This is a genomic window from Fibrella aquatilis (assembly GCF_017353255.1).
Taxonomy (GTDB): domain Bacteria; phylum Bacteroidota; class Bacteroidia; order Cytophagales; family Spirosomataceae; genus Fibrella; species Fibrella aquatilis.
The window spans coordinates 1-86,282 of record NZ_JAFMYU010000028.1; the positions used below are offsets into that span (position 1 = coordinate 1).

59 protein-coding genes are annotated in these 86,282 nt (G+C 55.9%); 26 read left to right on the forward strand and 33 right to left on the reverse strand.

Going from position 1 to position 86,282, the window contains the following annotated elements:
* Positions 1-75: 75 nt before the first annotated feature.
* Positions 76-2,280 carry a S9 family peptidase gene (locus J2I48_RS24465; protein WP_207338149.1) on the reverse strand — a complete coding sequence of 735 codons (2,205 nt, stop codon included), beginning with the start codon at positions 2,278-2,280 and terminating at the stop codon, positions 76-78.
* 66 nt (positions 2,281-2,346) lie between these two features.
* Here J2I48_RS24465 and J2I48_RS24470 point away from each other — a divergent pair, with 66 nt between their 5' ends.
* Positions 2,347-2,952, forward strand: a complete 606-nt coding sequence (locus J2I48_RS24470) for a Uma2 family endonuclease (protein WP_207338150.1) — start codon at positions 2,347-2,349, stop codon at positions 2,950-2,952.
* A gap of 32 nt (positions 2,953-2,984) precedes the next feature.
* On the opposite strand, the gene J2I48_RS24475 is transcribed toward J2I48_RS24470, so the two are convergent.
* The gene (locus tag J2I48_RS24475; RefSeq protein WP_207338151.1) at positions 2,985-4,115 is read right to left on the reverse strand and encodes a type I restriction endonuclease; all 1,131 of its coding nucleotides are present in this window, start codon (positions 4,113-4,115) and stop codon (positions 2,985-2,987) included.
* A 128-nt stretch (positions 4,116-4,243) separates the two neighbouring features.
* Between J2I48_RS24475 and J2I48_RS24480 the strand changes: the two genes are divergently transcribed.
* Positions 4,244-5,755 (forward strand): acetyl-CoA carboxylase biotin carboxylase subunit, encoded by a 1,512-nt coding sequence (locus J2I48_RS24480; RefSeq protein WP_207338152.1) that lies wholly within the window; start codon positions 4,244-4,246, stop codon positions 5,753-5,755.
* Positions 5,756-5,790: 35 nt separating this feature from the next.
* Here the strand turns inward: J2I48_RS24480 and J2I48_RS24485 are convergent, their stop codons facing one another.
* From J2I48_RS24485 to J2I48_RS24495, 3 genes are all read right to left on the reverse strand, one after another.
* The gene (locus J2I48_RS24485; RefSeq protein WP_207338153.1) at positions 5,791-7,227 is read right to left on the reverse strand and encodes an AAA family ATPase; all 1,437 of its coding nucleotides are present in this window, start codon (positions 7,225-7,227) and stop codon (positions 5,791-5,793) included.
* Between the two features lie 141 nt (positions 7,228-7,368).
* Positions 7,369-7,659, reverse strand: a complete 291-nt coding sequence (locus J2I48_RS24490; RefSeq protein ID WP_207338154.1) for a chaperone modulator CbpM — start codon at positions 7,657-7,659, stop codon at positions 7,369-7,371.
* A gap of 12 nt (positions 7,660-7,671) precedes the next feature.
* The gene (locus tag J2I48_RS24495) at positions 7,672-8,598 is read right to left on the reverse strand and encodes a DnaJ C-terminal domain-containing protein (protein WP_207338155.1); all 927 of its coding nucleotides are present in this window, start codon (positions 8,596-8,598) and stop codon (positions 7,672-7,674) included.
* Between the two features lie 109 nt (positions 8,599-8,707).
* On the opposite strand from J2I48_RS24495, the gene J2I48_RS24500 reads away from it, so the two are divergent.
* A complete protein-coding gene (locus J2I48_RS24500; RefSeq protein ID WP_207338156.1) occupies positions 8,708-9,193 on the forward strand; it encodes a VOC family protein in 486 nt (161 codons plus the stop codon).
* A gap of 129 nt (positions 9,194-9,322) precedes the next feature.
* Here J2I48_RS24500 and J2I48_RS24505 read toward each other — a convergent pair whose 3' ends face one another.
* From J2I48_RS24505 to J2I48_RS24530, 6 genes are all read right to left on the reverse strand, one after another.
* Positions 9,323-10,348 carry a phytanoyl-CoA dioxygenase family protein gene (locus J2I48_RS24505; RefSeq protein WP_207338157.1) on the reverse strand — a complete coding sequence of 342 codons (1,026 nt, stop codon included), beginning with the start codon at positions 10,346-10,348 and terminating at the stop codon, positions 9,323-9,325.
* A gap of 92 nt (positions 10,349-10,440) precedes the next feature.
* Positions 10,441-11,319, reverse strand: coding sequence for an SDR family oxidoreductase (locus J2I48_RS24510; RefSeq protein WP_207338158.1), 879 nt, complete (start codon positions 11,317-11,319; stop codon positions 10,441-10,443).
* Between the two features lie 157 nt (positions 11,320-11,476).
* Complete coding sequence (locus tag J2I48_RS24515) at positions 11,477-12,115, reverse strand: DsbA family protein (protein ID WP_207338159.1); 639 nt, start codon at positions 12,113-12,115, stop codon at positions 11,477-11,479.
* A gap of 52 nt (positions 12,116-12,167) precedes the next feature.
* Complete coding sequence (locus J2I48_RS24520) at positions 12,168-12,575, reverse strand: hypothetical protein (RefSeq protein WP_207338160.1); 408 nt, start codon at positions 12,573-12,575, stop codon at positions 12,168-12,170.
* 4 nt (positions 12,576-12,579) lie between these two features.
* Positions 12,580-12,990, reverse strand: a complete 411-nt coding sequence (locus tag J2I48_RS24525; protein ID WP_207338161.1) for a hypothetical protein — start codon at positions 12,988-12,990, stop codon at positions 12,580-12,582.
* 284 nt (positions 12,991-13,274) lie between these two features.
* Positions 13,275-14,510 (reverse strand): spore maturation protein, encoded by a 1,236-nt coding sequence (locus tag J2I48_RS24530; protein ID WP_207338162.1) that lies wholly within the window; start codon positions 14,508-14,510, stop codon positions 13,275-13,277.
* Positions 14,511-14,601: 91 nt separating this feature from the next.
* Between J2I48_RS24530 and J2I48_RS24535 the strand changes: the two genes are divergently transcribed.
* Positions 14,602-15,252: a M15 family metallopeptidase gene (locus tag J2I48_RS24535; protein WP_207338163.1), complete on the forward strand. Its 651-nt coding sequence runs from the start codon at positions 14,602-14,604 to the stop codon at positions 15,250-15,252.
* Here J2I48_RS24535 and J2I48_RS24540 read toward each other — a convergent pair.
* The 5 genes from J2I48_RS24540 to J2I48_RS24560 all read right to left on the reverse strand — a co-directional run bounded on the left by J2I48_RS24540 (position 15,227) and on the right by J2I48_RS24560 (position 21,889).
* Positions 15,227-16,537 (reverse strand): hypothetical protein, encoded by a 1,311-nt coding sequence (locus J2I48_RS24540; protein WP_207338164.1) that lies wholly within the window; start codon positions 16,535-16,537, stop codon positions 15,227-15,229. The two genes, J2I48_RS24535 and J2I48_RS24540, sit on opposite strands and share 26 nt — an antisense overlap.
* Before the next feature lie 9 nt (positions 16,538-16,546).
* Positions 16,547-17,761: an acyltransferase family protein gene (locus J2I48_RS24545; RefSeq protein WP_207338165.1), complete on the reverse strand. Its 1,215-nt coding sequence runs from the start codon at positions 17,759-17,761 to the stop codon at positions 16,547-16,549.
* Between the two features lie 249 nt (positions 17,762-18,010).
* Complete coding sequence (locus J2I48_RS24550) at positions 18,011-19,165, reverse strand: serine hydrolase domain-containing protein (RefSeq protein ID WP_207338166.1); 1,155 nt, start codon at positions 19,163-19,165, stop codon at positions 18,011-18,013.
* Positions 19,166-19,266: 101 nt separating this feature from the next.
* Entirely contained in the window at positions 19,267-21,396 is a 2,130-nt protein-coding gene (locus tag J2I48_RS24555; protein WP_207338167.1) for an outer membrane protein assembly factor BamB family protein, read from the reverse strand.
* Positions 21,397-21,484: 88 nt separating this feature from the next.
* Positions 21,485-21,889: a hypothetical protein gene (locus tag J2I48_RS24560; protein ID WP_207338168.1), complete on the reverse strand. Its 405-nt coding sequence runs from the start codon at positions 21,887-21,889 to the stop codon at positions 21,485-21,487.
* A 220-nt stretch (positions 21,890-22,109) separates the two neighbouring features.
* Here J2I48_RS24560 and J2I48_RS24565 point away from each other — a divergent pair, with 220 nt between their 5' ends.
* From J2I48_RS24565 to J2I48_RS24585, 5 genes are all read left to right on the forward strand, one after another.
* A complete protein-coding gene (locus tag J2I48_RS24565) occupies positions 22,110-22,511 on the forward strand; it encodes a hypothetical protein (protein ID WP_207338169.1) in 402 nt (133 codons plus the stop codon).
* On the forward strand, positions 22,508-23,278 hold the full coding sequence (locus J2I48_RS24570) for an SDR family oxidoreductase (RefSeq protein WP_207338170.1): 771 nt from the start codon (positions 22,508-22,510) through the stop codon (positions 23,276-23,278). The genes J2I48_RS24565 and J2I48_RS24570 overlap by 4 nt, the downstream gene beginning before the upstream one ends.
* Before the next feature lie 558 nt (positions 23,279-23,836).
* A complete protein-coding gene (locus J2I48_RS24575) occupies positions 23,837-27,682 on the forward strand; it encodes an SdrD B-like domain-containing protein (RefSeq protein ID WP_207338171.1) in 3,846 nt (1,281 codons plus the stop codon).
* A gap of 133 nt (positions 27,683-27,815) precedes the next feature.
* Complete coding sequence (locus tag J2I48_RS24580; RefSeq protein WP_207338172.1) at positions 27,816-34,766, forward strand: SdrD B-like domain-containing protein; 6,951 nt, start codon at positions 27,816-27,818, stop codon at positions 34,764-34,766.
* A gap of 93 nt (positions 34,767-34,859) precedes the next feature.
* Positions 34,860-35,258: a hypothetical protein gene (locus J2I48_RS24585; RefSeq protein WP_229376768.1), complete on the forward strand. Its 399-nt coding sequence runs from the start codon at positions 34,860-34,862 to the stop codon at positions 35,256-35,258.
* Positions 35,259-35,290: 32 nt separating this feature from the next.
* Here the strand turns inward: J2I48_RS24585 and J2I48_RS24590 are convergent, their stop codons facing one another.
* The gene (locus J2I48_RS24590; RefSeq protein ID WP_207338173.1) at positions 35,291-35,767 is read right to left on the reverse strand and encodes a DUF2306 domain-containing protein; all 477 of its coding nucleotides are present in this window, start codon (positions 35,765-35,767) and stop codon (positions 35,291-35,293) included.
* A 103-nt stretch (positions 35,768-35,870) separates the two neighbouring features.
* Between J2I48_RS24590 and J2I48_RS24595 the strand changes: the two genes are divergently transcribed.
* The 3 genes from J2I48_RS24595 (at position 35,871) to J2I48_RS24605 (ending at position 38,664) form a co-directional block, all read left to right on the forward strand.
* Positions 35,871-36,482, forward strand: a complete 612-nt coding sequence (locus J2I48_RS24595) for a HupE/UreJ family protein (protein WP_207338174.1) — start codon at positions 35,871-35,873, stop codon at positions 36,480-36,482.
* 112 nt (positions 36,483-36,594) lie between these two features.
* Positions 36,595-37,965, forward strand: a complete 1,371-nt coding sequence (locus J2I48_RS24600) for a M20/M25/M40 family metallo-hydrolase (RefSeq protein WP_207338175.1) — start codon at positions 36,595-36,597, stop codon at positions 37,963-37,965.
* 102 nt (positions 37,966-38,067) lie between these two features.
* Positions 38,068-38,664, forward strand: a complete 597-nt coding sequence (locus J2I48_RS24605; RefSeq protein WP_207338176.1) for a DUF4136 domain-containing protein — start codon at positions 38,068-38,070, stop codon at positions 38,662-38,664.
* Between the two features lie 9 nt (positions 38,665-38,673).
* Here J2I48_RS24605 and J2I48_RS24610 read toward each other — a convergent pair whose 3' ends face one another.
* The gene (locus J2I48_RS24610) at positions 38,674-40,194 is read right to left on the reverse strand and encodes an FG-GAP repeat domain-containing protein (protein WP_229376770.1); all 1,521 of its coding nucleotides are present in this window, start codon (positions 40,192-40,194) and stop codon (positions 38,674-38,676) included.
* 193 nt (positions 40,195-40,387) lie between these two features.
* On the opposite strand from J2I48_RS24610, the gene J2I48_RS24615 reads away from it, so the two are divergent.
* From J2I48_RS24615 to J2I48_RS24625, 3 genes are all read left to right on the forward strand, one after another.
* Positions 40,388-41,578, forward strand: a complete 1,191-nt coding sequence (locus J2I48_RS24615) for a pyridoxal phosphate-dependent aminotransferase (protein WP_207338178.1) — start codon at positions 40,388-40,390, stop codon at positions 41,576-41,578.
* Between the two features lie 143 nt (positions 41,579-41,721).
* A complete protein-coding gene (locus tag J2I48_RS24620; protein WP_207338179.1) occupies positions 41,722-43,326 on the forward strand; it encodes a flavin monoamine oxidase family protein in 1,605 nt (534 codons plus the stop codon).
* A 19-nt stretch (positions 43,327-43,345) separates the two neighbouring features.
* Positions 43,346-44,332 carry a Hint domain-containing protein gene (locus tag J2I48_RS24625; protein ID WP_207338180.1) on the forward strand — a complete coding sequence of 329 codons (987 nt, stop codon included), beginning with the start codon at positions 43,346-43,348 and terminating at the stop codon, positions 44,330-44,332.
* 10 nt (positions 44,333-44,342) lie between these two features.
* Here J2I48_RS24625 and J2I48_RS24630 read toward each other — a convergent pair whose 3' ends face one another.
* Complete coding sequence (locus tag J2I48_RS24630; RefSeq protein ID WP_207338181.1) at positions 44,343-45,824, reverse strand: amidase; 1,482 nt, start codon at positions 45,822-45,824, stop codon at positions 44,343-44,345.
* 1 nt (position 45,825) lies between these two features.
* Entirely contained in the window at positions 45,826-49,101 is a 3,276-nt protein-coding gene (gene lacZ, locus J2I48_RS24635) for a beta-galactosidase, LacZ type (RefSeq protein ID WP_207338182.1), read from the reverse strand.
* A gap of 166 nt (positions 49,102-49,267) precedes the next feature.
* Here lacZ and J2I48_RS24640 point away from each other — a divergent pair, with 166 nt between their 5' ends.
* The 6 genes from J2I48_RS24640 to J2I48_RS24665 all read left to right on the forward strand — a co-directional run bounded on the left by J2I48_RS24640 (position 49,268) and on the right by J2I48_RS24665 (position 59,633).
* On the forward strand, positions 49,268-50,131 hold the full coding sequence (locus tag J2I48_RS24640; protein ID WP_207338183.1) for a TspO-related membrane protein: 864 nt from the start codon (positions 49,268-49,270) through the stop codon (positions 50,129-50,131).
* Positions 50,132-50,272: 141 nt separating this feature from the next.
* Complete coding sequence (locus tag J2I48_RS24645; RefSeq protein WP_207338184.1) at positions 50,273-51,715, forward strand: M61 family metallopeptidase; 1,443 nt, start codon at positions 50,273-50,275, stop codon at positions 51,713-51,715.
* A 172-nt stretch (positions 51,716-51,887) separates the two neighbouring features.
* The gene (locus J2I48_RS24650) at positions 51,888-55,187 is read left to right on the forward strand and encodes a glycosyl hydrolase (protein ID WP_207338185.1); all 3,300 of its coding nucleotides are present in this window, start codon (positions 51,888-51,890) and stop codon (positions 55,185-55,187) included.
* Between the two features lie 223 nt (positions 55,188-55,410).
* Complete coding sequence (locus J2I48_RS24655) at positions 55,411-55,941, forward strand: hypothetical protein (protein WP_207338186.1); 531 nt, start codon at positions 55,411-55,413, stop codon at positions 55,939-55,941.
* Positions 55,942-56,160: 219 nt separating this feature from the next.
* The gene (locus tag J2I48_RS24660; RefSeq protein ID WP_207338187.1) at positions 56,161-57,048 is read left to right on the forward strand and encodes an Rpn family recombination-promoting nuclease/putative transposase; all 888 of its coding nucleotides are present in this window, start codon (positions 56,161-56,163) and stop codon (positions 57,046-57,048) included.
* Between the two features lie 227 nt (positions 57,049-57,275).
* A complete protein-coding gene (locus J2I48_RS24665; protein ID WP_207338188.1) occupies positions 57,276-59,633 on the forward strand; it encodes an ABC transporter permease in 2,358 nt (785 codons plus the stop codon).
* Between the two features lie 74 nt (positions 59,634-59,707).
* Here J2I48_RS24665 and J2I48_RS24670 read toward each other — a convergent pair whose 3' ends face one another.
* From J2I48_RS24670 to J2I48_RS24680, 3 genes are all read right to left on the reverse strand, one after another.
* Entirely contained in the window at positions 59,708-60,301 is a 594-nt protein-coding gene (locus J2I48_RS24670) for a TetR/AcrR family transcriptional regulator (RefSeq protein WP_207338189.1), read from the reverse strand.
* 165 nt (positions 60,302-60,466) lie between these two features.
* Positions 60,467-61,237 carry a class I SAM-dependent methyltransferase gene (locus J2I48_RS24675; protein ID WP_207338190.1) on the reverse strand — a complete coding sequence of 257 codons (771 nt, stop codon included), beginning with the start codon at positions 61,235-61,237 and terminating at the stop codon, positions 60,467-60,469.
* A gap of 104 nt (positions 61,238-61,341) precedes the next feature.
* Entirely contained in the window at positions 61,342-61,812 is a 471-nt protein-coding gene (locus tag J2I48_RS24680; RefSeq protein ID WP_207338191.1) for a redoxin domain-containing protein, read from the reverse strand.
* 103 nt (positions 61,813-61,915) lie between these two features.
* Between J2I48_RS24680 and J2I48_RS24685 the strand changes: the two genes are divergently transcribed.
* A complete protein-coding gene (locus tag J2I48_RS24685) occupies positions 61,916-62,836 on the forward strand; it encodes an ROK family protein (protein ID WP_207338192.1) in 921 nt (306 codons plus the stop codon).
* A 94-nt stretch (positions 62,837-62,930) separates the two neighbouring features.
* Here J2I48_RS24685 and J2I48_RS24690 read toward each other — a convergent pair whose 3' ends face one another.
* From J2I48_RS24690 to J2I48_RS24730, 9 genes are all read right to left on the reverse strand, one after another.
* Entirely contained in the window at positions 62,931-64,304 is a 1,374-nt protein-coding gene (locus J2I48_RS24690) for a hypothetical protein (RefSeq protein WP_207338193.1), read from the reverse strand.
* A 156-nt stretch (positions 64,305-64,460) separates the two neighbouring features.
* Entirely contained in the window at positions 64,461-66,482 is a 2,022-nt protein-coding gene (gene uvrB / locus J2I48_RS24695; RefSeq protein ID WP_207338194.1) for an excinuclease ABC subunit UvrB, read from the reverse strand.
* Positions 66,483-66,751: 269 nt separating this feature from the next.
* The gene (locus J2I48_RS24700; RefSeq protein WP_207338195.1) at positions 66,752-68,494 is read right to left on the reverse strand and encodes a RagB/SusD family nutrient uptake outer membrane protein; all 1,743 of its coding nucleotides are present in this window, start codon (positions 68,492-68,494) and stop codon (positions 66,752-66,754) included.
* A gap of 16 nt (positions 68,495-68,510) precedes the next feature.
* Positions 68,511-71,828: a SusC/RagA family TonB-linked outer membrane protein gene (locus J2I48_RS24705; RefSeq protein ID WP_374758174.1), complete on the reverse strand. Its 3,318-nt coding sequence runs from the start codon at positions 71,826-71,828 to the stop codon at positions 68,511-68,513.
* Between the two features lie 346 nt (positions 71,829-72,174).
* Positions 72,175-73,065, reverse strand: a complete 891-nt coding sequence (locus J2I48_RS24710) for a hydroxypyruvate isomerase family protein (RefSeq protein ID WP_207338197.1) — start codon at positions 73,063-73,065, stop codon at positions 72,175-72,177.
* A 41-nt stretch (positions 73,066-73,106) separates the two neighbouring features.
* Positions 73,107-73,817, reverse strand: coding sequence for a 3-keto-disaccharide hydrolase (locus J2I48_RS24715; protein ID WP_207338198.1), 711 nt, complete (start codon positions 73,815-73,817; stop codon positions 73,107-73,109).
* Between the two features lie 138 nt (positions 73,818-73,955).
* Positions 73,956-74,432, reverse strand: a complete 477-nt coding sequence (locus J2I48_RS24720) for a hypothetical protein (RefSeq protein ID WP_207338199.1) — start codon at positions 74,430-74,432, stop codon at positions 73,956-73,958.
* Between the two features lie 135 nt (positions 74,433-74,567).
* Entirely contained in the window at positions 74,568-76,355 is a 1,788-nt protein-coding gene (locus J2I48_RS24725; RefSeq protein ID WP_207338200.1) for a RagB/SusD family nutrient uptake outer membrane protein, read from the reverse strand.
* Positions 76,356-76,375: 20 nt separating this feature from the next.
* Positions 76,376-79,582 (reverse strand): SusC/RagA family TonB-linked outer membrane protein, encoded by a 3,207-nt coding sequence (locus J2I48_RS24730; protein ID WP_207338201.1) that lies wholly within the window; start codon positions 79,580-79,582, stop codon positions 76,376-76,378.
* A gap of 586 nt (positions 79,583-80,168) precedes the next feature.
* On the opposite strand from J2I48_RS24730, the gene J2I48_RS24735 reads away from it, so the two are divergent.
* The 3 genes from J2I48_RS24735 (at position 80,169) to J2I48_RS24745 (ending at position 82,216) form a co-directional block, all read left to right on the forward strand.
* A complete protein-coding gene (locus J2I48_RS24735) occupies positions 80,169-80,816 on the forward strand; it encodes a hypothetical protein (protein WP_207338202.1) in 648 nt (215 codons plus the stop codon).
* A 166-nt stretch (positions 80,817-80,982) separates the two neighbouring features.
* Complete coding sequence (locus J2I48_RS24740) at positions 80,983-81,780, forward strand: PD-(D/E)XK nuclease-like domain-containing protein (protein ID WP_207338206.1); 798 nt, start codon at positions 80,983-80,985, stop codon at positions 81,778-81,780.
* Between the two features lie 52 nt (positions 81,781-81,832).
* Positions 81,833-82,216 carry a hypothetical protein gene (locus J2I48_RS24745; RefSeq protein WP_207338203.1) on the forward strand — a complete coding sequence of 128 codons (384 nt, stop codon included), beginning with the start codon at positions 81,833-81,835 and terminating at the stop codon, positions 82,214-82,216.
* Here the strand turns inward: J2I48_RS24745 and J2I48_RS24750 are convergent, their stop codons facing one another.
* Positions 82,217-85,936, reverse strand: a complete 3,720-nt coding sequence (locus J2I48_RS24750; RefSeq protein WP_207338204.1) for a CRTAC1 family protein — start codon at positions 85,934-85,936, stop codon at positions 82,217-82,219. It abuts the gene before it with no gap.
* Positions 85,937-86,098: 162 nt separating this feature from the next.
* Here J2I48_RS24750 and J2I48_RS24755 point away from each other — a divergent pair.
* Positions 86,099-86,282, forward strand: a 184-nt coding sequence (locus J2I48_RS24755; protein ID WP_310587307.1) for a type II toxin-antitoxin system HigB family toxin, incomplete at its 3' end; no start/stop codon positions are given.

The window sequence follows — 86,282 nt, forward strand, 5'->3', positions numbered from 1 at the left end:
ATGGCTTCGCAAGCAGATTGGCTAAACGCGAAGCCATTGTACATTATTCATTGTGCATTGTACATTCTAAATCCTCTACAAATTTTTCTTCAAATAATCAACATACTGCTGATAGAGAAGCAGATACGTGGTTTGATTGTAGGCTACGCCGTGGGCGCCGGGGGGGTAGATGCGGAGGTCGGCATCTTTGCCGGCATCCTCCAGGGCGTTCATTAGCTGGAAAGTGTTGCGCACGTGTACGTTCTCGTCCATAGTCGAGTGGGCGATGAACATTTTGCCGGCCAGATTTTTGGCGTAGGTAGTCACGGCGCTTTTGGCGTAGGCGGCATCGTTCTCAGGCACTAAACCCATGTAGCGCTCGGTGTAGATGCTGTCGTACAACCGCCAGTCGGTGACGGGTGCGCCCACGAGCGAAACCTTGAACACGCCGGGGTGGGTAAGCATGGTGTAGCTGCTCATGTAGCCGCCGTAGCTGTGCCCACGAATGGCCATCCGCGTGCCATCGACCCAGGCCAGCGAGGCCATGTACCTGGCCGTTTCGGCGAAATCGAGGCTTTCAAACTGCCCCAGCTTCTCGTAAACCTGCTTTTCAAACGTTTGGCCGTAGCCGCCGCTACCCCGGTTGTTTACGCCCACCACCACATAGCCCTGCTGCACCAAATACTGCTGCCAAGGTTGCGTGTGCCACTCGTTATACACCGATTGCGCCCCCGGACCGCCGTAAATGTCCAGCACGACGGGGTATTTATTGGCGATGTTAAAGTCGGCCGGTTTTAGAATCGAAATCTCGACCCGCTGCCCGTCGGAGGTGGTGAACGAACTGAGTTCCTTTGGCGAATAAGTGTTGGCGGCGGTGTATTCACGCACGCGGGCGTTGTCTTCCAGGGTCTTCAACAACTGCCCCGACACCGTCCGTAATTCCACCTGCGTAGGCGTGGTTATGTTGGAATACCGGTCGATGAACGTCTGCCCGTCGGGCGAGAAATTGATGGCGTGCCGACCGGCCGGGGTGGTCAGTCGGCGTTTGTTTTTTCCGTCGGCGTCCACCACATAGAGTTGCCGTTCCAGTGGTGAGGCCTCCGTCGAGGTGAAGTACACCTTCTTTGCTTTGGCGTCGATGTGCTGAATGGTTGAGACTTCAAAATTGCCCCTGGTGACCTGATTGAGCAGTTTTCCAGTGTAATCGTATCGGTACAGGTGCGCCCAGCCGTCGCGGTCCGACACCCAGTAGTACTCGTTGACGCCTTCGGGGAAGTAAAACAGATGGTCCACGCCCGCGAAGAAGTCGAAGATATCGACCCACGTTTTCGACGTCTCGGTCATCACCGATTTGGCCGCGCCGGTGCGGGCGTCGGTCATGTAGAGGGTAAGTTCGTTTTGCTTCCGGTTCAGGTGTACCAGGGCCAGTTTGCCTTCCTGCGCGGTCCAGTAAATGCGGGGAATGTAGCCGCCTATGCCTTCCACCTGCATAAAGTTGGTTTTGCCGTTAGCTACCTCGATGGCCCCAATCCGCACGCCGGGGTTGCGGTCGCCCACGCGGGGGTAGGGGAGCGAGTCATACGTTTCGCGGAAGCCCTTGTAGTTGGTGAGGCGGTAAATCGGCACGGCCCGCTCGTCGGTTTGCCAGAAGGCAATAAACTTGCTATCTGGCGACCACACCCAGGCTTGCGCCAGGCCAAACTCTTCTTCATACGCCCACCCAAACCGACCGTTGTAAAAAGCGGCTCTGGCATCGGAAGTTAACTGTTTTTCGCCCCCCGACCCGGCCACGTCGAAGACGAACAGGTTGCCGCCGCGTTCATAGCCTACCTGCTTACCATCGGGCGAGAGTTCGGCGGTTTGGGCATCTTTGGCAATGAGCTTCAACTGCTTGTCGGCCACCGAATACAGGTAATAATCGGCCACGCCCGACCGGCGGTACACGGGCCGGAAGTTAGTTTTGAAAACCAGGTTCTTCGCATCTTTCGACCACTGAAACGACTCATAATCAAAGGCTTTGGTGGTACCGGGGAAAGTCAGGCCCGCACCGTCGAAGGCCACGGTTTCCTGCTGCGTGGTGGGCGTTACGGTCTTGATAACGCCTCCTTTGTCGAGGTACGAAAAGCGTTTACCACCGTCGATCCAGTTGACCGAGCGCGGCCCTGCCGAACCAGCGAGTTGCCCGCCCGACCGCAGGGCTTGGCCCAGATCGGCGTAGCGTGGTTTGGTGGCGGGCGTTTGCGCTACCGCCGAAGTAGCAAGGGCGAAATAGAGCCAGAGAATGGGTTTGTTGACGTTCATGGGCTAAAAATAACGAGGTAAAAACTTACATTTGCTTACAGGCCAATTCCGTTTCACGGTATCGTTATGACGCTCAGCATTGCCAACATCCCGGAAGAACAGCGCACAACCGTTGAGTTTGCGAACTATCAGATGGACGACAGGGCGTTCTACGACTTTTGCCGCCAGAATGAGCACCTGAAGTTTGAACGAAATGCCGACGGAACCATCGTAGCTATGCCCAATACCGGGGGAAAAACAGGAAATCGCAATACTAAAATTACGTCCCGCCTCGACATATGGTCGGAAACTTACGGCGGGTTGGTTTTTGACTCATCGACGGCGTTCAAACTACCCACCGGCGCTACCCGTTCGCCCGATGCCGCCTGGATCAGCGATGCGCGCTGGAGTCAGCTCACCCCCGATGAACAGGATCGTTTTCCGCCCATTGCCCCCGATTTTGTGGTGGAGCTAATGAGCAACACCGATTCCCTGACCGACGCCAAAGCCAAAATGGCCGAGTACATCAACGCAGGTGTTCGGCTGGGTTGGCTGATTGACATGAAACGGCAGGAAGTAATGATTTATCAGGCCGACGGTAGCATTCAAACCCACACGCAGTTCAGCCAACCGTTATCAGGCGGAGACGCACTACCGGGTTTTCTTTTTGATTTACGGTTGCTGCTTCGGTGAAAATGGCTTGAAAATATTCCTTTATAATTCAGTTATATATCGTGGTTCGTCTTAATTGATACAGCATTTACTGGGTATCCCATTTTGCTTAGGATTTGCCCAATAAACTGTTTGATTGATGCCGCACTATAATGCGTTTCGAAGTATAAATTCGTGTTAGTGATATGACCGGGCTTACGTAGCAAAGTACTATTGGTAGTGAAATACGGTCTCTTTTTGCCCACTAATGTAGTTAGCTTATTTAATTCTTCTTGAGTGTGATTTTGAGCTAATATGTTAACGAATAATTTAAGCAAATTTACCCAATTAGTTGCCTCGTATGTGTTATTAATAAACGACAATGATATTGGTTTATATAACGAGGTGTCTAACTTAGAATCACTCGATTTTTGACTACCATTCGTTTGTCCTTCAGAAATTTCCGTTTTCTGTGACTTTTGTATGCTTGCTTTGTTAAGTAACGGCAGCGAAGTTTCTCCGGATACTTCTTTCAGAAACTGAATAACGGCCTTGTTATCAGGCTTGTATCCACATATCTTTTCAACGCTCTCCGCAATCACTTCGCTTAAGAAATCATCCTCTTCAGATAGAAGCTTACGCCACGCCTTCGGAAACGTATCTTTGATAATTTTGCCTTTTTGCCTGCTGTTATAAATGTTTTCTGCATTGGTAATCGCCTGACCACTGACTACGTCCTGTTTAGATATAAAAGCAAAAAACTTATCTGTAATATCTGATGGTGACTGACTTAACAGGTCAACTGTATAAAAACGGCGTTGTTCCCAAGTCCCCTCCTGTAATGGCAAATAGAACCACCATATTATACCGTTCGTCAAAATCGCTAGCTTTACGCCATGATCGAAAGCATACCTAAGCAACTGTCCTTGATGTTTATCTAAGTCTTCTCCTACCTTTTTTACTTCAACAAATACCTTATTGTATCCGTTTATACGAAGGGCGTAATCAACACGACCACTTTGAACGTTATACTCAGGAAATACTTCTTGTACGTCAAAAGGATTCCATCCCAACTGCTGTAGCATCGGTAGAATCAAACCTTGTTTCGTGGCTTCTTCACTTTGCTTACCAAGATTTCCCTCTTGTTTCTTATTTTGAATAAAACTATGTAGACTGCTTTGCATAGGATATTCTAAAATTTTCATGTTGACCGACAAATATAAATGAAACTATATCCTTTAAAACATCTTCAAGAGCATTCAAAGGCATAACTTAGTCCTGCATCAGCAAGATACCACACATTAATGCCACGTTCTGCTAATAAACGCCCTTCATGAAGATCAACAAACTGCTTGTGGCCAACCGGGGCGAAATTGCCCTGCGTGTGATGCGTACCGCCCGTGAGATGGGTATTAAAACGGTCGCTATTTTTTCCGAAGCCGACCGCAATGCCCTGCACGTGCGCTATGCCGACGAGGCGGTTTGCGTGGGTCCGGCCCCCTCGTCGGAGTCGTATCTGCGGGGTGACGTCATCATCGACGTGTGCCAGAAGCTGGGCGTCGATGCGATCCATCCGGGCTACGGGTTTTTGTCGGAAAACGCCAATTTCGCCAGGCAGGTACGCGAGGCGGGGCTGATCTTCATCGGTCCCTCGCCAGAGAGCATCGAGGTGATGGGCAGCAAGTTAGCCGCCAAAGCCGCCGTAGCCGACTACGATATTCCGATGGTGCCCGGCACACCCAGCGCCATCGACGGGTCCGCCTCAGGAAGGGCCGAGGCTAAAGTGATTTCGGCCAAAATCGGCTATCCGATCCTGATTAAGGCCTCGGCGGGCGGCGGCGGTAAAGGGATGCGCGTAGTAGAGCAAGAAGCCGATTTCGATGAGCAAATGGACCGCGCCGTGAGTGAGGCGATCTCGTCGTTTAGCGATGGGTCGGTGTTCATTGAAAAATACGTCACCTCGCCCCGGCACGTGGAAATTCAGGTGCTGGGCGATCAGCACGGCAACATCATTCACCTCTTCGAGCGGGAATGTTCGGTGCAGCGGCGGCACCAGAAAGTGGTGGAAGAAGCGCCGTCGGCCATTCTCACGCCGGAGATTCGGGAAGCGATGGGGCAGGCGGCGGTAGGTGTGGCGCGGGCCTGCAACTACTACGGCGCAGGCACAGTAGAGTTCATTGTCGATGCAAATCTGAACTTCTATTTCCTCGAAATGAACACCCGCTTGCAGGTGGAACACCCGGTAACCGAGTTGATTACGGGCGTGGACCTGGTCGAGCAGATGATCTACATTGCCGAAGGTAAAGCCTTGACCATCAGGCAGGAAGACTTGCAGATAAAGGGTCATGCCGTAGAAATCCGCGTGTATGCCGAAGACCCCGCCAACAATTTCCTGCCCGACGTGGGTACGCTGGAAACATACGTGCGTCCACAAGGCAACGGCGTACGAGTAGATGACGGCTTCGAGCAGGGCATGGCCATCCCGATCTATTACGACCCCATGATTGCCAAGCTCATCACCTACGGCGACGACCGGGCGGCGGCCATTCAGAAGATGATCCGGGCCATCGACGAGTACCAGATTTCGGGTGTGCAGACCACGCTTGGTTTCTGCCGATTCGTGATGAACCACCACGCCTTCCGCTCCGGCCAATTCGACACCGGTTTTGTAAGTCAATACTTCACGCCGGAGGTATTAGCTACCCAATCCAACGCCGAAGAGAATGAACTAGCCGCCGTTTTCGCAGCGTATCTGCTTAATAATCAGGCGGCGAAGCCAAGCCAAACCCAGGCAGTCGGCCCCGCCCGCTCCAAGAGCCAATGGCGCACCAAGCGGCTAGGATAAATTCATGCCAAAAAAACGCCTTTCGGCTATCGACATCACTTCACTGCAAACAACGCATCCATCGTTAACTGACTCTGAATGAGCGATGTGGCGTAGGGGTTGGGTTTCACGCCGAAGGTGGTGATGAGGGTTAAAAAGATGGTTTTGCGGGTATGTGTCTGCTGCTGAAACACCCTGCGTTTGCGTTCCAGGGTTTCGGCGTAAGCCTTGGTAATGACAAACTCATTCGTCGAAAACTTTAGCTCGCAGAGGTTGATAACGTGATCCTGCCGGTCGATGAGGAGATCGATTTGAACGCCGGTTTCACCCGCATTTTTTGGGGTGTAGCGCCAGGCCGAATGCTCAGTGTAGACGTTTGCAATACCCAGCGCCTGTTTAAGCTGTGGCATATGTTTCTGGCCAATCTGCTCAAACGCCAGCCCCGCCCAACTTGTCCATGACTGACCCATCGATTTGCTAAGCCACGTACCCGGCCCGTTGGCCCGGCTGTTGTCAATAAACTTTAGGTAAAAGAGGGAATATTCGTCGGTCAGCTTGTAGATGGCGTCTTTGCTGGTCTTGCCGAAGGGCAGATAGTGGGCGATAAACCCAGATTCGAACAACTCAGACAGCAGTTGGGTCACGGTGCCCCCCGACTGAAACGATCCACTGGCTATCAACTCATTACGGGTTAATCCCTGCGGTTTGTTGGCCAGCAGTTTGATTAGCGCCACGTGCCGGTCGGCCCGGTTGAACAGGGCGGCATACAGGTTTTTAAATTCGTCCTGCAACAGGCCATCTTTCGTAAAGCACAGTCGGTCAATGGTTTGTGTGGCGCTTTCGCCGGGGCGCACTTCTTTCAGGTAATGCGGGATGCCGCCCATGACCATATACAGTTGCAGCAGTTGGTAACGGTCCAGTAACACGCGCTGGCTTTTCAAGAAAGATTCTGTTTCAGCCAGAGTGAAAGGCAGCAGACGTATACGCCGGGTGATGCGGTTGTGCAACCCACCTTTGTTGTTGACCACATGCTGAATCATCCACGAGGCCGCCGACCCACAAATGACCACGATCAGGTTTGTTTGTCTGGATGCCCAACTGTTCCAAAACAGGTCAAATGCCCCCAAAAAGCCCGATTTAGGCGTGTCTAGCCACGGTAGTTCGTCTAAGAACAGCACCTGCTTTTCTTTTTTTGGATTGGCTTCGAGGTATTGAATCAGCAATTGAAACGCGGCTGTCCAGCTAGGTGGCCGGGGTAGAATGATGCCTTCGGCGAAAGATCTTGACAACCAAAAGGCGAAGTTATCGAGCTGCTGCGTCAGCGGAGCATCCTGAAGGCCGCTTAACTCGAAGACGAGTTGGTTGGCAAAAAATGACCGGATCAGGTAGGTTTTACCCACCCGCCGCCGCCCATATAAAGCCAGGAGTTCGGCATTGGGCGAAGCCAGCAGTTCCCGTAACTGTGCTCTTTCTATGTCACGTCCGATAAGCATAAACGTAGTTTTGGCCAACTATACATTTTATAACTGGCCAAAACTAGTGTTTTTATACCGGTTTTGGCCAGTTATAAAATGTATAACCAGCCAAAAATGCAATGAATACGTTAAATCAATCGCTATCCTAAAAGACCCCTCTTATTCGTAAAAACGGAGGCGGGTTTGGAGGTGGGTGAGCTGGCTTTGGAGGGATTCGATCTGGTCTAATAAGTTGGCCACTACGTCGAGGTCGTCGGGGGCGATGGCCAGGTCCTGATGCAGGCGCACGAAACGTTCGAGGCGGGTAAGCTGATCGGGCTGGAGGTAGGGCACCTGCTCGATCAGGATGAAATCAATCAGGCCGTGGCGTTCCAGAGCGTCGACAAACGTGACGTCGATGCGGTGATACACGCAGAAATCGCGGACCAGGATGGGCGAGTTGGTTAACATACGAATGAGCAATTAGGCCGAAGCGAGTTGTCGGAAGAGGTCTTTTTGGGCGTCGGTGAGGTTGGTGGGTAGCTTCACCTGCCATTGCACGTAGAGGTCGCCGAACTGACCATCCTTCCGGTAAAGGGGAAATCCTTTGCCCTTCAGCCGTACCGACGTGCCGGGCTGCGTTTCGGGTTTCACCGGCACTTTCACCGCTCCTGACAGCGTCTCGATCACCTTCTCGCCACCCAGCACCGCCGTATAGAGGTCAATTTCTTCGGTCACGTACAGATCATTGCCTTTTCGTTTGTAGCGCGGGTCGGGGTCGATAAGAAAGGTGATGTACAAATCGCCGTTGGGGCCACCATTTTGGCCCGGCCCGGACGCGGGACCGCCGCCATAGCCCGCGAGCTTGATTTTCTGGCCGTCTTCTACCCCCGCCTGTACCGTGATGCCGATGGTTTTGCCGTTGACGTTCAGCGACTGTTTGTGCGTGGCATAGGCCTCCCGAAGCCCCAGATGCAGTTCGGCCTGGTAATCGCTGCCCCGAAAAGCCGCCTGCCGACCACCACCCGCCCGGCTCCCCTGCCCGAACATGGAGGCGAAAAAATCGGAGAAATTGCTGCCGTCAAAGTCATCAGAGAAGTCGAAGTTACTCCCGTCGAAACTGCTGCTCCCACCCTGCTGGGCGTACGATTGCCGTTGCTGGCGTTGGGCCTCGAATTGATCGGCATGTTGCCAGTCTTTGCCATACTGATCGTACTTTTTGCGCTTGTCGGGATCGCTCAGAACTTCGTTGGCTTCGTTGAGCTGCTGGAATTTTTTGCTGGCTTCGGCATCATTCGGGTTCAGGTCAGGATGCAGCTTCCGGGCCAATTTCCGGTACGCCTTCTTAATGTCGTCGTCGGAAGCCGTTTTCGATACGCCGAGAATGTTGTAGTAATCGATGAAGTCCATGTCTTTGAAGCGAAGGGCAGAGAGCCAAGAGCGATGTTTGCTCTGCCCTCTACGCTCTCTGCCTTTCGCTCTAAAACGAAAATCGCCCGGCTAAGGTTACAGCCCTACTATGGAACCATACACCATTCCGGCCCAAACGCGCATTGGGCATGTACACCTGAAAGTGGCCAACCTGAAGCGGGCAATGGCCTTCTACTGCGATTTGCTGGGCTTTGAACTAGTTACCATGTACGGCGATCAGGCGGCGTTTGTGTCGGCGGGGGGCTACCATCATCACATTGGTTTAAACACCTGGTACAGCAAAGGCGCACCCCCAGCCCCGACGCGGGCGGCGGGTTTGTTTCACACTGCCATTGTCTACCCCACCCGCCGCGATTTGGCCGTAGCCCTGCAACGGTTGCTGGATGCCGACTACCCCATCACGGGGGCCTCAGACCACGGCGTGTCGGAGGCAATTTACCTGAACGACCCCGACCAGAACGGCGTCGAACTCTACTGGGACCGCCCCCGCGAGCAATGGCCTCGCCTGCACGACGGTAGCATCGAGATGTACACGCGGCAGTTGGATTTGGAGGGACTTTTGAGGGAAAAGTAATGATTTACGATGTACGATTTACGAATTACGATTTTTGCTGACGCATGGGTTTGCCGTAGAGCAAAGGAGTGCCGCCCCGGCGGACCGGTCAGCAAAAATCGTAATTCGTAAATCGTACATCGTAAATCATTACAACGCTTCCCCTGCCTTAAAAATGTCTTCTTCCTCCAGCAGCAGGGGGTTTTTGAAGACGTCGGCGTTGTTCATGGTTACGCGCATGGGTTCTTCGGTAGACCGGTAGCGGTGGTGGCGGTAAGCCTTTTCCGATGAGTAATGGCATACGAATGACTTGCGGGTCTGTTCGGGGTTGCCAATGGGTTCGCCGCCGTGAGCGAGGGCCGCGTGCCAGATCAGCAGGTCGCCTTTTTTGATGAGCAGCGTCTTGCGCTCCAAACCCAGTTGCTGACATACCCGGTCGAGGTAATTGGCAAAGTCGTCGGGGTTGTGCGTCGACTCACCGTTGAAGAAGATGCCGTTGCCAAAATCGAACTTCTGCACCTTGTGCGACCCCGGGTAGTACGACAGCGCGCCTGAATCGGGCATGACGTCTTCCATGGCAATCCAGGCAGCGGCGAGGTGGCTCGGAATTTCGGATACGACGTAGGCGAAATCCTGGTGAGTGGGCTGCTGACTGCCGTACTTGAACAGCAGGCTCTGCATAGCCACCACGCGGTCGTTGAAAACGGCCTCCAGGAAAGTGACGATGTTTTTGTGCAACATGATTTTCTTGCCCACCACCGAGGCGTTATGAAAATCCATGTACTTGATATATGGTCCGTCGAGCACTTTCTGCGGCACGTCTTTCACGGCCATAACCGGCGTCTTTTTGTACTCCGGCAGGTCAATGCGCACCTGAAGGTTGTAGTCTTCGTGGTGGTCGATCACCGTTTCCACTTCGCCCCAGAGCATGTCGATCCAGTCGGTCGGGATGGCTTTTTCGAGGATGACATAACCGTTTTTTTGCCAAAACTCAAGCTTTTCGGCCAGGTCATAGGGCAGGTTCTTAGCCGCCTCGAACTGCTGGCTGAACGCCTGTACGTTGGCATTGGGCTTGTCGATCCAGGGAAGAGTCTGGGTGTCGAATTCGGTAACGGGTTTTGGTTTAGGTTGCAGGGCCTGTTTTACGGTGCCTTTCAACCGGTCAATGATGCTCATGTCTATCAGAAGTTATTGTGTAGCAGGCTGCCCTGCGATGGTATCGTTACGCAAAAGTAGCCAATAGCCGCGACCCTCCGCAGCCCGCAGGCTCATTCGCGTTCCTCTTTAGCACTTGCGAAGGCTTCAATCGTCATTGTCGGTTTACCCAGGTCGGCCCAGGTGCGGGCGGCTTCGAAGCGTTCGGGGTAGCGGTTCAGGGCCTCGCCGATATGGTAGCCGTAGTCGGCCTGCTGCGAAAAGTGCCTTCCCAGGGCCAGAAAAGCCATTGGCATGGTTATAACCCGCCGTTTGGGGCCGGGCAAGCTGGTCACTAGCCGCCGCGCCGCCGACAACTGATCGACGGCTTCGGGACCCTGAATGACGTATTCCTGGGCTTCGCCGGGCTGGGCAATGTGCAGCGCCCGCGCTACCTGCCGCCCGTAGTCGTGCGCCGCCACAAACCACGGCCGCTCTGCCGATTGCCCCAACACCAACACCAGCGGCCCCATCGCCTGCGTGCCCAGCATGGTTTCCATAAAATTCGACGGATAAAAAATGCTGTAGTCCAGCCCCGACGTTTTAATTAGCTTCACAGCTTCGTGCTTGAGGCGAAATACCCACCAGTCGAAGCCGTTCATGCCCTGATAGCGCATCACGATAGACGCCAGGTAAGCCACCCGCGTGACACCAGCCATTTTTGCTGCCGCCAGCAGGTGCCGCAGGCCGTCGGTTTCGGTGTGGAAATCGCCTGGTTTTTCGGTCTGTTTGACGGACAAACTCAGGTACACCACCGCACAACCTGCCAGGGCGTTCGGCAATGATTCGGGCTTCTGTAGATCGCCAAAGGCCACGTCGGCATTCGGGAAAAGGCGTTTTGCGGCTACTACGTCGCGGGCAATGATTCGCACGGCAAATCCTGCACGGATTAACGCTTCCGCGACGGGTTTGCCAATAAGGCCGGTGGCACCGATGAAGGCTAGGGGAGTCATAGGTGAGGGGTGGGATTTGCTTTCGCGTATGGCCCCCCGCCCTAAAGGGTGCCCGCTGGCGCAAATATATTGCTTACGCGAAGCTGTTATTGCGCCAGCGGGCGCCCTTTAGAGCGGGGGGCCATACGCGAAAGCAAATCCCACCCCTCACTTATGACTAAATCACCCCCGTAGCCCGGCTGATATTAGCCACCAGGTCGTCGTAGGGGAGGTAGCCGCGGGCCACCAAAAACAGTTCATCGCCTTTTTCGACAATGACCGAAGGGAAACCGTTGATGCCCATTTTGGCTACCAGAGCAAACTCCTGTTTGGTTTGGTCAATGATGGCCGCGTCGTTGAGGTGGGCTATAAACTCGTCGGGGTCAACGTCGTAGGCTTCCACCAGTGGGCCGTAGTTGGCGTCTACGTTGAGGTCGATGCCGTCGCGGTAGAGGGCGTTTTGCAGCGTTCCGGCAAACTCAACGTCGCGGCTTGTTTGCAGCACCCGAAACAAGGTCATGGCCTGACCGGGCTTGTTCGAATCGGAAAGGTAGGTGCCGGGGTCGAGGATATTTTCGACGTAGGCCTGCCCGAACTGCACACCCGTGGCCTCTTCCACAATCAGCAGCGCCGACCGGATGTACCCCATCGACTCGGAGATGGGCTGGCTGCGGGGGCCGGTCATCATGCCGCCGCTCATCACGTCGAAGGTGAATTGGTGGTTGTAGGTATCGTGCAACCGGCGGATGACGGGGCTAAAGCCGTAGCACCAGCCGCAGAGGGCATCGTAAACGTAGATTATGCGGGGTTGAGCCATTAGGAGAGCATGCGTTTACACCCTAACTCCCCAGCCCGCCCGCCGGTTCTGGTTAGGGCGCAGCGACGTAGGTTTGACGGCCCCGATTTTCTGCGTCCAACACCAGATGATTAGGCGTTATGAAGATGATTTCCCAATCGGTATATTCTGGGGGTCTACAGCGAATATTGGCACATTCGGGCTTTTCTGTCTGTAATTGTACGGGCAATGATTTTGGTGCTATATCCTTAAAGATCAATTTGTTATCCTTACTTTGAAAGAAACGAGGTGATGAACAACAGCCATCTGCGGTACTGTCCTTGCCGTATAGCACAATGCCTTCGCGCAGAAAGGTGATGTATGCATCGGTGTTCACCGCCTTCCAGCGCTTGTATAAAGTAGTAGGGGCGGGTTCATCAGTTTTACCACAGCCAATAAGACAGCTGAGGACGATGAAAAGAAAAAAGTAGCTGGTTTTCATAGCGTTATGGAGCCGCAATGTAGGTTTGATCTGTTCCGTTGCCTCTATTCAACACAAGCCGATCAGTAGTTAACGAGATAATTTGCCAATCGGGAATTGTGCTGGGTTTGTAACAACTCACATTGGCACAAGCCACGGGTTTTAGGTTGCTGGGTAATGGCTTTGACGAAGCGCCCTCGAATACCAACCTATTACCAGCGACACGAAAAAAGCGCTCGTACAGGCAACAGAAATCATCTGTGCCATCGGCACCATACAAGACGATACCTTCTCGCTGGAATGTGATGTACGCATCGGCTTTTGCGTCTTTCCAGCGTTTGTATAACCCATCGGGGGCGGGTGCGACGGTGTCTGCCTTCCGGCAACCCACGAGGCAGCCAAAGGTAAAGAGGAGAAAGAAATATCCGTTTTTCATGCCACCATGACCCGGAAATAGGGGTTGGGGTTGGAAGAGAGTTTGTGGTTGGTAGTTGGTGGTTTTGCTGACGCGGGAGTAGCTGGCGCGTGGCCCCTCGACTGCGCTCGGGGTGACAACAAACTTGAATCAACTTAGGAGCTTGAATCAATTTCCCTGTCACCCCGAGCGCAGTCGAGGGGCCGCGCGTCAGCAAAACCACCAACCACCAACCACCAACCACCAACCACCAACCACCAACCACCAACCACCAACCACCAACCACTAACCACCCCCTCCCACTATTAATGAAAAAACAAATACCCCAGCGCGATGCCGGCCAGTACGCCGATGAGGTCGGCGATGAGGCCCGCTACGATGGCGTAGCGGGTTTTTTTGATGCCCACCGAGCCGAAATAAAGGGCCACGATGTAGAACGTGGTTTCGGCGGCACCCTGGAAAATGCAGCTCAGGCGACCCACAAACGAGTCGGGGCCGAACTGCTTCATGGCGTCGATCATGAGGGCGCGGGAAGCGCTACCGCTGAGGGGGCGCATGAGGGCTACGGGCAGGGCGTCGGTAAAGTCGGTGTTGACGCCCGTGAGGCCAATGACGTATTTCATGCCATCGACGACGTAGGTCATGGCCCCCGAATTGCGGAACGCGCCGATGGCCACCAGCATACCCACCAGGTACGGAATGATGCGCACCGAGGTCTCAAACCCGGCTTTGGCTCCTTCAATAAACGTACCAAACACGTCGATTTTTTGACGAATAGCGCCGATCAGAAACGTGACGACGATGCTCATCAATAGCACGTTACCAATTATTTTCGATACTACTTCAAGCTTTTCCTTGGGCAGCCCAGCCAGCGCCCACAAGGCTAGTCCCAGCACCGCACTCACGCCCACAATGCCGCCCAACACGGTGGTATTGAACAGGTTGAGCCGCTGCTTGATACCCACAATCAGGATACTGGCCACGGTGGCTACGTAGGTGCCAATGAGGCAGGGAATGAAAATATCCGACGGGTCGGCGGCACCCAAAATGGCCCGCTGCGCCATAATGCCGAGGGGAACGATGGTCAGGCCCGACGTGTGGAGCACCAGAAACATGATCTGGGCATTGGAGGCCGTTTCTTTGTCGGGGTTCAACTCCTGAAGACTCTGCATGGCCTTCAGCCCGAAAGGCGTGGCGGCGTTGTCGAGGCCAAGCATGTTGGCCGAGAAGTTCATAATCATCTGCCCGTTGGCGGGGTGATCTTTGGGTACTTCGGGGAAAAGCTTATTGAAAAACGGCCCGATCACCCGCGCAATGGCGTTGATGGCCCCAATCTTTTCGGCAATGTTGAGCAGGCCCAGAAAGAACGTCATCACCCCCGCCAGCGGCAGAGCAATGTCCATCACCGCCGATTTGCTGGAGTCGAACAGGCCTTCGACCAGCAGCTTGAAGATTTCGGTGTCGCCCAAAAAGATGAGCTTGGCCAGGGCCACTAGAAACGCAATGACGAAAAAACCTACCCAGATATAGTTGAGGGCCATGTTTTAAAGAGTGAAAGAGATAATGTGTGAAAGAGCGAAAGCCCTTGCTGTAAGTTTACGACACTGAACGCCTTCACGCAATTTATCTTCTATGACACGACTTGCCTTACTATCTTTCACTCTTTCGCTCTCTTACTCTTTCGCTCTTTCACAACTCGTTGACGTACAGAAAATTGACGCGTCTATTCTGGTGGAACTGAAGTATTCGACGACCGATAATTTTGTAAAGCAGGACGTGTATGGCGATCTGACAAAGGCGTACCTGCAACCCATGGCGGCCCGGAAACTGGCCGAGGCCAGCCGGTGGTTGCAGGCTCGAAAGCCCAACCTGCGGCTGCTGGTATACGACGCCGCCCGGCCCAGATCGGCGCAGGTGAAACTGTGGAATGCTCTGCCTCAATACACTGAACGTCAGCGTCGTACCTACGTGGCAGACCCCCGCGAAGGGTCTATCCACAGCTACGGTTGCGCCGTAGACCTCACCCTCGCCACAGCGGCTGGCAAGGCCCTCGACATGGGTACGCCCTACGATTTTTTCGGCCCCAAAGCCTACCCAAAAATGGAAACCCAGCTACTGAAAACGGGGCAGCTGACGGCGGCGCAGGTAGCCAACCGGCAACTACTGCGACAGGCTATGCAGGCGGGCGGGTTCATGCCCATCGCCTATGAATGGTGGCACTTCAACGCCCTCTCACGACGGGAAGCCAAGTGGCGATTTAAGGTAGTGGAGACATTGGAGTAGTTGCCACTGGCCCCTGCCGGACCTGCTTCATAGCGCGGTAGGCGATCCAGATAAAACCGGCCACTATGGCCCATTCAAGGGCATACTCGGCGAGGTAGGCGGGGTTTTTGAACGCCCTGAGGCTGTTGTAATAAGGCTGATGCATCCGCCACCAGATAGAGGGGTGGTTAGCTGCCAGGATGTTGAACACCAGCAACAGACCCAGCTGCGTACGGTTGCGGAAGTCGGTGAGGCAAAACAGGAGGGGCAGCATGAAGGCATAGGCGTAGACGCTGATGGCGCTCTGCTGCAGCACCGTCATGGCCGCAAAAATAGCCGTGTAGACCGCAGGCAGGTAGCCCATGAGCTTGTCGCGCTGCCGTACCCAGGCCGTCACCAACCCAATAACCGCTACCAGCAGGGCCAGCGTGGGCCATTTGCCTGCCTTGCCGTTTACGCCGAGGTATTCGTAGAAAAACGGGTTCAGCAACGACCGCCAGTTGGGGGCTTTCAGGTAGTCGCCTTCGTGTAGGGGCTGGTCGAGGAAGCGGGTGCCGGTAACGAGGTAGAGCCAGATAACCACCGGGATGCCAATAAGCGCCGCCCCGGCCACAAACGAGACTTTTCGGCGGGTGAGAAAGAAAATCGGAATCAGGAGCAGTACAAAAATGGCCTTGGTCAGCAGCAAGCCTGCGCCCATCAGCAGCCCCCCCACAAACGCGTTTTGGGTGCGTTGCCAAAGCCAGTAAGCCCCGATGACCGCCCCCCAGAGCAGCACATCCTCCTGCCCGCTGAAGATGGCAAAGACAAACGGCACCGGCAGCATGTAGTAGATCAGGCACCGAAACCAGCGTTCGCCCCGCGACAGATCGGCCCCGAAAAACCGTTGCGTGAGCCAGACGCAGCCCATTTCAAACCCCAGCAATGACAGCACAATGGTGCGGCTGTTATTGTAGATAGACACGGGCAGAGCCAGCATGTAGCCATAGAACGGGCTGTAGGGATTCAAGGCCCGCAAATAGGGTACCTCCAGCCGCATGGCCGACTTGATGATCTTGTAGAAATACTGCACGTCAGACTGTGGCTCGAAGCCCAGCACGAAGTAAGTAAGCAGAAATGGAGCCAGCCGTAGCAGTACGAAAAAGACGCCGTTCCAGGGCAGTCTCGCGCTGTCCAGATACCGTTCTACCTGCTTTTGCCGACTCAGCAGCAGCAGAATACCAACCGTCAGCACCAGAGATGAAACGGCTTTAACCAGAATAATAAGCATGTAGTGAATGCGGGCGGTGGTATAGCCCGGCGGCAAAGGTACAGATTACGACAGCGCCGATGCCTTGTCGGTCGGTTGGTCGGTGGGGCGACGGCTGGAGGCTACCACGGCAAATCGGTCTTTAAAGCGCAGGAACGGCTTTTCAAAATAGGTGTACGACAGCCAGGCAATGAGCGTGGTAGCCCCGAAACTAAGCACATAAAGCAGCCCCACAAAAGCCGGGTTAGCCACGCCGCCGGTTTGGGGCGCTAACGGCCAGAGACTAATCAGCAGGTTCATGACCAGGGCAATAGCCAGCGGGTGGTACATGTAGAGGCCGTACGAAATGTCGCCCATGAACCGGGTAACGGGGTTGTCGAGCTTCACCAGAGAGTCGGGATTGCCGGCCAGGTTGAGGAGCATGAAGCAGAAAAAGCAGGCGTAAAATTCGTAGTTGATGCCCGTGGGCCGGAAGCTGACCGCAATGCACAGCAGCAGCACGGCATAGACGCTCCACTGCACCGGGCGACGGTAAAGCAGGGGTACGATGGCGTTTTTCGAGAACAGCAGATACGCCCCCAGCCCGCCAATGGCCATGCATCCAATGCGAAACTGCGCCAGGAAAAAGGCGATGAACGAGAAAAACGGGCTTACCTGACTGCGGTCCAGATACACTGGTCGGGCAATGAAGCGCTCGTAGATGAACCAGCTGGCCAGCACGGCAATGATACTCAACGCAATGGTTAACAGGCGCTTTGGGTTGCGGTTCATCACCAGCCAGGGCCACATGAGGTAAAACTGTTCTTCTACGCCAATAGACCAAGTGTGCGACACCAGGGGCACGTTATCATACAGGGCCAGGGCCACGTTGGGCAGCACGAGACCATAGAATAGCAGCTTCCCGCCGAAATTGTCGTAGACATTGCCGAGTTCGGGGGGCGTGTGGAGGAAGGGCAGGTGCGGTAGCAACAGCAGGCCCGACCCCACCACCAAAAAATACAGCGGCCAGATGCGCAGGATACGCCGGACGTAGAATTTGCGGATAGCGATCTGGCCGGTCTTCTGTTTTTCGGCCAGTAGGAGGTACGTGATGAGGAACCCGCTGAGCACAAAAAACAGCGACACCCCCAGCCGCCCCAACTGGTAGGCAAAGGGTCGCGCCCAGAGGTCGTCGCGGTGGAAGAGGTAGATGGATTTGAACTCTTCGATATGGTGAACGATCACCGCCGACGCCGCAATGAACCGCACTCCGTTAAATCCTTTAAAGTAAATAGCAGCCATGGAGGAAGGGGAGGTGGGGGCAGGTTTAATGTCTAAGGTCTAAAGTCTAAAGTTGCTTCGCGCAGTGGCGTATTGCTGACGCCTGGCCCTTCGACAAGCTCAGGGTGACAACCACCTTGAAGCATCTCAAGAACCTGATATAGTGCCCTGTCACCCTGAGCGGAGTCGAAGGGCTATGCGACAGCCCACTACAGCGCGAAGCAACTTTAGACTTTAAACCTTAGACCTTGAACTAGATTTCCCCCAAAATTACTTCAGCAGGGCTAGCCCGGCGTCGATGAAGGCGAAGTTTTCGGGTTGATAATGATGCACCGGTTTCACCACCGTTGAATTACCCAGCCGGACAATGACGGCGTTCTTTTCGGGGATGATGTAGACGTACTGCCCAAACAAGCCGTTCATCTGCGGGACCTTCATGCCGTTGGGGTGGTTCACGATCCAGTACTGAAAGCCGTAGTAGTCAACGGGTTTGCCGCCGTCGGTAGGGTCGTGGAGGTAGCTGGCGGGGGTGATGGCCTGGTTGATATAGGCTTCTGATACCAGCCGTTGGCCGTTCCAGACACCCTTGTTGAGTACCAGTTGCCCAAACCGGCCATAATCGCGGGCGATGGCGTTGAAGCAGCAAAACGCCTTTTCGTGCTTACTCGCTCCATCCAATAGCCACAGCGCGTCCTGCTCGAAGTGCATAGGCCTGGCAAACCGTTCCGACACCAGTTCGGAGATGCTCTTGCCGAAGACCTTTTCTACCACCAGCCCCAGCACCTGCGTGTCGCCGGAACGGTACTCCCAGTTTTTGCCAGGGGCTTCTTTCACGGTCAGTTGATCCACCATATAGGCCTCGTCGTCACCGTAATAGCCCGCCGCGTTGAGGCTGAAATACCCTTTGTCCGACTCTTTCCAGCTCAGGCCGCTGCTCATGGTCAGCAGGTCGCGCAGACGCACTTTTTTGAGGTCGCCTTCTTTGAAATGATCCAGGAAATCGGCCACGGGCTGCTCCACGCTTTTGATCTTGCCCTCGTCGATGGCGGCCCCGACCAACAGCGAAATAATGCTTTTTGCCGCTGAAAAAGAGCCGCTTAGCGAATCTTTGCCGTGGTTCCAGTACCGTTCGTAACGCAGCTTGCCGTCCTGAAACACCAGAAACGCAATGGTCTTTTGCTTCTCGATACTGTCGAGCAAGGCCTTGGGCAGTTCCTGCTTGTTATAGCTCGAATCGAGCGGCCAGGGTTGGGGGGCATTGCCGTTTTCCACCACCCGCGTGGGGTGCGTACGGAAGTCATAAATCGTGTGCGGCCCCCAGCTCACAAAATTCCGCAAGTGCGAAAACCGGTTGGTATAGGTGGCGGCATAGCCTGTGAGGGCTAATACGGCAATGATTAAGAGGGTGTTACGGAGGAGTTTCATTATGAAGTCGATAGTCGTCAGTCAATAGTCGATAACGCAAAAGCAGCTTACGCACGAGCTATGCTTATGCAAAACTACTCATGCGCCAGCGACTATCGACTTCACAATGAAAATGCTACAAACTGATTGCCCTTTTTCGTGCCCAGCTTGCCACCACCGCAGGCGATGACTACATATTGCTTGCCGCCTGCTTCGTAGACACTCGGCGTGGCGTGGCCAGCGGCGGGGAGCGTAGTTTGCCAGAGCAGCTTGCCCGTTCTGGTGTCGAACACGCGGAACTGCTCGTCTTTGGTAGCAGCAATGAAGAGCAGACCTGATGCCGTAACGACGGGGCCGCCGTAGTTTTCGGTGCCAGTGGGCGTACCGCCGTTTTTGTCCGAAATGGCCTTCACGTCGCCCAGGGGCACTTGCCAGCGGTGTTGGCCGGTGTTGAGGTCAATGGCCGTGAGCGTTCCCCAGGGTGGTGCAATGGCGGGGAGGCCCTTGCTGTCGACAAAGCGATTGTAGCCCGACACCTTGTAGGGCTGGTACGGCTGGCGGGTGGCGGCTTTGGTGGGGGTGGCGCTTACTTCCCGTTTTTCGTCGCCGAAGAGGAAACTTAGCAAGGCCTGTTTGTCGTCGGCAGCAAGCTGGGTGAAGCCCGGCATCATGCCCTTGCCTCCGCTCACAATCTGCGATACGTAGGCCCGGTCGCGGCGTTGACCAATGTCGACCAATGAGGGGTAGCCGCTTTTGGGGTTGCCTTTGCGTTCGGGTCCGTGGCAGGTCTGGCAGTTGGTGCTGTAGACCCGTTCGCCGGGACTGAGGTGGGCCAGGACATCCTGTTTGGGTGTCTCTTTCAACTGAAAAATCCAGGCCATCTCGTTGGCATTTACGTACAATATGCCGTCGGGGTCGGCGGCGGAGCCACCCCACTCGGCCCCGCCGTCGCAGCCGGGGAAGAGCAATGTACCGGTGGTCTGGTTAATGGGCGCAAATGGCCGCTTATCAATCCGGTTGAAAATGGTTTTAAGTGAATCCAGATCCATCGAATTGGCATTCAAGTCGTTAATAGTCAGTGATTGCCGCGCAAAGGGGGCGGGTAGCGTGGGTACGGGCTGCGTAGGCCAGGCCTGTTCGCCGGGCATGGCCGAAGCGGGCACGGGCGTTTCGCGGATGGGAAAAATGGGCTTGCCGGTGCGACGGTCAAACACATAGACGTAGCCCGATTTAGTGGTCTGCGCCACCACGTCGACGGGCTTGCCGTTGCGCTGAATGGTGAGCAGGGTAGGGGGGGCGGGCAGGTCACGGTCCCAGATGTCGTGGTGGATGAACTGAAAGTGCCAGACCCGCTTGCCCGTGGCGGCGTCGAGCGCCAGCAGGCAGTTGGCGTAGAGGTTGGACCCCTTACGGTTGGCCCCGTAGAAATCGTACGTAGCCGAGCCGGTGGGCACAAACAACAGGCCCGTTTTGGGGTCTACAGCCATGCCCGCCCAGCAGTTGGCCCCGCCAATGTCGGGGTTTTTGTAGGCGTCTTTGGGCCAGGTGTCGTAGCCCGCCTCGCCGGGGTTTGGTATGGTGCGAAACGTCCAGACCAGCTTGCCCGTCTGCACATCAAACGCCCGCACGTGCCCCGGTGCTGCACCCGACTCTTCGGCCACCCGTACGGGCATGATAATCAGATTTTTATAGATCGTGCCGGGCGTGTTGGAGATAATAAATTTGTCGCGGTTGGCCTCACCCAGACCTGTGTGCAGGTCTATGCGGCCATTGTCGCCGAAGGTTGGAATAACCTTGCCCGTTTTGGCATCGAGACCGTAAAGGAAGCCGCCAATGGTGTAGAGAATACGCTGGTCGGTACCGGCGTCGTTTTGCCAGTAGGCCACGCCCCGGCTGGTGCTGTGCCAGGCTCGTAAGGGGTCGCCGAAGGTCCAAAGTTCTTTACCCGTGGCGGCATCTAGCGCGAAGGCCTGTACCGTGGCCGTGACCCCATAGAGCACGCCGTCGACGATGAGGGGATTGCACTGCATCTGCCCGGCGTCGGGAGCGGCGTAAGACCAGGCCACTTTCAGGTCGGTCACGTTCTGGGGCGTAATCTGCGTCAGCGGCGAGTAGTGCGCCCGGTCGGGGCCACCCAGGTAACTAGCCCAGTTGGCGCTGGCAGGGGCTTTTTTCCGGCCCGGCGGGGTGGGCAGAAACGTAAAAGCCAGGGCTGCAAAAAGGGCAATGGCGGTAACGAGTCGGGTGATCATAGCGCGTGGGGTTTGTTTCGGTAAAACACCATCACGCGAAGTTAATACCCGTTTAAGGCTGGTTCAGAACGGGGGTGTGAGCAGGATTTTATCTGGCGAAGGTTAGCTTTTTGCCACCGCCGTTCTGCACGTCCACTTTGGTGTCCGTTTTGGTTATGATCCGCCAGTCTTCGTTCAGGTCGCCCAAGTCTTCTTCAGGCAGTACATTAGCTATTTTGATCACGATGGTGGTGGTCCAATAGCTGGAGCCGGTGCTCCAGGTGCCTTTTTTAATTAGCGTGGCCCCCTGTTTCACTTGCAACTCGCCGCTGTCCATAAAATCGAACGTATACGTACTATAGCGGGCGGTGCGGTCGCGGCCGTTGTTGTCTATCAGCGAGGTAATCTTCCAGCTACCCGGCACCTTTGGATCAGGGTCGGCTGGTGGTACGTTGTTTTTGGTGCAGCCCAGCCCTACAATGGCCAGCAAGCAGAGTAACAGGATCGTTTTCATGGGAATTAGTTTTTGAGAGAAGTGAGAGAAAGGCATTGAACCATTACGCCTGCTAAACGAAGGCATGATATGTTTAGTCGGAACGGTTTAGGCAACGCACAGTCATTGGTCATTGGCTGACCGGTCCACCGATGCGGCGAGTGTACCAATGACCAATGACTATACGTAAAACTGAGGTCGCGGGTTGCTTTTATGGGCCATTGCGTGAAGCTTTGCAGCAATGAAAAATCCCTTCTTCTACGTGCTCTTGTTTGTGCTGGTTGTCCTCGACGGCTGGCTCATGTCACACCCCAACCTGATTGGTCGGGCGGGCGTTTTTTTCTACGAGTACAACTACCTCAAAACCTTCCCCCGTGCGCTTGGTACCGTGGCGGCGGTGGTGGGGCTGGCCGTCGTGCTGGCCTGGGCGGGTAGCCGGGCGGGTCGCACGGTGGGCACCTTACTGTTGACCATACTGCTGCTACTGGCTGGTTACTGGCTCGTAAGCAGTGTGTTACAGTTTAATTCGGGTATCTACAAGCTCACCGGCGCGGGTTTCCGGGCGGGGGCTATTCTACTGCCGGGCCTGGCCACGCTGGTGTTTGGTAAAGGTTTGTTCGAGGCATTCAACCAACGCAAATGACAACGACTCTTTTCACCCTTCAGGGGCAGCGCGCTCTTGTTACCGGTGCTACCAGGGGCATCGGCGAAGCCATCACGAAACAGTTTCTGCAACTAGGTGCGGCTGTTTTTCTGGTGGCGCGGGATAACGACCTTCTGCAACAGCAACTGACTGACTACCGGCAGCAGGGCCACGTGGTTGAAGGACTATCTATTGACCTTAGTCAGCCACAGGCGGCCCACACCCTGACCAATACCGTGCGCGAGGTCTGGGGAAGCGTTACGATTTTGGTCAACAACGTAGGCTCAAACATTCGCAAGCCCACCACCGACTACGCTCCCACCGATTATGATTACGTACTCAATACCAACCTGCGGTCGGCTTATGAACTAACGCAGGCGGTTTATCCCATGCTGAAGGCCACGGGTCAAAGCAGTATCGTGTTCGTATCATCGGTGTCGGGGCTGACGCATACCAGCAGCGGGTCGTTGTATGGCATGACTAAGGCGGCGCTAAATCAGCTCACGCGCAACCTTGCCGTAGAGTGGGCTACAGACGGAATCCGGGTCAACGCCGTAGCGCCTTGGTACATCCGTACGCCGCTGGCCGCGCCCGTGCTCGACAACCCCGCCAAGCTAGCTGGCATTGTGGGCCGCACGCCCATGGGCCGCGTGGGTGAGCCAGAAGAGGTGGCCTCGGCGGTGGCGTTTCTAAGCATGCCCGCCGCCAGCTACATCACCGGGCAGGTGTTATCTATTGATGGCGGCATGATGGCCTGGGGGTACTAAGTAACCAGCAACTTGCCCAGGCATTGACTAGCTGCTAGGTCAGTCAACTACTCAAAAACCTTGTTTATACCCGGTAAATGTTGCGTACCAGTTACGTGCTTGATCAGCAGACTAAGCATGGCGCATGCTCTAAGTAACCGTATAGACATACCCGTTAGTATAGCCTGGAACGAGGGGCCGGACACTGTTGCAAAAAGTGTGCAATTCCTTATTTTTCTTTTCATTAGTAAGTTGATGACGGTGACATAACTTTTTTGGAAGGCTAAATTTTCGCCCTTAACTGCGGGCTAAACCAGCGCATTCATCTATGGAAAATACTAATTGGTAGTGCTTACAGTGCTTTTCAACTAACTTTTCGCGTAAATAGTACAACGTTAATTAAAAGACGATCTACCTAATCATCTTACCTGCCTAATAGTAATAACGCTACACATAGCATACAGTGAGTAATTTAGTTTGAGTAATAAAAGTGTAAATGGCACATTTTTAGTGTAGACGATCGGTGTATGTTATCGCTGATAGTCTATGAACTACGTATCTCTACCTTACCATCTCACCTTGGTTCGTTTGCAAGTGTGCGCTGGTAACCACCTGTTTCGCTGGGTGTTGTTGCTATGCATGCTGTTGGGGAGCTTCGGCGTTTGGGCGCAGACCATCCAGATTACGGATGTAAAAGTGAGCGGTTGCTACCTGGATGCATCCGGCACTAATTCAAAAGGAACCGTTCGGTTTTTAGTCCGCTGGTCGGGTATCAACGGCGCCACGGCCAGCACCAACGCTAACCCGCGTAATATTCGTATCACGGCTACCGGCCTGGCCAACAAAGACATTGTGGCGGGCGTGGGCACCTACGGCATCTCATCGCTCACCATTGTGTCGCCCCAGGAATTTGCCCTTGAATTTCCCCTGACGGCGGCCCCCAGCAACGTAACGCTGACGGCTACGATGGGGTATTTGGCGGGTTTTCTTTCTACCTACACCGCCAGCACACTAGCTAATACCAAAGCAACATTTACGGCTACGTTGCCCGCCGCCTGCCCCAAAACACCTTGTAGCACCACAGCTATTGGCGGCATCGTCTTCAACGACTACAATGCCGACGGCGTACGCAGTGTTACGACCACTATTGTCAACACGATTTTCTTTGGCAGCACCACCGTCACGTCGGGTGAAACGCAGGGCGTCCCCGACGTACGTATAACCGCTACCGATAACGCTGGCAACAGCTTTACCACCTTAACCGACGACTACGGCTTTTACGCCTTCACACAGTCGATGAGCTATCCCGTTCGGGTGGAGTTTACAGAGATTCCGGCGGCCTACCTGGCTTCGGCTACGCCCAACGGCTCTGGCAGCCGAACCACCACGCAGTTTATTACGGGTGCGTCGTGTACAGTCAACCTAGGCGTAAATGCCAGCTCCGACTACTGTAATACCAGTCCTAAGATTTTCACCCCCTGCTACGTCAACGGCGATCCCACCAAGGGCGGCACGGCGGGCACGGGCGAGGCGCTGGTGTCGGTGCCGTTGAATGCGGCGGGCAACAACTTCACGACCGCTACCACGGGTGGGGCCAACGCCTACTGGGCACTGACCAACCAAACCGGCGCTACCTGGGGTCTTGCCTGGAGCAAACAGCAGAAAAAACTGTTTCAGTCGGCCATTCTGCGGCGGCACGTGGGTTTCGGCCCGCTGGGTATTGGCGGCATCTACGTTACCAGCGTGGCCTCCAACACTACGGCGGCCAACACGGCGCTGACCACGTCGTTTGTTGATCTCGACGCGGCCCCCTTCAACGTACCCCTGAGCGCCTCGTTTGTGGGTGGGGCTACGCCCAACGCCAACCGCGATCTGCCCGCTACAAAAGCCATTGTCATCAACGGGGCTGGTAATGCTACCAGCGGCCCCAGCCGCGACGCCATTGCCTTTTCAATGGTGGGTAAAGAAGGCCTGGGTGATCTGGAGATTGCTGACGATGGTAACACGCTTTATACCATTAACTTAAAAACCAAGGAGTTGCTGTCGCTCGACCTGACGAACTACAACGCCACGGGCACCATTCCCAACAGTGCTGCCCAACTCACCACCACCGCCATTCCTGACCCCGGCTGTGTGAGCGGGGTGTGGCGGCCCTGGGCTACCAAAGTCTATCAGGGCGACCTCTACATCGGCGGTGTTTGCGACGCCTCGCTCACGGCCGTTGGGGCTACAACGCCCAATCAGCGCAAGAGTAACCTGTGGGCCTATGTCTACAAATACGATGGCACCGCATTTACCACCGTTCTCGACTTTCCTTTAACGTACCCCAAAGGTTTTCCCTATAGCTCCATTCCTGACGCCACGGGCTGGTATCCCTGGACCGACAATTTCAGCGACCTGCTGAACACTGTGATTTCAACGGAGATTGTGTATCCCCAGCCCATACTGATGGATATCGAGTTTGATACTGACGGCTCCATGATTTTGGGCCTCGGTGACCGCACGGCCCACCAAACAGGCGTGAAAAATGTTAGCCCCGTTGGCCCTGGTTCGGGTGCGGTGGTGCCGATGACCATTCCGCAGAACTCTACGCTCTACACCAGCTACAATGGTGGCGACGTGTTGAAAGCCTACGCGAAAAATGGCATCTTCATCCTGGAAAATAACGGACAGGCTGGCCCCTTTGAAGGCTACGGCGCGGGCAACAACCAGGGACCAGGTTTTGGCGAATATTTTAACGACGACTGGTTTTTCAACGGGACTAAATACCACGCCGAAGCCATGCTGGGCGGTTTGGCCCTGCGCCCCGGTTCGGGTCAAACGTTGGCTGTATCCATTGATCCTCAAGACGGTACGGCCTGGGCGGGTGGCATTCGTCTGATGAACAACAACACTGGTCTGCGCGTGGCAGGCTACAGCATCTACAGCCAGGACGACGGCAGTGGATCGGCCAGCCCCACGCCGGGTACGCTGGGCAAAGCGGCGGGCTTGGGTGATCTGGAAATCAACTGCGACGAACCCAAATACCTCCAAATTGGTAACCGGGCCTGGTTTGATAAAGATGCCGACGGTGTGCAGGACCCCGGCGAACCCGTACTGGCAGGCCTATCGGTAAAACTGTATCTGGCGTCGGCAGGCTCACTGGCCTCACCCATCTCGACTACGACCACGGGTGCCAACGGCGAATACCTGTTTAGCAACCTCTTGCCCAACACGGCCTACGTCATTGTCTTCGGCGATGGGCAGCAGGTAAGTGGTATTCCGCAGCGGGTGGCCATTGGGGGGATCAATTATGAGCTGACCACCCCTAATGTGGGGCAGGGCGCTGCCGCCAACCTGGACCTGAACGACTCCGACGCCACGCTGCAAACGGCGGGTACGTTTGCCAACAAGATTGCCATTCCGGTCACCACAGGCCTATATACGCAGGACAACCACACGCTCGACATTGGGGTGACCTGCCTGCAACCCACCAGCATTAGCCTGGTGGCTACGCCTGCCACCTGCAACGGCACAACGCCCCAAAATAACGGCAGTGTGGTGCTCTCTACGTCGGTTACCAACGGCGACCGGTACGCCATTGTGTCGGGCACGGTTACCACGGGCTTTACCTACGCAACGGCCACCGCCATTGGCACCACGTTCCCCAAGAGCCTGACCACGGGTGTATCAAATGCAGGCGCGACGTATACAGTGCGTTTCTATAACGGCAGCAATGACTGCTACATCGACCAGGTGGTGGTGGTTGATCCCAAGAGTTGCGTATGTGTGCCACCGGTAGTGTTGATCACCTCAAGTGGAAGTCCCGTATGTACCACCGCCACGGCCACGTTGTCGGCAGCGGTTACGCCGGCTGGTTCATATACCTACGCTTGGGTAGCGTCGGCGGGGGTAACCTTGTCGGGCGCCAACACGGCCACGGCCACGGCATCGGGCTTCACCACGGGCTTGAAAACGTTTACGGTCACAGTCACTAGCGGACCGGGCTGTTTCACCACAGCTACGGTGTCGCTGTCGGCCATCAGCTGCGTGGGTTGTTCAATCAGCCTGAATCCCGCCGTGCCGGTGCAATCGGCCTGTAATGACAATGGTACGCCAACCGTCACTACCGACGATTACTTCACCGTAACAGTTAACGCCGCAGCCATCAGTGGTGGGGCGTCGAACAAATACGAACTGGTACTGGGGGCTAACCCCGACGGTACGGGCGGTACGGTGCTCAACGCGGGTGGCACTACCTACGGCACCGCCGCCACGGTGGGTACGGCCATTACGTTTATGGCCAACGGCAGCAGCACCTACCTGGTAACGGCGCGTGACCTCGACACGCCGACCTGCAAAACGACTTTTACGACGACTGCCGTGCAATCGTGCTCGAGCTGCCCCCCGCAGATTTGTATTCCTATGACGGGTCTGAAGCAGTAAACAGCTCACCAGCATGAACACGTCCCACGCAGCATCTGACAGGGTGGTATTTGGGCTACCCTGCCCCTCATCAACCGCTTTACCAACCGTTCGGCAACAGCCACTTCGGTCTCCGATATTATTTCTTAAGACTATGACACATAATTACGTAGCACCCTGTCGATTCAGTTCGCTTATTCGGACAGTGCTCAGCGGCCTGTTGGTTCTGTTGCTGGGGTCATGGCTGACCTCCGAGGCCCAGGCGCAGGTAAGCGGCAAAGTCTTCCGTGATTTTAACGCCAACGGCACCCAGGACACCCCCATTTCCTCAACAGCCACCGCTGCGGGCGAACCCGGTTTGCCCGGCATCACCATCACGGCTTACGCTGCCAGTGGAGCACCCGTCTCGGTTACTTCCGGGATAGATGGCTCCTACAGCTTCCCTAATTCAGGCATCACCGCTGCCGGGGCTAAGCTCCGCCTGGAGTTTACCGGTCTGCCCGTGGGTGCATTCAGCGGAGCCTATGGCCAGGGCGCTACGGGCGGGGCCAACACGTCGGTACAGTTTCTGACCGCGGGGGCCAGTACCACGGCGGCCAACTACGCCGTTGATTACCCCGCTGAGTTCTGCAACGCCTCACCCTTGCTAGCTACGCCTTGCTTTGTCAGCGGGCAAGCAAATGGTACTAACATTGCTAATGAACACGTGCTGGTGACCTTCCCCTATTCAGCCGCCAACACCGCGCCTGCCCCCACACCCATCGCTGATGCGGGCCAGGTGGGTAGTGTCTGGGGTATGGCCTACCAGCGCGAGACCGATAAACTCTTTACGGCCGCCTTCCTCAAACGCCACGTGGGCCTTGGCACTGGCGGGTTGGGGGGTGTCTACGTAACGAACAACGCTCAGGGCAGTACTACCAATGGCAGTCTGTACGTGGACCTCGAATCGGCCCCATTCAGTCTCACACTGGGGCAAACTGAATTAGGTACCCGCCCTACCATTCCCAATAACAAGACCAGTTCCAGCACCGACCCCACGGCTTTCACGCTGGTGGGTAAAGCGGGTTTAGGTAGCATGGCTATCTCCGACGATGGCCGCAAACTCTACATCGTAGATCTCTATAATCGCCAACTGCTGGTATTGATGATCGGCAACCCGGCCAAGACGAGCTTTACCGCCTCTGACCTAACCCAGATTGCCCTGCCCGCCACCAGTTGTACCAATGGGGTGGCCCGGCCCTTCGCCGTAAGCGTTTACCGGGGTAAGGTCTATGTGGGGGTGGTCTGTACTGCCGAAAACAGCGGAGGCGTGGCGGCCAACCTTAACGCGGCGGTCTACGAAATGGATGAAGCTACCCAGACCTTCACGGCGGGCCCCGTATTGAGTGTGCCGCTGACCTACGCCAAGGGACCTGTGCACGGCTCGTACGCCATTGGTACCAACTGGGAGCCGTGGACATCGAGCTTTAGTGCTTTGCACACGGCTCTTTTCTCTGGCGTGACCTACCGCACAGGTCGTCCCCAGCCGATCTTATCTGACATCGACTTTACCGACGCGGGCGACATGGTCCTCTCTCTTATGGACCGTACCGGCCACCAGCTGGGCTACGGCCAGGTAGCCACCACTAACGACGGCAACATCTACAACGGCTACATCGGAGGCGATATCCTGCGGGCGGGTAAACAAACCTCCGGAGGCTGGTTACTAGAAAGCAACGGCAAAGTGACTAACGTGGGTGGCACGCTGACGGGTAGCGGCAGCGGCAATGCCGACGGGCCAGGCGGCGGGGAGTTCTACGGGGCCGACAACTACCTGACTACGCACCTAGAAACCGACCAGGGCGGCTCAGTGATCATTCCAGGTACCAACCAGACGGTAAGTATTCATATGGACCCGCTCACCACCTGGTCGGGGGGTATAATCTGGCATAACAACACCACAGGCGTAGATGCCAAGCGATATCAACTGTACGAAACGACAACAGCCAACCTGGGCACCTACGGCAAGGCCAATGGCCTGGGCCTGCCCGTGGCCCTATGCGACCCGGCTCCTATCGAGATTGGCAACCGGGTATGGCTCGATAACAACCAAAACGGCATCCAGGACCCCGCCGAAACGCCAATTGCGAGCGTGACAGTAGGCCTCTACGAGAGTGGTACGCTGGTGGCTTCGGCAGTGACCAATGCCAAGGGGGAGTACTACTTCTCGTCGGCAACGGGCACCAACCCTGCCAACGGCAGTGCCAAACTAAACCTGGCACTGATCCGGGGTGGCGTGTACGAACTGCGCATCGCCACGGCACAACCAGCCCTGGCCAACTACGTAGCCTCGTCGCCCACCAACGTAGGTAATGACTTAACAGACAATGACTTTGCGGTGGTGGGTGCCAATATGGTCACCTCCCTCACGCTGGGTGCGTCGGGCGATAACGTCCATGCTTACGATGCGGCGGTGGTTTGTCAGTTGCCCCTTACCGGCAGCGTCACCACCACGCCTGCCACGTGTAACGGGACGGTAAACCAGAACAATGGTCTGGTAACGCTGCCCGCCAGCCTATCCAATGCCAACCGGTATTCGGTCGTTTCGGGTACGGTTACTACGGGTTTCGCTTACTCGACCGCTACCACCCTGCCCACCGCCTTTCCGGCTAACCTCATCACTAACGCCCCCAACGCGGGCGGTACGTATACGGTACGTTTCTACAATGGCAGCAACGATTGCTACATCGACGAGGTGGTGGTGGTTAGTCCGTTCTCATGCACACTCACACCCGGACCTATTGATCTGTCGGTGACCAAAGTGCGCACCAGCGCCCAGCAGAGTACGGTTGGCGGCGCGGTGACGTTTAAGGTGGTAGTGAAAAATAACGGCCTCACCCCGGCTACCAATGTGCTGGTGAATGATTTGCTGGCTCCGGCTGATTTCAGCGGCGTGAGCGGTGCCGGATCACAGGGAGCTTATACAGCCGGGACCGGTGCCTGGACCGTGGGTACGTTAACAGCCGGTGCCAGTGCTACCCTGACCGTGACCGCCACCGTAATTCGGGAAGGCATCAGCTACAACACGGCGTCGCTATCGAGTGTAACCGAAGGCGATATTAACCCTAACAACAACATTGACCGGGCCTGCGTAACGGTGCCTGTTGCCCTGACGGGTAGTCAAACGTATACGGCCACGGTGCCATCGGCGTATTCTGCGGTGGAATGGTTTAAAGATGGGGTGTCGGTAGCTACGGGCAACTCATTGGTAATCAATGTAAGTGGTGTTTACACGTTTACGGCCACCAATGGCGGTTGTGCGGCTGGTACGTGCTGCCCGCTGATTGTGCAGGCGTGCAGCCTCACGGCGACTGCGCTTGTCAACGGCGCACCAACCAACACGCAGTGCGCCAACCTACCCGCCACGCTTACGGCGCAGGTTAGCCCGGCGGGTAGCTATACCTACGCCTGGGTTGCTTCGGCAGGAGCCACTCTGACAGGAGCCAATACGGCCACTGCCACCACAGGAGCACTTGCCCCGGGTACGTATTCGTTTACAGTAACGGCAAGCAGCAGCCCCACTTGTTTTACCACGGCGGTGACCACGCTGACCGTAACGGCTCCGCCCAGCATTACGCTGGCGTCACTGACGGTTTGCGAAGGACAATCAACCACGCTGGCAGCCACGGTTAATCCCGCCAACGCCACAACCGCCTGGAAAACACCCGCCTGCGCCACGTTTTGTACCAGCGGTGGTCCGCTCGTTTTCAACCCGGTCACATCAGCCAACGCAGGTGCGTACCTCTATCAGGCAACCGATGCCAATGGCTGTTCAACCACCGCCACGGCCATGCTGACGGTGCTGCCACGCCCCATAGCAGCTATCACGAGCACCACAGTAGGCTGCTCGGGCGGGCAGTCGCTGATTACGGTGAGCACACAGGTCAGCAACGGTACGGCACCCTACAGCTACACCTGGACACGGGGCGGGCAGGGGGTTGTCTCCAACGCCGCAACGGGTTCCTTCACCGTCGCAGGTAGCTACACACTGGTTGTCTCGGATGCCAACGGTTGCGTTAGCGTACCGGTGTCGGTATCGCTGGCGGCACCTGACCCGCTGGCGGTTGGGTTGCAGAGCACCAATCCGGTCTGTTTATCGGCCCAGGGCAAGCTCTCGGTAACCGTTACCGGCGGCGCACCTGTCTATTCGATCAGCTATTACACCGGTGGCGTATTGGCCGTGACCAGTTCAAGCGTGGCCAGTGGTGTGGCCGATCAGGTGTTGGTTAGCGCTGGTACGTACCAGATTGTGGTGACCGATGCCAACGGTTGTTCACTCACGCAAACAGCTACCCTCACCCAGCCTACGCCGGTAACGGCTACCGTTACGGTTCAGCAGCCAACCTGCGGTGCCGACGGCAGCCTCATGGCGGCGGCATCGGGCGGTACAGCGCCGTATAGCTATACCTGGAGCCAGGGCGCTACGGTGCTGGCCACCACTGCGTCATTGATGAACCAGCCAGCCGGTACCTATACTCTGACGGTGCGCGATGCCAACGGCTGTCTGTTTACGCAGACCTACGTGCTTAACCCACCTGCCTCAGCACCCACCGTTACGCTGTTGGCACCAGCTGTTTGTGAGGGCAATGCACTCACCATTACGGCGCAGGTTAGCCCAACTGGCTCATATACTTACGCCTGGAGTGGTCCTTCCGGGGCCGTGTTCACGCCAACGTCATCGTCGGTGGCGGCGGTGTCGGGTCTGCTGAGTGGCACAAGCGTGATTACGGTCACCATCACCACCGCGGCGGGTTGCATTTCGACCAAAAGCCTGACGGTAACCGTCAACGCCACCCCAGACGCCGGGGCCGATCAGGAATTGACCTGTACAAACGGGGCCGTTCCTACCAGCGCTACTCTGTCGGCCACGGCTGTTGCGGGTGGTAGCTGGAGTCAGGCAGGCGCTTTGCCCGCTGCGGTCACATTCACGAACCCTACGAGCGCCTCAAGCACCGTAACGGGCCTCACCGCGCCGGGAGTGTATACATTAGTCTGGGCGGCCAACGGCTGTACGGATCAGGTGCTCATTACAGTTGGTACGTGCGCGCCCCTGGGCAGCCTTGGTGACTATGTCTGGAAGGACACCAACAATGACGGTGTGCAAAACGACGGTGCCACGGGCGTACCGGGCGTGGGCATGAAGCTGCTCGATAATGACAACCTCTACGTAGTGCAGGGTGTGCTGAACGGTGCGCAGCAGGTACCCGCCAACCCCACCAGCGGCTCTGGTTTAGTCTACACCACCTACGATACGGGTGCTAAACTGCTGGATATTCAGCTAGGATTCAACGGCTTGTCGGGCACGGTGACCATGGCACACATCCACACGGGTGTGGCCGGGGCCAATGGTCCGGTGATTGTAGATCTGGTGCCGCTGGGCTTCCCCACGGGCGTTCAGGCGGGTAATTTCGTTGGCAGCGTAACGCTGACGGCGGCGCAGGAAACACTGCTGCTGAGCAACAAGCTGTATGTCAACGTGCATACCACCACCAGCCCCGGCGGCGAGGTACGGGCGCAACTGGTGGCCTGCCAGTTTACCGATGCCAACGGCAAGTACGGGTTCGATAACCTGCCGGCGGGTACCTACACGGTGGCCGTCGATACCAAGACGTTCCCCACTACCTGCGTAGTGAGCAGCAACCAGAATAGCACCAGCGCCACCGACGGCACCGACAGCGATTTCAACCCGACCACATTCCTGAGCGACCCGGTTACCATTGACCCGTCGCAGCCAGTGAGTAGCACCGCCCGCGACAACCCTACGATTGACCTCGCCTTGGTGGCCGCGCCTACAGGTAGCATTGGTAATTATGTCTGGAAAGATCTGAATAACAACGGCTTACAGGATACGAATGAACAGGGCGTTGCCAACGTAACGGTCGAACTGTTTACGGTAGTGGGCAATGTGATAAGCATGACGCCGGTAGCTACCGTGGTTACCTCGGTTAGTGGCCTATACAGCTTCACGGGCCTGACGGCGGGCGACTACCAGCTTAAGTTTACGCTGCCTGCCAGCGAGACCACAGGTTGCGCCATCTCCGACAAACCCAACGCGGGCGACGACACCAAAGACTCAGACGTTAACCCGCTCACGGGCCTCTCGCCGGTGGTGAGCATCAACCCCAGCGGTACGGGCCTGTCTGCAAACAACCCCACTATCGATATGGGCGTACGGCGGAGAATCTACGACCCTACGGGCTACATCTACTGCTATGGCACCAACACGATCCTGACGGGGGGCACCATCAGCGTGAGCGGACCGGGCAGCGTGACCATTGGCCTCGATGGCTCAACGGGTGCCTACCAGTTCATGACCGACGGTACGCCGGGCAACTATACCCTGACTTACAGTAACCCCAATGGCTATAGTGTGGCTACCGTGCAGCGTCCTGTGGCGGGCACCGCCCTCAACCCGGCGGGGCAGGATGGGGGTGCGCTGGATAAAGACGGCGTGGTAAACGGCTGGTTAAGCCTGGGATCTAAACCCAACTCGACCACCACGGCCCTAATCGACGGTTCAGCAGCGGCTAACCCGTACTACCTGGTGTTCAACACAAAAGGTGGCGATCCGTACGTATCAGAAAACAACCTGCCTATCGACTGTGCTGAACCCAGGGGCAGCATTGGCGACCTGGTTTGGAAAGAGGTAGCGCAGGACGGTAAGTATGACCCGGGTACTGAACTGGGCGTACCCAATATCACGGTGAAGCTGCTGGCGGTAACCAGCCCAATAGGGTCATCAGTAGTGTCTACGTCGCTGGTCTCGACCACCCTCACCGACGGAGCAGGTAAGTACCTGTTCCCGAACCTGCCTGCGGGCCGGTATGTGGTTGAGTTTGTGAAAGCCTTGCTACCCGCCAATTGCGCCCTCTCGCCCGATTTCCAGGCGGCTGGTGTACCCGACGGGCTGAACAGTGATGCCGACCCCACCACGGGGCAGTCGCCGATTATCACGATTCTGCCAACAGACCCCACCAAGCGGGATATTCTCACCGTCGATGCTGCGCTGATTGTGCCGGGTTGTAAGTCAGTCTGCGTGCCGATTACGGTAACCAGAGTCCGATAGACAACCGCCTGCAGCCAGTTACTATGCTGTTTACCCATTAAAGCCGGGCCACCCTGAAGGTGGCCCGGCCTACTTAGCCAACTACAGAAACCTATGCTCGATTATCTACGAACCAACCTCCATTCATTTGTGAACCAATACCAGGCCGTGATGTGGCGACTGCGGGAATGTTCACTGAACGATGAACAACTGGCCGCTGCCATTGGCGTCAGCAGTGGCGTAATTCGAAACCGCCGCAACAAACCACAATCCTGGAAACAAGGCGACATCGACCGGCTGGCCAGCTATTTTTCGATGTCGACCACGGCCAGTCAGCAACTAACTACTACGCTGGGTGAGTTGAGCCAGCAGGTAGCCACGCTGCCCTCGGCTGAACGGCGCCGCATTGAGCGCGCCCTGCATATGAAGGCTACCCAGCTTAGCGAGTACAACCTCTCTGGCTGGACAATTCAGTATTTGTTGCGGATGCACCAAAGCCTGAGCCGTACCTGATGATTGCCTCTGCGAAGGAGCCGTTTGGTCAGTTAACGCATTGCCAGTAACCGTTTCTGATGCTTCCGTATGAAGTAACTGCCTATGATCATGGTAACGGTCGTAGCAGCAATAACTATCGGCCAAAACTGGCGAATAGGTAGGGTGCGCGTCAGTGTTTCGGCCCAGAAGGCGGCGTATAACCCCACCACCGACCAGTTCATAAACTGGTAGTGCATGATGAGCCAGCCGTCAGTTGGTTTTTTTAGGACAACGGGCGCCATTCCTGCCACAATAGACAGGCTACTGAAAAGAGCCAGGTAATGGAATGGGCCAAACTTGCCGAACAGGTGGTAGATCATAAAGGCCGTTCCGTTTAACACAACCATAGCCGCCACGTACCCATAGCCCACTTGCTTGTGCAGGCGCGTGGCTTTGGGCAGGGCAAACACCCCGGTGCCAAACAACAACGAGAGCAAAGCCGCGCCCAAATGCACGGCTCCGACGGTGGAGTGAATAAAATTGGTCATGGCTAATGGCGGAAAGCAGGAGGCTAAACCTACACATGCGCTGTTGAGCGGCACAGCGCATTCCGACGAATGCCGTAATTTGCGCGACTAATTATACGTGCGTATGGATGACTTTCTAATCTACCTCGGCCTGGGTTTCGACCACATAACCGACCCGGGCGGGTATGATCATGTACTGTTCATTGTGGCCCTGTGCGCCGTCTATATACTCCGGCAATGGCGGCAGGTGCTGGTACTGGTTACGGCCTTTACCCTGGGCCACTCGATCACCCTGGCCCTAGCCACGCTCCGCCTGGTTTCGTTCCGTAGTGATGTCATCGAGCTGCTCATTCCCATCACAATCCTGATTACGGCGGTGGTAAACCTGTTTTTCCGCGAAGATATTAGCCGTTTTGTCACCCGCCTGCCCCGCCGCCACCTGGGCCGCTATGTGTTGGCGGGTGGTTTTGGGCTTATCCACGGGCTGGGCTTTTCCAACTACCTCCGCAGCCTGCTGGGCCACGAAGCCGACATCTGGCAACCCCTGCTGGCATTCAACCTGGGTCTTGAACTAGGCCAACTGCTCATTGTCGCCTTCAGCCTAACGGTAGCCCAGCTAGCCCTTCAATTCCTCCACGTCCGCCGCCGCGACTGGGTGCTGATTGTGTCGGGCGTTGTGGCAGGCATGGCCCTCTCACTCATTATAAACAACCCATTGTTGAGTCGAAACGGGTAAAAAAGGGAGGTAGGGGGTTTGTGGTTTGTAGTTTGTGGTTGGCTTCGCGACAGCAACCTAGAGCGCGAAGCCAACCACAAACTACGAACCACAAACCCCTTACCCCCCAACTATGCATCACAAACAACTACTCACGCTTCTGTTGCTATTACCTGTGGCCGCTTCGGCGCAGACCACCGTTCAGCGCGACCCGTACATTGCCGACCTAGTAGCGCAGGTGTCGCCCGATAGCCTGCGGGCGCACGTAGAGGGGCTGGTTCGATTTGGCACGCGCCATACCCTCAGCACCACGTCTGACCCCAAAAAAGGCATTGGCGCGGCCCGGCAGTGGATTTTAGGCAAATTCCAACAGTACGCCCGGCAGTCGGGGGGCAGGCTTACGGCTACCCTCGACACCTGGACGCTTCCCGCCGACGGTAAGCGTATTGACAAGCCCGCCGACATGGGCAACGTGATGGCCACCCTGAAAGGGTCAGATCCCACCGACGACCGTATTTTTCTGGTGCAGGGCCACATGGACAGCCGCGTGACCAACGTGATGAACCGCGAGAGTGATGCCCCCGGTGCCAACGACGACGGTTCGGGTACGGCGGCGGTAATGGAGCTGTGCCGTGTGATGAGCAAAGCGTCGTTTCCAGCCACGGTGATTTTTGTGGCACTCACCGGCGAAGAGCAGGGCCTTTTGGGTGCCGACCACCTCAGCGAACGCGCCGTGCAGGAAAAATGGAACCTGGAGGCCGTCCTCAACAACGACATCATGGGCAGCAACAACAGCTCCGAAACCCGCATTATCGACAACACGCGCCTGCGGGTATTCAGCGAAGGACTGCCCCTGAACCAAACCACCGACCGCGCCGCGACCATCCGGCAGTTTGGCAGTGAAAACGACGGCAAAGCCCGCACCCTGGCCCGCTACTTTAAAGAAACCGGCGAACGCTACGTCGACAACCTGGAGATCGTGACTGTGTACCGCAACGACCGTTACCTGCGCGGCGGCGACCATACGCCCTATGTGCAGCGTGGATTTGCCGCCGTGCGCCTGACCGAGATGAACGAAAACTACGACCATCAGCACCAGGACCTCCGCACCGAAAACGCCGGTACGCCCCCCAAACCCACCGAATTTGGCGACCTGGTGAAGTTCATGGACTTCGACTATCTCCGCAAAAACACCGCCGCCAACCTGGCCACGCTGGCTAACCTGGCCAAAGCCCCCGCCACGCCGCAGCAAGTAACTATTGAGGTGCGCAACCTCACCAACGGCACCGCCCTCTACTGGCAGGCCCCTAAAACCGGCACCGTGAAAGGCTACTATGTGCTCATGCGCGAAACCCACATGCCCTACTGGCAGAAGAAATTCTTCACCAACAAACTGGGCATCACGCTGCCCTATTCCAAAGACAACTACTTCTTCGCCGTGCAAGCCGTCGGCCCCGACGGCAACGAAAGCCTCCCCATCCTCCCCGCGCCGAATTTGAGGTGATCACATTAGGGCCTGATTAGAAGTGAGTTCCAGGGCGAACAACGCCTGTTCGCAGACCGTTTGATCGATAGACTGCCTTTCACCGACAAACTGAACCCTGCCATGCGTCGCTACACACTCGGAACCCTTATCATTGGCTTACTTGTAGCCCTGTCGAGCTGCTCAACTTTTCGTAATACCGTCGAAACCAGCGGGTTGCCCTACGACAAACGGCAACGGTATGAGCGGTTTGCGTTCATACGGCAAACCGATAGCCTTCATAACGAAATCGACGTGCCGTTTCGACGGTCCGTTGAGCAGGTCGTGACCGCGCAGCTTGCCTATCGGGGCTACAAACACGACCCCAGCCATCCCGATTTTATGGTTGTCTTCCACCGGTTCGACAAAACCACCGACATAGACCTGGTGGACCTTGAGGCCACGTGGCGGCTCATCAACGCCGGCATGCAGGAGAACGAATTGACCGTGCGTAACGGGGTCATTCGCCCTCATCGGCTGGCCAAAGGCAGCGTATTGTTGCAGGTCTATGACGTGGAGCAGAACAAACTTATCTGGCAAGGCTACACCAACCGGTCTAAACGCGTGGCTCACGCTGTCGACGAACCAGATAAGCAGGCCCGCTACCTGGTGCAGATGGTGATCGACAATTTTCCTTTTCACGCCGTCCCGCCCACCCGAAACATGGCGCATGCCCGGTAGTATCACGCATCACTTCCTACTAGAAAACGTGTTTTCCAACACTAGCAGCCCGGCTTTAGTGGTTTGCCAGCGGGTGGTCCAGGCGGCAGGGGTAGGGGAGAGGGTGCGCACGTAGGCCCCCAGGGCAAGGTCATCGTCGCCATCGCCGTCGAGGTCACCGGCCTGCATCACCAGCCACCGGCCTGCGTCGGCACCGGCAAAAGAGCGCGGCGTGAAGGTGAGTTTACCCTTGTTTTCGAGGTAAACAAACACCTGCGGCTTGTTGTGGCTAAAATCGGGGAAGGCCGAGATCGCCGCTAGGTCCAGGTCACCGTCGTGGTCGAAGTCGCGGGCCAGCACCTGCCCTGCGCCCGGCATGGGGTAGAAACAGGCCTGTTTGAACCCAAAATGACCATCGTTCAGGTACACCCGGATGCCGTGGTAGGGCTTGATAATCTGCGAATAGTCGGCGTTGTCGCCGTTGGTGCAGATAAGGTCAGGGTGCCCGTCGCCGTTCATATCGGCCAGCTCGAGGTACGACGAGCCGTAGACGGGCGGGAAGCGCAGCAGAGTCTTTTTCTGGAACGTGCCGTCATGCTGGTTACTATAAAGAGCTACCTGCTCGTCGCCCTGCGCAAAGAGCACCAGCATATCGGCCCAACCGTCGGCGTTGACATCGCGGATGATGGCTTGCCGGGCACCGGGTATGGGGTCGGTAAAGGCTTTTTGGTAGGTGCCGCCCGTTTGGGTATACACACTCAGCTGCCCCACGTTATGGCCATATTCGCAGATTACCAGGTCAGGTTGCGCATCGTGGTTCAAATCGCCGGTGCTTAGCTGTACGGGCCGATGTAAACTGTCTATCAGCGGGTTAAGTGCCCCGGCCAGGCGTAGACTTCCTGCTTTTTGGTCGTTGGGCGTCATAATGCCCATGAGCAAATAAGCCAGTTTGTTTTGGCCGGGTAGCTGCCGCAGGTCCGACACGGCGCTGGTTAAATGCAGTGAATCGAGGCGGCGCAACCGGCTGTCGAGCGTGAACACATCGCCCCGGCTGGTACCCACCCGCAGCGTATGGGCGGCGGGATCTATCTGTAACAGGGTCGTCAGCGAAAGCAGCGAATCGGCCGGCGCGCGGGGACTAAACAGGGGGAGTTCAGCCACCGTTGGCGTTGGCGCATGAGGCAGGCTGTCGGGGGCGGTTGCGGCATAGAAGGCCACGATCTTTTTCCAGTCGGCAGCAGACAGCACGGGTGCGGCGGGCAGGTACCCCAGCTTCACGCCTTTTTCCTGCTCTTCCAGTTGGGCCTGGTGGCGCATCAGGTCGAGGGTGTCGGTGATGATACCCAGGCGTAGGGCCATGTGGGGTAGTACGCCCGTTTGCCAGGTTTTCTTGTCGAGCAGGGCCGGGTCGGCATATTGGTGGCAACTGGCGCAGTAGACCTTAGCCAGGGCTTCGCCCGTTTGGGGCGGCGCCGAACAACTCACCGACGTCACAATGAGCCACCCAATCAATAAGCTTGCTGAGCTTAGTACTGTCCCAACCTTTGGCATATGCATTCCATTAAAGTAGGGCATTTTTTTGGTAGAATTACTGGTCAGAAACAACATACTACAGTTGTATCATTCTGTCTAACTGCTGCTCATCAAATTATTATTTTGTTTACCTTTAAAAGACTTCTACAATACAGTGAGCTTTTGCCGTTATCGCAAAATATTGTATTGATATAGTTCTATTTCGCAACTCATGGCACACGTTTTCAATCGTCGAAACTGGTTGCAGTCAACCGGTTTAGTAACCGCTGGTCTGGCCACCGGTCTGGGTCGCTGGCAGGAAGCCAAGGCGGCATTTGTACCCGAATCTGTCGCCGCCGAGCAGCGGCTGTTTAACGAGTTTGTGGCGCTGACCAACACCCCGCCCGACACCATGCCCGTGCTAAAGGCGCGGCTGTTTGCCAACGAAAATCCCTACGGTATTGCGGGTAGTGCCAAAGAAGCCATCAACAAAGCCACGGCCCTGGGCAACCGCTACGCCTGGATGGAGTTTGCGCAGCTGAAAAAGCTAATCGCCGACGCCGAAGGGGTGTCGCCCAAAAACATTTTGATCACCCCCGGCTCATCAGACGTGCTGATGGCGGCGGCGGTCCGTTTCTCGCAAAAAGGCCCGATCCTGACCTGCCGCCCCACCTACGACGACCTGCTGGAACGGGCCACCAAACAAAACGGCCAAATCCTGACCGTTCCAGCCACCACCGGCCTGGGCTACGACCTGGCCGCGCTGAAAGCCAAAGCCCTCAGCACACCCGGCCTGAGCATGGTCTACATCGTGAACCCCAATAATCCCACGGGCACCATTGTCCCCCCCGCCGAACTGGCGCAGTTTTGCCGCGACGTGGCCCCGACAGTGCCCGTATTCATCGACGAGGCCTATATTGACTTCCTCGAACCCGCTGACCGGCCCATGCTGGGCAAGCTCATTGCCGAAGGTCTCGACGTGATGCTGGCGCGAACGTTCTCTAAGATTCACGGCTTTGCGGGCCTGCGGCTGGGTTACGTCATGGCCCAACCCAAGTCGATTGCGCAGATCAAGCCCTTCACCAATGGCGAATTTGCGGTAGGCATCACCACGCTCATGGGCGGCATTGCCTCCTACCAGGATCAGGCCTGGCAAACGTACTGCCGTACCGAAAACGCCAAAGCCCGCGACTACACTATGAAGGCGCTGAAGGACATTGGCTACGAACCCATTCCATCTTACGCTAACTTCATCCTGTTTCCGATTAAGATGAAGACGCAAACTTTTGAAGGTCAGATGTTCGGCCAGGGCGTGGGCATTCAAACCCGCGAAATAGACCGGCAGCCCTACTGCCGCGTCAGCATCGGCACCATGGACGAGATGAAAATATTCATGGACGCATTTAAGAAGGTAGTGGGATAAAGGAGGAAAGGGAGGAGGGAGGAAAGGAGCGGTCCGCCGGTGCGGAAGGGGATTGCTGACGCCCGACAAGTGGCCGTGAATGTGCCCCCTTCCGCACCGGCGGACCGCTCCTTTCCTCCCTTCTCCCTTTCCTCCCTCTTCATATGACTCGACGCGATTTTATCAACAAGACCTCAGCTGGTTATGCCGGTTTACAGGCCTGGGGGCTGCTGCCTGCGGCTCCGGCGGCGGCATTTAGTCTGCCTGCCAATGGCTTTGCGGGTGATGGAAAGGGTCGGCGGGTGGTGATCCTGGGGGCGGGTCTGGCGGGTCTGGCTACGGCCTACGAGCTGGACAAACTCGGCTACGACTGCACCATTCTCGAAGCCCGAAACCGTTCCGGGGGCCGCGTGTGGACCATCCGGGGCGGCACGTCAGAGACCGAGATCGGGGGGACGCCGCAGACCAGTCAATTCGATCCAGGCAACTACTTCAACGCCGGGGCAGCCCGCATTCCGCACCATCATCAGCTTACGTTGCAATACTGCCGTGAGCTGGGTATTCCACTGGAAATCTTCAACGGCAACAACGAGGCCGCTTACCTCTACAACCACCAGTCGGCTTCGGGCCTGACGGCATCGGCGGGCACGAGTGGGGGAGTGGCATCACCTTCGGCGGGGCCGCTGGCTAATCGGCGAATGCGGATCAGAGAGTACCACAACGACATGCGCGGCTATACCACCGAGCTACTTGCTAAAGCGCTGGATCAGGGGCAGTTAGATCAGGACCTGACGAAAGAAGACGTGGAGAAGCTGGTCGATTTTCTCAAAAACGAGGGTGACCTCAATACGGCCCACCTCTACAAAGGCACCAACCGGCGCGGCTACAAAACGCAGCCCGGCGCAGGTCCCACCCCCGGCGAAGCAGTTGACCCCTACGGCCTCACCGACCTGCTGCGGTCGGGGTTTATGCAGCCCGTTTTCTACAACGTGGGCGACTATATCTACGAACAGCAAACCACGCTGATGCAGCCTGTGGGCGGTATGGACGCCATTCCGAAGGCATTTGAAGCCCGGCTGCCGGGCAAAATCCAGTTTAATGCCCGCGTCACCGAACTGCGCAAAACTGAAAACGGCGTACGGATGGTGTATCAGAAAGGGGACAAACCCGCCGAAATTCAGGCCGAATTTTGCGTCTGTACGCTGCCCCTGCCGGTACTCAAAAACATTGAATCCGACATATCAGGCACGGTGAAACGGGCGGCTGATTTTGTGCCATACATCAAAACGGGCAAGATCGGGTTGCAGTTTAAGCGGCGGTTCTGGGAGGAAGACGATGGTATCTACGGTGGCATCTCGCGCACCAACATGGACATCAACCAGATCTGGTATCCTTCGTTTGGCTTCATGAAACCCAAGGGTGTGCTTATCGGCTATTACAACTTCTATGGCCGTGCCGAGGCCGTAGGGGCACTTCCCATAGCCGAACGGCAGCAATTAGCGCTTACTCAGGGTAAGCAGATTCACCCGCAATACGCTACTGAATTTGAGAACGCGTTTTCGCTGGCGTGGCACCGCATTCCCCATTCGGAAGGCGGCTGGGCTACGTACGACGACGCCACCCGCCGCAAATATTACCCCGCCCTGCTCGAACCCGACGGCCCCGTTTACTTCGCCGGCGAACATACCACGTACCTGACGGCCTGGATGGCCGGGGCACTCACCTCCGCCCGCCGCACCGTCGAAGCCATCCATAAACGGGTGGGATAAAAACAAAAAACTTCATTCCATGAAATCACTTTCGTACCTCTTCCTGCTGGGCGTGGCCCTATTTACCAATTTCTTTTCGCACCGAGCAATGGCGCAGGCCACGGCAGGTACGCTAACCGCCGAACAGGCCACGGCCGTGAAAGCCATCAAAATTGCCAACGCAGACAAAGACACCTACTTCAAATCTGGGGGGTATATTTTGGAGCGCTATGAAGACCGGCCTCCTTACGTATTCACCTACAGCGACGGTATCACGCGGAAGGTATATCTGTACAAAATCTACAGCGCCGCCGACACCAAAGAACTGGGTCTGCTGGCCCTGTACCAGAACGGCAAAACCGGCGAGTCGAAATCATTTGTCGTGCCCGGCGTGGGTGCCGACCGCAAAGCGTGGGACGCCTACCTCGACGACCTCAAATATGTGGGTGAAAAAGAGCCGGGCCTAATGTCTGCCATGACGTTTGCGCTCAGCCGCGAAATGGCCACGCTGCTGGGTGGTGGTAGCGCTAAAATTGACGAGGGCGGCAAGAAAAAAGAAGAATATAACTTCTGTTTCAGCGCCGAAGCCCCGGTACTTTTGGCCGACGGTAGTAGCAAGCCTATAGCACAAGTAGCTATTGGTGAGACTATTATGGCTTACGAATCAACTTCTCACGCGGTAGTGCCTGCCCAGGTAACGGGCGTTCAGCGGCACAAAGGGCAGTTTGGCCTGATAGGCATCTGGACCGTTCCGGAAGCCGAACTTAGCGCCAGCCGCACGGCTCAGCTCACCCCACCCAGCCTGCTCGAAGCTACCGATAATCACCCCGTGCTGACCGCCAGCGGCCGCAAAGCCCTCGGCGAGGTGGTCCTCGGCGAAACCGTCTACCGCTATGAAAATGGCCGACTGCAATCCCACCGCGTGATTAGTACGGGCACCACCGGCCGGTATACCACCACCGTCTATAGCCTCACTACGCAGCAGGGTAGCTACGTGGTCAATGGCATGCTGGTGCTGGAAAAGTAGTTTTTGGCGGTCATTGGTCACTGATAGCTGTAAAGCTTTCTTCCAACTGCGCGGCCACCCGAAACAACAGGTTCTCATTACCCAGTGCGGCGGTGAACATGGAGCCTACGGGCAGGCCGTTGGCAGAGACGTGGAGCGGCACCGACATAGACGGCTGGCCGGTCATGTTGGCAATGGGCGTGTAGGGAATGTAGCCAAATGACTTTTCGGCCAGCTGGTCAATCTGCTTGCTGCCTTTCAGAAAACGCAGGCCACCCAGCGCATCGACCATCTTCATGGTGCGGGTTTCGGCCGCCGAGTTTTGCAGTTCACCAATGCGGATGGGTGGGCGCGACATGGTGGGCGTAAGTAGCAAGTCGAAGCGTTCGTGGAGGTTGCCCATCTGCCTTGTAAGCGCGTTCCAGCGCCGTTTCTGGTACGAATTATCGACGGCGGTGTAGGCTTCTGAAATGCGCGACAAGGCCCAGGTGTTCAGTTCCATATCGTCGCGGCGGGCGGGGCGTTTCAGGTAGTCGCTTAGCTCGCGGATGGTCGCGCCTGTTTCGCTCAGCACCATGGTCAGGAACACCTCGCTCAGCGCCGTTTGGTCATAAGGCAGAGCAATTTCCTCAACGGTATGACCCAGGCTTTCGAGTAGTTTGGCCGTTTTCTGCACCGCCAGTACGCATTCGGCGTGGGTTTGCTGGCCCGGAAAGGGGTGCTGCGTGGTGAGGGCAATGCGCAGCTTGCCGGGGTCTTTGCCTACCTGACTCAAAAACGTGTCGGCAGTTGGACCCAGCGTGTAGGGGTCGCCGGGGGCCATGCCCGCCGAAACGTCGAGCAGGGCGGCACTATCGCGCACCGTGCGCGAGAGCACGTGGCTACGCACCGCGCCCTGCCACATTTCGCCAAAACCTGGCCCCAGCGAGGCACGCCCCCGCGAAGGCATCAGCCCAAACAGCCCGCAACACGAGGCCGGAATACGGATGCTGCCACCCCCGTCGGAACCCGACGCGGCCGGTACAATGCCCGCCGCCACGGCCACCGCCGCCCCTCCGCTGCTGCCCCCCGGCGAGTAGGCCGGGTTCCAGGGGTTGCGCGCCGGGCCGTACAACTCCGACTCGGTATAGGGCGTAAGGCCAAATTCGGGGGTGTTGGTTTTGCCGAAAAACACCAGCCCGGCCCCTTTGTAGCGCGCCACGGCATAGCTGTCAGTAGCTGAAATATGGCCCGCATAGCCCCGGTTGCCCGATTTCATGGGTGTACCGGCCCATTCAAGCTCCAGGTCTTTCAGCAAAAACGGCACCCCCCGAAACGGGGCGTCGGCGGGTAGTTGGTCCAGCATCCGGTGGCCCTGCTCGTAGAGGGGCGTCACGATGGCGTTCAGTTCGGGGTTGACGGCCTCGGCGCGGGCAATGGCCAGGTCGAGCAGTTCACCCGGCGTAGTATCGCCCTTGCGGACCAGCTCAGCCAGCCCCAGGGCATCGTGTTGGCGGTATTCGGAGAAGGTCATATCATCGTGGTAATACCAGGCTCACCACCTCTTTGCGGTCGGTGCGGGCGTCGGTGGGGCGGAGGCGGAAGGAATAGGTATAGGTGCGGGTAGCGGGGAGGAGGTATTCGGCGTGGGTGCGGGGTGTCCAGCTGTCGTCACCGCCAAGGCCCATTTGCCCGTAGTCGATGTTAAGCAGCGTGGTGTTGCCGTGCTCTACGGTTTGGGCATGGGGGTTTTTGGCGGCCATCAGCGCTGCGTCGGTGTAGTCGCGGGCGTTGATGTTCAGGAGCGCCGAGCCGCTAAAGGGTTCGGCCACCACCAGCAGGCCCGTGGTGTTGCCCGCCTCGGCCAGGTAGGCCCAGCGCACGTCGGTTTTGTTGCCGTTTTCCTGGGCCATGGTATACGGAAAATACTGGTCGGCCACCTTGCCGGTATACTGCCCCACAAAAGCGGCTTCTTTCCGGTCCTGGTAGCTCTCGAACGGTCCACGACCATACCAGGTAAGCAGGCTCATGCTGGCGGGCAGGGTTAGCTGGGTGCCCACGCGGGCCACGGGCGGCAACGTTGCGCTGGCGGGAGCGGTGCAGGTGGTCGACACGATCACGTCGCCGGTGCCATAGACCATGTATTCGGTTCGCTGACGAATGGTGCCGCCTTTCATGATGACGTCGTTGACGCAGGTAACCCGAACCCGCTGCGGACCCGCGGGCGAACCAGCTGGCATGAGCCGCTCGACCTGCATGTCTACCGGCGACACCATGGGGCGGTCCAGACCGGCTTTACGCCAGCGGGCGGCGTAGGCTTTGTCGCCACCGCCTTCGTCATTGTCGGTGGGTACGCGCCAGAAGCTGGGTTGCAGAATACCCCCGGCGGTTTGGCTGCTCATGAGGTTTTTCTCTTTGTAGAGCCACTGGCTGATGCCCCCCACGGCCTTGCTGAACACGATGCCGAAATCGGCTCCGCGCAGGGCTACGCCGTTGGGTGTGGGCACATACTTCAACTGCGGAATACGCCCCACACCCACCACCGGCGGCATGGGCGTGTCGGTCTGGATAGGAAACTGTTCGGCGGCTACTTCATGTCCGGCGAGTGCCCAGGGCGTATCCTGTTTCAGTTGCAGGCTGAGCACCAGGAAGTACTCGCTGCCCGCCTCCCGTGCAGCCGGAATAACATAGGGTACGGTCACCTGCACGCCCTGACCGGGTTTGGCCGCCAGCGTAGCCACTGTGCCGGTGCTCACGACCTCGCCGTTGCGCATTAGTTTACAAACCAGCTTCAGGTTATCAAGCCCTTGAAAATCATACGTATTACGAATGTTTACCTTCGTTTCGGTGGCCGACAGCGGTGCGGGTAGGGCAAACTTCACGTAACTGTAAGCCCGTTTCACTTCGTTAAGCTCCGGCTGAGGCGACCGGTCGGGGTTTACCAGGCCGTCGCAGGCGTTGGCCCCGTCGATGTAGTTGATATGGTCGGTGTAGAACTTGCCTTTTTTGTCGCGCAAAATCAATCCCTGATCTACCCAGTCCCAGATAAACCCACCCTGAAGGCGCGGGTATTTGTCAATGGCGTTCCAATAGTCTTTCAGGTTGCCTACGCTGTTGCCCATAGCGTGGGCATATTCGCAGAGGATCACCGGCCGGGTAGGGTCTTTTTCCATCAGCCTGACCATCTCTTCCGCAGACGGATACATGGTCGAAATGATGTCGAAGCTCGATAGGGTGCTCTGCGTGTAGGGCTTGCGGCCTTCGTAGTGAATGGGGCGGGTGGGGTCTACCTGCCGCATGATGCTGGCCATGTCGGTAAAGTTTTTGCCCATGCTGGTTTCGTTGCCCAACGACCATATAATGATAGACGGGTGGTTCTTGTCGCGCTCAACCATGGCCCGGCCTCGCGCCACAAAAGCGTCGCGCCATTCGGGCCGTTCGGCCAGGTCATAGCCTTTGTACCACAGTTCATGGCTTTCGATATTGGCCTCGTCGATCACGTAGAGGCCATATTCGTCGCAGAGGTCATACCAGTCCGTTACGTTGGGGTAGTGGCTGGTGCGCACAGCGTTAATGTTGTATTGCTTCATCAGCTTGATGTCTTTCACCATGCTTTCGCGGCTGATGACCCGACCCGTGTTAGGGTCGAACTCGTGGCGGTTCACGCCCTTGAACGTCACCGCCTGCCCATTGACCAGCAGTAGCCCGTTGCGCATTTCCATTTCCCGGAAGCCTACCCTCTGGCTCACGGCCTCCTGCACCACGCCGTCCATGCCCATCAGTTGCAGGGTCAGCGTGTACAGATTCGGGGTCTCCGCCGACCATAGCTGCACGTTGTTGAGGTACTGATTTACCCGAATCAGGCTCTCCTGGTCTGACCCCACGGCCGTGGCCGACGACAGGTTGGCGGTGTAGACCACTTTCTGCTGTGGGTCGTAGAGGGTGGCCTTCACGATGTAGGCGGGCATATTCGACCCCGTCAGGTTGCGCACGTAGGTGGTCAGTTTCAGCGTGGCATTGCGGTAGGTGGGGTCTTCCATATCGGTGGCCACCTGCATGTCGCGCAGGTGTACGCGTGGCTTGTTGAGCAGCGTGACGTCGCGGAAAATGCCCGAAATGCGCCAGAAATCCTGGTCTTCCAGATAACTCGCATCCGACCAGTTGATGACCTCTACGGCCAGCACGTTTTCGCCGGGGCGTAGGGCTTCCGTTAGCCGGAACTCGGCAGGGGTCATGCTGTCTTCGTGGTAACCGATGTACTTGCCATTGAGAAACACCCGGCAGGTAGATTGCACCCCCGCAAAGTGAATAAACGTCTCCCGGTCAGACCAGTTAGCCGGCACCGTGAACTTGGTTCGGTAGAGACCCACGGCGTTGGTGTCGGCCTGAATCAGGGGCGGGTTGGCCGGAAACGGGTGTTTGATGTTGGTGAAAATAGGCCGGTCGTAGGCGCGGCCTTCGCGGGCACCCACCACCTGCCAGTTCGATGGCACGGGCAAATTATCCCAGTCGGCGTCGTTCAGGGCGGGGTCTGAAAAGCTGGATTGCACCAGTTTCGGTGTCTTCAGCCACTTGAATTTCCAGGTGCCATTAAGCGACTTCATCATGGTCGACGCACTCCGGTCGGCGGCAATGGCCTGTTGTTCAGTGGTGTAGGGCCAGATAGTGGCGTGGGGTGGCTCGGTATGCTGGCTGCTGATTTTCGGGTTTTCCCAGAAGGCGGCGTTGTCGGATTGGGCCAGGGCCGGGGCGGCCATTGGGCCTAGCGCCAGCAAGAGAAAGGTACAGAGACGATGATACGGTGAAAGCATGAGCGGAGGGTAGACGATCGGTAACAAAGCCGGAAGATAAGGAGAAGGGAGGAAAGGAGGAAAGGGAGGGCGGAAGGAAGGGAATTGCTGATTCCCAACATTGCCAGCCTGAGGTGGGTTACGTTAGCGTACTGACGAACTCAACCTCCGCTTCGGCGGCTATGTCATGGAAAACGTAAAAATGAGCCGCATCGCCACGGCTGCCCTAGTGGTAAGTAGCATTGTGGGCACGTACTTCTTCGCTGGTCCCCGCAACCGTAAGAAACGCACCGATGTGGTGCCCGCCTTCAAAGGCGAACTCGACGCTAACCTGGCCACGCCCGCCAACGGTACCTTCGCCGCCGTCTGGCCGGTCATCTACACCGGCACCCTGGGCCTGGCGGTGCATCAGGCGCTGCCGTCGCAGGTAGATAATCCGCGCTACGAAAAAGCCGCCCCCTGGCTGGTGGTTAACTATTTGCTCAACGCCCTGTTTGGCGTGTTCTTCTCGCGGGGTGAAAAGTCGGCGCGGGTAGCGGCCAATGCCATCACGGTGGCGCAGTTGCCTACGGTGCTGGCCCTGCACCACGCCCTGGAAGTGGGCAAAACCGAAGTGGCCGAACCCGAACGCACCTTTCAGCGCACGGTGGGCATCTACGCGGGCTGGATCACCGTAGCCACGGGCGTGGCCACTACCAACCTGCTCATCGAGGCGGGCTACCGCGTCAGTCCCAAACGAGCCGAACCCTATGCCGTGGGGCTGCTGAGCATTCTGGGCGGTATTGGTCTGGCCGTGTCGAAAAAGCTAAACGACCCCTACTACCTGCTGCCATTTGTGGCGGGCTTCACGGGCGTGGCCGCCAAGCAATATGGCCGAAACAGCACTCTGGCGGGGGTTTCGGGTGCTCTGGCCCTAACGGTAGCGGGCGTTTTTGTACAGCGTATCCGCGAAGCCCAGGCCGACGTCACCGAGTTGGGCAATGACCAAATCGCCGCCGAAGCCGCCCGCGAAGAGATGGCCGAAGAACCGTATTATATTGACATGGACTGAAAAAGAGTTCAAGGTCTAACGTCCAAAGTTCAAGCGCCCCTGATTAAAGTTGCTTCGCGCTTCAGTGACATATGTGCGAAACAACTTTAATCAGGGGCGCTTGAACTTTAGACGTTAGACCTTGAACTTGCAACCTACCTCATGCACTACACCCTCACTGCCCTTGCCGACTCTTCCTTCGATGTTACCTGTCGGGTTGAGGACGTGGCGGGCGATACGCTCGATTTGCAGTTGCCTGCGTGGCGGCCGGGGCGGTATGAATTGCAGCATTTCGCCAAAAATATTCGGGCGTTTGGCGTGGTGGATCAGGAGGGTAAGCCGTTGCCCGTTCGGAAGGTGACCAAAGACCGGTGGCGGGTGCAGACGGCGGGAGCCACGGCTATCGAGGCACGTTACAATTACTTCGGCCTGTTGGCGGGCGACCATAAACTCGACGCGGGCAGCAGCTATGCCGACGAGCGGTTCTGGAGCGTGAACCCGGTGAACCTCTGCGTGTATGCCGAAGGCCGTTTGCACGAACCCTGCACCCTGGTGCTGACCATTCCTGACCGCTGGCAAGTTGCCTGCGGACTGCCGACAAATGGACACAATACGCTGACTGCCAGTGACTATTACGCGTTGGTCGATAGTCCGTTTATTGCGTCGGGGTCGGTGTGGGCGGTGCATTATGATGTGGCGGGGGTGCCCATGACCATCTGGATTCAGAACTGGCCCGGCGCGTTTAACGCCGCCCGCATGGCCCACGATTTTGCCCGGTTTACGGAAGCGCAGATCCGGCTTTTTGGCGAATTCCCACCCGCCGACTACCATTTTCTCACCGTCGTTTTGCCCGTGGCCTATTACCACGGCGTAGAACACCGCAACAGCACCCTCCTCATATTGGGGCCAGATACCGAAGGCGAAGGCCTGTATGTCGACCTGCTAGGCGTGGCTTCGCACGAACTGTTTCATACCTGGAACATCTGCCGCATCCGCCCCGCCGAGTTGCTGCCCTACGATTTCACCCGCGAAAACTACTTCACCACCTGCTTCGTGGCCGAGGGCATCACCACTTACTACGGCGACCTGATGCTGCGCCGCGCTGGAGTTTTCGACGATGAGGCGTACCTAAAAGAGCTGTTGGTGGTGCTGAAACGCCATTTTGAGCAGGCTAACCACGCCGCGCTGTCGCTCACCGAATCGTCGTACGATCTCTGGCTCGACGGCTACGTGAAGGGCGTACCTGACCGCAAAGTATCAGTTTACCACAAAGGCGCCATCGTGTCGCTCATTCTGGATCTGCACCTCCGCCGCCAAACGGCTCACGCCCGCTCCCTCGACGATGTAATGCGGCAGCTTTGGGTGCAATTTGGCAAACCGTTTATCGGCTATGCCTATGCCGACTACCGCGCCGTCGTGGCCGACGTAGCCGGTGATCCCCTCGACTGGTATTTCGACACCTGCATTACCGGCACCACCCCCCTCGACGACCTGCTCAACGACCACCTGGCCTTCGTTGGCCTGCGCATGACCTACGACGAAGCCGGGCTGGTGCTGCTGGAACGGGAAGAAAGCGCCGAGTGGGCGACATGGATGAGTGCGTAGCGATAATTGCCGGATTCTGCATAGTACTTGCCGGTTTGTTCCGCTTCCGCCAGCAGAAAATTGGGCAGATTTGTCTAGTATTTTCCGGTAAAAAGCCAAAATAGGTCGCGGGCTGCGTATCATTGAGGGATGCATATGATGACCCCCTATTCCCATAATCCCTTTCCTACTTATGAAGCAGTTATTCCTGCCCTTACTCCTGATACCGGCGCTGACCATAGCCCAGCCTACCGTCCTGCAACAGAATTTTCAGACCCCGCCCAACGCCGCTAAGCCCCGCGTGTGGTGGCACTGGATGAACGGCAACGTCACCAAAGACGGCATCCAGAAAGACCTGCAATGGATGAGTCGGGTGGGTATTGGCGGGTTTCAGAACTTCGACGCCAGCCTGTTTACCCCGCAGGTGGTGCCCAAAAAGCTGGTGTTCATGACCCCCGAATGGAAAGACGCCTTCCGCTTCACCACCGACCTGGCCCAGAAGCTACAACTCGAAATGGCCATTGCCGGGTCGCCGGGGTGGAGCGTGACGGGTGGGCCGTGGGTGCAGCCGCAGGACGCCATGAAGAAGTACGTCTGGACCGAAACGCGGGTAGCGGGCGGTCAACCGTTTGCCGGTAAACTACCTCAGCCACAGGCTACTACAGGCAAATTTCAGCAGGTGGGCCTGCCCAAAACAAGTATGCTCGGCGGTGATACGGGCGAACTGCCCACCTACTACCAGGATGCCCTGGTGGTGGCCTACCGCCTGCCCGCTACCGACCGGGTGCTCACCCAACTCGCGCCCAAAATCACGTCGAGCGGGGGGACGTTTAGCCTACAGGAACTGACCGACGGTGATCTGTCCAATGCCCGGTACCTGCCCCCCATGGAGGTAGGGCAGCCGATGTGGATTCAGTATGAATTTGATAGTCCGCTGACGGTGAGGGCCTTTTCGCTTGCCGGAGCCAGCCATAGTGCCCTGGAAGATTTCAACGGCGGACCCGCCAACCGTTCGTTTAGCGTGAGCGACGATGGCGTAACGTTCCGGCAGGTAGCCACCGTATCGGGCAGTATTGTGCCGCAGAATACCGTGCGTATTCCCGCCACTACGGCCCGGTTTTTTCGGATCAATTTCACTACGCTGGCCCCGGAGGTGAGCGTGTTTGCCATCATGGCCGGGGCTAAACCCGAAGCCGGTAAACCCGTGGGCGTGAACGTGGCCGAGTTGGTACTGCACACCGCCGACCGCGTGGATCAGTTTGAAGACAAAGCAGGCTTTACGCCCTGGAAAGAAGAAGCCCTGCCCAAAAGTGACGAACCCACCGACGCCATCGCCCCCGCCGACGTATTGGACCTGACCAGTCGCCTGAGCGCCGACGGCACCCTAACCTGGACCGCCCCGCCCGGCGAATGGATGGTGGTGCGGCTGGGCTACTCGCTCACGGGTCGGCAGAACCACCCTGCCTCGCCCGAAGCCACCGGCCTGGAGGTCGATAAGCTGGATAAAGTAGCCGTGAAGAAGTACATCGAGACGTACCTAGACATGTATAAAGACGCCACCGGAGGCCAGATGGGGGCAAAAGGGCTGCAATACATGATCCTCGACAGCTACGAGGCGGGCCATATGACCTGGACCAAAGCCATGCCCGACGAGTTTCTGAAACGGCGCGGCTACGACCTCAAACCCTGGATTCCGGTGCTCACGGGCCGGGTGGTGCAGAGCCTCGACGCCAGCGAAAAATTCCTCTGGGACTTCCGCAAAACCATTGGTGAACTGATTGCCGACAACCACTACGACGTCATCGGCGATGCCCTCCACGCGCGGGGCATGAAACGCTACACCGAGTCGCACGAGAACAGGCGCATCTACCTGGCCGACGGTATGGACGTGAAACGCCACGCCGATATTCCGATGTCGGCCATGTGGACGCCGGGGAGCCTGGGTGGTGGCAATGACGAAGAAGTACGCAGCCGCGCCGACATCCGCGAGTCGGCGTCGGTGGCGCATATCTACGGCCAAAACCTGGTGGCGGCGGAGTCGATGACGTCCATTGGCAACGCGTTTAGCTTCCACCCCGAAAAACTCAAGCGCACCGCCGACCTGGAAATGGCGTCGGGCCTGAACCGGTTTGTGGTGCACACGTCGGTGCATCAGCCCCTCGACGACAAGAAACCCGGCTTCTCGCTAGGGCCGTTCGGGCAGTATTTTGGGCGGCAGGAAACCTGGGCTGAGCAGGCCAAACCCTGGGTCGATTACCTGGGCCGGAGTTGCTATTTGCTGCAACAGGGCAAGGCCGTGGTAGACGTGCTGTATTACTACGGCGAAAACCAGAATATCACCTCGCTCTGCACCGAAAAACTGCCCGCCGTGCCCGCAGGCTACGAATATGACTTCGTTAACGCCACCACCCTGCGCGATGTAATCCAGGTTGACAACGGCAAGATCGTAGCCCCCAGCGGTCAGCGGTACAGCCTGCTGGTGATTGATCCCAACGTTCGTTACATGACCCTGCCCGTGCTGAAAAAGCTGCGCGACCTGGTGAAAGCGGGCATGAAACTCACCGGCACCCGCCCCCAGCAGTCGCCCAGCCTGGGTGATGACGCCGCCCAGTTCACTATCATCGCCGACGAAATCTGGAGCAGCCCGAACGTATCTGACAAACCCATCGACGCCTTACTGAGCGGCATGGGTATTGCCAAAGACGTGATCGTCTCGAAAAATCGCGCCGAGGTGCTCTACGTCCACCGCCAGACCACCGAGGGGGACATTTATTGGCTCAACAGCCGCAGCGACACCACCAACGCCGCCGAGGTGAGCTTCCGGGTGGCGGGGCGCGTACCGATGCTGTGGAACCCCCAAACGGGCAAGACCGAGCGGGTGTCGTACCAGATGAGCGGGGGCCGCACCATTATTCCGTTGCGGTTTGCCCCCTGGGATGCTTACTTCATTGTCTTCGGCGAAAAAACGACCGCGCTCACCTACGCTAAACCCGCCGTGACCGAATCGACGGTGACGCAGGTGGGTGGCAACTGGACCGTCACCTTCCAGCCGGGCCGGGGTGCGCCCGCCCAAACCGCCATGCCCGCGCTGACATCGCTAACCAACAGCCCCGACGCAGGGATCAAGTATTTCTCCGGCACCGCCACCTACGACAACACCTTTACGATGCCGTTTGTAGCCAAATTCAGCGCCTACGTGCTTGATTTGGGGTCGGTGAAGAATCTTGCCGAGGTGATCGTGAACGGACAGAGCCGGGGCATTGTCTGGAAAAAGCCGTTCCGCATCGACATCACCGGTGCGCTGAAACCCGGCAAAAACACGGTGCAGGTGCGGGTAACAAACCCCTGGGTTAACCGCCTCATCGGCGACGCCCAGCCAGACGTTACCAACAAGATCACCTTCACCACCATGCCGTTCTACCAGGCCACCTCCCCCCTCCTCCCCGCCGGCCTCCTGGGACCAGTACGGGTGATAGCCCAAAAGCCGCAGTAAATCGGCACACCGGAACATTGGCCGCGTAGCCGGATCGCCGGACCGGCTACGCGGCCGACATGTCTACCACTCAAAGAATCACCTTACTTTCAGCAAGCTGCTTGCAACAGTCTATATAGTTTCGTATACTTATGAAGTAAGCAGCCAACAACCCTACATTCGCGTTTGGCCAGACAACGACACTTAACTTGCGGCGATACCACGTACCTGAAGAAATTGACCAATGGGCCTTATTTTTCACTCATTCACGTTTGCTCAAGGCTTACCAACCTTTCTGAGCCTCAAACAACGGTTTGAGCAACAAACAGGACTACTTCTCGATTTGAAAGCGATTGTACATTTACCCGTTTTGTGTTCGTCAGAGGAAGTCAGCCTTGCCCTTGGTCAAGATGCCGACAAAGTTTATCAACTGAGCCAAGAACGAAAAACCTTTCTTCTACAGCACCCCAGCCACTACGAAGAGGCGGCTCTTCTCCGAGATCAGCAACTTCAACAGCTTCGTGGTTTGGCCCACGTCAAGGAGTTACAATTGGACATCATCAAATTCTATGCTGTGCCCATAGGCCTTCATGACAACACCTTGAGTTTTGAATCATCAACGGTTGATGGGTATGGCATTGAATCCCTGAGAAGAACTCTGTTCGAGTTGGGTGGGCGTGAGCAATCATCCAGTTCCACTGAAGGCCATAACCCTGCTTGGCGTAAGCTGAAGCGTTGGGAGGAGTATAAATGGTACAATCGGCCACGGAAATAAGTGGCTCCGCAATTTGGCGGATCCGGGCGACAGGAATCATTTGGAAACACCACCATCCTGCGCCAAACAAGGCTTGTATTCGCCAACTAACGCCCCACCACCACATACGAAAACAATAGCCCATATTGTGACTCTCTCTTTACCCCACTATGGTGGTTCTGCAAGGAGGAGATAGCCCTTATATCTTGGCGGTTTGGCTTCGTGGGATACCTTTACCGTATGAACTTGTACAACGACAGCGAACGATTTATTTCCATTCTTTCTGACTATGGTTTCAAGGTGACCTTTGGCAACGAGACCGATACACGGTTTCTACGCAGGGCGTTACAGGCTCTTATCCAGTCGCCGGTAGCGATTGCTAAAGTGGAGTTTATCGAAAGTGAGATTCCGGGTTTAACCAAAGACAGCCGTAGCGGCATCTACGACATCGCTTGTGTAGATGAGACGGGTAATCAGTTCATCGTCGAGATGCAGTTGAGTAAATACCCCGATTTCATTCAACGCATGAAGTTTTATTCATTTTACCGTCTTAACACGTTGATTCGCAAGGGCAGGTATAAGTTCGAAGGCTTGCCTAAAATTTACTGCATCGGTATTCTGGCGGCAAACATTTTTCCGCATATCACTGATTACCAAAATGTTGCGGTTCTTAGGAACGATAAAGGCGAACTGATAGACGAGCAGACCGTGTTTATTACAGTAGAGTTGGCTAAATTCAGAAAGCGATTAGCCAACGTGCATACAGACCTTGACAAGCTTATTTACACCATGAAGACGACCCACAGGACGACCAAGCCCAGACAGTTCCCACAGTTCTGGAACGAGGAGTGGTTAGAAGCGGCCATTAACGAGCTGGATACTCGGCAGATGACCCCCGAAAAGCGCATGGCTTACGAAATGACACTGGCAGCAAACGCCCTGGCTGTACAGAACGAGCAAAGGAAGATTGAGGAAGCTCGGCAAGAGGAAAATCTGGCAGTAAAGGCCCAAACCGTCTTGAGGGCATTAAAACTTGGCAAACTGACCATTGAAGAGATTGCAGAATATAGCGGCGTTAGTACCGACTACGTTTTGGAAATTCAGCGAAGCCCGAACAAAGCCGCATAAGCATAAATGGCAGGGTAGAGAGAATCATGGTTTCGAACAAGAAGCGGTAGCCTCTTTTCGTCTGAAAAGTAGTATTCTTCACTATCGCCTTCCCCCGTCCACATCCGAACGCGAAATGTCCGAAACTGGACAGACTTAGCTTCTTAGCAATCTAGTAATCAGCGACTTAAACGGGTGGCCTTGAATTTGTTCGGGGAATAGCATTGGTCCATAAACCTGGCTCTACTATGCTTCGCAACTACTTCCTTGTCTCGCTGCGTACCCTTTGGCGCAACCGTACGCAAAGTTTCATCAACGTGCTGGGGTTGGCGCTGGGTATGGCCTGTGCACTGCTGATGGGCCTGAACATCGCCGATGAGCTAAGCTTCGATCAGTTTCATGCCAAAGGACCACAGCTCTACAAAGCCTTCAACCGCAACACGTTCGAGGGTAATGTTCATTGCTGGCCAACCACGCCCAGTCCGCTGGCACCGGCGCTGAAAGCCGAGTTTCCCGAGATTGTTGAGTCCACGCGGGTGCTATGGGCGCAACCGCACCTGGCCAACTACGGCACTACCCGCATCAACCTGCAAGGCAGCTTTGTAGACCCCGGTTTTCTGACCATGTTCAGCTTTCCGCTGGTGCAGGGGAACGTGAAAACGGCCTTGGGCAGTCCTAACTCAATAGTCCTGACCCAAACCGCCGCCGCCAGCCTCTTCGGCACCGCCGACCCCATTGGCAAGGTGGTCCGGCTCGACAATAAAGACAGCTTCGTGGTGTCGGGCGTGTTGAAAGACCTGCCCAAAAACACCGAGTTCGACTTCGAACTGTTGCTGCCGTGGACCTACCTCACCAAAACTGGCGATGATGCGGCTTACTGGGGCAACAACTACGTGCGCACCTTTGTGGAACTCACGCCCACGGCCACGCTGGCGGCGGTCAACGCCAAAGTGCGCGACATCACCAAGCGTAATTCAAAAGGCACCGAAGACAACGAAGTCTTTCTCTACCCCGCCGAACGGTGGCACCTCTACGGGCGGTTCGAGAACGGTGCCGAGAGCGGCGGGGGCATTGTCTACGTGCGGCTGGCGGGCTATATCGCGGGCTTTATTTTGCTGCTGGCCTGCATCAATTTTATGAACCTGAGCACGGCCCGGTCCGAAAAACGGGGGCGCGAAGTGGGCATCCGCAAGGTGGTTGGCGCAGGGCGAGGTTCGTTGGTAGGTCAGTTTCTGGGCGAGTCGATGCTGCTGACGTTGCTCTCGTTTATGCTGGCCCTGCTGATTACCCAACTGGCCCTACCCGCCTTGAACACCCTCGCCGAAAAGCGCCTGTTTGTACCCTATGCCAGCGGCTTTTTCTGGCTGGCCTGTTTGGCACTGGTGCTGCTAACGGGCTTACTGGCAGGAAGTTACCCGGCCTTTTTCCTGTCGGCCATGCAGCCCCTGCGCGTGCTGAAGGGGCGACTGGCTACCGTGCGCGGCAAGCTGGCTCCCCGGCAGGCGCTGGTGGTCTTCCAGTTTCTGATCACGGTGGCGTTGCTGGTTTGTACGCTGGTGGTGAAACGGCAAATGGCCCACACGCAGGCCCGCGACATGGGCTACGACCGTAACCAGCTGGTGTTCAGCCGATTCACGGGCGACATCGAGAAAAATTACGCCGTCATCCGGGGCGAGTTGCTGGGGCAGGGCATAGCCACGGCCGTGTGCAAAACCAATAACCCCATCACCGAATCGTATAGCAACACCTGGGGGCTGGAGTGGACAGGCAAGCAGCCGGGGTCAAAAATCACGTTCGACCAGATGACCTGCGCGGGCGATTTCGTGAAAACCATGGGCGTCAAGCTTCTCTCAGGCCGCGACATGGATCAACTCAACTATCCCAACGATACCCTGGCCTGCCTGGTGAACGCTACGGCAGCTAAAGTCATGGGTTTCAAAGACCCGGTGGGTCAGATCATTAAAAACGAAGGAAAGGATTTCCGCATCGTGGGGGTGTTTTCTGACTTCATCTGGGGGTCGCCGTTCGACAAGGTGCCGCCCATGTTTGTGAAGGGCGAAAACTGGTTTGGTACCCTCAACTACCGCCTCAACCCCGCCCTGCCCACCGAGGTAGCCCTAAAAAAAGCAGGAAAAATTTTCGCGCAATACAACCCCGCGTTTCCGTTCGAGGTGAGCTTTGTAGACCAGGAATACAAGCGCAAATTCGACCAGATTCGGCCAATCAGCACGCTGGCGAGCGTTTTTGCCGGCTTGGCCGTGGTCATTGCCTGTCTGGGTTTGTTTGGCTTAGCTACCTACATGGCCGAGCAGCGTACCAAAGAAATTGGCGTACGTAAGGTGCTGGGGGCTAGCGTAGCGGGCGTTGTAGCCCTGCTAAGCAAAGATTTTCTGAAGCTGGTGGTGGTCGCCATTCTGCTGGCCATCCCGCTGTCGTGGTGGGGCATGAATCAGTGGCTGGATAACTACGAGTACCGCGCGCCCCTCAACTGGTGGATTTTTGCCGGGGCAGGCCTCCTGGCCGTTGCCGTGGCCCTGCTCACCGTCAGCTACCAAAGCCTCCGCGCCGCCCTCATCAATCCCGTAGAGGCGTTGAAGGGGGAATAGTAGTGAAAGAGTGAATGGCGAAAGAGTGAAAGAGTGTGGTCCGGCACTCTTTCACTCTTTCGCCATTCACTCTTTCACTTCAGCCCCCGCACGAAGCGGCGCATGGTTTCGCGGTAGATCTGCTCGGAGGCTTCCAGCGGCTGTTGGTGCCGCAGCAGGGCGCTGAGGCTGATGAGGCCGTGGGAGGTGGCCCACCACTCGAAATACAGCCGACGGATGCTCTCGGCCGACTTGGGGATGAATGTGAAGATGATCCGGCAAACGATCTCGTTTACCGACTTGATCTCCGCCGATTCTTCGATGGGGGCCAGGCAGTTGGCGCCGTTCTGGTTATACATCACCTGATACATTTCGGGCTGTTGCATAGCAAACTGCCACTGAATCAGCGAAATCTCGTACAACAGTTTTTCGGGGTCACGGTAGAGCCGTACCAGCCGTTCATACTCATCGCGCAGGTAACGGAATCCATCATTGCGGATTTCGTCGAGCAAGATGTCTTTGCTATCGAAGTAGTCATACACCACCGGGGCACTGTATTCGATGGCATCGGCGATCTTGCGGATCGATACGGATTGCCATCCTTCGCGGCGGGCAATGTCTTTGGCAGTCTGGAGAATCCCCGCGCGCGTTTGTTCGCGGGTGCGCTGCTTACGCTCGACTACTTCCATGATTCCTTAGGTCAATTTTTAGTTAACGGCGTTAATATGCCTGAAAGTTAATAGGTTATTGTCTATTTCATATATCGCTTTTTGCATTTTCATAAAAAATTATATCTGTTCGCAATTGATTAATAAAATAAAAAGTCAGGCTATACGTATCTGACAATTAACTAGTTATGATTCCTTCTGTGCAACAACCCAGATACCCTCATCGCCAACTTTATAATCGTCACCGTATACAGTACCATAACAAGCCAGGGGTTGTAGGCCAGCTATTCCCATCATACTCAACAGTTCGGCAATGGTGTAGATATAATAATGAGCCGTACGATGGGCGGTATCAACCCCTTTATCGGCGTGACGGTAGTAGGTCAGGCGCTGTTCCACCATCGAGTTCATGGGGTCGTACTGATGCTCGGCCAAGACGCGCAGGGTATCGCCCACGGGCAGCCAGGCAAACTCCTGGAAGTCGGGCAGAAAACTCTCAGCTACCATGTTTGAATGCACCAGCAGCCGACCACCCGGCTCTAGACAATCAGCTATGCGTTGCAGGAAGGCCTGCATCTGCGGGCGCGGGAAAAAGCAGAAGCTGTTACCCAGGCAATACGCCGCCCCGAAAATGCCCGGCTCACCCAGCGCAGTGACATCGAGCGTCATGAAATCGCCCGCTATCGTCGTTAGAGGCACTTTTTTACGCTTTGCTTCCTGCTGCAATTCGGCAATAGACTCTGCCGAAATGTCAACGCCGGTCACGTCGGCACCCATCCGGGCCAGGGGAATGGCGTGTCGACCATACCCGCAAAACACGTCGAGCACACGGTCGCCGGGGCCAAACTCCAGCGTTTCCACCAGCAGTTCCAACTCATGCTGCGTCTGTTCCGCCGACTGCGCCGCCCGCCACGCCTCCTGCGGCAAGCCATGAAAAAAGTCTGTATACCAGGGCATTGGGAAGAGTAATTAAGAATTAAGAATTAAGAATGTTGCTTACGCAGGAGCAGGATGTGAAGCCATTCTTAATTCTTAATTCTGCCGCATCGGCGGACCGATTCTTAATTCAATCCCTTCAAAGCCGCCTTAACCCCTTCAAAATCAGGCACGTTACCGGCGTTTTCGAGTACTTCAGCGTATTGGATTGTGCCGGTTTGGTCAATGACGAAGGCAGCGCGCTTGCTTACGCCTTTCATGTTCATGACGAAGTTTTCGTAGAGCGCGCCATAGGCTTCCGACACCTCTTTATTGAAGTCAGACAGCAGCGGGAAGGGCAGGTTTTGCTCTGCCTTAAACTTAGCCAGTGTAAACGGTGAATCGACCGAAATAGCCAGGATATCGGCGTTGAGGTCGGCGTAGGTGTGCAGGTTGTCGCGCATCTCGCAGAGTTCGGCGGTGCATACGCTAGTGAAGGCCATGGGGAAGAATAACAGCACTACGTTTTTCTGGGCGTAATCGCTCAGCGAGACAGGTTTGTTTTCCGATGAGAACAGGGTGAATGCAGGGGCTTGTTGTCCGATTTCCAGGGCCATATGCTTGCGTTGTTAGGCGATTTTAGTGGTTATGGCCGCAAAGGTAGGCGCAAAGAAGGCAAAGGCAGTAAGTTTGCTGTAGGCTATTAACCAACCATTTTTTATGCAAACGTACTGGGGTATTGATCTGGGCGGTACCAAAATTGAAGGCGTCATTCTCTCTTCACCATCACCCGATGCCGTCGTGATTCGGCAACGCATCGACACCGAAGCGCACCTGGGCTATGAGCACATTGTTGACCGGATTGTGCTGCTAATCGACCAGCTAAAAGCCGAAACCGGCTACACCCCCGATAAGATCGGTTTTGCCACGCCCGGTACGTTGGATCCCCGGTCGCAGACAATGAAAAACTGCAACACCACCTGCCTCAACGGACAGCCCCTGAAGCAGGCCCTGCTCGACCGGCTGGGTGTGGAGGTGAACCTGGCCAACGACGCCAACTGCTTTGCTCTGGCCGAGGCTACGCTGGGGGCCGTGCCCGCCGTAGCGCCCAATTTCCAGACCATGTTTGGCGTAATCATGGGCACGGGCGTAGGTGGCGGCGTGGTCTTCCGCGGGCAGGACGGGCAGGCAATGGTGGTCAACGGCAAGCAGGGCATTGGCGGCGAATGGGGCCATAACATCCTGGAAGAGAACGGCTACGACTGCTACTGTGGCAAAAAAGGCTGCAACGAGCAGGTCATTTCCGGCCCCGCGCTGCAACGCTTTTACCTGGAGCAAAGCGGCCAGAAACGCACTATGAAAGAGATTGTGGAACGCCATCGCGCAGGCACAGACCCCATTGCCACGCTCACGATGGAACGGTTGCTGCGCTACTTCGGTCGGGCCATTTCGGTTATCACCAACATCCTCGACCCTGACGTAATCGTCCTCGGCGGCGGCGTGGGCAACATCGATGAGCTATATACCGACGGTGTGGAGCAGCTCAAAAATTACATCTTCAACAACCGCGTGGTCGAAACGCCCATCATCCGCCCCAAACTCGGCGACAGCGCCGGGGTGTTCGGGGCCGCGATGTTGTAGGGTGAATTCAATGTTCGAGGTCTAACGGTCAACGTTGCTTCGCACTGGAAGAATTACACAAAAAGTAACGTTGACCGTTAGGCCTTGAAATGGATTATTTAATAATTATTTCCTGATCATAAGGCTCACTGTCAAGATAGGCTGTCTCGCTTGTGTATAGCCTGTAGGTAACAACATACTGTCCAGTTGGTACATTAGCGGGTAGGGTAAACGAGATAAACCCACCACCATCTGGTCCGGCCAAATAAAAGCTGCTTGGGATGTTTAGAGCTACATCAAACGAAGGTCCTCCCTGGGTAATTGATGTGAACACAAGCCGATCCTTTTTAGCTAGTGATATAGTATTTAAATCAACGCGGTAAACTGTTTCTCTTGTTAATGTACGTGTATTATCAGCTAGGTCAGCCGGGTACCCAACGGCAAATAAGATGGGCTGATTGGCGGTCCGCCTTATGTATGTGCTGATGGTGCTGGCGCTGCCTTTTGTTGCATATAATGTTGCTTTATAGGCTCCCGGCTTCACGTTTGTGGGTAATGTGATCCGCGCATTTCCGGTACGTTCATCAAAATCAGTGATGGGCATGCGCACAGAAAACCCTTTACGATTCGACAACACTACTTCTGGTTTAAACTCGTCGTACAAATTCAATCCCTGAACAACAAGCGACCTTTTTTCGTCGATATCCCAACTGATCGTCGCCAGGCGGGGCGTACCCCGTAGCATATTAATCAATCCTGGAATAGAGATGGTTCGCCCATCTTCTTTCGACACCGTAACGTCGTAAATACCCGGTAATGCCCCGCTGGTAGCTACATACGCCCGGTCGGCACGGGCATCTGTGCAGGGTTGATAATCACTTGGACAAAAGCTCAGGTAAGTTGCATACTCGTAACCTGTCTCTCTATTGATCAATGTCACTTGTGTCCGTTGTCCGTCCAAGAAATTGCGAACCTCGATACTAGGCCGAACGGAGTAATCACCCGTTTCGGCGGTGACCGCTACGGGCGGCGACACCACGCTAAACATACCTGTGTGTTGCAGTTCTATTTTGTACCAGGCCCACTGATTATCGAGCGGATTTACGACATACACATCACGGTATCGGCTTAACCCCGTATCCGTTAGCGAGAGCACCACATCCCGGCTGGGATTATTAAGTCCTATCGTGCATTGTGTACAGGAAAACGTGAGCGACAGGGCAGGTTTTACTACTGAATAGTTTTCGGGGAGTGTGACCGTTATTTTCCGGTTAACGGTATCAATCAGTATATTTTTAGTGGGCACGTCTGGTATAGTTGCCGTCAGCACCTTGGGTATAGGCCCTGGCACCACTGTTGACTGAACAGGCATTGGCGGAACAGGGGGCGCTGTAAATCGCCCCAGATCATCCTGCTTGCAGGTGGCCATGCCAAGAAAACTGAGCAGGCCTACCCAACCAGCCAGTTGGGAATAGAACCGTTTATTCATTGTTGAGATCAGTTTATTATGTCCATATACACAATATAGATATAATGAACTGACCTCGACAATATACTTATGTAACGAATTAGCAAGCCCAGCACGGAGATGCAAGACCCAAGTTTACGAGTCATCCTGCAAGGATAACAAGGCCACTAATGCCTCCTACACCATTTCCTTCTTCAACTTCTCGCGTAGCTGAAATAGCTCGTCGCGGAGGCGGGCGGCTTCCATGAAGTCGAGGTCTTTGGCGGCGCGTTCCATGCGGAGTTGGGTGTCTTTGGCCAGCTTTTCCAGGTCGGTTTTGCCCATGTACTGCACCACAGGGTCGGCGGCAATGCGGATCTCTTCGGGTTCGACATAGAACTGTTTCACCTTCGAGTCGGCCACTTTGGTCTGCCCCATAATCGATTCGCGCGACCGCAAAATCGTGGTGGGGGTGATGCCGTTAGCCTCATTGTATTCGATCTGAATGGCGCGGCGGCGGTTGGTTTCGTCAATGGCTTTGGCCATCGACCCCGTAATGCGGTCGGCATACATGAGCACCTTGCCGTTCGAGTTCCGGGCGGCGCGGCCGATGGTCTGAATCAGCGACCGGATGTCGCGCAGGAAGCCTTCCTTATCAGCGTCCATAATGGCCACCAGGCTCACTTCGGGCAAGTCGAGGCCTTCGCGGAGGAGGTTTACGCCCACTAGTACGTCGAAGTTGCCGAGGCGGAGGTCGCGGAGGATTTCTACGCGGTCCAGCGTTTTCACCTCCGAGTGGATATAACGCGTTTTGATGCCTACCCGCTCCAGGTATTTGCTCAGTTCTTCGGCCATGCGCTTGGTGAGGGTCGTCACCAGCACCCGCTCGTTGCGCTTCACCCGCGTGTCGATTTCTTCGAGCAGGTCGTCAATCTGGTTCAGGCTGGGGCGTACCGAAATTTCGGGGTCGAGCAGGCCCGTGGGACGGATAAGTTGCTCCACCACCACACCTTCGCTCTTGCGTAGTTCGTACTCCGATGGCGTGGCCGACACGTAGATGGTCTGCGGCGTGAGGTCTTCGTATTCCTGGAACGTAAGTGGACGGTTGTCCATGGCTGAGGGTAGCCGGAATCCATAGTCCACCAAGGCCACCTTGCGCGACCGGTCGCCGCCCCACATGGCCCGGATCTGCGGAATGGTCACGTGACTTTCGTCCACCACCATCAGAAAATCATCTGGGAAATAGTCGAGCAGACAGAACGGGCGTTGGCCGGGCTGGCGGCGGTCGAAGTAGCGTGAGTAGTTTTCGATGCCCGAACAGTAGCCCAGTTCGCGCATCATCTCCAGGTCGAACTCGGTGCGTTCCTTGATCCGTTCGGCCTCCTGTTCGCGGTATTCCTTCTCAAAAAAGGCCACCTGCGCTACCAGATCATCCTGAATTTCGTGGATGGCGTTGTTGAGCGTATCGCGGCCTGTGACAAAGAGGTTGGCCGGGAAAATGCTCACCAGCTTCTCGTCAGAGAGCTTTTTGCCCGTGTCGGGGTCGATGCGCTGGATGCTCTCGATCTCGTCGCCGAAGAAAATCACGCGGTAGGCAAAGTCGGCGTAGGCCAGAAACAGATCGACGGTATCGCCTTTGACGCGGAAATTACCCCGCGCAAATTCGCCTTCGGTGCGGCTGTAGAGAATGCTGACGAGCTTATGCAGGAAGGCGTTGCGCCCCATCCGTTCGCCCACGCCAATCCGGATCACGCTGGCCCGAAACTCGTCGGGGTTGCCCATGCCGTAGATGCACGAGACGGAGGCAATCACGATCACGTCGCGCCGTCCGGTCATCAGTTGCGAGGTAGCCGCCAGCCGCAGCTTTTCGATCTCAGCGTTGATGGCCAGGTCTTTCTCAATGTAGGTGTTGGTGGTGGCAATAAACGCCTCAGGCTGGTAGTAGTCGTAATAGGAGATGAAATATTCGACTGCGTTTTCGGGGAAAAACTGCCTGAATTCACCGTATAGCTGCGCTGCCAGGGTTTTGTTGTGGCTCAGAATCAGCGTTGGTCTATTTACTTGCTGGATTACGTTGGCGATAGAGAACGTTTTACCGCTCCCCGTGACCCCAAGCAAAACCTGAGCCGGTTCATTGTTTTTCAGGCCTTTCACCAACTCGGCAATGGCCTTGGGCTGGTCGCCGGTAGGTTGAAAATCTGACGTGAGTTTAAAGTCCATTCGTGTTGTTGTGAATCTACCAATTTACGACAAAACGAACAGATAGGCAAGACGGCTTTAGAAGGTATTCTACGCTACTTCTTCGGGGCTACTCATTGTCAGCGTCAGTTTGGCGTTGAGCAATCGTACTAGTTCGTTTCTAAGGCAACTGTAGCCCCGCGCTAGTTACCCTTCGGTCAGGCTGGGCCGCTTCCATACTTCATGTTTCCAACTAAAAAAAGGCCCCTCAGCAGACGCTGAGGGGCCTTTTTTTACTAAAGCGAAACCAATTAATACCCTGGGTTCTGTTTCAGCACAGACTTACCCTGGTAGTCGATCTGCGTTTGCGGAATCGGCATGTATTCGTCTTTGCCCGGCGTGAACTTGGCTCCGCCATAGCCTACCGACAGCTTGGGCGATTCGTAGGCCAGGAATGCATTTAGTACCGGACCAGCCACACCCCAGCGCACGAGGTCATAGAAGCGGTGGCCTTCGCCCGATAGCTCCAGCTTCCGTTCAAACTGCACCGCCGTACGGGCCGCCGCCTTATCGGCAAAGGGAGCCGTGTAGGGTTTGATCACGTAGTTAGCGGCGGGCTTACCGTCGGCACCCGTTACAAAGCCATCGGCGTTGGCAGCGCGGGCACGTACCTGATTGATGTACGTCTGCGCCGTAGCCAGGCTACCCACCTCAATTTCGGCTTCGGCGGCCATCAGCAGCAGGTCGGCAAAACGGATGATGTTGTAGTTGATGGCCGAATAACCGTCTGTCCATGAGCTACCGTCGGTGAGGGTTTTGTCCTGCGATTTGTAGAAGACGAACTTCTTGGGCGAATAGGGTCCGGCAAAGCCCTGGTCACGAATCCAGTCGAGGCCGGGGTGAACCTGCCAGTCGAGATAGGGAATACCCCGCCGACCAATTGACCAGTCGAGGCGCGGGTCGACCGGGTTGGCATCGGGTGTAAACGGATCTTTCGAGGCAATACCCTGGTCGGTTTTCAACTGGTTGGCCCCCACATTATACGACCCGTCGAGCAGGGGCAGGCCGTTGGCGTTGGTGCGGAACGAGTTGGCCAATTCGAAGCTGGGCGCAAAGAACCCGCAGCAACCGGCTGGGCCATTGGAGCCGGTGTTGTAAGGGAAGTTGAGCACCAAATCGGGGTTGGCGTTGTCTGAACTACCCGTGTTGGCGGCTGCCTGCATAGCAAAGATCGACTCGGTATTGTTATCACTGGCAGCGTTGAATACGTCGGCGTATTTAGCTACCAACGCGTACTTCTTGCCGCCTGATGTAACGCCGCTGGCAATGATCAGATCAAAAAGTGCTTTGGCAGGGGCGTATTTCTGCTGGTACATGTACGTCTTGGCCAGGTAAGAGGCCGCTGCCCACTTGTTGGCCCGACCCACTGCCCCCTGCGTGGCGGGCAGGTTATCATAAGCGGCTTTAAAATCGGCTTCGATGTTAGCCCAGATGTCCTTGTCGTTGGCTACCTTCTCAATCCCGCTGCCATAGTCCAGCGTCTCGTCAACGTAGGGGACCATATTAAACGACCGCTTCAGTTCGAAATAGTAGTGCCCCCGTAGGAAACGCGCTTCGGCCGTAATACGCGTTTTGTCGCCATCAGACACCTCTGCCGATGCTGTTTTCAACGCCCTCAATACGGCGTTGGCCCGGCTAATGCCCTCATACATAGCATTCCACTTGTCATTAACCTGACCGCTGCTGGGCAACAGTTCATAGCGCTGAAAAGGCGTCAGCGCGTTGAAGTCACCGGCGTTCGACCCCTTGTTGGCCTCACCGCCCGAAATACTACCCCGTGTCCAGTTGTTTGAACTGGCCGACTGCGTAAACCCGCGGGCATTTAGCTGCGAATAGCTGCTGATCAGCAACCCATCAAGACCGGCCAGCGTTGTAAGCTGGTTGCTGGCCAACTGCCCCGTTGCCGGGATATTAAGAAACTTGTCATTGCAGGCAAACGTAGTCAGCACCAGCAGTGCCGTAGCTACCATTCCCTTTCCGATGTATGTTTTCATGTGTAGTTGTCAGGTCTTAAAAACCGAAGCTGATTTGGAAGTTGTACCCCCGCGTAACCGGGTAATTGCCGATGTCGATACCGAAGTTGGAATCAGCTGCACCACCCACCGCCGGGTCCAGACCAGTGTATTTGGTCACGGTAAACAGGTTGGTAGCCGATACGCCCAGTCGCAACCGGCTCAAGCCCGTGGCACCCAGCATTCGTGATGGAAATGTATACCCTGCCGATAGGTATTGCATCCGCAAAAACGAGCCGTCTTCCACATAGTAAGAGTTCGACTGGGTGTTGGTGCTGAAGTTCGATGCGCTCTCGAAAATGGGAATGTTCGTATTGGTATTGGTTGGGAGCCACGAATCCTTCACCCGGGCGCTCACCGCCGCGCCAGAAAACGACGTGTAAAAATCGGTGAACCAGCGCGAGTTATTGAAGATCTTGTTACCTAGCGACGTATACAGGTACGTGTTTACGTCGAACCCGCCGTAGCGTAGCGTCAGCGTTACCCCACCCGTAAACTTCGGTACGGGGCTGCCCAGATAAGCGCGGTCGGCATCATCAATTTTGCCGTCGCCGTTGGTATCGGCATACCGGAAACGACCCGGACCCGCACCGCTCTGATACGTAGCACTGGTAACGCTGGCGGGATTTGTGGATGCCGCTTTGGCAGCGTCCAGGGCAATCTTGTCGGCCGCCGCCACCTCTTCCTTACTCTGCCATAGACCAACCACATTATAGCCGTAGAACGACGAAATAGACTGCCCTGGCTCGTTACGCACCACGTTGGTACTCAGGCGTGTACCACCCGAATAGAAGTAGGGAGTGCCGGGAGCCAGCGCCTGAATCTGGTTGCTCAGAAAGCTACCAACCGCCGTTACTTCATACCCCACCTTGGGTGTCAGGTTGCCCCGCGTAATGACCGTGATATCGATACCCTGGTTGCGCATCTGGGCAATGTTTACCGCCGGCGCATTGGCCCGCACACCCACTACACCCGGCAAACCCAATTGAAACAACAGGTCGCGGGTATCTTTCCGCCACACGTCGAGGATTACTTCCAGCTTGTTGTTGAAGAATGAACCGTCGAAACCAAGGTTTGACGTGATACTGGTTTCCCATTTGGCATCGGCGTTGCCGATTCGGCTGCGGTAGAAGCCCGACTGAACAGAGGTGTTTGCCCCGGTAATGTCGTAGCCATTACCCGCGTTTGAGGCAAACAGGTTATACTGGTTGTTGGGGTCTACGTTATTCGAGTTGCCCATTAGCCCGTAGCCACCCCGAATCTTGAGGTCCGACACCCAGGGCACGCTCTTCATGAACGGCTCGGCCGAAATGCGCCATGCCGCCGAAAACGCCGGAAATACGCCATACCGGTTGTTGGCACCAAACTGCGACGAGCCATCGCGACGTACCGTACCCGACACAATGTATTTGTCATTGAGGGCATAGCGCGCCTGTGCAAACGTTGAAAAGAAGTTAACGCCAAGGCCGTAGCCACTACCCACCTGCCGCGTAGCACCCGGCGTAGTTGAACTAATGGTGACGTAGTTAGGATCTACCGTAAACGGGTTTAAGCCTGAGCCGTCAACGTTACGGCCTGAACCTGTATTCAGCGCTTCGACACCCACCAGCGCGTTGATGCTGTGGATACCAAATTGCTGCTTGTATTGGGCCGTGTTGGTAAACGTCCAGGCCAGCCCGAAACCTGCTCCTTCGCCGTAGGTGAAGTTGGTGCCGTTTTCCGAGTTTTCGTACTGCGCCCGGCTGTAGTAGTTGTAGTAGTAGTTGCGGTATGAGCCGCCGAGGCTGCTGCGCAGGGTCAGGGCTGGAATGACGTCATACTCCAGGTAGGCGTTGCCATAACCCACCAGGTTGGCGTTCAGGTTATTCTGCTGCCCGTCGCGGTTGGCTACCGGGTTGCGAGGGTTATTGAAGCCAGGCGCTGCCGTACCCGCATAGCCGCCAAACGAGTTGTATACCGGAATGATTGGTGGCATACGGAACGCCTGCAATACATCATTTTCATCGGAAGCTACCCCCTGACCACCACTACCACCTTGCAAACCGCGGGTTGAGAGGTAGGTAAACTGGATGTTTTCGCCAAACCGCAGTTTCTTGGTAATGTCGAACTCGGTGTTGGCCCGTAGCGAATAGCGCGTGAAGTCGTTGAACTTTACAATGCCCGCCTGCTGCTGCATACCCAGGCTAATGTAGAACCGGCTGTAATCTGACCCACCCGAAAAGCCCAGCGTGTGGCGCATAAGCGGTGCCGTGCGCGTGATGGCCTTATACCAGTCGGTACCCTCTTTGTTGGCCGGGATGACCAGGTAGATAGCCCCGTTGGCCGGGTTCACGTTGTACTTCTTCTGTTCCGCAGCCAGGTCTACGCCACCCGTTACGCCAGACCGGTTACCCACCAGCAGGTATTCGGGCAACACCGGGGTTGGTCCTGAGCCATACTGACCACCCGCCAGGTTGGTGAAACTGTCGGGACCCAGTGGTACGCCTTCCTGATACTTGTCATTTTTGCGAGACTGCCACGTCCAGTCAGCCTGTTCCTGTGGGTTCAGAATGGGCTGGCCCTTGCCAGGGTCTGTGGCACCAAACAGGCCATCATACGACACGGTGAGTTTCTGCGCCCGACGCTGCCCTTTCTTGGTCGTGTAGACAATGACGCCGTTGGCGGCCCGCGCCCCATAGATAGAGGCCGAAGCCGCATCTTTCAGCACCGTCGTGGTCTCGATATCGTCGGGTACCAGAAAATCGACGGTTTGGGTAGGTACGCCATCTACCACATAGAGGGGCTGGTTACCCCCAAAAGCACCAAAGCCCCGCACCCGTATCTGACTGCTGGTGCCCGGCTGTCCGTTGGTAATCACCGTCAGGCCCGACACCCGGCCCTGCAATTGCTGCTCTACGTTACCTGACGGCACCGATTTGAGTTGCTGCGGCTGCACGGTAGACACTGCCCCGGACGTCTCGCGGCGGCTATCAGTCGAGTAACCTGTCACGACCACTTCGTTGAGCGAGGTGGCGTCTTCATCGAGTGCTACATTGATTGTGCTTTGGCTACCCACCGATCGCTCCTGTGATGTATACCCAATGAAAGAAAAAACCAGAATGGCGTTGTCGGGTACAGTGATGCTGAAATCGCCGGTGGCGTTGGTGACGACACCGCGAGAAGTGCCTTTTACGGTGACGTTAACACCGGGGATGCCTGCCTTGTCGGCGCTGCCCGTTACCCGGCCGGTTCGGGCGGTGCCTTGCGCCAGCGCCAGCCCACTATTGACTAGCAAACCCAGCAAAAGACAAAGGCCCAGTAGTCTGGATATACACATGTTTACCATAGCGTATGAGAATAGGTTATGACAGCCTGTGATGACTGCCTCCGTAAAACCGGCTTTGTGTATTGAGTCTACTATATCTATAATATTTATAGAAGAAATAATTATATTTATTCGCGTCAAATCATTCTTTTTTCGTTAAAAAATGCAAATTAATTTTCAGTATACTTATAAAATTGCGTAAGTATTTATAATATTAACTTAAAATTTAGATTAAAATAGAGTAAAAAATACTCATGCTCACATGTTTATTTTTTTGTCGTTGAGTATAATTACGAAAAAAGGGTCTCCAATGTGTGATGGAGACCCTTTTGAATTAACTAACCACCCCTTTTTCTACTTATACATCGCATAGCATGACGGCTTCGCGGAGGCTGGTGAGGGGGTCACGCTTGGGAATGAATTCCTGGGCTACGTATCCCTTGTAGCCTGTCGCTATAATAGCCTGCATCACGGCCGGGTAATAGATCTCCTGCGTCTGATCGATCTCGTTCCGACCGGGGTTACCGCCCGTATGGTAATGCCCGATGTACTGATGGTGTGCCCGGATCGTGCGGATGATGTCGCCTTCCATGATCTGCATATGGTAGATATCATAAAGTAGTTTGAACTTGTCTGAGCCTACTTTCTTGCATAGCTCAACGCCCCAGGCCGTATGGTCGCACATGTAGTCTTTGTGGTCTACCTTGCTGTTAAGGAGTTCCATAATCATGGTGATGCCATGCTTCTCGGCGCTGGGCATGAGGCGTTTCAGGCCCTTAGCGCAGTTTTCCAGCCCTTCGGCATCGCTCATGCCCTTCCGGTTACCCGAAAAGCAAATGACCGACGTCATGCCGGCGGCCTGTAGTTTCGGGAAAATGGCCTCGTAACTGGCTACGAGTTCATCGTGGAGCTTAGGGTCATTGAAACCATCCACGATACCTTTGCCAGCCCCCTGCGGCATGGCCGAGGTGAGACCATATTTCTTTAACGTCGGCCATTCGTCGGGGCCAGTCAGGTCTATCGACTTGATACCCATGGCTTTAGCCGCTTTGCAAAGATCGTCGAGCGGAATCTTTGAATAGCACCACCGGCAAACCGAGTGGTTAATATTACCCTTCATCGCCGTAGTAGCGGCAACGTAGGGCGTGGCAGGTTCAGACTCGTGCATGAGTTGGCTGGCGAGTGAAGGTACCGCCGACAGCGTCAGGGCAGTACCAGTCAAATTTCGGAGGGCGTTTCGGCGTTGCATAAGGGTAATTTGTCTGCGTAGAGACGCAAGATTTTGCGTCTCTACAGTTCACGTATACGAATATTGCGGAACCAGACGGGGTTGCTGTGGTCCTGAAGGGCAATTTTGCCCGTGGCGAATTTACCGAACCCTTCCCAGCCTTTGAACTTACTATTGGCTACCATGGCATCCCATTCGGGGCCGGAGGTGGGGTATTCGGCAATTTTCTTACCGTTCAGGTATTGTTCGGCTTTGCCTTTGTTGATTACCAGGCGAGCCTTATTCCACTCGCCGGCGGGTTTGGCGGCATTAGGCGTAATGGGCTTCTGCATGTCGTAAAGTGCCCCGGCGGTGCGGTTGCCATCGTGGCCCATTTTGGCATCGGGGTGACGCTCATTGTCGAGTACCTGCATTTCGGGACCAGTCTGGTAGGTGGCCTTGTACTTGGGGTCTTCGCTGACATGGTATATAATGCCGCTGTTGCCCCCTTCCGAAATCTTCCACTCTAGTTCCAGTTCAAAATTACCGTAGTCTTTATCGGTCACCAGGTCACCACCGCTCTTACTACCAGTCACGTAGTGAATGGCGCCGTCTTCAACCACCCATTTAGTGTCTGTGGGTATACCCGGTTTTTGAAAGATGTGCCAGCCAGCCAGCGTCTTACCGTCGAATAACGTCTGCCAGGGGCCTTTTTTAGGCATGGCGGCTTCAGAGAGAGTAGCGTTGAGCACCAGCGCCAGCAACACCAGCACGGGAAGTTTATACTGTTTCATAGAAAAACCCACAGCGATTTGCGTTGCGCGGTCGTAGCATAAAGCTAAAGGGTAGTCGGTTATAACGGTAGAGAATAAAAAAAGCGGGTTGCCCCTAATATGGAGCAACCCGCTTTTTTTAAGTAGTAAGTCAACTTCTTACGCCTTATCCACCTCTTTCCCCTCTTTATTGCTATACCCCTCATTATGCGGGTCGTACTGCGTGTTTGGGTCATCGCCCTGCTCCAAATAGGTAGCGTCGGCTCGGTGAAATAGAGCTTCATCAGACGGATTATCGGGCAACGATTCCAATTTCTTGGCCTCGGCGTCGGTCATGGGTCGGCTGGCTGATTGTGGGTTTAACTGGTTGGGGTCGATGTCCCACTCCTGATACGTACCCAGGCTTTCGCCACCGGGGGCGTCGGGGTTATTATCATCTTTGGTGGCGGCTTTGCTCAGCGTTGCCTCTACCTGATTTTGACCATCCATGTCAATTCCCGACGTACTGTCGTGGTACACATTGTTGCCTACCCCTTCCGACTCATGCCCGTAATCGGACGTGCCGTGTTGGTTGGGATCTTTTGAATAAAATTCAGCGTCGACTTTATCGGGGTCGAATGGTGATTGAGTTGCCATAGCGTTGCGTGGTTTACATGTGTAGCGTATAAACCCGGTCTCGCTTGTAGATGTTTTTGGGTAGTTTAAAGTATAGGGTCCAAGCGGTCCGCCGCTGCGGGGACCGCTTGGACCCTATACTTTAAACTTTAAACTTTACTTATACGCCGGGTTCTGCACCAGGGTGGGTGCGCCTGCTTTGTAGGCGTTGTCGATAGCCGTCTGGGGGATAGGGTAGTACTCGTTTTTCCCCTTCGTAAATGTTCCCACTTTCAGGTAGGTGCGCTTCAGGCTTTCTTTGGCCAGGTAGGCGTTCAGCGTTTCGGCGGCAATACCCCAACGCACGAGGTCGAAGAAGCGGTGGCCTTCCATACCAAACTCCAGGCGTGTCTCGTGCCGAACGGCTTTGCGGGCCGTGACTTTGTCGGCAAAGGTTGTGGCCGGGTAGGGCTTGATCACGTAGTTGGCAGCGGGGGCCTCCGTAACGGTGTAGTCGTCTCGGGTGGCACCCTGAGTAGCCTTTTTCACGAAATCGGCGGGGTTGGCAGCCCGTGCCCGAACCAGATTGGTCAGCTCACGCGCGCGGGCCAGCGTACCCACTTCCACCTCGGCTTCGGCCAGCCACAGCAGCACGTGGGCATAGCGAATGAGCCGGTAGTTATTGGCTGTCAGGTTCTGCCAGCCTGTTCCCAGCAGCGTATTTTTCTTCGAGGCAACGTGCTTCTTGGGCGAATAAGGACCGGCATAGCTCTGGTCGCGGATGAAATCGCTGTTGTGGATCTTGAAATCCTTGAACAGAATGCCCCGGCGGCCAACCGTCCAGTCCAGACGTGGATCGAGCGGACCATCATACGGCGTGTATGGGGCATCCAGAGCTACACCCTGATCGTTCTTCACGTCTACATCGTTGAACGTATCCAGCAGGGGTAACCCATTGGCATCGGTTTTATAGGCATTCACCAGGTTTTGCGACGGCTGGTAGAACCCACAGCAACCCCAGGGCGAGGCATAGGGGTGAGCCAGGCCCATACCCGCCGTGGCAGCACCATCATCGGCAGCCGACTTGGCATACTGCACCTCAAAAATAGACTCGCCATTGTTGCGCGTGTCAGAATCGAAGTTCTGCGAGAAGTTGCTTGCCAGGGTAAACTTGCCGCTGTTCACGATCTGGTCGAGCACGGTTTTCGCCTGCGTCAGTTTAGCTGCGTTAGGGGCACCGGTGGCAATGTCGAATCCTTGGAACATGTACGTCTTGCCGAGGTGCGCCAGGGCTGCCCACTTCGTGGGGCGACCAGGTTGCGCCTGCGCTTCGGGCAGCACGGCGGCAGCAGCCTGAAAATCGGCCTCAATGTTTGGCCAGATTTCCTTGTCATTGGGCACCTTCGTCGAGTTCGGGTCGCTGATATCGTAGACCTTCTCGTCGATGTAGGGGGCGTACCGGAAAATTTTGCGGGCCTCGAAATGGTAGTAGCCGCGCAGGAACCGGGCTTCAGCTTCGATCTGCTTACGGCGAGCGTCTGTGATGTCTTTCACATCGGCCAGTACGTCGAGCACGTTGTTGGTCCGGGCTACGCCTTCGTATAACCCCCGCCACTTGTTACGAATGTGTCCGTTGGTAGGCTGAAAATCATAGCGTTCGATAAACGACTGCTCCGGCTGATCGCCCGAATCGGTGCCTTTGTAGGCATCGTCAGAGGCAATGCCGCCAAATACCCAGTTCTGCACTTCATTATTCCAAGGGTCCTGCCCGTCGATACCCTGCCCATCGAGCATGCCGTAGGCACCGATCAGCAGCCCTTCGATACCCTGACTGTTGCTCAACGATGCCGGGCTGTATTGCCCTTGCGGCGGGCGGGTCAGGAAATCGGTGCTGCACGCGTCCAGCATTAACAATCCAGTGACTGTCAGGGCCGAGAGAGCGATTTTTTTATATGTTGCTTGCATTGGTTGCGAGTTGTTTAAGATTAGAATGACAGATTCAGACCGATCAGCAGGGTGCGCGACACGGGCAGGTAGCCCCCGTCGAAGCCGAGGTTCCGGTTTCTATCACTGTTGAAGTTATTCGAGATGCTGATTTCGGGGTTCAGGCCCGTGTACTTGGTGAACGTCAGCAGGTTTTGCCCCTGAATGTAGACCTGACAGCTACCCAGGCCCAGCGCCGACAGTACAGTCCTGGGCAGGGTGTAGCCAAGCTGCACGTTCTTCAGGCGGAAGTACGAACCGTCTTCGATGAAGTACGTCGATGGCAAACTGCTCACCTGATCGTTGGCATCGGGCGTGGGCACGGTGCCGCCCGTGTTGGTTGGCAACCAGGCATCGTACAGCGCACGGCGCGAGCGGTTGCCTTGGAACGTGTTGAAATCGGTGAAGTAGCGTGTGTAGTTAAAAATCTGGTTGCCCTGCGAACCACTGCCAAACAGCGTGAGGTCGAAGGCTTTGTAGCCCAGATTTACGTTCAGGCCGTAGGTAAAATCGGGGTGCGGGTTGCCAATAACCGTCCGGTCGGCATCCGTGATCTTATTGTCGCCATTTATGTCGGCAAACTTGAACTTACCCGGTTGGTTGTAGGTGGTTGTGCCGAATGGTGCCCATGCCTTAGCCTCGTCGGCAGTCTGGAAAATACCCAACACCTTGTAGCCAAAGAACGACGAGACGGGCAGACCGGCCTGCGTAACGGTTACGCCACCGCCCGGTACCCGCGAGTTATAGCCAAAGTACTGGGTATTGTCGCTGTCGTTGAGCCGAAGCACCTTGTTACGATACGTGGCCACGTTGCCTGTCACGTTGTAACGGAAAGCCCCCACCTGATTGCGGTAGCTGATAGCAAGGTCGATACCCCGGTTTTGCATACTACCTACGTTGTAGGCCGGAATATCGGCATCGCCCGCCGTGAAGGTAAAGGGCGTGGTGAAGAGCATGTCTGTGGTCTTCCGGCTCCAAACGTCGAAGTTGATTTCCAACTTGTTGTTCAGCATGGACAAGTCGAAGCCAAAGTTGGTCGAGGCTGTCGATTCCCATTTGGCGTTGGGGTTACCAAACCGTTGTGGGCTGAAACCAGCCGTCGGCGTGGTGGTACCACCGTCGATGGGGTAGCCATTGTGGTAGGTGTCGGAGCGGTAGGTCGTATAGGCGTTATAGTCACCAATAGCCTGGTTGCCGGTGATGCCGTAGCCGGCGCGGAGCTTCAGGTCATTGACAAACGTGACGCCGTTTTTGAAGAAGTTCTCTTCCGAAATCCGCCAGCCTGCGCTTACCGCCGGGAACAAGGCACTGTTTGAGGCCGACAGAAAACGTGACGATTTATCCTGCCGCAGAATGGCCTGGAACAAATACTTGTCGCCCAATGCGTAGTTCACCTTGCCGAATATCGAAAACAGCGAATAGTCCTGCTCAATCCGGCCTGAGTTGGCCGATGATGCCCGCGCGCCCAGATCGAGGTAGCTCTGAATAGACAGCTGATCGTTGAAGAAACCACTACGGAACGCATCGAAGTATTCCTGATACTGCCGGATGGCTTCGGTACCCACAAAGGCGTCGATCTTATGAACGCTGTTGAGGGTCTTGGTATAGCTCAGCGTGTTGGTCCAGACCCATTGGTAGTTGTAGCGGTTCTGATCGTTCAGTTCCAGGTTGAAGTTACCTTCGATGTATTCGGGGTTGGCCCGGCGGAGATACTTGGCGCGATCGCCATTGGCATCAATACCAATAGACGTGCGGGCCGTGAAACCAGCGGGCAGGTCCACTTCAGCGTAGGCATTGCCAAACACGCGCAGGCTGTTATAGCGGTTGTCACGCTGCCGGTAGAGCGTAGCTACCGGGTTTTCGTTATTACCCAGGTTCAGGCCCCGGCTACCAGCAAAGTTCCCGGCAATGTCGAAAACGGGCAGCAGTGGGTGGTGTTTATAGGCACCCGACACGGCGTTCTGCTCTTCGTTGTTGTTGAAACCACCTTTCCGGCTGCTGTAGGCCACCGTCAGGTTTTCACCCACGCGGATGCGTTTCTTTATATTAAACTCCGTGTTGGCCCGGATCGAGTAGCGGTCGTAGCCAATGTATTTGACCGTACCTTCCTGGTTGAAGTAGTTGACTGACAAGGCGTAGCGGCCGGTCTCTGACCCGCCCGTAGCGCCGAGCTGGTAGTTCTGGATAGGAGCTGTCTGCGATACTTCGTCGAACCAGTTGGTGTTGGCCGAGCGTGTAATGGGGTAAATGTTACTCGGCGTGAGCGAATACTTGGCCGGGTCAACGGCGGCGGTGCCTTCAGCTCCCTTGCTTGGGAACACGTAAGCCGGAATAGTCACCTGTCCGCTGGGGCCGTAGGTATACTGCCCGTGCGCTGGCGTTTTGCCCGCGCCGATGTCAGCCAGGTATAAGTAGCGGCCCAGTTCTTCGGAATTTAGCACTTCACCTTTTCTGGCCCACTGCTGCGAACCGTAGTAGGTGCTAAATGTAATCTGCGATACTCCGGCTTTGCCTTTCTTGGTGGTGATGATCACCACGCCATTAGCCGCCCGCGACCCGTAGATTGACGAAGCCGAGGCGTCTTTTAGCACCTGAAACGTTTCGATGTCGTTGGGGTTGATCGTACCCAAGTTCTGCGTGGGCACCCCGTCGATGATGTAGAGCGGGTCATTGTTACCAATAGTGCCAAAACCCCGGATCCTGACGGTGGCTCCACCACCCGGCGTGGCATCGTTGGTCACGGTTACGCCCGCAACCCGGCCCTGCAACTGCTGCGACACGTCGGTGGCAGGTACAGAGAGCAGATCTTTCGTATTGACGGTTGCCACCGCCCCCGTAATATCGCGCCGCGACTGGGCACTATAGCCCGTTACGACCACCTCATTCAGACTGGCTACGTCTTCTGCCAGCGTCACGTTAATTACCGATTTGCTCCCCACCGGTATTTCCTGCGATTTAAAACCGATGTAAGAAATGACCAGTACGGCATCATTGGGCGTTGTAATCTGAAAATTACCCCCCGCATCGCTTGTCACACCGCGTGTAGTTCCTTTGATGGTGATGTTTACCCCTGGAATGCCCGTGCCGTCGGCCTGTGCCGTAACGCGCCCTGTTCGGTTGGTACCTTGGCCAAATGCTGTTACGCTCACCAAAAGGAGACACAGCAGCAAGCCAAGATGCGCCCTGGTGACTGAGTAAAATTTTGACATACGTTTGAGATATATGTGATTTGGTTAATGAGAAATCAGTCCTGATTTCACCTTACCAAACTAGTCTACTGTGCGAGATACGGCAAACAAGTTTAAATCATCTCAGATATAGTTATATAAAAGGCAGATAATAGGCCTGTTTTTCATCAAAAAATACAATTATTTAAAATGTTAGTTTGAGTATTTAAGCTAAGTATAGCATCTTTTGTTTTTGAGTATTCAGGCGCGCTTTTTGAGTATTATCTATTTGTTATGCAGAGTATATATGTAATTTGACAAGGTCATTATGAATACGGTAAATAGGTTTTAGCTAAAACATATGAGCTGTTGACAGGAGGGGGTGAAAGTGATCTGTAAAGCCAGCCAACCTTATTCTCTTAAAATGCTACTAATGAACCAGTTACAGAGAGGACTCTTCGATGGTCTTTCGGGTTACGGGCCGCTGGGTAGGTGTATAAAAAATCGAACCTATATGTTTTTGTATTTGACTACAATAACGTATCTTTAACTCAGTAAACAACTCCCCTAAAAAGGCAAAAGGGGTCTCAACCGGACCCCCTGCTCGAACAGTAAACAACAAATACTAATGAACACGCAAAGCAAGAACACAATTGAGACAATTCAAAACGCGGAGGTCCTGAAACCCTACCAAAAGTTTCACGAGGGTACAGGCGAGGTGGTGAGTCGTTACAAATACCTGGAGGGGCACCCCCGCCAGTATCGGTTCGACGCTAAAGAAGGCGTGTTCAATATTAACGGCACCGAGAAAGTAGGTCGTACCCTTACCTTCCAGCCTATTGCCTGGCGCATTTTCACGGACAACATCCTGAATATGGGCACCAAGAACTGGGCCGAACTGTTTTTCATTGACGAAAAAAATTGCGTCTCGGCGGTGTTGTTCCACGGCTATTCCGTCGATAACATCTTCCGCCTCATTGAACCACTCTATTACGATGACCTTACCCTAGCCGACGTGGTGATTACGGCTGTGGCCGAGAAAAAAGAGAATAACAAGATCCAGCCCAAAGGCGTCTATTACATCGCCAACTTCAGCTACAAAATGGCCGACCCCACTGTGTCGGCCGAGTTAAAGCAGTACGCAAGCGACTATAAGGTGTTCCGCCAGGAAACCCTCACGGACATCGCTAACATCAAGACGGCGTTCAACTACTACAACCCCTTCGCCCACGCCATCGACGAACCCGCTCCGGCCTTGTTGACGGCGGGAGAATAAACTTGGTTTAACGTTCAAGGTCTAAGGTCTAACACGGTCCGCCGCTGCGGTTGCTTCGCGTGTGGTGTAGCAGAGCGCGAAGCAACCGCAGCGGCGGACCGTGTTAGACCTTAGACCTTGGACACGAAACTTACTTCACATGCTTTCTTCGCTATCATTCGACCAGATGCCGCAGGCGGCGCTGTCGCTTCGGCGTGCGTTGCCGGTAGATTACCGTTCGTTGCCCCGCGTCTCTAACTCCGACCTTACCCGGCTGAAAGAAGAGCAACTGGGCGCATTGCCTTCCGCCCGCTGGACTACCGAACGTACCCGCAGTTTTGGCAAGGCCTTTCACCAGCATCTGCTCGAGCCAGAGTCAGTGGCTACCGTGATGGAGCAACTCCTGCCCGACCTGGCCAATGAACGCCTCACGGCCACCGAACAGGTGAAACTGGAGGGGCTGATGAAAACCGTGCAGCGCGATTCGTTCTGCCGCCGCTACCTGCGCAACGCCGACCGGTGGGCCAGTCAGCAGGAACGGTTGTTTACGGGTCTCGACGATGCACAGTCGCTCACCGGGCAGAGTGAACGTGAGCGGGTGGTGCTCTTCACCGACCCCGCCACGCAGCAGCCCTGCAAAGCCCGCCTCGATCTGGTCTACACTAGCCCCAAACGCCAGAACGCGCTGATCATGGATTTCAAAACCACGTCGGCTCGCACACAGGCGCAGTTTCTGCAAAGCTGCTACGATTACGACTACGACCGGCAGGTGGCCTTTTACCTCGACAGCCTTCGCCATGCCGACAACAACGAGTGGGCCACCACTAAACGGTTCCGGTTTGTGCTTGTGGGTGTGATGAAACAGACCCCCCACCGGCTGTTTGCCGTCGATGCCACGTCTATTCCCGGCTTCGTGGAATATGGACAAAAAAAGTATCGTTTCTGGCTTAGAAAATGGCAGGAGTCGAGCGGGTTAATGGACTAATTAGCTCCTCTTTTTGTTCTACTAAGAGGGCCGTTTTCTGGTTCCGACGTCTATGAACACAAGCACGCAACTCACCGATACCGCCAGCCTCACCGCCGCCCTGATGTCGGTGCGGCCGTCGCGCATTCAGTTCGATTGGGGCACCGACAACTGGGTACTCTGGATCGAAGACCTGAGCATCACAGGCACCCTGCTCGACCAAATGGCTGAGGTGATTGACCGGGTAGGGTTCGCCGTTGAATTACAGACCGGCTGGGACCACCGCGAAGAAAACGACACCTTCCACCCGCTGTTTGGCTACCGGCTCCTCCTGCGCGACGCTACAGGCCTTTGGCACGGCATCCGGGTCGATGCCGCCGGGCGGTTCATTAGCACTACGCCCCTCCAGGAGCTTGACTACGAAATCGCCTACGATAAGGTGATGTGGATTGATTAGTCATTGGCTGCGCGTCTGCACGTGGCCTTTGACATCAATCACGTCGATTTGCTTTACCTGCGGACTAAGCCAGAGCGCACGGCTCGACTGCGACAGGAACGAATTACCCCAGGGTAGTTCGTTTTTTTGTTTGCGCCCATCGGCGAAGGTAAGCAGCACGGCCACGTCGGTCGGTTTTGGGCGAAAGAGCTTACCGGCTACTGACCCACGGAAGGCACAGAGCATACCCCGGTTCTGGCTGGCCACATACAGCGGATTCCCCCTGGTATCGGGCAGGGTGACAAAGCCTTTGGCATTGCCCGGCACGCAGAAGCCGGAGTGGGCCATGGGCTGCGGTACAAAACCACCCTTACCATCGCCGCGGAGGTACAGACCGTTCAGCGCATCGTAGCGGCCAATGAGCACTTCTCCGCTGAAGTCATTACCCACCGCCAGCAAGTCGAGGTTCCCGTCATGATCTACATCAGTAGCCAACATGCCAAAAAGCGGAGCCAGCTGCGCCTGCATGGGTAGCGGGCGCATGTCGAAGTTGCCGTTGCCTTTATTCTCAATATACATCGACCGCAACTCGTTGGCTTCCAATACGGTAGCCTGCTTTAACTCTTCGGGCTTGAGCAGTTTGTCGATGCTGGCCTGAGTGAAATCGCGGTACTGCTGAAAACGGCCCCGCATCATAATCATCTGCCTGATGAGGTCGTCACGGCCATGAAACGTGAACTCGCGGCGTTGACCGTTTTCGTCGGGAATAAACACTGTGGGGATGGCGTCGTAGAAACCGTTGTTGTCGAAATCACCGGCGTAGAGCCGTATGGGTTCTTTTTCGCTGGCCCGCATCCGGGCATTGAGGCCAAGGTTACCGGCTACATAATCAACATCACCGTCATTGTCGAAGTCGCCCGCCGTGAGGGAGTTCCACCAGCCTAACTTGCTGTTGAGAAGTTTGTCGGTTTGTTTGTTTAGCTGTTTTCCCTGCTGGTTTTCCAGAAGCGTTAGGGGCATCCATTCGCCGGCGAGGAGGAGGTCGGGGTCGCCGTCGTTGTCGGGGTCAGTCCAGAGGGCATCGCAAACGAGGCCGATGTCTTTCAGGGCGGGGGCAACCTGGGCCGTTACATCAGTGAAGTGGGGCTGACCTGTGGCAGACCGGTCATTGCGCAGCAACAGGCTCGACGTGGCTTTGGGGTACTGGTCGGGCACCACGCGGCCACCTACAAACAGATCCAGATCACCGTCGTGGTCGAAGTCGGCGGCTTTCACGCACGATTTACTAGTGGTGTTGGCAGGCAACGCACCCACGGCCAGCGTAAACTGTCCGGTGCCGTCGTTCATATACAGCCGGTCCTGATAGGCGGTGGGGTTGTTATTGCCCTCCACGCTGCCACTAGCGATGTACAAATCCAGATCACCGTCGGCGTCGGCATCGAAGAAGAGCGTGCCCATGTCTTCTTCCACTTTCTGTTCCGGCGTTTGGGCGGGCAGGCCCTTTTTTTCCACGAAAGCGCCCGATGCCGTTTGCAGCAATAATTGCCCCACGTGCTGCCGCGACCCGCCCACAAACACGTCGTCAAGCCCATCGCCGTTGACATCCCCCACCGACACTGCCGGGCCAAACTGCGAGAACTTGTGCGGCAACAGTTTCTGGTTGTTGAAATCGATGTATTCGGGTTCGACGTGGGTAATAGCAAGGCCCAGCGAATCGGTCACGTCATGCAGCAACGGCGGCACAGGACGGGTTTCGGTGGGTGTTTCGGTGGCGTCGGTCTGGCGCAGGGCCAATACCTGATTAGGCTTCACGTTGCGCAGGGTTTGCTGCCGGGCTGGCTTCCCATCGTGCGCGGGCCATACCACCCGTAGCTCATCGATATTCCTCACATCGCCCAGGCCGATATGCCCGATGGGTTCTACCGTCGAGAGGTAACCGCGGTAGGGGCTATGCTCATAAACCTGCTCCTGAGCCTTGCCAGCGCGGTTTTTATAATGCAACTCGACAAAAGCGCCCAGCCCCATTTTGTTGTGCTCCGGCCCGGTAAACGTCAGTCGCAAATACCCCGCCTTCGCCGAAATCTCAGCCCCGGCCTTGTCGATGAGATTATTGCGGTACACAAACGCCGAGTCGTTGATGTTGTTGACTACGTAGTCCAGGTCGCCGTCATTATCGAGGTCGCCGTAGGCCGCGCCGTTCGAGAAGCTCGGCGTTTTCATGCCCCAGGCTTCGGTCACGTCGTCGAAATTGGGAATGTTGCTGGCATCCGAAACGCCTTTGTTACGGAAAGCGTAGTTCGGAATTTTCACCACGGGAATCTGGTCGAGCAAGAACCGTTTCGTAGCCACCGACGAACTTTGCGCCCGGAACGACGTAAAATCGCGGTCGGTTACGTCTTTTGGGAACCCATTGGTAATCAGCAGGTCGCGGTAGCCGTCATTGTCGAAATCCACCAGCGAGGGCGCCCAGCTCCAGTCGGTTTCGGCCACATCGGTCAGCAAACTAATTTCGCTGAACAGGGGTGCCCCCGGCTCTATGCGCTGAATGGGTGCCTCGTGGCCGGGCATCATCAATGGCTGCCCGGTGGTGAGGCCCAGCGTACCTGGCCTGGGTCCCTGATTCAGTTGGAGGGTGTTGCGGACATACTGGTAGTTGAAGCCGTAGTGCTCATTGTTGAGGTAGGTCTGGTAGTTGTTTGGCCCCACCAGCATCTTCTTGCGGAAGTTGTCGCGGGGCAGCATGTCTACCGCCACCAGGTCCATCAACCCGTCATTGTTGATGTCGGCTACGTCGTTGCCCATCGCCGAACTGCTGGTGTGTTTGAAATACTGACCCGCCTCATCGCGAAAGCCAGTGTGCTGATTGCCAATATGTTGGTTAACCCAGAGAAGGTCATCAGAGAGGTAATCATTCGTCACGTAGACGTCGCGCCAGCCGTCGCGGTTCAGGTCGGTGATGTTGATCCCCAGGCCGAAGCCTTCCAGCTGAATACCCTCCTGCTTCGAGACATTGGTAAATACCGGGTGACCCAGCTTCGCGTCGAAATCGTTGCGGTACAGGCGGTCGGTGGTTTTAGACGACCCGTCGGCCAGTTTGTTATGGTACGAGTTAGGGCTGCCCTGTTCAATGGTGTTGGTGAGCACATACAGGTCCAGGTCGCCGTCGTTGTCGTAGTCGAAAAAGGCCGCGTTGGTGGTATGACCGTTGTCGGCAACGCCGTATTCGCGGGCCATTTCGCGGAAGACGGGCGTACCGTTTCGCACCCCCTGATTTACAAACAGCAGGTTCTCGCGCTTCACCGAATCTTTACTCACGGTAGCCCCCACGTAGAGGTCCATGCGCCCGTCGTTGTTGATGTCTACTGCTGCCACACCCGAACACCATTTGCCCCCGCCCCCCACACCCGACGCAGGTGTGATGTCACGAAACTTCAGGTCGTGGGTGCCGGGCTGGGTCTGATTCAGAAACAGCCGGTTGGGCACCTGGTTGCCGGTGAAAAACACGTCGGTACGGCCATCATTGTCGAAATCGGCCAGGGCCAGGCCGCCACCATTATAGATGTACTCGAAGTCGACAATGTTCATGCTGTCATTGTCGATAATCCGGTTGGCGAAGGTGATGCCGGTGTCTTCGGCGGGCAGGAGCGAAAAGAGCGGTTTTTGACCAAGCTGGCAGGCGTCGAGACCAATGAAAAGGCCCACTACGGCACACAGACTCAGAAAACGGGTATTCGTACGCATGAAAGCGGTGGGTTGCATTTTATGAAAATAACAGGCTACAATTTACACATTCTCTGGCCAATGATATAAGTGCAGGAGCAGTTATGACCTACCCAAACCGACAGACATGAGTGTGCATATTTCAGATTACGAAAAAAGAATCCATATTTGGAAATTCCTGCCGTGACTAACCTATTTTCTGAATGGTTATCATTACGAAAGGCGTTTAATACTGTTGACTACGTTGGCAATGAGCGGTACGTGTTCAACATAAAGGGGAATCAATACCGACTTGTGGCGATGATTTCCTTCGATAAACGAACCCTTTTCATTCGTTTTGTTGGCACACACAGTGAGTATGACGAAG

Bases quoted from the DNA above. Each gene is read 5' to 3' on its own strand.
- J2I48_RS24465 (WP_207338149.1), bottom strand. From the start codon at position 2,280: ATGAACGTCAACAAACCCATTCTCTGGCTCTATTTCGCCCTTGCTACT.
- J2I48_RS24470 (WP_207338150.1), top strand. From the start codon at position 2,347: ATGACGCTCAGCATTGCCAACATCCCGGAAGAACAGCGCACAACCGTT.
- J2I48_RS24475 (WP_207338151.1), bottom strand. From the start codon at position 4,115: ATGAAAATTTTAGAATATCCTATGCAAAGCAGTCTACATAGTTTTATT.
- J2I48_RS24480 (WP_207338152.1), top strand. From the start codon at position 4,244: ATGAAGATCAACAAACTGCTTGTGGCCAACCGGGGCGAAATTGCCCTG.
- J2I48_RS24485 (WP_207338153.1), bottom strand. From the start codon at position 7,227: ATGCTTATCGGACGTGACATAGAAAGAGCACAGTTACGGGAACTGCTG.
- J2I48_RS24490 (WP_207338154.1), bottom strand. From the start codon at position 7,659: ATGTTAACCAACTCGCCCATCCTGGTCCGCGATTTCTGCGTGTATCAC.
- J2I48_RS24495 (WP_207338155.1), bottom strand. From the start codon at position 8,598: ATGGACTTCATCGATTACTACAACATTCTCGGCGTATCGAAAACGGCT.
- J2I48_RS24500 (WP_207338156.1), top strand. From the start codon at position 8,708: ATGGAACCATACACCATTCCGGCCCAAACGCGCATTGGGCATGTACAC.
- J2I48_RS24505 (WP_207338157.1), bottom strand. From the start codon at position 10,348: ATGAGCATCATTGACCGGTTGAAAGGCACCGTAAAACAGGCCCTGCAA.
- J2I48_RS24510 (WP_207338158.1), bottom strand. From the start codon at position 11,319: ATGACTCCCCTAGCCTTCATCGGTGCCACCGGCCTTATTGGCAAACCC.
- J2I48_RS24515 (WP_207338159.1), bottom strand. From the start codon at position 12,115: ATGGCTCAACCCCGCATAATCTACGTTTACGATGCCCTCTGCGGCTGG.
- J2I48_RS24520 (WP_207338160.1), bottom strand. From the start codon at position 12,575: ATGAAAACCAGCTACTTTTTTCTTTTCATCGTCCTCAGCTGTCTTATT.
- J2I48_RS24525 (WP_207338161.1), bottom strand. From the start codon at position 12,990: ATGAAAAACGGATATTTCTTTCTCCTCTTTACCTTTGGCTGCCTCGTG.
- J2I48_RS24530 (WP_207338162.1), bottom strand. From the start codon at position 14,510: ATGGCCCTCAACTATATCTGGGTAGGTTTTTTCGTCATTGCGTTTCTA.
- J2I48_RS24535 (WP_207338163.1), top strand. From the start codon at position 14,602: ATGACACGACTTGCCTTACTATCTTTCACTCTTTCGCTCTCTTACTCT.
- J2I48_RS24545 (WP_207338165.1), bottom strand. From the start codon at position 17,761: ATGGCTGCTATTTACTTTAAAGGATTTAACGGAGTGCGGTTCATTGCG.
- J2I48_RS24550 (WP_207338166.1), bottom strand. From the start codon at position 19,165: ATGAAACTCCTCCGTAACACCCTCTTAATCATTGCCGTATTAGCCCTC.
- J2I48_RS24555 (WP_207338167.1), bottom strand. From the start codon at position 21,396: ATGATCACCCGACTCGTTACCGCCATTGCCCTTTTTGCAGCCCTGGCT.
- J2I48_RS24560 (WP_207338168.1), bottom strand. From the start codon at position 21,889: ATGAAAACGATCCTGTTACTCTGCTTGCTGGCCATTGTAGGGCTGGGC.
- J2I48_RS24565 (WP_207338169.1), top strand. From the start codon at position 22,110: ATGAAAAATCCCTTCTTCTACGTGCTCTTGTTTGTGCTGGTTGTCCTC.
- J2I48_RS24570 (WP_207338170.1), top strand. From the start codon at position 22,508: ATGACAACGACTCTTTTCACCCTTCAGGGGCAGCGCGCTCTTGTTACC.
- J2I48_RS24580 (WP_207338172.1), top strand. From the start codon at position 27,816: ATGACACATAATTACGTAGCACCCTGTCGATTCAGTTCGCTTATTCGG.
- J2I48_RS24585 (WP_229376768.1), top strand. From the start codon at position 34,860: ATGCTCGATTATCTACGAACCAACCTCCATTCATTTGTGAACCAATAC.
- J2I48_RS24590 (WP_207338173.1), bottom strand. From the start codon at position 35,767: ATGACCAATTTTATTCACTCCACCGTCGGAGCCGTGCATTTGGGCGCG.
- J2I48_RS24595 (WP_207338174.1), top strand. From the start codon at position 35,871: ATGGATGACTTTCTAATCTACCTCGGCCTGGGTTTCGACCACATAACC.
- J2I48_RS24600 (WP_207338175.1), top strand. From the start codon at position 36,595: ATGCATCACAAACAACTACTCACGCTTCTGTTGCTATTACCTGTGGCC.
- J2I48_RS24605 (WP_207338176.1), top strand. From the start codon at position 38,068: ATGCGTCGCTACACACTCGGAACCCTTATCATTGGCTTACTTGTAGCC.
- J2I48_RS24610 (WP_229376770.1), bottom strand. From the start codon at position 40,194: ATGCCAAAGGTTGGGACAGTACTAAGCTCAGCAAGCTTATTGATTGGG.
- J2I48_RS24615 (WP_207338178.1), top strand. From the start codon at position 40,388: ATGGCACACGTTTTCAATCGTCGAAACTGGTTGCAGTCAACCGGTTTA.
- J2I48_RS24620 (WP_207338179.1), top strand. From the start codon at position 41,722: ATGACTCGACGCGATTTTATCAACAAGACCTCAGCTGGTTATGCCGGT.
- J2I48_RS24625 (WP_207338180.1), top strand. From the start codon at position 43,346: ATGAAATCACTTTCGTACCTCTTCCTGCTGGGCGTGGCCCTATTTACC.
- J2I48_RS24630 (WP_207338181.1), bottom strand. From the start codon at position 45,824: ATGACCTTCTCCGAATACCGCCAACACGATGCCCTGGGGCTGGCTGAG.
- lacZ (WP_207338182.1), bottom strand. From the start codon at position 49,101: ATGCTTTCACCGTATCATCGTCTCTGTACCTTTCTCTTGCTGGCGCTA.
- J2I48_RS24640 (WP_207338183.1), top strand. From the start codon at position 49,268: ATGGAAAACGTAAAAATGAGCCGCATCGCCACGGCTGCCCTAGTGGTA.
- J2I48_RS24645 (WP_207338184.1), top strand. From the start codon at position 50,273: ATGCACTACACCCTCACTGCCCTTGCCGACTCTTCCTTCGATGTTACC.
- J2I48_RS24650 (WP_207338185.1), top strand. From the start codon at position 51,888: ATGAAGCAGTTATTCCTGCCCTTACTCCTGATACCGGCGCTGACCATA.
- J2I48_RS24655 (WP_207338186.1), top strand. From the start codon at position 55,411: ATGGGCCTTATTTTTCACTCATTCACGTTTGCTCAAGGCTTACCAACC.
- J2I48_RS24660 (WP_207338187.1), top strand. From the start codon at position 56,161: ATGAACTTGTACAACGACAGCGAACGATTTATTTCCATTCTTTCTGAC.
- J2I48_RS24665 (WP_207338188.1), top strand. From the start codon at position 57,276: ATGCTTCGCAACTACTTCCTTGTCTCGCTGCGTACCCTTTGGCGCAAC.
- J2I48_RS24670 (WP_207338189.1), bottom strand. From the start codon at position 60,301: ATGGAAGTAGTCGAGCGTAAGCAGCGCACCCGCGAACAAACGCGCGCG.
- J2I48_RS24675 (WP_207338190.1), bottom strand. From the start codon at position 61,237: ATGCCCTGGTATACAGACTTTTTTCATGGCTTGCCGCAGGAGGCGTGG.
- J2I48_RS24680 (WP_207338191.1), bottom strand. From the start codon at position 61,812: ATGGCCCTGGAAATCGGACAACAAGCCCCTGCATTCACCCTGTTCTCA.
- J2I48_RS24685 (WP_207338192.1), top strand. From the start codon at position 61,916: ATGCAAACGTACTGGGGTATTGATCTGGGCGGTACCAAAATTGAAGGC.
- J2I48_RS24690 (WP_207338193.1), bottom strand. From the start codon at position 64,304: ATGAATAAACGGTTCTATTCCCAACTGGCTGGTTGGGTAGGCCTGCTC.
- uvrB (WP_207338194.1), bottom strand. From the start codon at position 66,482: ATGGACTTTAAACTCACGTCAGATTTTCAACCTACCGGCGACCAGCCC.
- J2I48_RS24700 (WP_207338195.1), bottom strand. From the start codon at position 68,494: ATGAAAACATACATCGGAAAGGGAATGGTAGCTACGGCACTGCTGGTG.
- J2I48_RS24705 (WP_374758174.1), bottom strand. From the start codon at position 71,828: ATGTGTATATCCAGACTACTGGGCCTTTGTCTTTTGCTGGGTTTGCTA.
- J2I48_RS24710 (WP_207338197.1), bottom strand. From the start codon at position 73,065: ATGCAACGCCGAAACGCCCTCCGAAATTTGACTGGTACTGCCCTGACG.
- J2I48_RS24715 (WP_207338198.1), bottom strand. From the start codon at position 73,817: ATGAAACAGTATAAACTTCCCGTGCTGGTGTTGCTGGCGCTGGTGCTC.
- J2I48_RS24720 (WP_207338199.1), bottom strand. From the start codon at position 74,432: ATGGCAACTCAATCACCATTCGACCCCGATAAAGTCGACGCTGAATTT.
- J2I48_RS24725 (WP_207338200.1), bottom strand. From the start codon at position 76,355: ATGCAAGCAACATATAAAAAAATCGCTCTCTCGGCCCTGACAGTCACT.
- J2I48_RS24730 (WP_207338201.1), bottom strand. From the start codon at position 79,582: ATGTCAAAATTTTACTCAGTCACCAGGGCGCATCTTGGCTTGCTGCTG.
- J2I48_RS24735 (WP_207338202.1), top strand. From the start codon at position 80,169: ATGAACACGCAAAGCAAGAACACAATTGAGACAATTCAAAACGCGGAG.
- J2I48_RS24740 (WP_207338206.1), top strand. From the start codon at position 80,983: ATGCCGCAGGCGGCGCTGTCGCTTCGGCGTGCGTTGCCGGTAGATTAC.
- J2I48_RS24745 (WP_207338203.1), top strand. From the start codon at position 81,833: ATGAACACAAGCACGCAACTCACCGATACCGCCAGCCTCACCGCCGCC.
- J2I48_RS24750 (WP_207338204.1), bottom strand. From the start codon at position 85,936: ATGCGTACGAATACCCGTTTTCTGAGTCTGTGTGCCGTAGTGGGCCTT.